This is a genomic window from Serratia sp. LTN-2 (genome assembly GCF_059740205.1).
Genome location: NZ_JCAXDO010000001.1, coordinates 399,557 through 490,921 on the forward strand (window position 1 = coordinate 399,557; position 91,365 = coordinate 490,921).

The 91,365-nt window shown below is 58.5% G+C and carries 77 protein-coding genes, 1 pseudogene and 1 other annotated feature (1 of these 79 running past the window's edge); of the genes and pseudogenes, 36 read left to right on the forward strand and 42 right to left on the reverse strand.

The genetic code is table 11. The annotated features are described in order from the left end of the window. The 3 genes from AC6BYQ_RS01815 to fsa form a co-directional block, all read right to left on the reverse strand. Positions 1-7,546 carry the 5' portion of a hemagglutinin repeat-containing protein gene (locus AC6BYQ_RS01815; protein ID WP_498056208.1) on the reverse strand. Its footprint begins 3,248 nt before the window's first position, so only the first 7,546 of its 10,794 coding nucleotides appear in the window; the start codon lies at positions 7,544-7,546; the stop codon falls past the left edge of the window. A gap of 74 nt (positions 7,547-7,620) precedes the next feature. After that, positions 7,621-9,342 carry a ShlB/FhaC/HecB family hemolysin secretion/activation protein gene (locus AC6BYQ_RS01820; RefSeq protein ID WP_498056209.1) on the reverse strand — a complete coding sequence of 574 codons (1,722 nt, stop codon included), beginning with the start codon at positions 9,340-9,342 and terminating at the stop codon, positions 7,621-7,623. Positions 9,343-9,617: 275 nt separating this feature from the next. Then, positions 9,618-10,283, reverse strand: a complete 666-nt coding sequence (fsa, locus tag AC6BYQ_RS01825) for a fructose-6-phosphate aldolase (protein WP_432525136.1) — start codon at positions 10,281-10,283, stop codon at positions 9,618-9,620. Positions 10,284-10,432: 149 nt separating this feature from the next. Between fsa and AC6BYQ_RS01830 the strand changes: the two genes are divergently transcribed. The 4 genes from AC6BYQ_RS01830 to osmB all read left to right on the forward strand — a co-directional run bounded on the left by AC6BYQ_RS01830 (position 10,433) and on the right by osmB (position 15,066). Continuing rightward, complete coding sequence (locus tag AC6BYQ_RS01830; protein WP_498056210.1) at positions 10,433-11,335, forward strand: glycyl-radical enzyme activating protein; 903 nt, start codon at positions 10,433-10,435, stop codon at positions 11,333-11,335. A 4-nt stretch (positions 11,336-11,339) separates the two neighbouring features. Further along, positions 11,340-13,772 (forward strand): formate C-acetyltransferase/glycerol dehydratase family glycyl radical enzyme, encoded by a 2,433-nt coding sequence (locus AC6BYQ_RS01835; RefSeq protein WP_498056211.1) that lies wholly within the window; start codon positions 11,340-11,342, stop codon positions 13,770-13,772. 50 nt (positions 13,773-13,822) lie between these two features. Next, entirely contained in the window at positions 13,823-14,569 is a 747-nt protein-coding gene (locus AC6BYQ_RS01840) for a DeoR/GlpR family DNA-binding transcription regulator (protein WP_019452688.1), read from the forward strand. A 278-nt stretch (positions 14,570-14,847) separates the two neighbouring features. Then, a complete protein-coding gene (osmB, locus tag AC6BYQ_RS01845) occupies positions 14,848-15,066 on the forward strand; it encodes an osmotically-inducible lipoprotein OsmB (protein ID WP_004930634.1) in 219 nt (72 codons plus the stop codon). 191 nt (positions 15,067-15,257) lie between these two features. Here osmB and yciH read toward each other — a convergent pair whose 3' ends face one another. Together yciH and pyrF are read right to left on the reverse strand one after the other, a co-directional pair. Next, positions 15,258-15,584 carry a stress response translation initiation inhibitor YciH gene (gene yciH / locus AC6BYQ_RS01850; protein WP_019452689.1) on the reverse strand — a complete coding sequence of 109 codons (327 nt, stop codon included), beginning with the start codon at positions 15,582-15,584 and terminating at the stop codon, positions 15,258-15,260. A gap of 10 nt (positions 15,585-15,594) precedes the next feature. Then, the gene (pyrF, locus tag AC6BYQ_RS01855) at positions 15,595-16,323 is read right to left on the reverse strand and encodes an orotidine-5'-phosphate decarboxylase (RefSeq protein ID WP_498056212.1); all 729 of its coding nucleotides are present in this window, start codon (positions 16,321-16,323) and stop codon (positions 15,595-15,597) included. A 329-nt stretch (positions 16,324-16,652) separates the two neighbouring features. Between pyrF and bhsA the strand changes: the two genes are divergently transcribed. Both bhsA and AC6BYQ_RS01865 read left to right on the forward strand, forming a co-directional pair. Continuing rightward, complete coding sequence (bhsA, locus tag AC6BYQ_RS01860) at positions 16,653-16,913, forward strand: multiple stress resistance protein BhsA (protein WP_019452691.1); 261 nt, start codon at positions 16,653-16,655, stop codon at positions 16,911-16,913. Between the two features lie 173 nt (positions 16,914-17,086). After that, the gene (locus AC6BYQ_RS01865; RefSeq protein ID WP_440529059.1) at positions 17,087-17,386 is read left to right on the forward strand and encodes an Arc family DNA-binding protein; all 300 of its coding nucleotides are present in this window, start codon (positions 17,087-17,089) and stop codon (positions 17,384-17,386) included. 60 nt (positions 17,387-17,446) lie between these two features. Here AC6BYQ_RS01865 and lapB read toward each other — a convergent pair whose 3' ends face one another. The 3 genes from lapB to pgpB all read right to left on the reverse strand — a co-directional run bounded on the left by lapB (position 17,447) and on the right by pgpB (position 19,991). Beyond that, positions 17,447-18,619 carry a lipopolysaccharide assembly protein LapB gene (lapB, locus tag AC6BYQ_RS01870; protein ID WP_019452693.1) on the reverse strand — a complete coding sequence of 391 codons (1,173 nt, stop codon included), beginning with the start codon at positions 18,617-18,619 and terminating at the stop codon, positions 17,447-17,449. 6 nt (positions 18,620-18,625) lie between these two features. Further along, positions 18,626-18,928, reverse strand: a complete 303-nt coding sequence (locus tag AC6BYQ_RS01875; RefSeq protein WP_004930650.1) for a LapA family protein — start codon at positions 18,926-18,928, stop codon at positions 18,626-18,628. Between the two features lie 298 nt (positions 18,929-19,226). Then, the gene (gene pgpB, locus AC6BYQ_RS01880; protein ID WP_019452694.1) at positions 19,227-19,991 is read right to left on the reverse strand and encodes a phosphatidylglycerophosphatase B; all 765 of its coding nucleotides are present in this window, start codon (positions 19,989-19,991) and stop codon (positions 19,227-19,229) included. Between the two features lie 279 nt (positions 19,992-20,270). Between pgpB and ribA the strand changes: the two genes are divergently transcribed. Continuing rightward, positions 20,271-20,864 carry a GTP cyclohydrolase II gene (gene ribA, locus AC6BYQ_RS01885; RefSeq protein WP_019452695.1) on the forward strand — a complete coding sequence of 198 codons (594 nt, stop codon included), beginning with the start codon at positions 20,271-20,273 and terminating at the stop codon, positions 20,862-20,864. Positions 20,865-20,921: 57 nt separating this feature from the next. On the opposite strand, the gene acnA is transcribed toward ribA, so the two are convergent. The 5 genes from acnA to topA form a co-directional block, all read right to left on the reverse strand. Further along, entirely contained in the window at positions 20,922-23,594 is a 2,673-nt protein-coding gene (acnA, locus tag AC6BYQ_RS01890; protein ID WP_074054078.1) for an aconitate hydratase AcnA, read from the reverse strand. A 219-nt stretch (positions 23,595-23,813) separates the two neighbouring features. Further along, positions 23,814-24,209, reverse strand: coding sequence for a hypothetical protein (locus tag AC6BYQ_RS01895; RefSeq protein ID WP_019452697.1), 396 nt, complete (start codon positions 24,207-24,209; stop codon positions 23,814-23,816). A gap of 17 nt (positions 24,210-24,226) precedes the next feature. Further along, on the reverse strand, positions 24,227-26,536 hold the full coding sequence (locus AC6BYQ_RS01900) for a type VI secretion system Vgr family protein (protein WP_440529062.1): 2,310 nt from the start codon (positions 26,534-26,536) through the stop codon (positions 24,227-24,229). Positions 26,537-26,869: 333 nt separating this feature from the next. Beyond that, on the reverse strand, positions 26,870-27,844 hold the full coding sequence (gene cysB / locus AC6BYQ_RS01905) for an HTH-type transcriptional regulator CysB (protein WP_004930690.1): 975 nt from the start codon (positions 27,842-27,844) through the stop codon (positions 26,870-26,872). Between the two features lie 360 nt (positions 27,845-28,204). Continuing rightward, a complete protein-coding gene (gene topA, locus AC6BYQ_RS01910; RefSeq protein WP_025159788.1) occupies positions 28,205-30,802 on the reverse strand; it encodes a type I DNA topoisomerase in 2,598 nt (865 codons plus the stop codon). Positions 30,803-31,229: 427 nt separating this feature from the next. Between topA and AC6BYQ_RS01915 the strand changes: the two genes are divergently transcribed. Beyond that, the gene (locus AC6BYQ_RS01915; RefSeq protein WP_019452700.1) at positions 31,230-31,481 is read left to right on the forward strand and encodes a YciN family protein; all 252 of its coding nucleotides are present in this window, start codon (positions 31,230-31,232) and stop codon (positions 31,479-31,481) included. Between the two features lie 50 nt (positions 31,482-31,531). Here AC6BYQ_RS01915 and sohB read toward each other — a convergent pair whose 3' ends face one another. After that, positions 31,532-32,578: a protease SohB gene (gene sohB, locus AC6BYQ_RS01920; protein WP_019452701.1), complete on the reverse strand. Its 1,047-nt coding sequence runs from the start codon at positions 32,576-32,578 to the stop codon at positions 31,532-31,534. Positions 32,579-32,937: 359 nt separating this feature from the next. On the opposite strand from sohB, the gene AC6BYQ_RS01925 reads away from it, so the two are divergent. Then, positions 32,938-33,699: a YciK family oxidoreductase gene (locus AC6BYQ_RS01925; protein WP_074054076.1), complete on the forward strand. Its 762-nt coding sequence runs from the start codon at positions 32,938-32,940 to the stop codon at positions 33,697-33,699. A 14-nt stretch (positions 33,700-33,713) separates the two neighbouring features. Further along, complete coding sequence (gene cobO, locus AC6BYQ_RS01930; protein WP_019452703.1) at positions 33,714-34,304, forward strand: cob(I)yrinic acid a,c-diamide adenosyltransferase; 591 nt, start codon at positions 33,714-33,716, stop codon at positions 34,302-34,304. 38 nt (positions 34,305-34,342) lie between these two features. Here the strand turns inward: cobO and rluB are convergent, their stop codons facing one another. The 5 genes from rluB to rnm all read right to left on the reverse strand — a co-directional run bounded on the left by rluB (position 34,343) and on the right by rnm (position 38,381). After that, the gene (rluB, locus tag AC6BYQ_RS01935) at positions 34,343-35,248 is read right to left on the reverse strand and encodes a 23S rRNA pseudouridine(2605) synthase RluB (protein WP_063918438.1); all 906 of its coding nucleotides are present in this window, start codon (positions 35,246-35,248) and stop codon (positions 34,343-34,345) included. Positions 35,249-35,410: 162 nt separating this feature from the next. Continuing rightward, complete coding sequence (locus tag AC6BYQ_RS01940) at positions 35,411-36,208, reverse strand: alpha/beta hydrolase (protein WP_498056213.1); 798 nt, start codon at positions 36,206-36,208, stop codon at positions 35,411-35,413. A 148-nt stretch (positions 36,209-36,356) separates the two neighbouring features. Next, positions 36,357-36,716 carry a Rap1a/Tai family immunity protein gene (locus tag AC6BYQ_RS01945; protein ID WP_019452706.1) on the reverse strand — a complete coding sequence of 120 codons (360 nt, stop codon included), beginning with the start codon at positions 36,714-36,716 and terminating at the stop codon, positions 36,357-36,359. Positions 36,717-36,831: 115 nt separating this feature from the next. Then, on the reverse strand, positions 36,832-37,452 hold the full coding sequence (locus AC6BYQ_RS01950) for an L-threonylcarbamoyladenylate synthase (RefSeq protein WP_063918440.1): 621 nt from the start codon (positions 37,450-37,452) through the stop codon (positions 36,832-36,834). Positions 37,453-37,499: 47 nt separating this feature from the next. Further along, positions 37,500-38,381, reverse strand: coding sequence for an RNase RNM (gene rnm, locus AC6BYQ_RS01955; RefSeq protein WP_498056214.1), 882 nt, complete (start codon positions 38,379-38,381; stop codon positions 37,500-37,502). A gap of 254 nt (positions 38,382-38,635) precedes the next feature. Next, positions 38,636-38,739 (forward strand) — a sequence feature (Trp leader region). A 24-nt stretch (positions 38,740-38,763) separates the two neighbouring features. Between rnm and AC6BYQ_RS01960 the strand changes: the two genes are divergently transcribed. The 6 genes and pseudogenes from AC6BYQ_RS01960 to AC6BYQ_RS01985 all read left to right on the forward strand — a co-directional run bounded on the left by AC6BYQ_RS01960 (position 38,764) and on the right by AC6BYQ_RS01985 (position 45,857). After that, the gene (locus AC6BYQ_RS01960; RefSeq protein WP_197667999.1) at positions 38,764-40,326 is read left to right on the forward strand and encodes an anthranilate synthase component 1; all 1,563 of its coding nucleotides are present in this window, start codon (positions 38,764-38,766) and stop codon (positions 40,324-40,326) included. Further along, positions 40,326-41,922: pseudogene (gene trpD / locus AC6BYQ_RS01965) on the forward strand (bifunctional anthranilate synthase glutamate amidotransferase component TrpG/anthranilate phosphoribosyltransferase TrpD). The gene AC6BYQ_RS01960 and the pseudogene trpD overlap by 1 nt, the downstream one beginning before the upstream one ends. Before the next feature lie 3 nt (positions 41,923-41,925). Further along, positions 41,926-43,287 (forward strand): bifunctional indole-3-glycerol-phosphate synthase TrpC/phosphoribosylanthranilate isomerase TrpF, encoded by a 1,362-nt coding sequence (trpCF, locus tag AC6BYQ_RS01970; RefSeq protein ID WP_498056318.1) that lies wholly within the window; start codon positions 41,926-41,928, stop codon positions 43,285-43,287. Positions 43,288-43,328: 41 nt separating this feature from the next. Then, complete coding sequence (gene trpB, locus AC6BYQ_RS01975) at positions 43,329-44,519, forward strand: tryptophan synthase subunit beta (RefSeq protein ID WP_049242960.1); 1,191 nt, start codon at positions 43,329-43,331, stop codon at positions 44,517-44,519. Then, the gene (trpA, locus tag AC6BYQ_RS01980) at positions 44,519-45,325 is read left to right on the forward strand and encodes a tryptophan synthase subunit alpha (RefSeq protein WP_498056215.1); all 807 of its coding nucleotides are present in this window, start codon (positions 44,519-44,521) and stop codon (positions 45,323-45,325) included. Before trpB ends, trpA begins: the two co-directional genes overlap by 1 nt. Positions 45,326-45,542: 217 nt before the next feature. Next, positions 45,543-45,857, forward strand: coding sequence for a BON domain-containing protein (locus AC6BYQ_RS01985; RefSeq protein ID WP_019452714.1), 315 nt, complete (start codon positions 45,543-45,545; stop codon positions 45,855-45,857). Positions 45,858-45,899: 42 nt separating this feature from the next. Here the strand turns inward: AC6BYQ_RS01985 and ompW are convergent, their stop codons facing one another. Continuing rightward, the gene (gene ompW, locus AC6BYQ_RS01990; RefSeq protein ID WP_019452715.1) at positions 45,900-46,532 is read right to left on the reverse strand and encodes an outer membrane protein OmpW; all 633 of its coding nucleotides are present in this window, start codon (positions 46,530-46,532) and stop codon (positions 45,900-45,902) included. A 286-nt stretch (positions 46,533-46,818) separates the two neighbouring features. Here ompW and AC6BYQ_RS01995 point away from each other — a divergent pair, with 286 nt between their 5' ends. Both AC6BYQ_RS01995 and AC6BYQ_RS02000 read left to right on the forward strand, forming a co-directional pair. Next, the gene (locus tag AC6BYQ_RS01995) at positions 46,819-47,253 is read left to right on the forward strand and encodes a YkgJ family cysteine cluster protein (protein ID WP_498056216.1); all 435 of its coding nucleotides are present in this window, start codon (positions 46,819-46,821) and stop codon (positions 47,251-47,253) included. A gap of 34 nt (positions 47,254-47,287) precedes the next feature. Next, on the forward strand, positions 47,288-48,040 hold the full coding sequence (locus AC6BYQ_RS02000; protein ID WP_019452717.1) for a YciC family protein: 753 nt from the start codon (positions 47,288-47,290) through the stop codon (positions 48,038-48,040). Positions 48,041-48,092: 52 nt separating this feature from the next. Here AC6BYQ_RS02000 and AC6BYQ_RS02005 read toward each other — a convergent pair whose 3' ends face one another. Continuing rightward, positions 48,093-49,796, reverse strand: coding sequence for a SulP family inorganic anion transporter (locus AC6BYQ_RS02005; RefSeq protein ID WP_309530376.1), 1,704 nt, complete (start codon positions 49,794-49,796; stop codon positions 48,093-48,095). Between the two features lie 221 nt (positions 49,797-50,017). Here AC6BYQ_RS02005 and AC6BYQ_RS02010 point away from each other — a divergent pair, with 221 nt between their 5' ends. After that, positions 50,018-50,557 (forward strand): septation protein A, encoded by a 540-nt coding sequence (locus AC6BYQ_RS02010; RefSeq protein ID WP_019452719.1) that lies wholly within the window; start codon positions 50,018-50,020, stop codon positions 50,555-50,557. Between the two features lie 76 nt (positions 50,558-50,633). Next, positions 50,634-51,062, forward strand: a complete 429-nt coding sequence (gene yciA / locus AC6BYQ_RS02015; RefSeq protein WP_019452720.1) for an acyl-CoA thioester hydrolase YciA — start codon at positions 50,634-50,636, stop codon at positions 51,060-51,062. A 71-nt stretch (positions 51,063-51,133) separates the two neighbouring features. Here yciA and tonB read toward each other — a convergent pair whose 3' ends face one another. Then, entirely contained in the window at positions 51,134-51,877 is a 744-nt protein-coding gene (tonB, locus tag AC6BYQ_RS02020) for a TonB system transport protein TonB (protein ID WP_063918445.1), read from the reverse strand. Between the two features lie 235 nt (positions 51,878-52,112). Beyond that, entirely contained in the window at positions 52,113-52,766 is a 654-nt protein-coding gene (locus AC6BYQ_RS02025) for an epoxyqueuosine reductase QueH (RefSeq protein ID WP_019452723.1), read from the reverse strand. A 175-nt stretch (positions 52,767-52,941) separates the two neighbouring features. Here AC6BYQ_RS02025 and AC6BYQ_RS02030 point away from each other — a divergent pair, with 175 nt between their 5' ends. Then, on the forward strand, positions 52,942-53,238 hold the full coding sequence (locus tag AC6BYQ_RS02030; protein WP_004932096.1) for a YciI family protein: 297 nt from the start codon (positions 52,942-52,944) through the stop codon (positions 53,236-53,238). Positions 53,239-53,399: 161 nt separating this feature from the next. Continuing rightward, entirely contained in the window at positions 53,400-54,350 is a 951-nt protein-coding gene (locus AC6BYQ_RS02035) for an amidohydrolase family protein (RefSeq protein ID WP_498056217.1), read from the forward strand. Positions 54,351-54,435: 85 nt separating this feature from the next. Here the strand turns inward: AC6BYQ_RS02035 and AC6BYQ_RS02040 are convergent, their stop codons facing one another. From AC6BYQ_RS02040 to AC6BYQ_RS02055, 4 genes are all read right to left on the reverse strand, one after another. Further along, complete coding sequence (locus AC6BYQ_RS02040; RefSeq protein WP_498056218.1) at positions 54,436-55,530, reverse strand: hypothetical protein; 1,095 nt, start codon at positions 55,528-55,530, stop codon at positions 54,436-54,438. Continuing rightward, positions 55,527-56,324 (reverse strand): putative phage tail protein, encoded by a 798-nt coding sequence (locus AC6BYQ_RS02045; protein ID WP_498056219.1) that lies wholly within the window; start codon positions 56,322-56,324, stop codon positions 55,527-55,529. Before AC6BYQ_RS02045 ends, AC6BYQ_RS02040 begins: the two co-directional genes overlap by 4 nt. A gap of 168 nt (positions 56,325-56,492) precedes the next feature. Beyond that, positions 56,493-57,494, reverse strand: coding sequence for a LacI family DNA-binding transcriptional regulator (locus AC6BYQ_RS02050; protein WP_074054063.1), 1,002 nt, complete (start codon positions 57,492-57,494; stop codon positions 56,493-56,495). Between the two features lie 71 nt (positions 57,495-57,565). Then, on the reverse strand, positions 57,566-58,120 hold the full coding sequence (locus AC6BYQ_RS02055; RefSeq protein WP_440528717.1) for a D-lyxose/D-mannose family sugar isomerase: 555 nt from the start codon (positions 58,118-58,120) through the stop codon (positions 57,566-57,568). A 228-nt stretch (positions 58,121-58,348) separates the two neighbouring features. Between AC6BYQ_RS02055 and AC6BYQ_RS02060 the strand changes: the two genes are divergently transcribed. From AC6BYQ_RS02060 to AC6BYQ_RS02085, 6 genes are all read left to right on the forward strand, one after another. Further along, positions 58,349-59,383: an NAD(P)-dependent alcohol dehydrogenase gene (locus AC6BYQ_RS02060; protein WP_063918449.1), complete on the forward strand. Its 1,035-nt coding sequence runs from the start codon at positions 58,349-58,351 to the stop codon at positions 59,381-59,383. 4 nt (positions 59,384-59,387) lie between these two features. Beyond that, the gene (gene xylB / locus AC6BYQ_RS02065; RefSeq protein WP_063918450.1) at positions 59,388-60,905 is read left to right on the forward strand and encodes a xylulokinase; all 1,518 of its coding nucleotides are present in this window, start codon (positions 59,388-59,390) and stop codon (positions 60,903-60,905) included. Further along, the gene (locus AC6BYQ_RS02070) at positions 60,902-62,407 is read left to right on the forward strand and encodes a sugar ABC transporter ATP-binding protein (RefSeq protein WP_498056220.1); all 1,506 of its coding nucleotides are present in this window, start codon (positions 60,902-60,904) and stop codon (positions 62,405-62,407) included. Before xylB ends, AC6BYQ_RS02070 begins: the two co-directional genes overlap by 4 nt. Before the next feature lie 16 nt (positions 62,408-62,423). Further along, complete coding sequence (locus AC6BYQ_RS02075; RefSeq protein ID WP_043128958.1) at positions 62,424-63,461, forward strand: ABC transporter permease; 1,038 nt, start codon at positions 62,424-62,426, stop codon at positions 63,459-63,461. 33 nt (positions 63,462-63,494) lie between these two features. Then, entirely contained in the window at positions 63,495-64,502 is a 1,008-nt protein-coding gene (locus tag AC6BYQ_RS02080) for a substrate-binding domain-containing protein (protein ID WP_498056221.1), read from the forward strand. 269 nt (positions 64,503-64,771) lie between these two features. Continuing rightward, positions 64,772-65,035 (forward strand): hypothetical protein, encoded by a 264-nt coding sequence (locus tag AC6BYQ_RS02085; RefSeq protein WP_019452732.1) that lies wholly within the window; start codon positions 64,772-64,774, stop codon positions 65,033-65,035. A 47-nt stretch (positions 65,036-65,082) separates the two neighbouring features. On the opposite strand, the gene AC6BYQ_RS02090 is transcribed toward AC6BYQ_RS02085, so the two are convergent. Further along, positions 65,083-65,634, reverse strand: coding sequence for a TetR/AcrR family transcriptional regulator (locus AC6BYQ_RS02090; protein ID WP_019452733.1), 552 nt, complete (start codon positions 65,632-65,634; stop codon positions 65,083-65,085). A gap of 128 nt (positions 65,635-65,762) precedes the next feature. Between AC6BYQ_RS02090 and smfY the strand changes: the two genes are divergently transcribed. Together smfY and AC6BYQ_RS02100 are read left to right on the forward strand one after the other, a co-directional pair. After that, positions 65,763-67,235 (forward strand): multidrug efflux MFS transporter SmfY, encoded by a 1,473-nt coding sequence (gene smfY / locus AC6BYQ_RS02095; RefSeq protein ID WP_432525096.1) that lies wholly within the window; start codon positions 65,763-65,765, stop codon positions 67,233-67,235. 200 nt (positions 67,236-67,435) lie between these two features. Continuing rightward, positions 67,436-67,927, forward strand: coding sequence for a Dps family protein (locus tag AC6BYQ_RS02100; RefSeq protein ID WP_019452735.1), 492 nt, complete (start codon positions 67,436-67,438; stop codon positions 67,925-67,927). Positions 67,928-67,972: 45 nt separating this feature from the next. On the opposite strand, the gene AC6BYQ_RS02105 is transcribed toward AC6BYQ_RS02100, so the two are convergent. Further along, the gene (locus tag AC6BYQ_RS02105; protein WP_025159792.1) at positions 67,973-68,149 is read right to left on the reverse strand and encodes a YciY family protein; all 177 of its coding nucleotides are present in this window, start codon (positions 68,147-68,149) and stop codon (positions 67,973-67,975) included. Positions 68,150-68,391: 242 nt separating this feature from the next. Between AC6BYQ_RS02105 and cls the strand changes: the two genes are divergently transcribed. Together cls and AC6BYQ_RS02115 are read left to right on the forward strand one after the other, a co-directional pair. Next, positions 68,392-69,852 (forward strand): cardiolipin synthase, encoded by a 1,461-nt coding sequence (cls, locus tag AC6BYQ_RS02110; protein WP_025159793.1) that lies wholly within the window; start codon positions 68,392-68,394, stop codon positions 69,850-69,852. A 56-nt stretch (positions 69,853-69,908) separates the two neighbouring features. Continuing rightward, positions 69,909-70,232, forward strand: a complete 324-nt coding sequence (locus AC6BYQ_RS02115; protein ID WP_004932139.1) for an HI1450 family dsDNA-mimic protein — start codon at positions 69,909-69,911, stop codon at positions 70,230-70,232. A gap of 73 nt (positions 70,233-70,305) precedes the next feature. Here the strand turns inward: AC6BYQ_RS02115 and oppF are convergent, their stop codons facing one another. From oppF to AC6BYQ_RS02150, 7 genes are all read right to left on the reverse strand, one after another. Beyond that, positions 70,306-71,307 (reverse strand): murein tripeptide/oligopeptide ABC transporter ATP binding protein OppF, encoded by a 1,002-nt coding sequence (gene oppF / locus AC6BYQ_RS02120; protein WP_019452737.1) that lies wholly within the window; start codon positions 71,305-71,307, stop codon positions 70,306-70,308. Then, positions 71,304-72,320, reverse strand: a complete 1,017-nt coding sequence (locus AC6BYQ_RS02125) for an ABC transporter ATP-binding protein (protein WP_498056222.1) — start codon at positions 72,318-72,320, stop codon at positions 71,304-71,306. The genes oppF and AC6BYQ_RS02125 overlap by 4 nt, the downstream gene beginning before the upstream one ends. An 11-nt stretch (positions 72,321-72,331) precedes the next feature. Then, positions 72,332-73,240 (reverse strand): oligopeptide ABC transporter permease OppC, encoded by a 909-nt coding sequence (gene oppC / locus AC6BYQ_RS02130; RefSeq protein ID WP_498056223.1) that lies wholly within the window; start codon positions 73,238-73,240, stop codon positions 72,332-72,334. 14 nt (positions 73,241-73,254) lie between these two features. Beyond that, the gene (oppB, locus tag AC6BYQ_RS02135) at positions 73,255-74,175 is read right to left on the reverse strand and encodes an oligopeptide ABC transporter permease OppB (protein ID WP_004932150.1); all 921 of its coding nucleotides are present in this window, start codon (positions 74,173-74,175) and stop codon (positions 73,255-73,257) included. 82 nt (positions 74,176-74,257) lie between these two features. Further along, positions 74,258-75,895 carry an oligopeptide ABC transporter substrate-binding protein OppA gene (gene oppA, locus AC6BYQ_RS02140; RefSeq protein WP_019452741.1) on the reverse strand — a complete coding sequence of 546 codons (1,638 nt, stop codon included), beginning with the start codon at positions 75,893-75,895 and terminating at the stop codon, positions 74,258-74,260. A gap of 149 nt (positions 75,896-76,044) precedes the next feature. Beyond that, a complete protein-coding gene (locus AC6BYQ_RS02145) occupies positions 76,045-77,682 on the reverse strand; it encodes an ABC transporter substrate-binding protein (RefSeq protein ID WP_154746315.1) in 1,638 nt (545 codons plus the stop codon). Positions 77,683-78,376: 694 nt separating this feature from the next. Next, positions 78,377-79,021 (reverse strand): YchE family NAAT transporter, encoded by a 645-nt coding sequence (locus tag AC6BYQ_RS02150; RefSeq protein ID WP_015378089.1) that lies wholly within the window; start codon positions 79,019-79,021, stop codon positions 78,377-78,379. 531 nt (positions 79,022-79,552) lie between these two features. On the opposite strand from AC6BYQ_RS02150, the gene adhE reads away from it, so the two are divergent. Next, the gene (gene adhE / locus AC6BYQ_RS02155) at positions 79,553-82,225 is read left to right on the forward strand and encodes a bifunctional acetaldehyde-CoA/alcohol dehydrogenase (RefSeq protein WP_019452743.1); all 2,673 of its coding nucleotides are present in this window, start codon (positions 79,553-79,555) and stop codon (positions 82,223-82,225) included. Positions 82,226-82,343: 118 nt separating this feature from the next. On the opposite strand, the gene AC6BYQ_RS02160 is transcribed toward adhE, so the two are convergent. Then, positions 82,344-82,928 carry a thymidine kinase gene (locus AC6BYQ_RS02160; protein WP_063918455.1) on the reverse strand — a complete coding sequence of 195 codons (585 nt, stop codon included), beginning with the start codon at positions 82,926-82,928 and terminating at the stop codon, positions 82,344-82,346. A gap of 690 nt (positions 82,929-83,618) precedes the next feature. Between AC6BYQ_RS02160 and hns the strand changes: the two genes are divergently transcribed. Continuing rightward, positions 83,619-84,026 carry a histone-like nucleoid-structuring protein H-NS gene (gene hns, locus AC6BYQ_RS02165; protein WP_004932170.1) on the forward strand — a complete coding sequence of 136 codons (408 nt, stop codon included), beginning with the start codon at positions 83,619-83,621 and terminating at the stop codon, positions 84,024-84,026. 186 nt (positions 84,027-84,212) lie between these two features. On the opposite strand, the gene AC6BYQ_RS02170 is transcribed toward hns, so the two are convergent. From AC6BYQ_RS02170 to rssA, 5 genes are all read right to left on the reverse strand, one after another. Further along, complete coding sequence (locus AC6BYQ_RS02170; RefSeq protein ID WP_498056224.1) at positions 84,213-85,223, reverse strand: NAD-dependent epimerase; 1,011 nt, start codon at positions 85,221-85,223, stop codon at positions 84,213-84,215. A gap of 9 nt (positions 85,224-85,232) precedes the next feature. Next, positions 85,233-86,576 (reverse strand): UDP-glucose dehydrogenase family protein, encoded by a 1,344-nt coding sequence (locus AC6BYQ_RS02175; RefSeq protein WP_025159795.1) that lies wholly within the window; start codon positions 86,574-86,576, stop codon positions 85,233-85,235. Positions 86,577-86,619: 43 nt separating this feature from the next. Further along, entirely contained in the window at positions 86,620-87,537 is a 918-nt protein-coding gene (gene galU / locus AC6BYQ_RS02180; protein WP_154746317.1) for a UTP--glucose-1-phosphate uridylyltransferase GalU, read from the reverse strand. 213 nt (positions 87,538-87,750) lie between these two features. After that, a complete protein-coding gene (rssB, locus tag AC6BYQ_RS02185; protein ID WP_154746318.1) occupies positions 87,751-88,764 on the reverse strand; it encodes a two-component system response regulator RssB in 1,014 nt (337 codons plus the stop codon). A gap of 103 nt (positions 88,765-88,867) precedes the next feature. Continuing rightward, entirely contained in the window at positions 88,868-89,770 is a 903-nt protein-coding gene (gene rssA, locus AC6BYQ_RS02190) for a patatin-like phospholipase RssA (protein ID WP_432525093.1), read from the reverse strand. Between the two features lie 117 nt (positions 89,771-89,887). Between rssA and AC6BYQ_RS02195 the strand changes: the two genes are divergently transcribed. Next, positions 89,888-90,352: a YchJ family protein gene (locus AC6BYQ_RS02195; RefSeq protein WP_074054044.1), complete on the forward strand. Its 465-nt coding sequence runs from the start codon at positions 89,888-89,890 to the stop codon at positions 90,350-90,352. Between the two features lie 67 nt (positions 90,353-90,419). After that, positions 90,420-91,268 (forward strand): formyltetrahydrofolate deformylase, encoded by an 849-nt coding sequence (purU, locus tag AC6BYQ_RS02200; protein ID WP_019452751.1) that lies wholly within the window; start codon positions 90,420-90,422, stop codon positions 91,266-91,268. The last annotated feature ends 97 nt before the right edge of the window (positions 91,269-91,365 follow it).

Sequence of the window (91,365 nt, forward strand, 5' to 3'; positions counted from 1 at the left end):
GCGTGGTGGCATCGCGCGCTACGCTGTGGCTGCTGCTTTTTTTCAGGAAGCCTTTTTTCTCCGAACGCTCCTCACTGTAGCGCGACTCTCGCTCGGTAGCCGTATTGAGGGTGACATCGTTTTTCGCCTGCAGGGCGATGGCGCCCTGGTCGCTGTGCAGGGTGCTGCCGGTAATGGTGACGTCGCCCTCTCGCCCGACTACCGTCACACCATCGCGCCCGCTGAAGGTGCTGCCGGTGCTGATTTCGCGCTCGGTTTGTTCGATGCGATGGCTTTTGGTTTTGCCCTCGCGTTTGTTTTCGCTGTCCAGATCTTGCGTGCGGCTGCGCGCGTCTTTAATGGTCACGTCCTGCGCGCTGATGCCGATACGCCCTTCTTTACTGTCAACCTGCGCGCCTTCGGCCAGCAGTTGGTTGCCCGCCACCAGGGTGACGCCCTGGTCACCGCCGAGTGCACTTAATGTCAGGCGCTCTTCCTGGCGATCGTTGCTGACTGATGACGTACGGCTGTTGGCAGCCAGATGCGTGGTATTGGTGGTGTTCTCGGCCCTGATAGTGATATCGCCGCCGGCCTGTACGCGGGTGCTGCCGCCGGCCTTGGCCTGGCTGCCAGCGAACGTAACGTCCCGCCCGGCCGAAAGGTTAAGGTTGCCGCCGGCGTTAAGCTCGCTCCCCTGTGCTTGCTGCCATTCGCCGCTCACGCGCGCCATCCGGGAGCCTGCCGCTTCCGTGCCGCCACGGGTACGGTTGCCCACTGCCCCCGAGATAACCTCAAGGTCGGCGATATGGCTGCTTTTGGCGGTGGTGATGGTCAGGTCGTTGCGCGCGCTCAGGCTGAGCGTGTCGGTCGCATCGAGTTTCGCCCCCGAGAGGGTGATATCGGCGCCGCTGAGACGAATATCGCCGGCGTTCATCGTCGCCTGGCGCAGCGCCTCCTGCAGATTAGTGCTCAGGGTCAGACTGTCGGCCCGCACGTCAATGCTACCGGCCTTGATATCACCACCCTGATGCAGGAACTGCCCGGCATCAACGGTTAGCGCCTTATCGGCAAACAGATTGCCGGCATTGGTGACACTGTTTGCCGAGAGCTGCAGGCTACCGCCGCCAATCACCGCACCATCGCCGGTCAGGCGCAACGTGGTCTGCGCCAGATACACTTTCGGCACCCACACCGTTTGTGGGCCTTCGGCGGTTTGCACCGTCTCGCTCACCAGCCAGACAATATCCTGCTGCAGCGCCGCAATCTGTTCCGGCGTCAAAGCCACGCCCGGCACCAGATGGAAGTCCTGCGCCACCTTCGCCCCGTTGTTCATCAGTTGCTGGTACTGCGCCATCGCATCTTCACCTCTGATAGACGGCTTGCCGGTCAGCGCCAGCACCTGCTCGCGCACCAGCCGCTGTTCGTAAAAACCGTCTCCAAGGCGTTTATGAACCTGCGCAGGATCATAGCCCACACGTTCGAGCATATAGTCGCTGCTGATGAAGTTCTCGCGGCGGGTAAAGCGTTCGTCGGTCACCACCAGGAACGGGCTGCCGGCCGCCGTAGGTTGGCTGAACAACGCGTTATTGGGGATCGCGGTAGCCACATTGCCCAGATGCTGTAACTGCGTTAGCGCCAGCTCAGACGGCAACAGCGGACGCCCCAGCGGCGAAGACGGCATGGCGCCCGGTCTTGTCATTTGCTCGCCCGGAGCCAGCGCCATGTCACCATTCTGGATACCCGCGCCCTCTACCGCAAAGTCCAGCGGATTGCGTTCCAGTTCGGCGCGTTCGGCATCCACGGCGTTTAATGCCGCTTCAAGTTGGCTGATTTGCGCCTGATTGACCGTGGTGTTAGTGATGCGAGCCCCATTGATGGTGACCGTGCCACTGCCGGTGATCACGCCGTCAGCGGTCGCCAGCGCCGTGGTCTCGTCTCGGTTGAACGTTGGATACCAGTGATGCGTGTCCTTGTCATAATGGTCGACGATAACCGCCTGGCGCCGTTCGTTAACCGAGTAGCCACGGTTGGCCAGGCTGCCGCCGCCGTCCTGCGTCAGGTTGCCGTTGGCGGTAATGACGCTGGCGTCATTAAGCAGTTGCCCGGTGATGCGCAGCACCATATTGCCGCCCGCCAGAATACGCGCGCCGATGCCCTCGGAGACCAGCCTGTCGCGCGTCAGCGTGCCGGTCTCGGTACGTTCGCGGAAGTTGTTGTAATCGGTGACGAACGGCGCGCTGTCAATATCGACATGCTTCTCGGGATCCCACGTCATCACCTGCGTCCAGTCATGCTCCCAATGGAAACCGTTTTGATAAGGCGTCGGGATGGTTGCCAGCTGATTTCCCCCACGCGTTTCGTAGAACGTCATGGCACAGCTGCCGTCGGCATTCGGCTTGAGCGCCAGGTAGTTAACCCACAGGTCGGTAAGTGTGCCCTTATTGTCCTTGACCCGCACCTGCGCGCGTTTGCCCGCCGCATCAATAGCCAACAGGGTGCCGTAGCGATTGTTCTGGGCCGCCGCGTCATCCTGGAAGCTCAGCTGTTGGGTGGTTGGCGCCATGGTGCTTTTATCGGGGTTGACCGCCGAACCATAGGTGCGCCAGTAGTAGTTGTAGCGATGCCATTTGTAATCGCTCTTCTCGGCGTCACGCTCAATCACCAACCCTTCGCGCAGGTTATCAAGACGCCGAGCCTCGACGGTGGCATCACCGTCAGCTTCGATAAAGCTCGCCCGGTTTTCAATCAGGTCATCACTGTGCAGCTGCAGACGGTCGGCGCTGTAGATCAGTGCCCCATCCCGGTTGGTCAGGCGTTCACCGGCCTGCAACGTCAGGCTTTGGGTCGCCGCCATCACCGCAGGCTGACCGTGGTTGTCGATGACACGCCCACGCACCGTGATAGCGTCCCCCATCAGCGCCGCGGCGTTGTCCAGGGTATCGACGTTCAGCGTCATGCTGTCCGCCTCAATACGCCCGGTGTTTTGCAACGTTCCGGTCGTCAGCTCTAGCGTCTTGCCCACCAACGATGCCGGATTGGCGATGCTGGCCGCATTGAGCACCAGATTGCCCGGCAGCAACCAGTCCACCAGGTTGATAAAGGCGCCGTTCAGGGAGAACGTCACAGTGCCGTTACTGCTGATGTTTTCGCCGGCCTGGCGGGTGTAGTCCTGCTGCGCAGACAGGTTCAGCGCCTGCAATCCCACCAAGTCGCCGCGTTGATTATCCAGCGTGCGCGCATGCAGGGTAAGTTGGCCGGCGCTCTCCAGCCGCCCGCCCTGGTTAAGCAATACCAGCGGCGAATCGGCCGGCGACAGGCCGGCGTTAATACCAAGATCGCCGTTGGCGAGGAGTTGCCCCTGGCGGTTGTCCAGCGAGGCCACGTTCGTGAGCGTGAGCGGACCGACGCTCTGAAGCCGCCCAGCCGTGTTGTCGATGTCGCGCGCGGCGATGTCGGTCTGGGCAGAGCCGAGGATCAGGCCGCCGTCGCGGTTGTTCAGGCGCTCAGCCTGCACCTCCAACGTCGCCTGGCTGCTCAGCGCCCCTTGAGCGCTGTTGTCTATCTCTGCAGCTCTGAGCGTCAACCGCTGGGTCGAAACCAGCTGCCCACCCTGATTATTCACCTGGGCGCCGTCGAGCGTGAGCGCCCCACCGCTGTGCACCTTGCCCTGTTGGTTGTTGAGCGTACCGATGCTGTAGGCGCCCGTTCCCTGGCTGATGAGCGTGCCGCCGTTATTGTCCAGCCGCGCCGTCGCCAGATCAAGGCCGCTCCGGCTGCTGAATACGCCCTGACGGTTTACAATGCCAGCCGCCGACACCCGCTGTTCACCATTGCTGCGCACCGCGCCGCCGGTATTATCAAACATGCCGAGAATACGCAGCGCCACCTGTTGCTGGCCCTCGATCTGACCGCCGACATTGTTCAGCGTTTGCGCGTCAAGTTGAAACGCCTCGCCACTTTGTATTTTCCCATCGCGGTTGTTCAGCGCGTCGCTCAGCGCAAGGCGTTGTTGTTTCTGGCTGTAGAGCAGCCCGCCCTGCGTATTGTCGAGTGCACGGGCGGCGATACTCAGCCCCTCGCCAGCCAGCCACTGACCACCGGCGTTATTGATGGCGCCGGCGTGTTCGCCGTCTTTGGCCCCCATAACAGCAAGTGCCCCCTGCGCCGAGACCTTACCGCCACGGTTATCGACATCCTGCGCAACGCGCAGCACCAAATCCGCCGCCGACTGCAGCCCCCCTTTGGCATTGTTCAGCCAGCCCGCCGACAGCTGCGCATCCTGCTGGCTTTGTACGCTGCCTTGCGCGTTGTCAAAGCCGCCGCTGACGGCGTGCCAGCCGCCCTGGCTGCCCATCCAGCCCTCGGCGTTGTACATGTCCTGCGCCGTGAGGGCCTGGGATAACGTGCTAAAAATCCTGCCCCGGCGGTTATCCAGCGCGCCGGTGAATTGCATATCCAGGCTGCCCAGCGCATTGATCGCCCCCTGGGCATTGTTCAGGCCGGCGGCGCGTACCTCGGTGCGCCCATTGCCGGTAAACGTGCCCCCCTGGTTATCCCAGCCGCCGGCCAGGTTCAGGACAAGCCCTTGCTCGCTGAAGACCACCCCCGCAGCGCGGTTGGCCAACTGGCCCCCCTGCAGCGACAGATCGCCGCCGCTTTGCAACGACCCGCCGTCGTTGTCAAACAGGCTGGCGGCGCCGCCATTAACCGCCAACGATCGCTGTGCGGTCAGCTTACCGGTTTGATTGCGGACATCGCCTGCGGCATCCAAACGGAGATCGCCGCCGGACTGCAGGCTGCCGCCGGTATTGTCGAGAGTGCGCACGGAAGCGGAGACCTGCCGACCGCCTTGTGCGCCGCCACCGCGGTTATCCCAGTCACCGCCGGCCTGCACGACGAGGGCGTTGCCGGCCTCAAGCCAGCCGGCCGCGTTGTTCAGTTCCCGTTGCGTCGTCAGTTCCAGCCCCTGACGAGCCACCACTTTGCCCTGGCCGTTATCCACCTGCTGTGCCGCCAGCATGAGCGATTCCCCGCTGATTTCGCCCTCGCGGTTCACCAACTCTGCCGCACTGTTCAGCACCAGTTGTTGCCCGCCCAGCACCTTTCCGGCCTCGTTGTGCACACTCCCAGCCGCTATGTGGGTTTGCCCGTGCCCCGAGATCGTGCCGTGGCGGTTATTCAGCGCGCCATCGGTGCGCACGGTCAATGTCTGGCCGGCACCCAGCAGCCCCTGGGCATTGTCCAATCCCTGACGAGCGTGCAGCTCAAGCCGCTGCAGGCCAATCACCTTGCCCTGCGTATTATCGAGCCGGCCGGTGTTCACCATCAGCGCCGCGCCACTGATTTCACCCGCGCGGTTAGTCGCCGGCCCCATGGTGTTCAGCGTTAACGCTTGGCCGGACAGCAGCTTGCCACCGTCGTTGCTGAGGGTAGTTGCCGTTGCCGTAACGGCCGTTTCACCTTGCACCGTACCGCCGCGGTTGTCCCAGTCACCGGCGTGAAGATCCAGTTTCTCTCCTGCGCCGATAAGGCCGCCCCGGTTGCCTACGCGGCCGGCGGTCAGATCGAGATTGCGCTGGCTGACGAGCTTGCCTTGCGCGTTATTCAGATGCTGCGCCGTCAGCCGCACCCGGCTGCCGTCCACCGTTCCGGACTGGTTGTTCAGTTCGCCGCCCGCTTCGAGCTCCAGCGCCTGGCCGGCGAACAGGCCGCCGCCAGCGTTGTTGATCGCACCGTCCGCCTGAACCACCAACTGACCCGGCGTTGTTACCTTGCCGCCCTGGTTATCAAGCCTGCCGGCATCCAGCCGCAGATCGCCGTTGCCACCCAATTCACCGTCGCTGTTGTCGAGCAGGCCGCCGATCCGCCAGTGCTGCGCCGCGTCGCCCAGCGCCACCAGACGGCCGCGCTGGTTGATCAACGCCGCCGCCTTGAGATCAAGCTGGCGGCTCTCAATGGTGCCGTCGCTGTTATTCAGCTCACCGCCTAGGCTGAAACGACTTTCGCCTCCGCCGGTTTGGGACCAGACGGCCCCCTGGCCAAACACATTGTTGGCATCAACCTGCCAGCGCCCGGTTTTGATCTGAGCCTGCCGGGCGTCCACATCACCCGGGGTGTTCACGGTAAACTCCCCGCTATCGACGGTCGATTGGCGCAACGCCACGCCGCCCTGCCGGGCCGCCAGCGAGGCATGGGCCGCCGCCACCTGCGCACCGCTGAGATCAACGCGGCGCCCGCTGACGTTAACCGCCTTTTTGCTCAGTAAGCTGCCGCTGGCACGAATGTCGCCCTGGCTGTCAAGGCGCAGGCTCGCGTCGCGCACAATCCGGCTGTCGACATCGCTGCCCGCCAGCAGATGGCCGCTGCTTTGAATGCCGTGCGCGGCGTCAAGCCGCACATCCCCGGCCGCCGCCAGCGTGCCGGACTGCGTCAGCGCCCCCTCCCGGCTCTGCACGGCCAGCTGACCGCCGCTGTGCAATTTGCCGCGATACTCGATGTCGCCTTTCGCCGCCAGTTTGGTGTCGCCGCCGGACTGCGTGGCGGCATCCGGCGCATCAGACCGCCAGCTGAGCTTGCCTTCGCTGCTGACGGTGAGCGTTTTGCCCGCCTGCACTTGCCCATTCTGGTTGCGCACGCCGACGCCAGCCTCGGTGCCGATCATGCGAATGCTGCCGCTGTACATGCCCCCCATCTGGCCCATGTCTATTGCCAGCGCCGGTCTGGCGCCGCCGTCATCCGCCAGCGCCGTCACCGTTTTGCCGTCTGCGCTCACCCGGTTGCGGCCGCCCACCACCGACACGCTCTCTTTGGCCCAAACGCCGGCGTTGATCTCGACCGCGCGTGCCATAATGTCTACATATTCGGTATCGTGACGGGCATCGCCGTTGAGGCCGCCGCCCTCAACGCGCACCACGCCGCGTTCGATCTGATAACCTGCCATGCTGCCGTCGGCGTTCATCTGCGGTTTGCCGGTCGTCAGCGTCATGCGCCCGGCGTTGATCGTACCGCAACCGTTGCACACGATCCCCGCCGGGTTAGCCACGATCACCTGCGCCTTGCCGCCGGCCACTTCCAAAAAGCCGCGCAGCTGGCTGGGGTTATTGCTGTTGACTTCGTTGAGGATCACTCTGGCCGGCGCGGCGTTGGGGGTGAGGTTCGGGTTGCCCTGGATCATCCCGGCCATCTGGGTCGATGTCATCACCGCCGAGTTATTGAGGATGGCGCCTTTGGCGTCAACATCGAACTGTTGATATTGGTTATGCGATATCCCGGCCTGATTGGGGGCCGTGATATTGACCTGCGACAGCCCATTTTGCGTGGCGATAACCTCCGGCCGCAGGGAAGGATTGGCGGCACCGTCCGCCACAATGCCGTCAGCCATCGCCGGCCCGGCGAACAAGGCCAGCCCCAGCATCCACACTGAGCGCCGCACCGTCACCCACAGGCGGGGGGCGCCCGCACTGCGGCTTTGCCCCGATTCGGTGCTGCAGCTGCGGGCCAGTTCGGAAACCACCCGCAGTTCCCCGTGAGTGCGACTGAATATAAGGCGATAGCAATGTTTATTCATGGGTCACATCCGTGATCAATATCAATCCGTTACGGTCAACGTCAGGCAAGCCGCCACTACCGCTTGGCCCGCGTTCAGATTTCCAGGTTAACGCTGAAGCCGGCCGTGGCACCCGAGGTGTGGAAACCCGCAGGCTTGTACAAAGGAACGCCGGCGAACAGGTCATAGCTGAATCGCCCCCACAAGGCGCCGCGCACCCCAAGCGCGCTGCCCGCCAATTGCCGCCCCGGCAAGCCTCGCGTATTCGGGCCGTCCACCCGCCCGTAGTCGGCGGCCAGATAGAGTTCGTGACCGCGGGCAAACACATTCCAGGCGATGTCGTTACGCCAGACCAAGCCTTTTTCGCCAGACAGCATCTGCTCGCCGTCAAAACCGCGCACCGTGTAGCGCCCGGCAATGGCCATCCGCTCCTGCGGCGTCAGCGCGTTCGGGCTCCACTGGCCGCGCACGCTGGTATACAGCCGCCAGGGCTGCTCACCCCAGGAGAACGGCATGTTGAACCCCGCATCCCCGAGCAGGATGCCGGTACGCGCCGAGCCGTTGTGATTGGCTTCCTCCGGCGCGCGCAGCGCTCCCAGGGCGCCGGTGCCGCGCCGCCAAGCTAGCGACGCATCCAGCGTATTACGCCCGAGGTAACTGCGCTGGTTCAGTCCAATCTCCCAGCCCGCTGTCCGCCTCTTTTGCTGGGTCATTTCAATGTCTTCCACATAGTTGGTCGAGTGCTTGCGATAGCCGCGCAGGTTGAGCGTGGTCTTGTGCGATTGGTCGCGGTACAGCAACCGGGAAACGGTCAACTGAAAGTTGTCGCTCTTGCCGCTGTAGCGCAGTACCTCATTGGCGTTGGGGATGTTCTGATGGTAGGTGTAGTCGTTATAGTTGGCCGAGAAGGCCCAATATCCCACCGGGAAGAAATAGTTCAGCGTATGCGAACGGTTGCCGAACGGCCCGTGTTGGAATAAATCCTTGCCGATGTTGGCGTAGAACAGGTCATTTTGCGCAAACGGGGCATCAATAGCCAGGGTGGCCGAGCCAAGATAGCGCCCGGTGCTTTTGGAGCCGCTGTCGTCCAACCCCAGACTGAGCCGCACCGGGCGCCCCTCGTGCCAGTTGACCTGCAGATCGCTGGTGCCTTCCTGGGTGCCGGGCACGATTTTAATGTCGGCATTGGCGCTGGGCACCCGCCTGAAGTTCTCCAGCCCCTGCTCGATATCGCGCAGGTTAAGAAGATCGCCGCGCGAGGCCGGAACGGCGTTCCACAACCGTCCACGCCAGGAAACCGGCTCATCAAAGCGGACGTCGCCAATACGCCCGGGTTGCAACGTAAGTGTCAACGTGCCCTGAGTCAGATCCTGCTCCTGCGCCATCACCCGAGTTGTGACGTAGCCTTTGGCCAAAATGGCATTTTGCACCTTGTTGATAGCGAGCACGATCCCCCGCCCGCCCAGGCAACGGCCTTTGGCATCGTTGGCGGCCGCAAGCGCCCACTGAAAGCGTTCGGCCGACTCGCCGACGAGCACCAACCGGTTGATGGTAAAACAGGGTTTTTCGTGAGGAGGATAATCGGGCAGCACCCGCTCAGGGGCAGCCACGCGCGCATCGGCCTGAGGGGTGTTTTGGTTCTGCAGGGCGCGTTCTCGCTCTTGCTGACGCAGCTGCTCACGGGCATCAATAGCCGCCGCGCCCTGGCTGAAAGCCTCAGCCGCAGAGGCGGAAAAAAACGGCACGGCGCCGAGCAACAATCCCGACAGACCATAGCGAATAAAACAAGGCACAGCACGAACGTAATTTGAGCGCATCCTTGGCTCCCCATCATTATTATTTCAATAAATTTATGAGTGAAATATTATAAATAATTTAAATAATTGTAATGACACTGCTTTAGTGACGAATTATGAGCCGATGAGGGCAAAAATCAATCGATTTTTCCCGAAAGAGAGATCATGCGGAAAATAAACAGTTCAGCGACAATTAAGTGAAAGGAAAGCCGATAATGGATAATGAAAGGAGGATGGCGCGTAGCCGCCACCCTTTAGCGATAATAGTGTGAGCACCGAGGAATAGGCGCAGGCCATCAGTTCAGCAGGCTGCTGCCGAAAGCCCCCTGCCAATCCTGCTCGAACTTCTCGACCGCGGCCTGTACGGCCGGCGCATTCAGGAACTGCTCCGCCACGTCCACCGGCAGCGTGATGGCCTGACAGCCCGCGAGCAGACATTCCAACGCCTGGCGCGGCGTCTTGAAGCTGGCGGCCAGCACCTGCGCCGACGGCGCGTGCAGGCTCAACAGCTGCTGCAGCTCGTGCACCATTTCGATACCGTCGCCGCCCTGCGCATCCACGCGGTTGACATAAGGCGCCACATATTCCGCCCCGGCCAATGCCGCCAACAGCCCCTGCCCGGCGCCGTATACCGCAGTGCCCAGCGTCGGGATGGACATCGTTTTGAGTTTCTTGATCGCCGCCAATCCTTCGGCGGTCGCCGGGATCTTCACCACCAGCCCCGGCACACGCTGGCTGAGCAGCGCCGCCTCAGCCACCATGCGCTCTGCATCGGTCGCCATCACCTGCGCAAACAGCTTGCCGGTGCCGCCGAGGGCGTCGCGCAGCGCGGGCAGCACTTCCCAGATCGGCTTGCCTTCTTTCGCCACGATGCTCGGGTTGGTGGTGACGCCGTGCAACGGCAGAATGCGCGCCAGGCGTTTTACCGCAGTCACATCGGCGGTATCGAGATAAAGCTCCATCACGGACTCCTGTGTCTTGTTCTGTGGGCGGATTCAAACTCTGATCATCATAGGGTAAAAACCCCGCCAACCTTTGACCAAAATCAATTCAACTTTCATTCGAAACATCTTTAATGGCGAAAGATTCAGCAACGCCAAACGGGTGACTCATGTTCTTTAATCTGCAGCGCTATTCGACCCATGACGGCCCCGGCATTCGCAGCGTGGTCTTTTTAAAAGGCTGCCCGCTGAGCTGCCGCTGGTGTCAGAACCCGGAAAGCCGCTCGCGCCACGCGGATCTGCTGTTTGACCAGCGCCTGTGCCTGAGCGGCTGTACGCTGTGCGCCGCGCGCTGCCCGCAAGGCCTGCAGCCCACTTCGGACGGCGCGCTGACGCTGCAACGCGAGCGCATCAACGCCGACGATTATGCGACCCTCGCCGCCGTCTGCCCGACCGGCGCACTCAGCCTGTGCGGCAGCGCGATCAATCCCGACGATATCATGGCCGAGGTGATGCGGGATAAGCCTTTCTATCTGCGTACCGGTGGCGGTTTAACGCTGTCCGGCGGCGAACCCTTTATGCAACCGGAGGTGGCGGCAGAGCTGCTGCGGCGCGGCCGCGAGGCCGGCATTCACACCGCCGTCGAGTCCTGTCTGCACGTGCCGTGGCGTTACATCACCCCTTCGCTGCCGTGGCTGGACCTGCTGTTGGCCGATCTCAAGCACACCGACGAAGCGCGCTTCAGAACCTGGACCGGCGGCTCCGCCCGCCGGGTACTGAACAACTTCCGCCGTCTGGCGGCGCATGGCGTGCAGATGACCGTGCGCGTGCCGCTGATCCCCGATTTCAACGCCGATCGCCGCTCAGTCCGCGCGCTCGTCGACTTCGCCGCCGACGAGATCGGCGTATCGGAGATCCACTTTCTGCCGTACCACACGCTGGGCATCAACAAGTATCACCTGCTCGGAGAGCCCTACCGCGCCGCCCGCACGCCGCTGGACGCGCCGGATTTGCTGGCCTTCGCCGAAGCCTATGCCGGCGCCAAAGGCCTGACCGCCATTTTGCGAGGATAACGCCATGACCACGTTGGATTTGACCACCCTAAGCGCCCGCATCCAGGCGCACAAGAACGCGCTGATTCACATCGTCAAACCGCCGGTGTGCACCGAGCGTGCGCAGCACTATACCGAAGCCTATCAACAGCATCAGGATCGGCCACTGCCGGTGCGTCGCGCGCTGGCGCTGGCCAACCATCTGGCGAAGCGCACCATCTGGATCGCTAACGACGAGCTGATCGTCGGCAACCAGGCCAGCGAGCTGCGCGCCGCGCCGATCTTCCCCGAATACACCGTCGGCTGGATAGAGAACGAGATCGACCAGCTAGCCGACCGGCCGGGCGCCGGTTTTTCGGTCAGTGAAGAGAACAAGGCGATTTTGCATCGCCTGTGCCCCTGGTGGCGCGGCCAAACGGTGCAGGATCGCTGCTACGGCATGTTCACCGACGAGCAAAAGGCGCTGCTGGCCACCGGCATCATCAAGGCCGAGGGCAACATGACCTCCGGCGACGCTCACCTGGCGGTTAACTTCCCGCTGCTGCTGGAGAAAGGTCTCGACGGCCTGCGTGAAAAAGTGAACGCGCGCCGTAGCCGTCTGCACCTGACCGAGTGGGAAGATCTGCACAAAGCGCAGTTTCTCAACGCCATCGACATCGTGCTGGCGGCGCTGAGCGAGCACATCCTGCGCTTCGCCCGCCTGGCGCGCGACATGGCGCAAAACGAACCGCGCGACTGGCGGCGCACCGAACTGCTGGCCCTCGCGGATAACTGTGAACAGATCGCCCATCGCCCGCCGCAAACCTTCTGGCAGGCGCTGCAGCTGTGCTATTTCATCCAGCTGACGTTGCAGATCGAATCCAACGGCCATTCGGTTTCCTTCGGCCGCCTCGATCAATACCTCTATCCCTGGTATCGGCGTGACGTGGAGCTGGAGCAAAAGCTGGCGCGGGAAGACGCCATCGAGCTGTTGCACAGCTGCTGGCTGAAGCTGCTGGAGGTCAACAAGATCCGCTCCGGCTCGCATTCCAAGGCTTCCGCCGGCAGCCCGCTGTACCAGAACGTCACCATCGGCGGACAGAAGCTGATCGACGGGCGGCCGTGCGATGCGGTCAACCCGCTGTCCTACGCCATTCTCGAGTCCTGCGGCCGCCTGCGCTCCACCCAGCCCAACCTCAGCGTACGTTACCATGCGGGGATGAGCGGCGACTTCCTCGACGCCTGCGTGCAGGTGATCCGCTGCGGTTTCGGCATGCCGGCGTTCAACAACGACGAAATCGTCATTCCCGAATTCATCAGGCTGGGGGTTGAGCCACAAGACGCTTACGACTACGCCGCCATCGGCTGCATCGAGACCGCCGTCGGCGGCAAATGGGGCTATCGCTGCACCGGCATGAGCTTCATCAACTTCGCCCGCGTGCTGCTGGCGGCGCTGGAACAGGGCCGCGACGCGACCTCCGGGCAGATCTTCCTGCCGCAGGCACAGGCGCTATCCAAAGGAAACTTCGCCGATTTCGAGCAGGTCTTAGCCGCCTGGGACCGGCAAATCCGCTACTACACGCGCAAGTCGATCGAGATCGAATGCGTGGTGGACAGCGTGCTGGAAGAGAATGCCCACGATATCCTCTGTTCCGCGCTGGTGGATGACTGCATTGAACGCGGTAAAAGCATCAAACAAGGCGGCGCCAAATACGATTGGGTTTCCGGCCTGCAGGTCGGCATCGCCAACCTGGGCAACAGCCTGGCGGCGGTGCGCAAACTGGTGTTTGACCAGGGGACGGTCGGCCAGCAGCAGCTGGCGGCGGCGCTGGCCGACGACTTCGCCGGGCTGGATGGCGAACAGCTGCGCCAGCGGCTGCTCAACGCCGCGCCTAAATACGGCAACGACGTGGACGAGGTCGATCGGCTGCTGGTGCGCGCCTACCAAACCTATATCGAAGAACTGAAGCAGTATCGCAACACCCGCTTCGGCCGCGGGCCGATCGGCGGTGGTTACTACGCCGGCACTTCGTCGATCTCGGCCAACGTGCCCTTCGGCGCCGCCACTGCGGCCACGCCCGATGGACGCAAGGCGCACACGCCACTGGCGGAAGGCGCCAGCCCAGCGTCCGGTACCGACCACCTGGGCCCGACGGCGGTGTTCAATTCGCTCGCCAAGTTGCCGACCGAGGCAATCCTCGGCGGCGTGCTGCTCAATCAAAAGCTGAACCCGGCGACGCTGGACAACCCGCGCGATCGGGAAAAGCTGATGCTGATGTTGCGCACCTTCTTCGAGAACTACCGCGGCTGGCATGTGCAGTACAATATCGTGTCGCGCGAAACACTGCTGGCGGCGAAGCAACACCCTGACCAATATCGTGATTTAGTGGTTCGCGTAGCTGGCTATTCCGCCTTCTTTACCGCATTATCCCCTGAGGCGCAGGATGATATTATTGCGCGCACAGAACATACTCTTTAAACCTTTGACTCTTAGCGGCCGCGCCTTGGTGGCCGCATCATCAGGCCGATATGAATTTACGACAACAGACCATATTGCAGTTGGTTAACGATCGCCGGCGGATCAGCGTCAATGAACTGGCGCGCGCCTCGGGCGTCTCGGAAGTCACTATCCGGCAGGATCTCAACCTGCTGGAAAAGCGCAGTTATCTGAAGCGGGTGCACGGCTCTGCCGTGGCGTTAGAGAGCGACGACGTCGACGCCCGCATGATGTCCAATTTCACCCTCAAACAGCGGTTGGCGCAGTACGCCGCCGCGCAGGTCAATGACGGCGAGACGATCTTTATCGAGAGCGGCAGCACCAATGCCCTGCTGGCCCGCTACATCGCCGAACGCAAGCGCATTACGCTTATCACCGTCAGCCATTACATCGCCAACCTGCTCAAAGAAACCGACTGCGACGTCATCGTGCTGGGTGGCATGTACCAGAAGAAAAGCGAGACCGTGGTCGGCCCGCTGACGCGGCTGTGCATTCAACAGGTGCATTTCAACAAGGCGTTTATCGGCATTGACGGCTTTCAGGCCGAAACCGGCTTTACCGGCCGCGACATGATGCGCGCCGATGTGGTCAGCGCAGTACTGGCCAAGGGCGTGGAGAATATCGTGCTGACGGACTCCAGCAAATTCGGCCAAATCCAACCCAACCCGCTGGCGCAGCCGGGGCAGATCAGCCGGGTGATCACCGATTCACGTTTGGCGCTGGAGTATCAACATCAGCTGAAACGCCAGGGCGTGCAGCTTGAGTTGGTCAACGAGTAACGCGGCCGCCACCGCACCTATCGCGCCGCGCGGGCCACACCGCGCGCCTTTCCCCTTGCACAGCGGGTTTTTAAGACTATTTACCTGTTTATCCTTCCCGAGAAACCTATACTCAGCTTCGGTAACTTTTGGGCCGTAACCTGCTAATTATTCGGCCGTTAACAAAAGATGCCGTTTTTATATCGATACTGTATGGGAACCAACGGCAGGCCTGATCTATGGTTAACGCCTATACTTACAGGGCACTTCCATATAGCCAATGCTAAGGAGAAGTCATTATGATGATTATCAATAAACGTTTCGCCACCGCCGCTCTGGCTCTGACTCTGGCGTTTTCACTCAGCGCATGTTCCAACATGTCCAAACGCGATCGCAACACCGCTATCGGTGCCGGCGCCGGTGCAGTCGGCGGTGCGGTGCTGACCAACGGCAGCGCGTTGGGCACGCTGGGTGGGGCTGCGGTAGGGGGTATCATCGGTCACCAGGTTGGCAAATAAACCTGACCGATAGTCTTCCGCCGACAGGCTGGCAAAAGCGCATCTGCGCTTTGACGTATTAACCAGAATAACGATGATTTCAGGTCTGTTTTACTTTAAGTCTATGGTTCTTTTGCCGTTAACGGGCTAACCCCCGGCAGCAACAACCTCAAGCCATGCCGCGGCATTGCACTGCGGCATGGCGATTCGCCTCAGCCGCCCGCCAGCTTCACCTTCATGCCTTTGGCTTCCAGCAACTGTTTAAGCAGGTCGCGCTTATCGCCCTGGATCTCGATGACACCTTCTTTCACCGAACCGCCGCAGCCGCATTTCTTTTTCAATTCCGCCGCCAGCTTGTCGAGCGCGGCATCATCCAGATCGACGCCGGCGATCAGGCACACGCCCTTCCCCTTGCGGCCGCTGGTCTGACGCTGGATGCGCACGATGCCGTCGCCCTTGGCGCGTTGCGGTTTAACCTCTTCCTGCTTAATGCGACCGGTGTCCGTGGAATACACCAGACGGCTGTTATCGTCATTCATCATCGCTTCCTCAGGCCAAAGAGGCGCGGATCGCGCGCAGCGTCGCGGCCGGATCGGCAGATTGGGTGATCGGACGCCCAATCACCATGTAGTCCACGCCGGCGGCCTGCGCCTGCACCGGCGTCATGATGCGGCGCTGATCGCCCGCCGCGCTGCCTTCAGGGCGGATCCCCGGCGTCACCAGTTGGAAAGCCTGCCCGCAGGCGGCCTTCAGGCGCTGCGCTTCGTGCGCCGAACACACCACGCCGTCCAGCCCGCAGTCGCGGGTCAGGCGCGCCAGGCGCTCGGCGTGCTCCGCCGGACTGGCCTCGATGCCGATGCCGCGCAGGTCTTCCGCTTCCATGCTGGTCAGCACCGTAACGGCGATCAGCAGCGGCGCATCCGCGCCGTAAGGCACCAGTGCTTCTTTAGCGGCGGTCATCATGCGCGCGCCGCCGCTGGCGTGCACGTTAACCATCCAAACGCCCAGCTCCGCCGCTGCGGCCACTGCATGCGCCGTGGTATTGGGAATATCGTGGAATTTCAGGTCGAGAAACACGTCGAAGCCGCGCCCGTGCAGATCGCGCACCAGCTGCGGCCCAAACAACGTGAACATTTCTTTGCCCACTTTCAAGCGGCAGTCTTGCGGATCGATACGGTCGGCGAACGCCAGCGCAGCGTTCTTATCGGCGTAATCTAACGCCACAACGATTGGAGATGATTTTAAGTCATTGTTATTAGTGTTATTTTTAGACTTCATTTCTTCTACCTTCTGTAAAATGGACATAATCAGGGACTCACCCGCGAAACTGACCGCCGCATTCTACATGCCGGGGACCAGAAATCCCAGCCGCAGCGCGCACCTACGCTCTGTCATGTTACCTCCCGTCTTTGTCATGGCGCGTCAACGAACGCCCGTCAGCAATAAACTACGCAGCGTAAAACGCCGTAAAGATGCGTAAATTGTTAATCAGATATTTTGAAAGACTTGCTCAGCATTATCAGATTTTCAATCGGCACGGATGCTTTATTATTCACCACATCGGAAGCGAACGGCTTCCTTCCTAAATAAACAGACTGGAGTCACCTATGAAAACCATCAAATATTTTGCAGCCGCTGCCGCTATTGCACTGACCTCTTTCGCCACCTTCGCCGCTGAACCGATCAGCAGCCAGCAGGCCGATAACCTGACCGCCACCGGCGTCGTTTCCGCAGGTCACGCAACGACCCTCAGCAGCCTGGAGAAAAAACTGGCCGCTAAAGCCGATGCCCAGGGCGCCAGCAGCTACCGTATCATCTCCGCCGGTGGTAACAACATGTTGAGCGGCACCGCGATCATCTACAAATAATGTTTCCGGTACAGGGCCCGAACGTTCGGGCCCTGCCTCTGTTTACCGCCTGAAAAAAACCGCATTTCCCCCGCCCCATTTTGTTACAGAAATATTAAATTTTTATTACACACTAGACACCCGATCGTCAGTGGCTTAGCTTGAAGGCATCTTCCTGCAGAAAGGCTTTCAAAATGAGCGAGATATCGACACTTACCATTAAAATTCCTCTGGAACTGAAGGAAAAAATCCGCGCCGCCGCCGCTGAAAACGAATTTTCGTTGAGCATAGAAGTGTGCCAACGCCTGGAAAGCAGCTTCAGCGCGCCCGCAGCCAAGGCTGAAAAACCTACCAAGAAAGCGGATGAGCTGCACCACGGCGAGATCGACAATCAAAGCACCGAAGAAGAGATTGAACAGCCGCTGAGCCAGAAAGAGCTGAAGAAACTGCGTCAGCTGTTGAAAACCGGTGCTAAAGGCGGCAAGAAAAAGTAAGTGATGAACATAAAAAAACGGGGCGATTTATCGCCCCGTTTTTTTTGTCTCGCCGCCGCGTTATTGCCCGTCCAGACCGCGGATCGGTTTAACCGACGACCAGGCGCGGCACGACGGGCAATGCCAATAGAGCGAGTGCGCGGTGAAGCCACATTTGTGGCAGCGGTAACGCGGTTTGGTGCGAATTTGCTCGCCGACCATATCACGCAACAACAACAGACTCTCTTTCGCCCGGCCGTCTTCAGCGTCTGCCAGGTGGTAATCCATCAGCCGATAGAACACCCGCATGGTGGGATGGCGCTGCAGCTGACGGTTGATATAGACCTGCACCACGTCGCGCCCTTCGTGCTGCTCGATGATTTCGGCCAGCATCAGATCGGCGGTGGCGCCGGTGTTCTCTTCCACACAGCGTTTCAGGAAATCCGCCCAGTTGTGCTGCTGTTCCGGCAGATGCCGGTAGCACTCCTGCAGCATCGGCAGCGTCTCGCTGACCAGCTCTTTATCCTGGCTCAATACGCGCTGCAGCGATTCCGCCGCTTTGGCATAGTCGTTTTGCGCCATGTAAATGCGCCCGAACATGATGGACACGCGCGCACACTGTTTGTCGGCGGCGTCCGCACGCTTGAGCAGGCTCATCGCCCGATCGAGATCGTCGCTGCCCATCGCCTGCAGCGCCAGCTCGCAATAGAAGTGCGCAATCTCGACGCGCTGTTTCTCTTTGCCCAGCTTGACCAGCTTTTCCGCCACGTCGATCGCTTTTTGCCAATCGCTGGTAGCCTGATGGATCACCAGCAGCTGCTGCAGCGCCGAGACGCGAAAATCCGCTTCGTCGGTCAACTGGCTGAACATATCCTCCGCACGATCGTACAGCCCGGCCGCCATATAATCGCGGCCCAGCTGCTGTACCGCCAACAGACGTTGTTCGAAGGTCAGGGAGGCGCTTTCCATCAATGCCTGATGGATACGGATAGCGCGGTCGACTTCGCCGCGCGAACGGAACAGGTTGCCCAGCGTCAGGTGAGCCTCAACGGTGTTGCTGTCCTCTTTCAACATATCGAGGAACAGATCGACCGCCTTGTCCTGCTGGTTGGAAAGCAGAAAGTTCACCCCTGCCACGTATTCACGCGACAGGCGGTTGGCTTCTTGCTGTTTGTCCTGCTGAGCGCTTCTGCGCCCCATGTACCAACCGTACGCGGCAGCCACGGGCAGCAACAGAAACAGCAGTTCTAACATAGAGGATTATTCCTTGCTGACAACGGGCTGAGCCGCCGGTTCAGCGGGCTGCTCGAGCTGCAGCTCCAGCCTTTTGATCTTGCGCTCGGCGCGGCCCAGCGCAATGCGCGTGCGCAGGTAAAACAGGCCGCAAATGATCCAGCCGAGCACGAAACCGGCGCCAAACAGCGTGGCCAACAGGGTCGATACGCGATAGTCGCCCTGCGCGACCAGATAGTTAAAATTGACCACCTGATCGTTATGCGCACCCAGAGTGACGGAAATCACGAAGATCACCAGAACCAACAAAAAAATCAGCAAATATTTCACATTCTTTCCCGCGATGCCGAGTGAATCGGATGAACGATGCCAAAACGTGGCGTCCCTAACCCTTAAGTTAGCATTTCCCGTTGCGGCAGGGAAACCCTGCGGCACGATAAAACCACATATCTGCTGGCATATTCGGCAGTCAACGGCTTTAGCGATCAAATTGATGAGAAAGCTTCTCAAAACGTCGAATTTATAAGGATATGGGGGCGGCGGCGCAGATTGCAATGGCGGGAAAATGTAAGCGGTTAATGCGGCGCCGATCGGGCGCCGCGTTGCATGTGACATGGTCACATAACCATCACGGCTCCGGCTTGCGCGCCGCGATTTCCTGCTGCTCTTGTGGCGGCGGCGTCAGCGGGCCGAACCAGCGCTGCGCCAGCCAGCAGGTGACCACCACCAGCAGCCAACTGATCAGCGTAGCCATCGCCAGATCGCGCGGCCAATGCATTCCCAGCAGCAGACGGCTGCCCATCACCCCCGTTGCCCACACCATCAGCAGCGCGACGGTTTTATAATGGCGACGCGGCCACAGCAACCCTACTCCCAACAGAGCCCAGGTGGCGGCGAACATGGTGTGCCCCGACGGAAACGCGAAGCCGGTTTCAAACTGCCAGTGCTTGCGCAGCCAGTTCGGCACCACAGTTTGATCCTGCAGCTGCTCGCGCACCAGCGCGCTGCGCTCTTTGCGGTGCAGCGAATAAAAATATTTGCCGTCCACGCCGTGGGTTTGCTCCAGCCATACTACAAACGGCCGCGGTTCTTGCACCCGATCCTTGATTAACGACTTCACTCCCTGCCCGATCACCAGCGCGGCGAAAAGCAGGATCGCCAAACCGATGGCCGCCTTCAGCCGAAAGCGCAGACACCACAAAAACCAGCCGCAGAGGATAACACTGGTCAGAATGCCCCACGGCGAGGTTACGGTTTCGGTCACCCAGTACAGCGCTTTGAGCAGCGGCTCATTGCCGCCGGGTTGCCAGTGCCAGCCGGATACCCAGACCGCCAGCGGCATCAACAACAACAGCAGCGCGCCGCCCGCCGTGCGTTTTGCTATCTCATACATTGCCATTTTCCTCTGCGTGAATCAGGCAGCAGTGTAACAAGAGTGCAATATTGATAACACGCTAAAAATTAAACAGATAGGCAACCTATCGCAATAATAGGTGGCCAGAAAACGCCATCTGCTGGTTTGCTGAGCACCGCCCGGCAAGAAGTTGTGGCAAAATAGCCGATAATTAACGAAATAGAGATCGGCGTAGCACGTTTTAGTCTTGGTCAATGTACTGAACCGGACTTAGGATGCGCGACAATGATTGAATCGTACGCTTTTGTGGAGAGTGACATGCAGCTTAAACGGGTGGCAGAGGCAAAACTGCCGACACCTTGGGGCGATTTCCTGATGGTAGGATTCGAAGAACTGGCGACCGGGCATGACCATCTGGCGCTGGTATTCGGTGACATTTCCGGCGAAGCGCCGGTGCTCGCACGCGTGCATTCCGAATGTCTGACCGGCGACGCTTTATTCAGCCTGCGCTGTGACTGCGGTTTTCAACTGGAAGCCGCGCTGGAGCAGATCGCTGAAGAAGGCCGCGGCATCCTGCTTTATCATCGCCAGGAGGGCCGCAACATCGGCCTGTTGAACAAGATCCGCGCCTACGCCCTGCAGGATAAGGGCGCAGACACCGTGGAAGCCAACCACCAGCTCGGCTTCGCCGCCGACGAACGCGACTTCACCCTGTGCGCCGACATGTTCAAACTGCTGGGCGTCGACGCGGTGCGTTTGCTGACCAACAACCCGAAAAAGGTCGAGATCCTGACCGAAGCCGGTATCAACATCAGCGAACGCGTGCCGCTGATCGTCGGCCGCAACCCGAAGAACGAACACTATCTGGCGACCAAGGCCGCCAAAATGGGCCATTTGCTCGACCAGAAGTGATCGCCGCCGCGGCGGAAACAATCAGGGCGCCTTGCGGCGCCCTTTTTATTGCTCGATTTACAGCATCTTCCTGATCACATAGTGCAGGATACCGTCGTTTTCGTAGTAGGTCAGCTCATTGCCAGTATCGATACGGCAACGGGTGTCAATCACCTCTTTGCGCCCGTCGGCATAGGTGATGTGCACCGGCACCGTCTGGCCCGGCTGCAGCTGTTGCAGGCCGCCGACGCTGATCTGCTCGTCCCCGGTCAGCCCCAGCGTTTTGCGCGTCACCCCCTGTGGGAACTCCAGCGGCAAAATGCCCATGCCGATCAGGTTGGAGCGGTGAATGCGTTCGAAGGATTCGGCGATCACCACCCGCACGCCCAGCAGGCGCGGCCCTTTCGCCGCCCAGTCACGGCTAGAGCCGGAACCGTACTCTTTACCGGCAATCACCGCCAGCGGCACCTTCTCTTGCTGATACTGCATCGCGGCGTCGTAGATAGACAGCTGCTGCTGCGACGGAATATGACGGGTATAACCGCCCTCCACGCCCGGCACCATTTCGTTGCGGATACGGATATTGGCGAAAGTGCCGCGCATCATCACTTCATGGTTGCCGCGGCGCGAACCGTAGGAGTTGAAATCCTGCGGTGCCACGCCGTGCTCGCTCAGATAACGCCCCGCCGGGCTGTCGCGCTTGATATTCCCCGCCGGCGAAATGTGGTCGGTGGTCACCGAGTCGGCCAGTATCGCCAGAATGCGCGCATCCTTGATGTCTTGCACCGGATCCGGCTTCACCTTCATGGTGCTGAAGAACGGCGGATGGCGGATATAGGTCGAGTCTTCCTGCCACTGATAGGTCGCCGAACCGGTCACCTGGATCGCCTGCCAGTTGGCGTCGCCGTCGAACACTTCGCCGTATTCCTTGTGGAACATCTCGGTGCGCACCTCTTCCACCGCCTGAGCGATGTCCTGGCTGCTCGGCCAGATGTCCTTCAGGTAAACAGGTTGACCGTCGTTGCCCTCGCCGAGCGGCTCTTTGCTCAGATCAATCTTCATGCTGCCCGCCAGCGCATAGGCCACCACCAGCGGCGGCGAGGCCAGCCAGTTGGTTTTCACCAGCGGGTGGATGCGCCCTTCGAAGTTACGGTTGCCTGACAGCACCGCGCCCACGGTCAGATCGCCCTCTTTGATCGCCTGTTCGATCGGATCCGGCAGCGGACCCGAGTTACCGATGCAGGTGGTACAGCCATACCCCACCAGGTTGAAACCCAACTCTTCCAGATAGGCAGTGAGTTTGGCGCTGTCGAAATAGTCGGTCACCACTTTGGAGCCCGGCGCCAACGAGGTTTTTACCCAGGGCTTGCTGCGCAGCCCCTTCTTGACGGCGTTTTTCGCCAGCAGGCCGGCCGCCATCATCACGCTCGGGTTGGAAGTGTTGGTGCAAGAGGTGATCGCCGCGATCACCACCGCGCCGTCGCGCAGTTCGTGCTGCTGCCCGTCCAGCGTAAAGGTTTTGCTGTCGGCCTTGGCCTTGTGCCCACCGATATCCAGTTCGGTAGCGGCCTTGAACGCCTGCGGCACATTCGGCAGCGCGACGCGATCCTGCGGGCGTTTCGGTCCGGCGAGGCTGGCTTCCACCGTCGACATGTCCAGCGCCAGCGAGCTGGTGAAGACCGGTTCATCCCCCGGATGGCGCCACATGCCCTGCGCCTTGGCGTAAGCCTCTACCAGCGCGATTTGTTCGGCGCTGCGGCCGCTGAGTTTCATATAGCCGAGCGTAACGTCATCCACCGGGAAGAAGCCGCAGGTGGCGCCGAATTCCGGCGACATGTTGGCGATGGTCGCACGGTCCGCCAGCGGCAGATCGGCCAGGCCGTCGCCGTAGAACTCGACGAACTTGCCGACCACGCCGTGCTTGCGCAGCATTTGGGTGACGGTCAGCACCAGGTCAGTGGCGGTAATCCCCTCTCTGAGCTTACCGGTCAGCTTGAAGCCGACCACGTCGGGGATTAACATCGACACCGGCTGGCCCAGCATCGCCGCTTCCGCTTCGATGCCGCCGACGCCCCAACCGAGGATGCCCAGGCCGTTGATCATGGTGGTGTGGGAGTCGGTGCCCACCAGCGTATCCGGATAGGCCACGCGGCGGCCGCTTTCGTCGCTGTGCCAGACCGTTTGGCCAAGGTATTCGAGGTTAACCTGGTGACAGATGCCGGTGCCTGGCGGCACCACGCGGAAGCGGTTGAAGGCTTTCTGCCCCCAACGCAAGAAGGTGTAGCGCTCGTGGTTACGCTGCATCTCGATACGCACGTTGTCTTCAAAGGCGTTGTCATCGCCGAATTCATCGACGGTGACCGAGTGGTCAATCACCAGATCCACCGGCGACAGCGGGTTCACCTGGTCGACGTTGCCGCCCAGCCGCCGCACCGCTTCGCGCATCGCCGCCAGATCGACCACCGCCGGGACGCCGGTAAAATCCTGCATCAGCACGCGCGCCGGACGGTAGGCGATCTCACGGTCAGCATGGCCGGTTTGCAGCCAGGCGACGATGGCCTTGAGGTCGTCAACCTGCACGGTGTCGCCATCCACATGGCGCAGCAGGTTCTCCAACAGCACTTTCATCGATTTCGGCAACCGGTCGATATCACCCAGCTGCTTCGCTGCCAGCGGCAGACTGTAATAGTAATACTCGCTATTCAGCGCAACCAGCTTATCCATACTTGTTTCACGAAGATCGGACGACATAGCTCCTCCATTTCTTATTGTGAGTAAAACAGGGTAATTACTGAGGTCTTGTTTAAAGATACCACAAAGATAAGTTAACGATTTGATAACAACACGTTTTGCACACAACGATAGGCGGGAACAATCAACGGGAAGAAAGGATCAACACGGCCAAGGGGTTAGACTGCGCGCCAACAAAAACGCCGCAACGATGCGGCGCTTTAGCACGAAAAGGCAGGTTTACAATGGTGCAGCGGGGAAATCCATGCCCACCACCGCCAGCTGATTCTTACGGCCCTTCTTCACCTGGATGCCCATCCCTTTATGCAGCAGATGCATCTGGCCAGGCTGAACCAGGGCTTTGGCGGTGTGAAGGCGGGTGTCGCCCGGCAGATAAAAATCGACGTCAAAGAAAAAATCATTACCGTATCGGGTGTTGGTTTGCCGACAGGACTCGAGGCGCGAGGCGATAATCTCGCCTTGCCAGCTGTCCTTGCTGAGATAGTTTTTAACCGCGGACATCTCGCTCGAGTTACCGCCGTTATTTTTAAAAATACAGTAAAAGAAAATACCCATCACGACAGGGGTGGCGATCCCCGCATACAGGAAGTACTTCGACATATCAGCCAGAGACATAAGTGTGCTGCTCCATTTTATGTAATTATAAACAACGAGTTATTCGTTACATTCAGCGTTCTGTTGCTGATATTGGTCACCTCGATATTCACCACCACACCGTTCGTTTCCGTTTTAAACGCCGTCTTTGAAAACTCTTTCAGCTTATAAGAATTTGACAAGCCTGTCAGGCTGTTGGACACGCCAACAATGCTGCTGGTTATCGCCGATGCCGATACGCTGTTGCCGGTGATACTTTCGCTGAAGGCGGTCACGGTCAGGCTGTGCAACTTGGGATTGAACACGGACTCCGGCGCTTCCAGGGTGATCTTTTCACCGCTGACAATCTTGATTTGATGCGGGCTGTAAATCGTAATGGTTCCCGCGTTGACGTTTTGCGTCCAGTCGCCGCTATTGATGTTGGTGGTAACGCCGTCTTTGATCGATTCATTGACGCCGCCTTTGATCTCGCGTGTGACGCCGCCGGTGACGTCCTCTTTATGGCCGCCGGCACCGATCTTAACCTCCCGCCCTTTATCCAGAGTCTCGGTCAGTTTGCCGGTGACATGGTGGCTTTCATTCCCGTCGATATCGCTGGTGCGGTCGCCTTTGATCGTAACCTTGTCGCCGCCGTCTTTAATGTCGAACGTCCGCCCCGCCTTGATCTCCGTTGCGACGCCGCCATTAAAATAGCCGGTTTCTTTTTGATCCACCGTGGTGGTGCGCTGGCCTTTGTAGTGGAAGGTGGCGTTGCCCGTCACTTCGTCTTGCTGTTGCTTGAGGATAGTTGTCGTCCGGTTGCCGTCGATATTGACCTGCTGGTCATTTTCCACCGAAACCTTCATATCCTTTTCGGAATGCAGCTCTACAGCCTCGCTGCCCGCCTTATCTTCGAAAAACAGATAGCTGGCATTGTCCCGGCTGCCGTCCTTACTGCGGGTCATAAAGCCCATTTGCGTCGCCGCCGCCGGCAACACCCACGGCGGCATGCTCGCTTCATTGTAGACGCGCCCGGTGACAATCGGCCGGTCCGGATCGCCGTTGATAAAGTCCACCACCACTTCATCCCCGACGCGCGGTATTTGTACCGAACCGAACCCTTGCCCCGCCCAAGCGCTCGAGACCCTTACCCAGCACGAACTGGTGTCATCCCCTTTGGCGCGGCGATCCCAGTGAAACTTCACTTTTATCCGGCCGTATTTGTCCGTCCAGATATTCTCGCCGGCAGGCCCTACCACCCTGGCCGTTTGCGGGCCATAGGTGCGCGGCCACGGCGTCACCGTCAGCGGGCGAAAAACGGTGGCGGCCGGGATAACCGTAAAGTCGATGCGATGTACCGTTTCGCCTTCTTCGCCGCTGGCGTAGCGGTTCTCGGAGAACGTGTAATCGGCGGCCGTCGTCAGGTATTCGCCGTTATCGCTGAAAAACGGGGCGTTGATCAGGGTAAAGGTGTAGCCCGGCGCCACTCCAATCGCCGTTGCGGTGCCGTGTATCTGTTGATGTTCCACCTGCCAGCGCTCCTGGCGCACGCGTGCGTAGAACTCCCCATCAGCGTGTTCGACATAGCGGCCCGGCCAATCGTAGACGTCGATGCTGCCCGGCATCGGCGAGGCCGGGTTTTGGCGTGCCTGGAACAGCCAGGCGTTCGGCTTGCGGAAGTCATAGTCGTCCAGGCCGTAAATGCCAGGCGTCACGCTGTCTTCCGGTGCCCATTGCCCGATGCCCTGTTCGAGGGTGCTGCCGCCAGACGGAGTCTGATGGTAGGGAATCGTCTCGTAGCCGCTAAACGGCTGATACTGCCCTGCCGCATCCGTCAGCACCAACGTGTGACGGCCAGCCTCATGGCGAAAGTGGTAAACGATCCCCTCCAGCTCCATGAGGCGGCTGATGAAGTCGAGACTGCTCTCCTGATACTGAACGCAGTAATCCCACACCCGATAGTGACCGGTGAGTTTATCCTCTACGTTCACCTGATATTCGCTGAGCAAAGCACGCACCGTTTGCGGCACCGTCTGGCCCTGGAAGATGCGCAGATTGCGATCGCGCTTCATCGGCCATAGATCCGATTCCACCGTCAGCGTATACACGGCATAACGCGTGCCACTTAACTCGACGGCGCTGACGGCCACGCGAGTCACCTTGCCATTGATATGGCGATCCGCTGACAGCAGCCCCGTCGGCAGAGTTACCGTGACCGGTTGCCCCAACAGCTCGCTGCGATTAATACGGGCATCGCGGCCCAGCAAGGTCAGCGTCAGCGCAAAAGGCTCGGACAAGGCTTCACGGCCCGCCAGCTTCCAAAAAAGCAGGCCCTCAACGGGCAATTGGACAGAGATACGGCTGGTCATGAGATAAGCGGCTCCGGTGACAATTGGTTAGCATCACTTTAACTTCCGAGAGAAAAAAAACTCTTTGCCAGAACAAAAACGCCTCATTTTCGGAGGATTCCTAACCAGCAGGACACAGGCCGCCTCAACGCAGAATGGGGGTATTCAGAAACTTAATGGAAATGGCAGAGGGAGTTTGGTCTGGCGCAAGAGCACCTCAACGCGTTCCCCTGGCCAAGATTGGATTAGCGCAATTTGCGAATGGGGCGGTTTATGCCGCAGGCGCTTGCTCATAAAAAACCCGGAGAGGCGCTGACCTGTCCGGGTGTGGTTTGATGTCGTCAACGCGGGGGATTATTTGATCGGCAGCTTGATGTCTTTGAACATGGCTTCGATCTCTTCGTTGGAGCGCAGCGCCACCGCGCTGTCGACCACGTCGCGCGTCAGGTGCGGCGCGAAGCGCTGAATGAAGTCGTACATGTAGCTGCGCAGGAAGGTGCTGCGGCGGAAGCCAATCTTGGTGGTGCTGTAAGTGAAGATATCGCGCGCATCCACCGTCACCAGGTCCGGATCCTGCACCGGATCCACCGCCATGCTGGCGATAACCCCTACCCCCAATCCCAGGCGCACGTAGGTTTTGATCACGTCGGCGTCGGTGGCGGTAAAGACGATGCGCGGCGTCAGGCCGGCGCGGTTGAAGGCGGTATCCAGCTCCGAACGGCCGGTGAAACCGAAGGTGTAAGTGACGATCGGATAAGCCGCCAACTCTTCAATGCTGATGCTGCTTTTGCCCGCCAAAGGATGATCGGGTTTCACCACCACCGCGCGGTTCCAGTGATAGCACGGCAACATAATGAGATCGTCGTACAGGTGCAGCGCTTCGGTGGCGATAGCGAAATCGGCGGTGCCCTTGGAGACCGCTTCGGCGATCTGCGTCGGCGAGCCCTGATGCATGTGCAGCGAGACGCGCGGATAACGCTCGATAAAGCCCTTGATCACGTTAGGCAAAGCATAGCGTGCCTGAGTATGCGTGGTGGCGACGTACAGCGAGCCTTTGTCCGGGTAGGTGTGTTCACCGGCCACGGCTTTAATAGCGTCCACCTTGGACAGCACTTCACGCGCGATGCGAATGATTTCCTGGCCTGCCGGGGTGACCTGGGTCAGGTGTTTGCCGCTGCGGGCGAAAATCTGGATGCCCAGCTCGTCTTCGAGCATGCGCACTTGTTTACTGATGCCGGGTTGCGAGGTATAGAGCCCTTCTGCCGTTGAGGAGACATTCAGGTTGTGGTTAACCACTTCCACAATGTAACGAAGCTGCTGCAATTTCATATCTTATACCATCCTAGGTTAAACACTGCGGCTTACCCGCAGCCAGGTATATCGGTGTCGCCCCGGTATGCTGAAACTCACAAGCCATAAACACCGTGTTTTACCCTGATGGTGAAGAAAACGCCGTTGTTAATAAGCTTTAATAATAAAAAAACTTTTTATATAACCACTATACCACGTTGCAGCTTCAAGTATAGATCCGCGTCACACTATGATAACGATTATTTTGCATTGGTATCAACGTGAAACGGCGGCGGTGGAGGGATAAAAGCAGCAAAGCATAGATCCGTTATCCTCTTTTCACCAATAAAAAAACCAGCCGCCAGGGCTGGTTTTTCTTCTTGCAGGCGGAATGCGGCCTTACTTCTTGCCTTCAACCCACTTGCCGTCCACGTAAAACGCGGACCAGCCGGTCGCCTTGCCGTCTTTCTCGGAAGAGACATACTGCTGCTTGGTTTTGCGGCTGAAACGCACCAGCGTTTTATTGCCTTCGGCATCCGCCACCGGCGCATCGGCCAGGTAGCGCAGCTTCTCCGGCAGACGATCCTTGAAGCGAGCCAGCTCTTCCACCAGCGGCGCGCGGGTTTCACGCGATTTAGGGAAGGTGTTGGCCGCCAGGAACACGCCGGCCGCGCCATCACGCAGCACGAAATAGGCGTCGGACTTCTCGCACGGCAGCTCCGGCAACGGCACCGGATCTTCCTTCGGCGGCGCAACATCGCCGTTACGCAGGATCTTGCGGGTGTTTTTGCAGTTCTCGTTGGTGCAGCCCATGTACTTGCCGAAACGACCCATTTTCAGGTGCATTTCGGAACCGCACTTGTCGCACTCAACGACCGGACCGTCGTAACCTTTGAGGCGGAACTCGCCCTCTTCGATCTCATAGCCGTCGCACGCCGGATTGTTACCGCACACGTGCAGCTTACGCTGGTTATCGATCAGATAGCTGTCCATCGCGGTACCGCATTTCTTGCAGCGGCGACGGGCGCGCAGCGCGTTGGTTTCCGCGTCGTCGCCTTCAAGGATGTTGAGCACTTCCGCTTCCGGCACCAGGTTGATGGTGGTTTTGCAGCGCTCTTTCGGCGGCAGTGCATAGCCGGAACAGCCGAGGAACACGCCGGTACTGGCGGTGCGAATGCCCATCTTGCGGCCGCAGGTCGGGCAGTCGATGCTGGTCATTACCATCTGGTTAGGCCGCATGCCGCCTTCTTCCGGATCCTTCTCAGCCGTTTCCAGCTGTTCGCTGAAGTCGACGAAGAACTCGTCCAGCACCGCTTTCCACTCGGCCTGGTTGTTGGCGACCTCATCGAGGCCGTCTTCCATGCGGGCGGTGAAGTCATAGTTCATCAGCTCGCGGAAGTTCTCTTCCAGACGATCGGTGACGATCTCACCCATTTTTTCGGCATAGAAGCGGCGGCTTTCCACCCGCACATAACCGCGATCCTGAATGGTCGAGATGATGGAGGCGTAGGTGGACGGGCGGCCGATACCGCGTTTTTCCAGCTCTTTCACCAGCGAAGCTTCGCTGTAACGCGCCGGTGGCTTGGTGAAGTGCTGGCTCGGGATCAGTTTCTGCAGATCCAGTTCGCTGCCGATTTCGACGTAAGGCAGCGTGCGATCTTCATCGCCCTTGCGCAGCGCCGGCATCACCTTGGTCCAACCGTCAAAGCGCAGCGTGCGGCCCTTGGCGCGCAGCTGATAATCGCCGGCTTTCACCGTCAGCGTGGTGGAATCGTATTGCGCCGGCGTCATCTGACAGGCGACGAACTGGCGCCAAATCAGCTGATACAGCTTCTGCGCGTCCGCTTCCATGTCTTTCAGCTGCTCGGCGAGCACGTTCACGTCCGAAGGACGGATCGCTTCGTGCGCTTCCTGAGAATTCTCTTTGCTGCTGTACTGGTTTGGCGCCTTCGGCAGGTATTTGTCGCCGAAGTTGTCGCCGATATAGCCACGCACCATGTTGAGCGCGTCCTGGCTCAGGTTGGTGGAGTCGGTACGCATATAGGTGATGTGGCCGGCTTCATACAGCCGTTGCGCCATCATCATGGTTTTCTTCACGCCGAAGCTCAGGCGGGTACTGGCGGCCTGTTGCAGCGTGGAGGTAATGAAAGGCGCGCCCGGCTTGCTGCTGGTCGGTTTATCTTCGCGATCCAGCACCGTGTAGCGGGCTTTTTCCAGCAGTTTGACCGCGGCGTGAGTCTGCTCGCGGTTGACCGGTTTGAACGGTTTGTCGTGCGCGTGGGTCACTTCCATCTGCAGCGCGGTTTCACCCTTCGCCAGCAGATCGGCATGCAGCTCCCAGTACTCTTCCGGCACGAAAGCCTTGATGTCGCGCTCACGCTCAACCACCAGGCGTACCGCCACCGACTGCACGCGGCCGGCGGACAGGCCGCGGGCGATTTTTTTCCACAGCAGCGGCGAGACCATATAGCCCACCACGCGGTCCATAAACCGGCGCGCCTGCTGCGCGTTGACGCGATCAATGTTCAGCTCGCCCGGCTGTTTGAACGCCTGTTGGATCGCGTTTTTGGTGATTTCGTTAAACACCACGCGGCTAAAGCGTTTGTCATCCCCACCGATCACTTCCCGCAGGTGCCAGGCGATGGCTTCCCCTTCGCGGTCAAGGTCGGTTGCGAGATAAATGTGGTCGGCGTTTTCCGCCAACGATTTTAACTCGGCGACCACTTTTTCTTTACCCGGCAGGATTTCGTAATGCGCTTTCCAACCGTGGTAAGGGTCGACGCCCATGCGATTTACCAGCGCCGCCTTCTCATCTTTTTTAACTTTTTTCTTGGCTTTGTCTTCGGTTGAGTCAGCGCTCTTTTTGCTGGCTGAGCCACTGGTCGGCAAATCACGGATATGACCGACGCTGGACTTCACCACGTAGTCATTTCCTAAATATTTATTAATAGTTTTGGCTTTTGCCGGGGACTCAACTATTACGAGAGCTTTACCCATATTTACCTTTACCTAAATTTATTTCTTCTAAAAAGAAGTCTTTTATCTCGCCGTGCCGCGGCAATTCGTGTCTCTTTTTTATATTGCGGCAGTCTGGCAAGAGATCAACAGATTTTTTTCTTTTGGCTGCCCAACTGCTCAACCTGAACGCAAGTTGTTGATCCTGCCTGCTATTCACTCATGCCCCAGAAGTATGGCTGTGCGAGTTTTATTCATAGCGTAAACAAAACCTTCCACCAGACGCCGCAAAATCCCACACTGTACCTGATAAAAAGCGTCACGCAACCTAATTAGCACGGAAAGACCGATTTCGCCAACCGGCGGCCACCCATGGCCATCCAGACGGCAAATAAACCTTAGTCGGTTTGCGGATAAAAGCGAACCGGCGTTAGAATATGCGCAGCGTTTTTTGTTTGGAGTCTAATAAATGTACACAAATACTGCACCTATCGGCCGCGAGGCCCTGCTGGCGGAAGCAAATAACATCATCCGCCAACACGAAGATTATCTGCACGGCATGATCGCCACCGACGTTGAACAAAAAAACGGCGTTCTAGTTTTCCGCGGCGAATACTTTTTAGATGCCGACGGGCTGCCCACCGCCAAAACCACCGCCGTATTTAATATGTTTAAACATTTGGCGCATCTGCTTTCGGAAAAATACCATCTGGTCGATTGAGAAATGAAAACGGGGGCGCCAGGCCCCCGTTGATCCATACACTCACGCCGTTACAGCAGCGGTTTTTCCCCACGCTGCCACCAACGCAACAGCAAGCGATCGACGCTCTCCGCCGCGCTGCCGGTGAAACGGTCCATCAGGCGTTTGCGGCGCGCATAGCGCACGGCGACCACCTCGTGATTATCCAGTTCGGCGATCAGCAAATCGTCGCTGGTGCCGATGGCGTCGATCAATCCCTTCTCTTTAGCCTGCGAACCGAACCAGTGCTCACCGGTGGCGACGCTATCGATGTCCAGCGATGGGCGCTGCTCATGCACGAAGCGCTTGAACAGCTCATGCGTTTCGTTCAGATCTTCGCGGAACTTCTCGCGCCCCTGCTCGGTGTTTTCACCGAACAGCGTCAGCGTGCGTTTGAACTGCCCGGCGGTGTGCAGCTCCACATCGATGTCGTTCTTCTTCAACAGGCGATGGAAGTTAGGGATCTGCGCCACCACGCCGATGGAACCGATGATGGCGAACGGCGCCGCCACGATGCGATCCGCGACGCAGGCCATCATGTAGCCGCCGCTGGCCGCCACTTTATCCACCGCCACCGTCAGGCGAATGCCGCCCTTGCGCAGGCGCTCCAGCTGCGAGGCCGCCAGACCGTAGCCGTGCACCACCCCGCCCGGGCTTTCCAGACGCAGCAGCACCTCATCCTGCGCCGTGGCTACGGCCAGCACCGCCGAGATCTCTTCCCGCAGCGACGTCACCTCGTGCGCGTCCATGCTGCCCTTGAAGTCCAGCACATACAGGCACGGCTTGCTCACTTCGACCGCGCCGGACTTGGCGCGCTGCTTTTTCAGCTTGTCGTCGGCCTTGGTCTGCTTCTTGAACTGTTTCAGCCACACCTTCTGCTCGGCGGCATCCATGCGCGCCAGACGCATATCGCGTTGCATCTCGCGATACTGTTCGCCGAGATCGGTCAGCTGCAGCTCCCCTTTTTGGCGGCTCTTGCGTTGCCCCAAACTGACCGCCAGTATGGCCAACGCGGCGATGGCCAGCACCACCGTAGCGACCTTGGCCAGAAACAGGCCATAAACAGATATAAACTCCACAGATTCCGCCTTTATTTACAGGTTGTTAGTATGCTTCTTTCCATTTTAGCCAACCACGGCGGCTGCTGTCGCGGCTAAATGAAAATTCGTTGCGTCCTGCACGTCACTATGGGGACGATTGGCCACCGAACCAAGCCACCGCCGCACCGCTTTTGTTACAAAAGAATGCCATTTCAGCCAGCTACGCATTGAAAATGCGCACGGATTAAGGCATATAACACCCATTATTCATCAATACGATGAGACAGATTCGCTGCGCGGCCCGCAGGCGGTCGAGCCTTCGCTCCCGCCCCGGCCGCGCGTTTCACCCTTGCTCCCCATTATCAGCGGGAGAACAGCCACCCAGGCGAGGATTTATCGTGCATTACCAACCCAAACAAGATCTGCTCGAACAACGCATCATTTTGGTCACCGGCGCCGGCGACGGCATCGGCCGCGAAGCGGCGCTGACCTACGCGCGTTTTGGCGCCCAGCTGGTTCTGCTGGGGCGCACCGAAAGCAAACTGCAGGCGGTTCAACAAGAGATCGCGGCCCAGGGCGGCGCCCCGGCGCGGGTAGTGACGCTGGACTTGCTGCACGCCACGCCGGAGCAATGCCGGCAAATCGCCGACGATCTGGCGCGCCAGCTCCCACGGCTGGACGGCGTGCTGCACAACGCCGGCCTGCTCGGTGACATCGCACCGATGGCCGATCTGTCGATGACCATGTGGCAAGAGGTGATGCAGGTTAACGTCAACGCCACCTTTATGCTGACTCAGGCGCTGCTGCCGCTGCTGCTGAAATCCCACGCCGGTTCACTGGTGTTCACCAGCTCCAGCGTCGGACGTACCGGCCGCGCCGACTGGGGCGCCTATGCGGTATCGAAGTTCGCCACCGAAGGTATGATGCAGGTGTTGGCCGATGAATACAAAAATCGCAATCTGCGGGTAAACTGCATCAATCCGGGGGGAACTCGCACCAAAATGCGCGCATCCGCCTTCCCGCACGAAGACAAGAACAAGCTGAAAACCCCGGCCGACATCATGCCGCTGTATCTGTATCTGATGGGCGAAGACAGCCGTCGCAAAACCGGCATGAGCTTCGACGCTCAGCCGAATCGTAAACCCGGCGCGGCCGAATAATAAGGAGGGTTTTCATGGCGGAAGATCGTCATCAACAGCGCCAGCAACGCCTGAAAGAACAGGTCGATGCGCGCATCGCCGCCGCGCAGGAAACGCGCGGCCTGCTGCTGGTGTTTACCGGCAACGGTAAGGGCAAGAGCACCGCCGCTTTCGGCACCGTCACTCGTGCGGTGGGTCACGGCATGCGCGCCGGTGTGATTCAGTTCATCAAGGGCGAATGGCCCAATGGCGAAAAGAATCTGCTGCAGCAACACGGCGTTGAGTTTCAGGTGATGGCCACCGGCTTCACCTGGGAAACGCAGAACAAGGCCGACGATACTGCCGCCTGCCAGGCGGTGTGGCAACACGGCAAGCGCATGCTGGCCGACAGCAGCCTGGATCTGGTGTTGCTGGACGAAGTGACCTACATGCTGACCTACGGCTATCTGGAACTGGAGGAGCTGAAGGCAGCGCTGCTGGGGCGTCCTGCGCACCAAACGGTGATCCTGACCGGGCGCGGATGCCATCGCGATCTGCTGGAACTGGCGGATACGGTCACGGAGATGCGGCCGGTGAAACACGCGTTCGACGCGGGTGTGAAGGCGCAACAGGGGATCGATTGGTAACACCAAGTTCTGGCCCCGAACGGGGCCAGAATGAGGGATTAACTGCGTTTGCTCGGCTTGCTCGGTTTACCCGGCTTGCTGCCCGGCGCACTGCGGCGGCCGCTGCCGGCTACCTGCGAGTGACGCTTGACCGCGCGACGGATCTGGTTAGCCTTCACGCGGCGGCGCTCACGCTCGACCGGCATCTTGCTGACCGTTTCCGGTTTCAATTCAACCAGCTCACGCAGGTAGTTGATCGCCGCCAGGTCCAGCTCAGCCCAACCGCCGCGCGGCAGGCCTTTCGGCAGGTCAATGTCGCCGTAGCGCACGCGGATCAGACGGCTTACCTGCACGCCCACCGCTTCCCACAGGCGGCGCACTTCACGGTTACGGCCTTCGGTCAGGGTCACGTTGTACCACTGGTTGAGACCTTCACCACCCTGGAAGCTGATGGTGCGGAAGGCGGCCGGGCCGTCTTCCAGCTGCACGCCCTTGCTCAGCTGCTTCACTTTCGCATCGTCGACCTGGCCGAACACGCGTACCGCGTACTCGCGTTCCACTTCGCGGCTCGGGTGCATCAGACGGTTGGCCAGTTCACCATCGGTGGTGAACAACAGCAGACCGGAGGTGTTGACGTCCAGCCGCCCTACCGCCACCCAGCGCGAACCGCGCAGCTTCGGCAGGCGATCGAACACCGTCGGGCGGCCTTCAGGATCGCTGCGGGTACACAGCTCGCCTTCCGGCTTGTAGTAAGCCAGCACGCGGCAAACCACCTCTTCGGATTCTTTGATCGACAGGACATGACCGTCCAGACGAATTTTCATCGCCGGCGTCACTTCAACGCGATCGCCCAGTTTGGCGACCTTGCCGTCGACGCTGACGCGCCCGGCTTCAATCATGGTTTCGATTTCACGACGCGAGCCATGCCCGGCGCGCGCTAAAACTTTCTGTAACTTTTCGCTCATTGAGCAACCTCTAATGTCGCCTTCACAGGCGTCGGGGGGATAACCGCCGCGGCTGACCGCCACAGCGGTAATAATACGTTTATCAGGATCGAACCGCGCATTATACAGGCTTTCTAAGGTGTTGAAACCCACTTTATCGGCGGGGGCACCCTCGGGCGGCGTTCAATACGCCAAAAAATCCTCCACCGCCCACAGCACCGCGTCAGGCCGTTCCAGAATGCCGAGATGGGTGCGCGCCTCGCCTAAACGCACCACGGAGAAAAACGGCTGCTCGGCGGCAAACATCTGCTGCTGCCGCAGGTAGTCGTCACGGCGATCCAACGAGTAAATATGGCGGCACGGCGGCGGCACACTCATCCCCGCCAGGCGTTGCAGCGGCGAACCGAATTGCCGATAGGCCTGTTCGATGGCCACGCCGGCGGCGCGCCAAAGCCGGCAATCCTCCTGCGCCATCTCGACCTCCAGGTGGCGTTTAACCTCAACATGGTTGATTCCCCCCTGCCAGAAGTCAAACAAGGCGTCTCGCGCCGCCAGCCATTGTTGCGGCTGCTGCATGCGGCTTACCGCCGTAAAGAAAGCCGGCTCCGGCGGCGTCATGATCCAGTCGAGAAACACCATGCCGCGCACGCGCTGCGGCAACGCCTCGGCCAACGCCACCGCCAGCCAGCTGGCGTGCGCCACCGACAGAGTGACCACGTTGTCCAAATGCAGCGCCGTCAACAACTGACGCGCATCTTCCAGCAGATCGTCCGCCGTCAGCGACATCTCCGCCGCTTTTGACGACAGGCCGTGGCCGCGCCAATCGATGCTGATCACCCGGTAACGCTCGGCGGCCAGAGCGATGAACGGCTCGAACACGGTTTTCGGTTCACACCAGCCGGGCAGCAACACCAGCGTTATCGGCCCTGAGCCGATATCCTGATAGTCGAGCGTCACGTTGGCGCTGTGAAATACGGTCATGTTACCTCCTGCGCGTCTCTCCCCGACCCGTTCGGGGACTCTCGGGATGATAAGGTGACAGCGCAGCAGGCATTGATCTATTGAAGTTCGTGCGGAAAAGAACTCGAGCGCACCTTATGAAAAAATGCGCACCAATTGGAATAAGAAATTAATGACGCACGCAGGGATAGGCAGCTGTCAGCGCCAGCATAATCACCGACGGCGCGGAATAATGCAGCTGCTCAGGATGTTCGTTTAAATATTGCATTACCGCGTCGGCAGCTACGCCAATGCTCATCCCGGCCGCCGGGCAGATATTGCGATTGCCCTGCATGGAATAGGTATCGAATACGCCGGCGACGTATCCCATAAACATGCCGCCATTCAACGCTTCCGCCACGGTGGCTTCGCCGCTTTTATTTTTTACGTAACCGCCGGATTCCGACAGCAAGGCGCTGCCTGAATAAAAACCCGCATTTGCCATTGAGGAAAATAATAAGGCCGCTAAAAAAGAAACCTGTTTAATCATTGTTGCGCATCCTGCCCATTATCAATTCTGAAGTATTCAAGAATAGCGGCTTTCACGCGAAGTCGCGTCGTTTCGGCCGATTTTCAGATAATGGGCAAGGTGGCAACAATTTACATCAGCGGAAAGGCGCCGCGTCGCCCGCCCCTTCGCGCACCACTTCCGGCGAAGACTCGGTCAGATCGATAACCGTAGTCGGCTGTTGGCCGAGGAAGCCGCCGTGGATCACCAGATCGACCACCTTACCCAAGTGATCGTTGATCTCTTCCGGATCCGACTCGGCAAAATCATTGCCCGGCAGCATCAGAGTGGTGGACATCATCGGCTCGTTCAACGCCTCCAGCAGCGCCAGTGCGATCGGGTTCGACGGCACACGCAGACCGATGGTTTTGCGTTTTTCATTCATCAGGCGGCGCGGCACTTCTTTGGTCGCTTTCAGAATGAAGGTGTAGTTGCCTGGCGTATTGTTTTTGATCAGGCGGAACGCCGTATTGTCAACGTGCGCATAGGTCGACAACTCGGACAGATCGCGGCACATCAAGGTAAAGTTGTGGTTGCCGTCCAATTGGCGGATGCGGCAAATGCGCTCCATCGCCGCCTTTTCTTCCAGCATGCAGCCCAGCGCATAGCCGGAATCGGTGGGATAGACGATCACCCCACCCTTGCGCAGCGCCTCTACCGCCTGGTTGATCAAGCGCGGCTGCGGGTTGTCTGGGTGAATATAAAAAAGCTGACTCATGACTTGCTCCTAAAATGATGCCCGCGCGCGTCGCCACGCGCGTAAAATCAGACCGCCTCGCCCGACTGCGGCCAATCGCGCCACACCGGCTCGACGCCGCCCGGCAACCATAGCTTGCGCCCCAGCTCGATCCACGAACAAGGCTGATGAAAATCAGAACCTTGCGAGGCCAACAGGCGGTAATCCTGCGCGTATTTGGCCAGCTGAGTGCGCTCGTGCGGCGCCTGCTGACACTGCGCCACTTCCATGGCGTCACCGCCGTGTTCGGCGAAATGCACTAACAGACGCTTCAACCACTTCGCGGTCAGATCGTAACGGCCCGGATGCGCCATCACCGCCTGGCCGCCCGATTGATGAATCGCATCAATGGCTTGTTCTATTGTACACCACTGCGGCGGCACATAGCCGGTTTTGCCCTTGGCCAGGTATTTCTTGAACACCTGCGCCATATTGTCCGCCACGCCGATCTCCACCAGGTAACGGGCGAAATGGCCACGGGTTACCGCGCCGTCGCCCGCCAGCCGCTGGGCGCCGGCATAGGCGTCGGGAATGCGCGCTTTACCCAGCCGCACGCCGATCTCTTGCGCCCGTTGGTTGCGGCGTTCGGTTTGTGCCGCCAACAGCGACACCAGCGCCGGGTGCGCGACGTCCATGCCCAGCCCAACGATATGGATCTCATGATTTTCCCACAGCGTCGAGATCTCCACCCCGTTGACCAAGCGTAACGGCAACGCCTGTGCCGCAATGGCGGCGGCGGCCTCGGCCAGCCCGGCGGTGGTATCGTGATCGGTGATCGCCAGCACGCCCACGCGCATCTCAACCGCGCGCTGCACCAGCTGCGTCGGCGTCAGGTAGCCATCGGAGGCGGTCGTGTGGCTGTGGAGATCGTACAGAGTAAAAGCGGTGGATTGAGGGTTACTGTCTGTCAAAACGGCTATCCGGCAATGGCTTGGCTTTCTATCATACCCGCGATCGGCGGCCGGACGGAAATCTATTCTTCCCCCCAGCCGTAGGCGTCAGGCGGAGGATGAATAGAATTCACGCTGACCGCTAAAACATTGTGCAAAAAGAGGGTTGACTTTGCCTCGCCGAACCAGTTAACTAGTACACAAGTTCACGGCAACGGCCGTGTCGGATGAGAGTTAACAGAGAGAGTCTGCAAATGAACAAATACATTTCTCTTCACGGTTGGTGGCGTACCTCCCTCTTGCGGGCGGTGTAATCGCGCATAGCTGTCATCTGACAATGCAGATTTCCTGAGCCCGCACCTGATGCGGGCTTTTTTATGGACAGAATTCACTGGAACCACCGATGATGAACACCAAACCACAACTGACACTGCTGAAGGCGCAAGCCAGCTACCGGGGCGACCCCACCACCATTTTCCACCAGCTGTGCGGCGCGCGGCCGGCCACCCTGCTGCTGGAGTCGGCGGAAATCAACAGCAAACAGAATCTTCAGAGCCTGTTGGTGATCGACAGCGCGCTGCGCATCACCGCGCTGGGCCACACCGTCAGCGTGCAGGCGCTGACCGCCAACGGCGCGGCGCTGCTGCCGCTGCTGGACGAAGCGCTGCCGCCCGAGGTGCGCAATCAGGCACGCCCTAACGGCCGCGAGCTGACCTTCCCGACGATCGACGCGGTGCAGGACGAAGACGCCCGCCTGCGTTCACTGTCGGTGTTCGACGCGCTGCGCACGCTGCTGACGCTGGTCGACTCTCCGGCGGACGAGCGCGAAGCCGTGATGCTGGGCGGCCTGTTCGCCTATGACCTGGTCGCCGGTTTCGAAAACCTGCCGGCGCTGCGCCAGGATCAGCGTTGCCCGGACTTCTGCTTCTATCTGGCGGAAACTCTGCTGGTGCTGGATCACCAGCGCGGCTCGGCCCGCCTGCAGGCCAGCGTTTTCAGCGAACAAGCGAGCGAGACACAGCGCCTGCAGCAGCGTCTGGAACAGCTGCAGGCCGAGTTGCAACAAACCCCGCAGCCGATCCCGCACCAAAAGCTGGAGAACATGCAGCTGAGCTGTAACCAGAGCGACGAAGAGTACGGCGCGGTGGTCAGCGAGCTGCAGGAAGCGATCCGTCACGGCGAGATTTTCCAGGTGGTGCCGTCGCGCCGCTTCTCCCTGCCGTGCCCGGCGCCGCTGGCGGCCTACCAGACCTTAAAAGACAACAACCCCAGCCCGTACATGTTCTTCATGCAGGATGATGACTTCACCCTGTTCGGCGCTTCGCCGGAGAGCGCGCTGAAATACGATGCGGGCAATCGCCAAATTGAAATCTACCCGATCGCCGGCACCCGCCCGCGCGGTCGCCGTGCCGACGGTTCGTTGGATCTGGATCTCGACAGCCGTATCGAGCTGGAAATGCGCACCGACCACAAAGAGCTGGCCGAGCACCTGATGCTGGTCGATCTGGCGCGCAACGATCTGGCGCGCATCTGCCAGGCCGGCAGCCGCTACGTGGCCGACCTGACCAAAGTAGACCGCTATTCGTTCGTCATGCATCTGGTTTCCCGCGTGGTGGGCACCCTGCGCGCCGATCTCGACGTACTGCACGCCTACCAGGCCTGCATGAACATGGGCACCCTCAGCGGCGCGCCGAAAGTGCGGGCGATGCAGCTGATCGCCGCCTCCGAAGGCACGCGCCGCGGCAGCTACGGTGGCGCGGTGGGCTACTTCACCGCCACCGGCGATCTGGATACCTGCATCGTCATTCGCTCCGCCTACGTTGAAAACGGCATCGCCACCGTGCAGGCCGGCGCCGGCGTAGTGCTGGATTCCATCCCGCAGGCGGAAGCCGACGAAACCCGTAATAAAGCCCGTGCCGTGCTGCGCGCCATCGCCACTGCGCACCATGCCAAGGAGGTGTTCTGATGGCCGATATCCTGCTGCTCGACAACGTCGATTCCTTTACCTACAACCTGGTCGATCAGCTGCGCGCCAGTGGCCACCAGGTAGTGATTTACCGTAATCAGATCGCCGCCGAGGTGATCATCGAGCGTCTGCAACAGATGGAACAGCCGGTGCTGATGCTGTCGCCCGGCCCCGGCGCCCCTTCCGAAGCGGGCTGCATGCCGGAACTGCTGCAGCGTCTGTGCGGCCAACTGCCGATCATCGGCATCTGTCTCGGCCACCAGGCGATCGTCGAAGCCTACGGCGGCCAGGTCGGCCAGGCGGGTGAAATTCTGCACGGCAAAGCCTCGGCGATCGTTCACGACGGTGAAGGCATGTTCGCCGGCATGGTCAATCCGCTGCCGGTGGCGCGCTACCACTCGCTGGTCGGCAGCAACATCCCGGCCGACCTCACCGTCAACGCCCGTTTCGGCGAGATGGTGATGGCGGTGCGCGACGACCGCCGCCGCGTGTGCGGCTTCCAGTTCCACCCGGAATCGATTCTGACCACCCACGGCGCGCGCCTGCTTGAGCAGACCCTGGCCTGGGCGCTGGCGAAGTAATATAAGGAACACGACGATGCAACCTATTCTTGAGAAACTGTACCGCGCCGAGTCGATGAGCCAGCAGGAAAGCCAACAGCTGTTCAGCGCCATCGTGCGCGGCGAACTGGAGCCGAGCCAACTGGCGGCGGCGTTGATCAGCATGAAGGTCCGCGGCGAACGCCCGGAAGAGATCGCCGGCGCCGCCAAAGCGCTGCTGGACGACGCTCAGCCGTTCCCGCGCCCTGACTATCTGTTCGCCGATATCGTCGGCACCGGCGGCGACGGCACCAACAGCATCAATATCTCCACCGCCAGCGCCTTCGTGGCGGCGGCGTGCGGCGCGAAGATCGCCAAGCACGGCAACCGCAGCGTCTCCAGCCGCTCCGGCTCCTCGGATCTGCTGGCGGCGTTCGGCATCCGCCTGGATCTGCCGGCGGAAGAAGCGCGCAAGGCGCTGGACGATCTCGGCGTGTGCTTCCTGTTCGCGCCGCAGTACCACACCGGCTTTCGTCACGCCATGCCGGTGCGCCAGCAGCTGAAGACCCGCACGCTGTTCAACGTGCTGGGCCCGCTGATCAACCCGGCGCGTCCGCCGCTGGCGCTGATCGGCGTTTACAGCCCGGAACTGGTGTTGCCGATCGCCGAAACCCTGCGCGTGCTGGGCTATCAGCGCGCGGCGGTGGTCCACGGCGGCGGCATGGACGAGGTGGCGATCCACGCCCCGACGCACGTGGCAGAATTGAACAACGGCGAAATCAGCAGCTACCAGCTCACGCCGCAGTCCTTCGGATTGGAAACCTATCCGCTGGAAGCCTTGCTGGGCGGCACGCCGGAAGAAAACCGTGACATTTTGGCGCGGCTGTTACAAGGTAAAGGCGAGCCGGCGCACGCCGCGGCGGTCGCGGCCAACGTCGCGTTGCTTCTGAAGTTATTCGGACATGAAGACCTGCGCCAAAATGCGCGGCAGGCACTGGATATGATCAACAGCGGGCAGGCCTATGAGCGTGTCATCGCACTGGCGGCAAGAGGATAAATGATGCAGGAAACCGTGCTACACAAGATTGTCCGCGACAAAGCGCAATGGATCGCGGCGCGACAACAGCAACAGCCCCTGGCCGGCTTTCAGAATGACATCGTACCGAGCGAACGCAGCTTCTACCACGCGCTGCAGGGCACCCGGACGGCTTTCATTCTCGAATGCAAGAAGGCCTCGCCTTCCAAGGGACTGATTCGCGAGAATTTTGATCCGGTGGAGATCGCCTCGGTCTATAAAGATTTCGCCTCGGCGATCTCGGTGTTGACCGACGAGAAATACTTCCAGGGCAGCTTCGACTTCCTGCCGCTGGTCAGTCAAACCGTCAGCCAGCCGGTGTTGTGCAAAGACTTTATCATCGATCCGTATCAGATTTACCTGGCGCGCTACTATCAGGCCGACGCCATCCTGCTGATGCTGTCGGTGTTGACCGACGAACAGTACCGCCAACTGGCGGCAGTGGCCCACAGCCTCAATATGGGCGTGCTGACCGAAGTGATCAGTGAAGAAGAGCTGCAGCGTGCGATCGCGCTGGAAGCGCGGGTAGTCGGCATCAATAACCGCGATCTGCGCGATCTGAGCATCGACCTGAACCGCACCCGTCAGTTGGCGCCGCGCGTGCCGCACGGCGTGACGGTGATCAGCGAATCGGGCATCAACAACTACGGGCAGATTCGCGAGCTGAGCCACTACGCCAACGGCTTCCTGATCGGCAGCGCGTTGATGTCGGAACCCGATCTGCGCGCCGCCGTGCGCCGCGTGATCCTCGGTGACAACAAAGTGTGCGGACTGACTCGCCCACAGGACGCCGCCGCCGCTTATCAGGCCGGCGCCATCTACGGCGGGCTGATTTTCGTCGGCCGTTCACCGCGCTATGTGGACATCACCCGCGCCCGTGAAGTGATCTCCGGCGCGCCGCTGAAGTACGTCGGCGTATTCTGCGACGCCCAGGTCGATACCGTGGCGTTGACCGTTGAGCGTCTCGGCTTGCAGGCGGTTCAGCTGCACGGTGCGGAAGACCAGGCCTATATCAGCGCCCTGCGCGCCCGTTTGCCGGCCGATTGTCGCATCTGGAAAGCACTGAGCGTGAAAGATCGGGTGCCGGCGCGCGATCTGCAGCATGTCGATCGCTATCTGCTGGACAACGGCGCAGGCGGCACCGGCCAACGCTTCGACTGGTCGGTATTGCAAGGCGAAGACCTGACTAACGTCATGCTGGCGGGCGGCCTGCGCGCAGACAACTGCGTTGAAGCGGCCAAGCTCGGCTGCGCCGGTCTGGACTTGAACTCCGGCGTGGAAAGCGAACCGGGCATCAAAGATCCCGCGCGCCTGGCATCGGTTTTCCAAACCCTGCGCGCCTACTGAATATGGCTCTACATTAATAACGGATAATAACGGGAACTCTCATGACGCTGCTTAACCCCTACTTCGGCGAATTTGGTGGCCAATACGTGCCGCAAATTCTGATGCCGGCCTTGAAACAACTGGAAGAAGCCTTTGTCAGCGCTCAGCGCGATCCGGCGTTTCAGGCAGAATTTATCGATCTGTTGAAGAACTACGCGGGCCGCCCAACGGCGTTGACGCTGTGCAAAAACCTCACCGCCGGCAGCAACACCAAGCTCTATCTGAAGCGTGAAGATCTGCTGCACGGCGGCGCGCACAAAACCAACCAGGTGCTGGGCCAGGCCCTGCTGGCCAAACGCATGGGCAAAACCGAGATCATCGCGGAAACCGGCGCCGGTCAACACGGGGTCGCCTCCGCGCTGGCCTGCGCGCTGCTCGGCCTGAAATGCCGCATCTATATGGGTGCCAAGGACGTCGAGCGCCAGTCGCCGAACGTGTTCCGCATGCGGCTGATGGGTGCGGAAGTGATCCCGGTACACAGCGGCTCCGCCACGCTGAAAGACGCCTGCAACGAAGCGTTGCGCGACTGGTCCGGCAGCTATGAAACCGCGCACTATATGCTCGGCACCGCCGCCGGCCCGCACCCGTATCCCACCATCGTGCGTGAATTCCAGCGCATGATCGGCGAAGAGACCAAAGCGCAGGTGCTGGAGCGTGAAGGCCGTCTGCCGGATGCGGTCATCGCCTGCGTCGGCGGCGGCTCCAACGCCATCGGCATGTTCGCCGATTTTATCGATGACGCCGAAGTGGGCCTGATCGGCGTGGAACCCGCCGGTCTGGGCATCGAAACCGGTCAGCACGGCGCGCCGCTCAAGCATGGCCACGTCGGCATCTACTTCGGCATGAAAGCGCCGATGATGCAAACCGACGAAGGCCAGATTGAAGAGTCCTATTCGATCTCCGCCGGGCTGGACTTCCCGTCCGTCGGGCCACAGCACGCCTACCTGAACAGCATCGGCCGCGCAGAATACGTGTCAATCACCGACGACGAAGCGCTGGAAGCGTTCAAGGCGCTGTCGCGCCATGAAGGCATCATCCCGGCGCTGGAATCTTCGCACGCCCTGGCGCACGCGCTGAAAATGATCCGTGAAACGCCGCAGAAAGAGCAGATCCTGGTGGTCAACCTGTCCGGCCGCGGCGACAAAGACATATTTACCGTTCACGACATTTTGAAAGCACGGGGAGAAATCTGATGGAACGTTATCAGCAACTGTTCACGCGTCTGGAAAGCAGCAAGGAAGGCGTATTCGTCCCGTTCGTCACGCTGGGCGATCCCAACCCGGCGCTGTCGCTGCAGATTATCGACACCCTGATTGAAGCCGGCGCCGACGCGCTGGAGCTGGGCATCCCCTTCTCCGATCCCCTGGCGGACGGGCCGACGATCCAGAACGCGACGCTGCGCGCCTTCGCCGCCGGCGTCACCCCGACCCAGTGCTTCGAGATGCTGGCGGCCATCCGCCAAAAGCACCCGACCATTCCTATCGGCCTGCTGATGTATGCCAATCTGGTGTTCCATAAAGGCATCGATGCGTTTTACCAACGCTGCGCCGAAGTGGGCGTGGATTCGGTGCTGGTCGCCGACGTGCCGTTTGAAGAGTCTGCGCCGTTCCGCGCTGCCGCCGCGCGCCACGGTATCGCGCCGATCTTCATCTGCCCACCGAACGCCGATGACGAGCTGCTGCGAGAAATCGCTTCGCACGGCCGCGGCTATACCTACCTGCTGTCGCGCGCCGGCGTAACCGGCACCGAAAGCCGGGCGCAGCTGCCGCTGCATCATCTGGTGAACAAGCTGCGCGAGTACCACGCCGCGCCGCCGCTGCAGGGCTTTGGCATCTCCGAACCGGAGCAGGTGAAGGCCGCGCTGCAGGCCGGCGCCGCCGGCGCGATCTCCGGCTCGGCCATCGTCAAAATCATCGAACAGCACCATGCCAACCCGGCGGAGATGCTGGCTAAACTGGCGACCTTCGTCAGCGCGATGAAGCACGCCACCCGGGCATGATCCTCTTTGGCGAGCGCCCTGCCGGCGCTCGCTTTAACAGCTTGTTTCCCTTCAAAGTTTGTTCCATTTATTTACCGCAAAAATTTGAACAAACCGCCGTCTTGTCTCACAATGAACTTTGTTCGCTATGCATTTCTTCGTTTGATTTGGGGAATGCGCTCGCAGTGGCGATACACCGTCGCGAGTTTTAACCATAACATTGCATGGAGAGTAATTTATGAAGCTTTTTAAAACCCTTTCGGCCTTGTGCATGGCAGCCGTTGTGGCGGTCGCGGTGAGCGCTTGCGCGCCAACGGCAAAATCTGAGGGAACGGGCGGCTATATCGATGACACGGTGATCACCACCAAAGTGAAATCGGCGCTGCTGGCGGATAAAAACATTAAGTCGCGCGAGATCAGCGTGGAAACCTTTAAAGGACGCGTTCAGCTGAGCGGTTTCGTGACGTCCAGCGATGACGCCAACCGTGCGGTGCAGGTTACTCGCGGCGTTGCCGGCGTGAAATCGGTTGACAACGTGATGCAGCTTAAATAATACCGACAGGGAGGCCTTGCGCCTCCCTGCTTACGGCTTTGATCAGAAGCGGTAACCCGCCCCGAACATGAACACCCACGGATCCAGACGCGTATCGAAGCTGTGGTGCCCACCATTCGCATCGTTGAAGCGAGTTTTGGTTTCGATGTTCATCCACCACACCGACATGTTCAGCATCCAGTGTTCGTCCAGGTTGTAATCCAGACCGGCCTGCGCCGCCACACCCCAGGAGTCTTTCAGATCGAGGTTGCTCAACCCGGCGCTTTTACCGTAGTCGTTGAACTTCTCGTCGAAGAAGGTGGTGTAGTTAACGCCGACGCCCAGGTAAGGACGCAGTTTGTCCTGCTTGTCGCCGAAGTAGTATTGCGCCATCAGCGTTGGCGGCAGTTGGTGAACGGTCGCCAGATCGGTGCCGCCCAGCGTCACCTTGTGGCGGAACGGGGTTGCGGCCAACAGCTCAACGCCAATGTTGTCCGTCACCATATACCCGAAGGTCAGGCCGAGCTGGGTGTTGTTTTTCGCATCCAGAGAACCTAAGCCCAGCACGTTGTCCGACCCCGCATTCGGGCGTACCGTCGCGGTACCCGCGCGGAACAGGAAATCACCAGCCTGATGCGCACTTGCCAACATAGGCGCCATCATCGTCGCCAATACCACCAGAGTTGTCTTTTTCATTATCCATTCCATTTGTGTGGTTAATCTCTCGGGGAGGAATATACCTACTTTCGGGTATTTGTGATCCCATCGAGATCACATCTTATGTGTAAAAATTTAAAATCCTACTAAAAACAAGGTTACCTAACCGCTTAATAAATCAAGGATTGATCTGCATCAAAAAATCGATTTTGTTGCAAATTATCTACATGTTCAAATTTCAGTTGCGGAGAAAAATGCGGCTGAGGTAATTTCGTTTTCCGTGTTGGTTTTGGTTGGTGCCGTAAGGAGTCGGCGGGCAATCAAGATGAGCGAAATCCTTAATCCCTGTGTCAGCTGCGGCGCATGCTGCGGTTATTTTCGAGTGTCATTCTATTGGGCCGAAGCCGAAGACGGCGGCGGCACCGTCCCTCTTTCCCTAACGGAGCCTTTGACCCCGTTCCTACGCTGCATGCAGGGGACCAACAGCAAGTCCCCACGCTGTACCGCACTGGACGGCGAGATCGGCACCGCCGTGTCCTGCTCGATCTACCTCAATCGGCCCAGCCCGTGCAGAGAGTTCGATCAGTCCGGTGAAAACGGCCTGCGCAACGAAGCCTGCGATCGCGCTCGCGAACGTTACGGCCTGCCGCCGTTGCCCTTGCCGCTTTCGCTGCCTGAGACGACGATCGTTGAAGAAATAGGCGTAGTGCAATTCGCGGGGTGCCACAGCGGCGTGGAACAGGGTACAATCACCCACTGATTTATCTCTGTTTTCCCGACGCCAAGGAGTCTGCATGCCTATCACGGCCAACGCTTTGTACCGTGACAGTTTTAACTTTTTACGTAACCAACTGGCCAGCATCCTGATGCTGGCGCTGTTGACGGCGTTTATCTCCGTGCTGCTGAATCAGGCCTTCAGCCCCGATGCCGAACAGTTGGCGACGCTCGCTGCCACCACCAGCGATTTCGCCTCGTCTACCGGCATGGGCATTCAGGAAGTGATCCAGCAGATGACGCCGGAACAGCAGATGGTGCTGCTGAAAGTGTCGGCCGCCGCCACCTTCTCCGCCCTGGTCGGCAACGTGCTGCTGGTCGGCGGGATGCTGACGCTGATCCGTCTGGTGTCGCAAGGGCAACGCACCAGCGCCCTGCGCGCGCTCGGCGCTTCGGCGCCCGATCTGCCGCGCCTGTTGCTGCTGCTGTTTATCTGCACCCTGCTGATCCAGCTCGGTCTGACGCTGTTTGTGGTGCCGGGCGTGATCATGGCGATCGCCTTCGCGCTGGCGCCGGTGATCGCCTCCGTCGACAAAAAAGGCGTGTTCGCTTCGCTCAAGTTGAGCAGCAAACTGGCCTTCGCCAATGCGCGCGTGATTGTGCCGGCGATGATGCTGTGGCTGGCGGCCAAGCTGCTGGTGCTGTTCCTGGTGAGCCATCTGTCGGTGCTGACGCCGAACGTCGCCAGCGTAGTGTTGACCGCGTTGAGCAACCTGGTGTCCGCCCTGCTGCTGATCTATCTGTTCCGTCTGTATATGCTGCTGCGCGGCTAAGGCCGGCGCCACCAAAACCCAAGGGGCACGCTTCGGCGCGCCCCTTTTTTGTTTACCCCGCCGTGGCGGCTTCCGCCTGCTCCTTACTCTGAATCAGCTTCAGCGCCAGATACAGGTCCGGCACCAAAATCAGCTCTTTGTCACGCCCCAATCGGTTGATGCGGAACCAGCGCGTCAGCTCGGTGCGGCGCCCCGCCAGTACCAGCTTAACGTTACGCTGCAATAAGTCGCGTTTCAGTTCGTCGATGGCCGCCAGTACGCTGATGTCGGCATGGGTAAAGCTGGCCACCGCGTCCACCACCACCCAGCGCGGCTGGAACGGAGTGCCGTCGACCAAATTGAGGATGCGGCGTTTAAAATACGCCACGTTGAAATAGGTCAGCGGCGAATTGAAGCGGTACATCATGACGCCAGGCACCGCCTTCACGCCATTGTTGTTGCCCATGGAATGGATCATGCCTTCGTCGTTGACCCCCAGCAGCTGTTCCGTCGGCCGGAAGACGGTGCGCAGAAACTGCATCAATCCGAGCAAGACCGCCAAGCCGATACCGCTGATCACCCCCACCAGCAGCACGCTGAGGAAGGTAAACAGCGCCAGGCGGAAAGCCTGAGCGTTGCGACGGCGCAAGACCCAGATGCCGCGAATGTCCAGCAGCGACCAGGCCGCATACATCAGCACCACGCCCAATCCCGCCACCGGAATAAACTGCAGCGGCGCCATCAGGAACAGCAAGACGAAGGCGATTACCGCTGCGGCGATGATCGACACCAGCTGGCTCTTGCCACCGTTGGCGTCATTCACCGCGGTGCGCGAGTCCGCACCGCTGATGGCGAAACCTTGCGACAGCGCCGAAACGATATTCACCAGCCCCAACGCGCGAAACTCGGCGTCGGCGTTGACCTCATAACCGTTCTTGGCGGCGAAGCTGCGGGCAGTAAGCATCATGCTGACAAAGCTCACCACCGCCAGGTTGAGCGCCGGGATCACCATGTCGCGCAGCAAACCAGGCTGAAAGTCCGGCCACTGGACGATCGGCAACACGCCGCTGAAGCCACCCACCGTCACCACGCCATGCTGCTGCAAGCCGCCGGCCCAGGTAACGAACGCCGCCAGCACGATGGCGAACAGCGGCGCCGGCCAGTTAGGCCGCCATTTTTTGAATCCAAGCAGCGTCACCAACGTCAGCAGCGACACCGCCATCGTCAGCCAATCGCTGTGCAGCAGGTTACTCGGCAGCGCGTAGATGCGTTCGATCAGCTGCGCCTGATGCACCGTGAACCCCAACACCTTGCCGATTTGATCGACGATAATGGTCAGCGCCACGCCGTTCAGCAGCCCGCTGAGAATCGGCCGCGACAGCAGATCCGCCAACGCCCCCAGCTTGAACCGGCTGGCCAGCAGGCACCATCCCCCCATCATGGCGGTCATCATGATGGTCAGTTGCCAATGGCGTTCCATATTGCCCGCCGCCAGCGGCGTCACCACCGCGGCGATCACCGCACAGGTGGCGGCGTCGGGCCCGACGATCAGCTGGCGTGACGAACCGAACAGCGCATAGGCCACCATCGGCAAGATACAGGAATAGAGCCCGACAACCGGGCTGACGCCGGCCAGCTCGGCGTAGGCGATGGCCACCGGCAAGGCGACGGCGGCGACGGAAAGACCGGCGCGAATATCCGGCTTGAGCCAACCGCGTTGATACCCCAATAAATGCGTCAAACCAGGCGTCAGGGCCTGGAGAGATTTCCACTGCATGCTGTTTTCCGCGGTAAATTATCTGGTTATTATGGCACTTACTATGCGACCTGCGGCCGACTCTGGCAATGCAACCGTGCTTTCTTGCGTAAGTTTATGCAAATTCCTGCTTTCGCGGCAGAAATCCGCCGGCCAAACGCCGATAATCGGCAACGTCCGGCGGTACACAGAGCCCGCCGAATCCGGTATAGTCGGCCGATGAACAGATGATGGATTGATTTATGAAGCAGTTTCTTGATTTTCTCCCGTTGATTGTCTTTTTCGCTTTTTACAAGCTGTACGACATTTACGTCGCCTCTGGCGCGTTAATCGTCGCCACCGCACTGGCGCTGGTGTTCACCTGGGTGAAATACCGCAAGGTTGAGAAGATGACGCTGATCACCTTCCTGATGGTGTTGGTGTTCGGCACTCTGACGCTGGTGTTCCACAACGATTTGTTCATCAAGTGGAAAGTGACGGTGATTTACGCGCTGTTCGCGCTGGCGCTGCTGATCAGCCAGTGGGTGCTCAAAAAGCCGCTGGTTCAACGCATGCTGGGCAAAGAGCTGACGCTGCCGGACAAAGTGTGGAGCAACCTCAACCTGGCCTGGGCGGTCTTCTTCCTGGCCTGCGGCCTGGCGAATATCTATGTCGCTTTCTGGCTGCCGCAAAGCGTCTGGGTCAATTTCAAAGTCTTTGGCCTGACGGTGTTGACGCTGGTATTCACCCTGCTTAGCGGTATCTATATTTACCGGCACATGCCGGCAGAACAGAAAAAATAGTTACAAATTTGTTAATGCCTGCGGCGCTTGCCGCGGGCAGTATGAAGTGATTCCCTCCTTTTAAAAGCAGACTGCTATGACACAACAACGACCTTTACCCAGCGGCGAGCTGGTGCTGCGCACGCTGGCAATGCCGGCTGATACCAATGCCAACGGCGATATCTTCGGCGGCTGGCTGATGTCGCAAATGGATATCGGCGGCGCCATCCAGGCAAAAGAGATCGCCGAAGGACGCGTGGTGACCGTACGCGTAGACGGCATGACCTTCCTGAAACCGGTGGCGGTAGGCGACGTGGTTTGCTGCTATGCGCACTGCATCCGCACCGGGCGCAGCTCGATCACCATCAATATCGAAGTGTGGGTAAAGAAAGTCTCTTCCGCTCCGATCGGTCAGCGCTATCGCGCGACAGAAGCGGTGTTCACCTATGTGGCAGTCGATGCGGAAGGCAACTCGCGCGCGTTGCCAGACGGTAAAATGAATTTCCGCGTCGGCTTCGAAGAGTAAGCCGGCGGAGATACCGCAAATGCAAAAAGGGTCGCCGAGGCGACCCTTTTTTTCTTTGATGGTGACCGAACTCAGTTCAATTCGGTCGTGCCGTTCAGCTTGAAGCGGATAGTCACGGTGCGATCTTTCGCTTCCTTGGCTTCATACCGCCATTTGCGCATCGCCTGCTTCACTTCACGCTCAAACATATTGCGCGGTTCCGCCGACAGGATGCGCACGTTGCTCACCCGGCCGTCGCTGTCGATATCGAACTGTACCCGCACATTACCTTCGATCTGCAAAGCCTGGGCTCGCGGCGGATAGAGCGGGTTAGCGCGGCTGATCGGCCTTGGCCCAACCTCGCGCGAGTTGCCCTGCACCGGCGCGGCAGGCGCCTGTTTCACCGGCGCTTTGTCGATCGGCTTGGCCGGCGAATCGTTGTTGAACGGCGACGGCTCGCGCGGCTCGACTTTCTTCGGCTCCGATTTAACCGGTTTTTCTACCTTCGGCTTTGGCTTAGGCTTCGGTTTCGGCTTGACCGGCTCCGGCTTCACGATCGCCTTTGGCGGCGGCTCCACAATGGGTTCCGGTTCTGGCTCCGGCTCAGGTTCAACCTGCGGCGGTTCCGGCTCGGCCGGCGCCGGTGGCGGCGGTTCGGCCATCGCGGCGGTGTTGACCATCATGACGCTGATCGGCGCGTCCTCTGGCTTCGGCAGCTCCACCACTTCCTTTACCGAAGCGTAAAGCAACCCCGCCACCAGGGCGCTGTGCAAGCCTACGGACAAAACAAAAGGCACGGATATACGGCGATTAAGGAACATCTTTTTTAGCGGCATAATGATTCTGTTTCCTCTGGTTCGCCAAGTTTAAATGCAAATAGCAATCATATTCAATAACGAAAGGCAAACTATCGCTTTAATCGTCAGTATCCGCAGCGAAAACCAGCAAACTCATAAGGATATTAACCTGGCCGTTGCTTTTTAACCGCCGAATCAACACGCTTCATTAACGTTTGGCCGAGCGCTAAAAATAAAAAACCCGCCGTAGCGGGTCAATTGCGGTGATTAAGCGTTATTCTTCATCGCCATAGTAGAGCACGCCCAGCTTAATCAGCGGCCGCCCCTGCGCTTTGCGATGCAGGTTGGTGTCGCGCAGCGAATAGACACAGCCGCAGTATTCCTGCTGATAGAAGCGTTCGCGTTTGCTGATCTCTATCATGCGCGACGAACCGCCCTTCTTGCGCCAGTTGTAATCCCAATACACCAGATCGGGATACTTTTCCGCCGCCCGGACGCCGCAGTCGGTGATCTGCTGCATGTTCTTCCAGCGCGAGATACCCAGCGAGCTGGAGATGGTGTCGTAACCATGCTCATGCGCATACAGCGCCGTGCGCTCGAAACGCATATCGAAGCACATGGTGCAGCGAATGCCGCGCTCCGGCTCATGCTCCATCCCTTTGGCGCGAGCGAACCAGTTGTCGGTGTCGTAATCGGCATCGATAATCGGCACCCCGTGCTGCTCGGCGAAACGGATATTCTCTTCTTTGCGCAACAGATACTCTTTTTGCGGGTGAATGTTGGGGTTATAGAAGAAAATGGCGTATTCGATCCCGGACGCCTGGATCGCTTCCATCACCTCGCCGGAACAGGGCGCGCAGCACGAATGCAGCAGCAGTTTGCTTTTGCCCGCAGGCAAATCGAGTTTTTCCCTTACCAGTTCCGTCATATCCTCACCTCAATGGCATATCAGTTTAAGCGCGCCGCACTATACGAATAAAAAGTAGCGGCTTCAAGGCATAAGCGCCAATCCGCCGGGAAATTCGCCGCGCGCCGTTCCCCTGCCGCGTCTTTTGCGCTACCTTGATAGCACCGTTTTATAGCCATGATTTTAAAGGTGAAACATGCTTTATCTGATCTACGCGCAAGACGTCCCCAACTCGCTGGAAAACCGCCTGGCGGTGCGCCCGGCGCATCTGGCGCGCCTGCAGGCGCTGCGCGACGCCGGCCGCCTGGTGGTCGCCGGCCCTAACCCAGCCATCGACAGCAACGATCCCGGCGCCGCCGGCTTTACCGGTTCAACGGTGATCGCCGAGTTCGCTTCGCTGGCGGAAGCCCAGGCCTGGGCGCAGCAGGATCCCTATATCGCCGCCGGCGTCTACGCCGACGTGACGGTGAAACCGTTCAAGCAGGTATTCTGACCTCATTACCTGACCGGGAGCGGCGTACCGTTCCCGGATCAATGCGTGCTCTCGTCCGCCCTCATCGGTAGAAAAAATGCCTTCCCTTCGGGCGCTGTAGCGCCGCCTGCCTATACTCTCCTGAACCCGCGGCATCGCCGCGTACTCCGGGAGATCGACCGATGCGACTCGATGTTCACGCTCACCTGTGGAGCACAGAGTATCTGGATCTTTTGCAATCTCATGGCCTGCACGAAGTCGCCGCCTATCGGCAATTGGGCGCCGGCCGCAGCGATCGCGAGCTGGCAGCCCGCTTCGCCCTGCTGGACAGCGCCGGCATCGACATGCAAATCTTGTCGGCGACGCCGCTGTCGCCGCACCTGGAAGACGAACAGGCGGCCGTTGATGCCGCGCGCCGGATCAACGATGAATATGCGGAGCTGGCAGCGCGTTATCCCACCCGCTTCCGGGCCATCGCTTCCTTGCCGCTACCGCACATCGACGCTGCGTTACGCGAGCTGGACAGAGCCTTGACCCAGCTCGGCATGCTGGGCGCCTGCATCACCACCTCAGTACTCGGGCTCTCTATCGCCAACCCGCTGTTCGAGCCGCTCTATCAGGAACTCAACCGCCGCCGCAGCGTGCTGGCCATTCATCCCGCCGGCCGCGGCGCGCACTCGCCGCTGATCGCCGATTACGCCTTGACCTGGTCGATCGGTGCGCCGATCGAAGACACGATCGCCGCCATGCACTTTATCCTCAACGGTATCCCTCTACGCTTTCCGGAGATGAAAATCATCGTTCCGCATCTGGGCGGCCTGCTGCCAATGACGCTGGAACGCCTCGACCAAACCGTCGCGTGGGAAGCGCCGGATACGCCGGAACCCCCGAGCCGCGCCGCCCTGCGCATGTGGTACGACACGGTAGGACACGATCAGGTGCCTGCGTTGCAAGCGGCAGCAGCGACATTCGGCACCGAGCGGCTGCTGTTCGGCACCGATTTTCCGTTCCAGCCGGGCGAGCTGTTTCAAACCACGGTGGACTACATCCGGCGTGCCGGATTGCCGGAGGAAGAAGCGAGCGCCATTTTGGATCGCAATGCGGCTGCGCTGTTTGGGCTGGGTGCGGACTGAAGATCCGTCCTCATTCCATGTCGCACCCCCCCGTAATAACGGGATGTGCGACATGTCGTGAACCGGTCAATGTTAGGAAACTGCGTCAGACCTGTCGCAGGTAAACATCCGTAATGCGCAGGTCAAAGTTGCTTTTCATTTCGGTGACGTCAATAAGCAAGAAAGCGTGCGTAGCCCAGTCCGGCGCTCGCTCGAAGGCGGGAGGCTGCGTAGGATAACCCTGCATTTGGCCTGGGATGATAACGCTCTTCAGATCGGATTCATTGCCGCTAAATTGATAGGTGTAAACGTGACCGGTTTGCTGCTTGAGAATTTGGGGTTCCACGTCTTGTTGCGGACCATATTCACGCAGCTTCGCCCATAGGATTTTGACCTGGCAGAGTTGCCCATCACCCGCGTAAGTGTTGGCGCGAACATGGTGAATAACGCTGCCGTAACCTTTCAGGCTGATGGTTCCCAGCACCGCCTGGAACACACCATTACCAGCGGCCGCGTTGCGCCCCAATGAAACGAAACCGGCCTGGCGAATAAGGCTGAAATTGGTGCTGTTAGTCGTGCCCCACCCGTAGCGAGATTTACGCACCGTATTAACGCCTCCCGGCGGCAGAACCCAAACTTCCTCAGTCCATTTGTCGCTACCGTTGCTATACGTCGTGCCATCCAGCCAATTGTCCTGTACGGCGGTATCGGTTCGCACCTGAGTTAACAGATAAGGCCAGGAAATGGGCAGTTGCGTGTTGTGCAGCGAGACAGAACCTGTGCCATCAATCCAGCCGCTGACGTTAGCATCACCGCCTTGCTGCATCTCGCCAATATTGACCTTATCAAAGACTACCCTAGCCAGACTGCCGACATAGAAGGGATTGGAGGTTGTCGGATAGGTCGTTGGGCTGCCGCCGGCTTTGAAGGTAAACAGACCGCCGATAACGTTGACTTTACAACTTTTGGCATCCGGGATATTCAGGATGTAATTTTGCGGTCCATAACCTTCAACGTGACAATCACGGAAAATATGTTGCCCCCCCTCGATATGCATATACTTTCCGACATGACTGGTTGGGGTTTGCGGCCCGTTTTTACCGTAAATGTAATCGAAGGAACAGTTGAAGAAATAACTATACCCTCCCATCAATTTCACGCCACAGTTGCTCTGACCGAAGACGCAACTGTGGAAGTTCATCTCTTCGCCGGAATTGAAAGTATTGTCCGGGAAGTAGTAGCAAATGTCGCAGTGATTGAAACTAAAGCCGTACATACGCAGAAAGTAGAAATCGATGGTGCCGGTAATGCCATAAGCAAAACCTTCGATACCGCCGCCAATATAAAGGTCAACGAATTGCGTCCATAGTTTGCCGAGAATGAAGTAGAAAACGTCATGCCATCGACAAAGGAATTGGGGCCAGGTCCCATCATGCGCAGATTTTTCACGCTGAGATTACCTTGGGTATATCCGGCGCTGTTTTGCCATTGCATGGCGGCTTTCCGCTTGACGTTATCGCCCGGAGTCATGGCGCTAAAATCCAGCAACGCACCGGAAAAATCGTAATCAACAGTTTTCAAATCCAGGTTCAGCGTTTTCGTGCATTTGAATTGCCCGCTACCGAACTGCAGATTACCGTTTTTCAACACGCGTGAGCCGCTGGAGACAGCCTGCGAACTGGCATAGTCGTGAGCAGCCTGAATTGCAGCGGCATCCTCTGAAATACCATCACCTTTCGCACCGAACATATAGGGCGACACCGTACCGGCAACATCCAGGACGCGTACCCATAACCAACCGGCGTTGGGGCGGATGAACATACCGCCGTCATCCATCGCTGTCGATTGTGCTTTGGCGACGAAGGTGCCACCACCGGTTGGCTGGCGATTGCTGGCGTTCCAATCGCCGTAGTATGCAGTCACAGCGATCAATTCGCCTGCAGCGGTAGGCAGAGTGTTTCGTAGCGTGGCGATATCAGGGCAAGTATTCATCATGTTATCCTCATAGTTTTACTGTATTTATATACAGCCAAGTAACTCTATGAGTGGATGAACCTTGCATCAATAGCAGGGATGTTGTGCTCTTGACCCGCGAACATAGCGGTCTATCTGGTGTACCGCCTCTTTCTGTTGCATTTATCGCTCATACAAAGGCAGCAGCCGTCAGATGACTAATTTGCCCCGCACCACCACCTTGCCCGGCTTGATCTCAGGATCGGCAATGCGGCGAATCGCCAGATTCAACGCCTGCCAGGCGATCTCCTGCAAATCATGCGACACGCAAGGGAAATGAAAACCATAGATCCCGGCATGCGAAACCTCATCGATGCTGAACAGCGACACCTCCTGCATCAACGGCAGCCGATGTTCGATGCAGGCCTTGATAATGCCCAGGGAGATTTGGTTGTTGCAGCCGACGAAAAAGTCCGGGGCGCGGTTGTTGGCCAGCCAACGGCTCGTCTCTTGCCAGGCGACATCCATAAAGAAATCGGCGTACAGCACTTCCAGCGACGCCACTTTGCCTTGCAAAGCCGCTTGCAATCCAGTGACCCTGTCACGCGCCACGTTGGAATTCTCCGGCCCGGAGACCACCACTACCCGCTGCGCCTGCTGTTCCAGCAGCCAACGCCCCGCCTGGAGGCCGCAGTCCAGGTTATCGATATACACCCCGCTGCAATGGCGGCTGTCCAATTCCCTATCGATCAGCACCACCGGGATATTGAGCGTTTCCAAGCGTTTCAGATAGGAAGGCTGGTACAAATGATCGTTGGAAATGACCGATAGAATGATCGCATCGACGTTGTAGCCAATGAGTTTGTCGATGATTCTGTCTTCGCTTTCCTGAGACTCATAGGAGTCGAACACCAGGGTGTCGTACCCCATTTTTTGCGCTTCGAGCGTCATCAGGCGCGTCAGGCCGCCAAAGAATGGGTTGGCCATATCAGGATTGACGATACCGATGGTTCTGCTGCTTTTCGCTCGCAGATTGCGCGCGGCGGCATTGACCACGTAACCGAGTTCGGCGGCAGTCTCGCGAATTCTCCTCAACGTTTCCGGATGGACCTTGTCCGGCTGTGAAAACGCCCGCGAAGCGGTTATTTTGCTGACATTCGCCTGTGCGGCGACGCTGGCCAGCGTCGCTTTCCGTCCTCGATCCACTGCCAAATGCAGCTCCTTAGCTTGAAGATATCATTTTGTACCATTCTCGGCATCATGACAGAACTTTGCCCATGGCGCTAATGGTTTACGCCTGCAAGGCGGTTAATGCGCGGATCGGTAAAAATATCCAGCTCGTCGCGGCTCTCGGAAGAGAACTCGGAGACCACCGCGCCCTGCTTTCCCGCCTGAAACCAGTGCCGGGTGTTGGGGGCGATGGTGTATTGCTCACCCGGCCGCAGAAGGATATAGCGATCGCAGGTATACCACTGCTCCGCCCCTGCGGGCACCCGACATGCCAACTCACCGCCGCGATCGTTGGGCGTCAGGTTTTCATCATCGACAAACAGAAATACCTCCCCCCAACGGCAACGAAAAGTCTCTTGCTTACCGGGCATGCCGGCGAAAGGCGGATGCAAATGCTCTGGGCAGGTCTGCCCCGGAAAGAGCACCAACTCTTTCGCACAATACCGGGGGGAGTTGACGTAAGTCAGCAGCTGCAATCCCGACACGGGATAGTCAGCCAGACCAAAGGTTGCAATTTCAATACGTTGCTGCTCGTCTTTCGTCAGGACAATGTCCGCCTGGCGCAAATATTCCAGCGTGGCGGCTTTGGCGTTTTGTTGTTTGTTCATCATTTTCCCTGCAAAGTAACGGTATCGATATCAACACGCCGATATTAAAACCGTCATTGCCCCGCCGGTTTTGTGACCGCCATCTCCATATTGAATAACAACCCCCCAGCAAAATTAACTCTCGTCGAGCAATTCCAACATTGATCACAGTTTAACCACCCGCTTTGGCCCACTATCGCCGCATTGAAATGATATCGTTACCATAAAAATGATTCACCAGGAGGCAATATGAAAGCATTAGTGTTGGCCAAGGCGGGGCAAATCGCTATTGAGGACGTCCAGCTGGCCGAGGCGCTGGGGCCCGATGATGTGCAGATTAAAATTCATTCCGTAGGTATCTGCGGCAGCGATGTGCACTATTACCAGCATGGCCGCATTGGCCCGTTCGTGGTTAACGCCCCGATGGTGCTCGGCCATGAAGCTTCCGGCGTGGTGCTTGCGACTGGCGAAAATGTCACTCACCTCAGCGTCGGCGATCGCGTTTGCATGGAGCCCGGCATTCCCGATCTCAACTCGGCCCAAACGCGCGCCGGTATTTACAACCTTGACCCGGCCGTTCGCTTCTGGGCAACGCCGCCGGTGCACGGCTGCCTGCGCGAAACCGTCATCCACCCCGCCGCGTTCACGTTCAAATTGCCGGACAACGTCAGTTTTGCTGAAGGCGCCATGGTTGAGCCCTTGGCTATCGGTATGCAAGCGGCCACCAAAGCCGGGATTAAACCCGGCGACATCGCGCTGGTGATCGGCGCCGGGCCGATCGGCGTGGTAACGGCCCTTGCCGCACTGGCGGGCGGCTGTTCGGACGTCATTATTTGCGACCTGTTTGACGAGAAACTCGCGGTGGCGGCCAGCTACGAAGGGTTGCACGCCGTCAATATCAAAACCGGCGACCTGGCGGGGAAAGTGGCCGCGCTCACCAGCGGCAACGGCGCCGATGTCGTGTTTGAATGCAGCGGCGCAAAACCGGCTATCGCAACGCTGGCTGAGCATGCGGCGCCGGGCGCGACCGCGGTGCTGGTCGGCATGCCGATCGACGCTGCGCCGATGGATATCGTCGCGGCGCAGGCCAAGGAAATTACCTTCAAGACCATCTTCCGCTACGCCAACATGTATCCGCGCACGCTGCGGCTGTTGAGCAGCGGCAAATTGCGCGTCCAGCCTTTAATCAGTCAGACCTACAAGTTCTCCGACAGCGTGGCCGCCTTCGAACGCGCGGCGGCGGGGCATGCCTCAGACATCAAAATCATGCTGGAGATGGAGTAAACCTATGACGCTCTATGCTGGCATAGACTGCGGTACGCAAGGCACGAAAGTCGTGATTGTCGACAGCGCACAGGGCGTGATCCTCGGTGAGGGCAGCGCCCCTCACCGCCTCATCAGCCATTCCAACGGCCGGCGCGAACAAGAGGCCGACTGGTGGGTTGACGCGCTGATCATCGCGTTTCAACAAGCGGTGACCAACGCCGGCGTCGACGCACGGGAGATTAACGCGTTGGGGGTTTCGGGCCAGCAGCATGGCTTCGTGCCGCTGGACGCACAAGGCAACGTGCTGCACAGCGTCAAGCTGTGGTGCGATACCGAAACCGCAGAGGAAAACGAACGGCTGCTGCAGCGGCTCGGCGGCGCCAACGGCTCGCTGGAAACACTCGGTCTGCGGGTCGCCACCGGTTACACCGCGTCGAAAATCCTTTGGTTCAAGACGCACCACCCGGCGCTCTGGGCAAAACTGCACACCGTGCTGCTGCCCCATGATTATTTGAACTTCTGGCTGACCGGGGAACGCGTGGCGGAATACGGCGACGCCTCCGGCACCGGGCTGCTCGATGTGCGCACCCGCAGCTGGAGCAAAACCGCCGTCGATCTCATCGACGACAGCGGCCGCCTGTGGCAAGCCCTGCCGCCGCTCAAAAGCGCGGAATGCTGCATCGGCACGGTGCGCCCTGTCGCGGCGGAAAAGCTCGGCCTCAGCCCCACCGCCAGGGTCTCGACCGGCGGCGGCGACAATATGATGGCGGCCATCGGCGCCGGCAACATCGAGGCCGGCGCCGTCACCCTGAGCCTGGGCACTTCCGGCACGCTATTCGCCTGGTCCGCCGCGCCCGTCGTGGCGGAGTCGGACATGATTGCCGGTTTCTGCTCCAGCACCAACGGGTGGTTGCCGTTGATATGCACCATGAATGTCACCTCGGCCACCACCGCGATGCAAACGCTGCTGGACGAAGATCTTGCCGGCTTCAACGCCCTATTGGCGCAGGCCGCACCGGGCGCCGGCGGCGTCGAGATGCTGCCGTTCTTCAACGGCGAACGCGTTCCGCCGCTGCCCCACGCGCGCGCCAGCCTGCATAACCTGGATAGCGACAATTTTACCCGTGCCAACCTCTGCCTGGCCGTAGTAGAGAGCGCCACCTACGGCCTGCGCTATGGCATCGAGCTGTTCCGCCGCCAGGGCATCGAAACGCGCGAGATCCGTCTCACCGGCGGCGGCGCCCGCAGCGCCGCCTGGCGACAAATCGTCGCGGACGTGATGGGATGCCCGGTGGTCTGTCTGAAAGTCAAAGAGACCGCCGCGTTGGGCGGCGCCATTCAGGCGATGTGGGCGACATCGTTGGCCGATCGCCCGAACCAGAGCGCCGCCGAATTATTGGCCGAACTGTGCCAACGCTTCGTTTCACTGGATGAAGCCACGCGCGCGACGCCAAACGCCGACCGACAAACGCAATACGAGACGCTTTATCAACGGTACCTGCAGCGTTTGCAACGAACCTACCCGGAGGTGCAACTGTGACGCAAGATCCCCATACGTCAGCCCCCGCCTACCTGCTGGAAGTGAGCGGCGTCAGGAAAGCCTTTGGTCCGGTCATGGCGCTTAAAAATGCAGAGTTTTGCCTGCGGCGCGGGTCCATCCATGCCCTGTGCGGCGGCAACGGCGCGGGTAAGTCCACCTTTCTCAGCATTCTGATGGGCTTTATTCAACCCGATGGCGGCGACATTTTTATCCATGGCCAACGCTGCGAATTTCATCATCCCCGCGATGCCCTCAACGCCGGCATCGCCATCGTGCAGCAGGAACTGAGCGCGATCCCGGACCTGACGGTGGCCGAAAACATTTGGCTCGGCCGCGAGCCGAGGCGCTTGGGGTTCGTCGACTTCGCGACGCTCAACCAGCGCACGACCAGCCTGCTCAATGAACTGGATTTCAAGATCGACGCCCGGGAAAAGATGCGCAATCTGAGCGTCGCCGAGCAACAGCTGGTCGAGATCGCCAAGGCGCTGTCGCACGCCAATGCCGACATCATCATCATGGATGAGCCCACCTCGGCGATTGGCGAAGAAGATGCGCAGAAAATCTTTCAGACGCTGCAGCAACTGGCGGCGAAAGGCAAAGGCATTATCTATGTGTCTCACCGCTTGTCAGAGATCTTCCAGATCGCGGACAGCTACACCATTTTTCGCGATGGCGCCTACATCCATGAAGGCTATATCGCCGACATTACCCGTGAACAGCTGATCGAACACATTATCGGCGGCGAGTACGACAGCGAGTTCGCCAAATTCAATCGACCCGGCGAGGCGGTGTTGCTGGAGGTTAACAACCTGTGTTGGCGCGACAAGATCAAAGATATCAGCCTGCAGCTTAAGCACGGCGAAATCCTGGGCATCTACGGCCTGGTGGGATCGGGCCGCAGCGAGTTCCTCGATCTTATCTTCGGCGTTCAGCATGCCGACAGCGGCACGATTCGCTTGGGCGACAAAACGCTGAGCCGTCACTCCCCGCGCGAAGCCATCGACAGCGGTATCGCCTATGTAACGGAAGACCGTAAGGAAACCGGCCTGGTGCTGTGCCGCTCCGTCAGCGAAAACATCAATATCGCCTCTTTCGCCGACATCAGCCGGATGGGATTTGTCAGCGAGAAACGGGAGCAAGCGCGTACCCGCGACATGATCCAGCGTTTCAACGTTAAAACCCACGACGGCGAGCAGCCGGTGGGCAACCTGAGCGGCGGCAACCAGCAAAAAGTGGTGCTGGGCCGCTGGGCGCTGCTGGATCCGGAGGTTTTGCTGCTCGACGAGCCGACGCGCGGCATCGACGTCGGCGCCAAAAAAGAGATCTATCGATTCATGTCGGAATTCGCCTTGCAAAACAAAGGGATCATCATGGTTTCCTCCGAACTTTCGGAAATCATAGGCATGAGCGATCGCATATTGGTGTTCCGTGACGGGCAGTTGGCCGGCGAGCTTTCGGCAACCCATGCGACTCAGGCAGCACTGATGAAACTCGCGGTTTAACAGAGAGAGAATAACAATGAGCAGCGCCCACTCCTTATCACCAGGAATGTCATTTTTCACCCGCAATAAGCGCCGTATGCACAAATACGGCATTATCATCGCCTTTTTCGCCCTGTGCCTGACCGTGGCGCTGATTGGCGAATATCAGGTCGCCCAGGGGGCCTGGAGCAGCAATTATTTTCTCAGCAATGAAAACACCCTGATCGTCCTGCGCCAGGTCTCGATCAACGGCATTCTGGCAATCGGCATGACCTTCGTCATCATCACCGCCGGCGTCGATCTCTCCGTGGGTTCGGTGCTGGCGTTAAGCGGGATCGTCGCCGCCCGTTTCGCCACCAACAATAGCGGATTGGCTATCGGCGATACCGCGACCGCCGTCATGGCACCGCTGATTGTGGCGCTGGGCATCGGCATCGTCTGCGGCCTGGTGAACGGCACCGTGTTAGCCCGCTACCGGCTGCAACCCTTTATCGTCACCATGGGCATGCTCTCTGCGGCGCGCGGTTTAACCATGTTGACTACCAACGGCAATCCGGTTTCGCAATTGAACAGCGATTTCCGCTGGTTGGGCAATGGTTATGTCGGCGGCGTTCCGGTGCCCGTCATCATCTTCATCGTGCTGTTCGCCCTCGCCTGGCTGGTGCTGAATAAAACCCTCTTCGGGCGCTACATCTACGCCGTCGGCGGCAACCCGAAAAGCGCACGCACCTCTGGGATTAACGTCACTCGTATCAAGATACTGGTGTATACGCTGTGCGGCGCGCTGGCCGGCATCGCCGGTTTGATCCTCACCGCGCGCACCGGTTCGGCGCAAACCAACGCCGGCGCAGGCTATGAGCTGGACGCCATCGCCGCGGTGGTGATCGGCGGCACCAGCATGGCGGGCGGCGTGGGTACGCTGGTCGGCACCTTCTTCGGCGTGCTGATCATCGGGGTGATGAATAACGGCCTCGATCTGCTTGGCGTGCAATCGTATTACCAACAAATTATCAAAGGCGCATTGATCGTTCTTGCCGTCTTGCTCGACCCATCGCGTAAGCAACAGCGCGATTAATAACATCAGACCCAACTCTACCAGGAGAAAACCATGAATAAGACCAAGATAGCGTTGTTTGCCTCTGCCATGATGTTCGGCAGCCTGTCGGCTGCTCAGGCGGCCCCGGTTAAAATCGCGGTATTGATGTACGGCAACAAAGCCGAATTCGTGCAATTGATGGAAAGATTCGGCAAGGAACACCCGGCGGTGAAAAACGGCGAAGCCGTGCTGACCTTCTACGATGGGCGCTATGATGCCTCGGTGCAAAACGATCAGGCCGCCACCGCGATCCAGACGCGCGCCGACGCCATTATCGTCAACCCTATGGATTTTGAGGCCAATATCGATATCGTCACCAATGCCAACGAAGCCAAAATCCCGGTGGTGGTCACCAACGCGCGTCTGAACACGGACGCGATGACCTCTGAAGTGGTGTCTAACGATGAGCTGGGGGGCTATCTCGAGGCCAAAGCCGTCCTGGACAAACTCGACTGCAAGAACCATAAGGTGAACGTGGTGATTATCGAAGGCCCGAAAGGCGGCAGCGGCGAGATCCAGCGCGGCAAGGGCAATGACAAAGCGATTGCCGAGTGCGGCGCCGGCCAGGTCACCGTACTTGAACGCAAAACGGCCAACTGGTCGCGCGCTGAAGCGCAGCCGCTGATGGAAAACTGGCTGCAGAAACATCGGGGTAAAATCAACGGCGTGATTGGCCAGAACGACGAGATGGCGCTGGGTGCGATTGAAGCGATTAAAGGCGCCGGCCTGAATGTGAAGGACTTCGCGATCGCCGGCGTGGACGGCGTTTCCGACGCGATTCATGCGGTACAGGCCGGTGAAATGGTCTCCATCCTGCAAGACGCCAAAGGCCAGATGCAGGGTTCCATCGACGTCGCGTTACGCGCCGTGAAAGGTGAAAGCTATCAACCACAGTCGGATATCTGGAAACAATACGCCAAGGATCTGAAATGGGAAGGCGGCACGCAGAAGCATTACTACATTCCGTGGACCGTCGTCACCCCAGAGAATGCCCAATCGCTGTTGGATGCCCGTAAATAACCCTTCGCCCCCCTCTCCGGGGGGCCCGCCCGCACGTAAACAAAAAAAAGCCAGCACGGAGTGGCTGGCTTAAAGGTTCTTCGAGGGAATATCTTGTTCGATAAACATACGCCTGCCACAGCCCATTGACTAACTATCAGTGTGATAGGCGTAGCCGTCAGCGGCGATTTATTATTGCCGCCGCAGAGCAAACCACCGCCGCTGATCTACACTTTAGCCGTAGTCAAGATACCGTTACGGGCCGTTTTTATCTTCCAAAAGGAATAATTATGAAGGCAACTAAATATCTCTTGGCACTGCTGGCGTTTACCTCATTCTCTTCTCTGGCGGCGATTGAAATCACCCGGGAAGAGGCGGCGAAACATACCGAGATTGGTCCGGTGACCATTTCGCAAGACGGCGACGACACCGTGGGGATCGATCACGCGCGCCTGTCGAAAGCGGTGGACGAAAAAGGCGGCAAGTATTACGTCATTATTGGCCGCGAGGGCAAAACCACCTTCGAAACCATCAATGCGATAGCCTATAAATAATCGGGTTTATCCTGCGGCAGGCTGACACCTGCCGCTTAATTCATTCGTTATTTATCTCCGTCCGCCAGTATCAACGCCTGCATATCGGCGAACATCGTTTCCCACTCCGCCTGGTCGATATCCATCAAACCGAAATAACGCAGCATAAAAGCGCCTTCGGTGGCGAGAAACGCCAGGCGCGCGCGCTTGCCCTCTTCGCTCGCCAAATCGAGCCCGGCGATGCGGCTGCGGTACCATTCGCGCGTACTCGCCAGATGCTCCGGCGTTTGAATCAGCGTCGCCATCAGCCCGGCGGCCTTGGCGCTGGCGGTCTGATCCGAACTTTGGGTCGCCAACATATGCGCCCGCACGCCGGTCTGTGGCGAAGGGTCGGCGCCGGCGATATCCGCGAACAGCGCTTCATAGGCGCTGCCCCAGCGATCGAACATGGCGTCGATCAAGGCGTCCTTGCTACCGAAGCAATACTGCACCCCACCCTTGGAGATCCCCATCGCTTTGGCGACGGCGTCGATGGTCAAGCCGGCGGCGCCCTGAGTGGCGACGATCTCTTCGGCGGTGTCCAAAACCTTATCGCGATCGATGCTGCGTTGACGTCCCATTAAGAAACCCTTCTTTTCAATACGAACGTATGGATATATATTATCAACCAGTATACCACCCGGCGCCGCCGGAGGGTTACCGGAATGGCGGCGCCTTCGCGCCGCCCACTTTAGTGGATGAATGACTTATGTACGCCAAGAACCGCTGGCTGATCCTGGCCCTGATCGCCAGCGCCCTTTTCCTGATCGTTATCGATATGACGGTGTTATATACCGCGCTGCCGCGCTTGACCCAGGCGTTGGACGCCAGCGCCTCGCAGAAACTGTGGATCGTCAACGCCTACCCGTTGGTGGTGGCCGGACTGTTGCCCGGCGCCGGAATGCTGAGCGACCGCATCGGCCATAAGCGGCTGTTTCTGGCCGGGCTGCCGGTGTTTGCCGTCGCTTCGCTGTGCGCCGCCTTCTCGCCAACCGCTGAGTGGCTGATCGCCGCACGGGTGTTCCTCGCCGTTGGCGCGGCGATGATGATGCCCGCCACGCTGTCCATCGTGCGCCACGTCTTTACCGACGAACGCGAGCGCGCTCTGGCGATCGGCATCTGGGCCTCGGTGGCCTCCGGCGGCGCGGCCATCGGCCCGGTGGTCGGCGGCCTGCTGCTGGAGTATTTCTGGTGGGGTTCGGTGTTCCTGATCAACGTGCCGGTGGTGCTGCTGGTCTGGCCGCTGGCGTGGAAACTGATCCCACGCTGCGGCGGCGATAACCCGCGCCCTTCCGACATCCTCGGTTCGGTACAGATCATGATCGGCCTGGTCGGCGCTATCTACGCGCTGAAAGAGCTGAGCAAGCCGGCGCCAGACGTCGGCGCCTTGATCGCGGCGGCCCTGATCGGCGTGCTGTTCCTGGCGATGTTCGTGCGCCGCCAGCAGCGCAGCGCCAATCCGATGATCGATTTCTCCCTGTTCCGCAACCGGCTGTTCGCCGGCGGCATCGGCGTAGCGCTGCTGTCGATGGTGGCGCTGATCGGCGTCGAGCTGGTACTCAGCCAACGCTTGCAGCTGGTGCTCGGCCTCAGTCCGCTGCAGGCGGCGCTGTTTATCTTGCCGATCCCGCTAGCTTCGGCGTTGGCGGGGCCGATGGCCGGTTTGCTGTTGCCGCGCTACGGCGAACGCAGCATCATCCTCGGCGGTTTCGCCCTGACCGCTTTCGGCATCGCCGCCCTCGCCCTGCTGTCCCAGAGCGGCATGGCGCCACAGCTGGTGAGCCTGGCGTTGGTGGGCTTTGGCCTCGGCGGCGTGATCACCGCCGCGTCCACCGCCATCATGTTGAATGCGCCGGAGGAGAAATCCGGCATGGCCGCATCGATCGAGGACGTCTCCTATGAGCTGGGCGGCGTGCTGGGCGTAACGTTGCTCGGCGGGCTGATGACGGCGGTTTACAGCCACAGTCTGGCGCTGCCGGCGGAACTGCCGGTCAGCGATTTGGCCTACGACAGCATCGACGAAGCGTTGCGTCTGGCGGCCGGGATGGCGGCCGATCGCGCGCAGCAGCTGACCCAGCTGGCGCGTTTGGCCTTCGATCGCGCATTTATTACGGTGTTGATCGCCGCCGCGCTGTTGATGGCGCTGGGCGCCGGCGCGGTAAAACTGGCGCTGCGCAAGTAACCGATAAAAGCGGCTTTTTTCGCCTGCGGATCCTGCGTACACTGATTCGGCAATTTGCTCGACGGATTTATCGCCATCGGTTTGAGCGATGGCAATGATGACTGATATCGTGTTTAACCCTGCGATAAATCCGGTTACTGTAACAGCTATGGAAATGAATTCTGTCTACCCTTGGAACGAATAATCAGGAGAAGATTATTATGGCAACGGCGAAGAAAGCAGCGAAAACCCATATCGGCCTCGACAGTAAACAATCGGCAAAACTCGCCGAAGCGCTGAATGCGCTGTTGGCGAATTATCAGGTGCTATATATGAACGTGCGCGGCTATCACTGGAATATTACCGGCCCGCAATTCTTTGAGCTGCACGCAAAATTCGAAGAAACTTACAACGATCTGCTGACCAAGGTGGATGAGCTGGCGGAACGCATTCTGACGCTGGGCTCGCAGCCGCGTCACGCTTACAGCGACTATCTGAAAACCGCCGATATCAAGGAACACACCAACGTGACCGATGATAAAGGCACGCTGCGCGGCCTGTTGGAAGGGTATTCAATCTTGCTGCAACAGCAGCGCGAACTGCTGACGGTGGCGGCCGATGCCGGCGACGAAGGCACCGCGTCGCTGATGAGCGATTACATCAAAGAACAGGAAAAACAGGTCTGGATGCTCAACGCCTATCTGGGCAAATAACCCAGGCGCCATGACAAAACAGTCCCTCACGGGACTGTTTTCGTTTTACCACTCGCAGGATACCGCAAACAGCAGCGCGCGCCGGTGCTGATCGTCCAGGCGGCGGCGCACCCGGATGATATGGCGATTGCTGCACGACTGGCGCTCCAGCCAGCGATGCCGGCGGCGTTGGCTCTGCCGCAACATGCGCCAGCGGCCCACTTCATTTCTACTGCGTCTCATAATTCCGTCACTCGTTCGTCTAATGCCAACCGCGGGCATTATAGCCCTTTCGGCTCATGATCCAAGTCGCCGTTATCGGCGGCACAGCGGACGCCACACGGGCAAAAGCCGCCCTTTCATTTTCAGCAAGTGCCTTAACTTCATCATATTTATGTAACATAAGCGCCGATAAAAGGTTTCGCCTTGACCGATCTGTGCGTACACTCATCATTGGTGGTTTGCGAACGGGATTTTTCGCCTTTATGACAACATTTTATACCGTAATCAGTTGGCTCATGGTGTTCGGCTACTGGCTGCTGATCGCCGGCGTGACGATGCGCATTTTGATGAAACGCCGTGCGGTTCCCTCCGCCATGGCCTGGCTGCTGGTTATCTATATTCTGCCGCTGTTCGGCATCGTAGCCTATTTATCCTTCGGCGAGCTGCACCTGGGCAAACGCCGGGCCGAGCGCGCCAAAGCCATGTGGCCGTCGACCGCACGCTGGCTGAAGGAATTGAAAGAGAGCCGCCGCATCTTCGCCACCGAGTATAGCGAGGTCGCCGAGCCGCTGTTCCAGCTGTGCAACCGCCGCCAGGGCATCGACGGCGTCAAGGGCAACCAGCTGCAGCTGCTCACCACCACCGACGACACGCTCAAAGCGTTGATCCGCGACATCGAACTGGCGCGCCACAACATCGAGATGGTGTTCTATATCTGGCAGCCCGGCGGCCTGGTCGATCAGGTGGCCGAATCGCTGATGGCCGCCGCCCGACGCGGCGTACACTGCCGCCTGATGCTGGACTCCGCCGGCAGCCTGCAATTCTTCCGCAGCCCCTACCCGGCGATGATGCGCAACGCCGGCATCGAAGTGGTCGAAGCGCTGAAGGTCAATCTGCTGCGCGTATTCCTGCGCCGCATGGATCTGCGCCAGCACCGCAAGGTGGTGCTGATCGACAACTACATCGCCTATACCGGCAGCATGAACATGGTCGACCCGCGTTACTTCAAGCAGGATGCGGGCGTCGGCCAATGGATCGATCTGATGGCGCGCATGGAAGGCCCGGTGGCCACCACCATGGGCATCGTCTATGCCTGCGACTGGGAAATTGAAACCGGCAAGCGCATTCTGCCGCCGCCGCCGGACGTCAACATCATGCCGTTCGAGCAGGAGAGCGGCCACACCATTCAGGTGATCGCCTCCGGCCCCGGCTTCCCCGAGGAGATGATCCACCAGGCGCTGTTGACCGCGGTCTATTCCGCGCGCGAGCAGCTGATCATGACCACGCCGTATTTCGTACCGAGCGACGATCTGCTGCACGCCATCTGCACCGCCGCCCTACGCGGCGTCGAGGTCAGCATCATCGTGCCACGCGACAACGATTCGATGATGGTGCGCTGGGCCAGCCGGGCGTTCTTCTCCGAGCTGCTGGAAGCCGGCGTGAAAATCTATCAGTTCGAAGGCGGCCTGCTGCATACCAAAAGCGTCCTGGTGGACGGCCAGCTCAGCCTGGTCGGCACCGTCAATCTGGATATGCGCAGCCTGTGGCTGAACTTCGAAATCACGCTGGTGATCGACGACGACGGCTTCGGCAGCGATCTGGCCTGCGTGCAGGAAGATTACATTGCCCGCTCCAAGCTGCTGAACGCTAAAGAGTGGTTGAAGCGGCCGTTCTGGCATCGCCTGGTCGAGCGCCTGTTCTACTTTTTCAGCCCGCTGCTGTAAAAGCCGCGGCGAGCGTGCTTTAATAGCGCCAAATCATTTGTTATCAGGATTTTTTTATGGATTTGAATAACCGCCTTACCGAAGACGAAACGCTGGAACAGGCCTACGATATCTTCCTCGAATTGGCCGGCGACAATCTGGATCCGGCGGATATTCTGCTGTTCAATCTGCAGTTTGAAGAGCGCGGCGGCGCCGAACTGTACGATCCCTCCGAAGACTGGAGCGAGCACGTGGATTACGACCTGAACCCGGACTTCTTCGCCGAAGTGGTGATCGGTCTGGCGGACAGCGACGGCGAGCCGATCAATGACGTGTTCGCTCGCGTGCTGATCTGCCGCGAGAAAGACCACAAGCTGTGCCACATTCTGTGGAAAGAGTGATTCGCCGCTGGCGTCTCGGATAAAAAAAGCCCCGCTCAGTCAGCGGGGCTTTTTGTTGCCGGCTAACGGCACATTACAGCGGGTCGACCTTCAGGCAGGAAACCGCGTGGCGGAAACTGCCCTCCAGCAGCGGACGCGTTTTGGCGCACTCCGGCCCGGCGATCGGGCAGCGGGTACGGAACACGCAGCCTGACGGCGGGTTGATCGGCGAAGGCAGTTCCCCTTCCAGCAGCTGGATCTGCTTTTCCTTCTCCTTGTCCGGATCCGGGATCGGCACCGCCGACATCAACGCCTTGGTGTAAGGGTGCTGCGGATTGTGGTACACCTCGTCATAGGTGCCCAGCTCCACCGCATGGCCCAGGTACATCACCAGCACGCGATCGGAAATGTGCTTCACCACCGCCAAATCGTGGGCGATAAAGATCAACGACAGGCCCATCTCGCGCTGCAGCTGCTGCAACAGGTTCACCACCTGCGCCTGAATCGACACGTCCAGCGCGGAGACCGGCTCGTCGCAGATCACCAGCTTCGGCTCGAGGATCAGCGCACGCGCGATGCCGATGCGCTGGCACTGGCCGCCGGAGAACTCGTGCGGATAACGGTTGATCAGGTTAGGCAGCAGGCCGACCTTCAGCATCATCGCCTTGACCTTGTCCTTCACTTCCTGACGCGGCATTTTCGGGTAGTAGGTGCGCAGCGGCTCGGCGATGATCTCGCCGATGGTCATGCGCGGGTTGAGCGAAGCCAGCGGATCCTGGAAGATCATCTGAATATCGCTGCGGGTTTTGCGCCAGTCGGCGTCGCTCATGCCCAGCAGATCTTTACCCAACCAGGCGACGCGCCCGCTGGTGGCCTTCACCAGGCCGATGATGGCGCGCGCGAAGGTGGATTTGCCGCAGCCGGATTCGCCGACCACGCCGAGGGTCTCGCCCTCGAACAGCCGCAGCGTAACGCCATCGACCGCCTTCAGGGTTTTCGGCGGTTGCCAGAACCACTGCTTGTCGTCATGAATGTCGAAGTGCACTTTCAGATCGGCCACTTCGAGCAGCACTTTCTTGTCGGTTACCGCTGTCATACCAACGCCTCCACCGGTTTAAAGCAGGCGCGCAGGCGCCCTTCCCCAAATTGCTCCAACGGCGGAGCGCTCGCGCACTGTTCCATGGCATGCGGGCAGCGCGGCTGGAACGGGCAGCCTTTCGGCAACCGCAGCAGGTTCGGCGGGTTGCCGGGAATGGTCAGCAACGCCTCGCCTTCAGCGTCGAGACGCGGCACCGCGTTCAACAGGCCGATAGAGTACGGGTGGCTCGGCTGGTAGAACACTTCACGCGCGCTGCCGTATTCCATGGTGCGGCCGGCGTACATCACCAGCACCTTGTTGCAGATGCCGGCCACCACGCCCAGATCGTGGGTAATCATGATGATGGCGGTGTTGAACTCACGCTTCAGCTCGTTCAGCAATGTCATAATCTGCGCCTGAACGGTCACGTCCAATGCGGTGGTCGGCTCGTCGGCGATCAGCAGCTTCGGCCGGCACAGCAGCGCCATGGCGATCATCACGCGCTGGCGCATGCCGCCGGAAAACTCGTGCGGGTACATGCGCATGCGCTTGCGCGCCTCCGGCATTTTCACCGCGTCGAGCATGCGCACCGACTCTTCGAAGGCTTCGCTTTTGCTCATTTTCTTATGCAGCATCAGCACTTCCATCAGCTGCTCGCCAACGCGCATATACGGGTTAAGCGAGGTCATAGGGTCCTGGAAGATCATCGAAATCTCTTCTGCCCGCAGCTTGTTGAGCTGATTTTCCGGCAGGTTGAGGATTTCGCGGCCGTTGAATTTGGCCAATCCGCCGATGCGGCCATTGCTGGCCAGCAGCCCCATCAGGGCGAACGCGGTCTGCGATTTGCCGGAACCGGATTCACCGACGATGCCCAGCGTTTCGCCGGCGCGCAGATCGAAGTTCAGATCGTTCACCGCCGTCACGTCGCCGTCCGGGGTCGTGAACGTGACGCGCAGATCTTTCACGTCCAGCAGCGGCGAGGTTTTGGCGCCGGCGCCGGTTTGCAGCTCAGGATGTTCAATGGTGCTCATGATTGCACTCCTTAACGATCTTTCGGGTCGAGGGCGTCACGCAGGCCATCGCCGATAAAGTTGAAACAGAACAGAGTGACAACCAGGAAACCCGCCGGGAACAGCAGCAACCACGGTGAAACTTCCATTGAGTTGGCGCCGTCGCTGAGCAAGGCGCCCCAGCTGCTGAGCGGCTCTTGCGTGCCCAGCCCCAGGAAGCTGAGGAAGGATTCGAACAGGATCATGCTCGGCACCAGCAGCGACGCATACACCACCACCACGCCGAGCACGTTCGGCACGATATGCCGCAGCACGATATTGCGCGTGGAGACGCCGCACACCAGCGCCGCTTCGATAAACTCCTTACGCTTCAAACCGAGGGTTTGGCCGCGCACGATACGCGCCATATCCAGCCACGACACCATGCCGATCGCCACGAAGATCAACAGGATATTTTGGCCAAAGAAGGTCACCAGCAGGATCACGAAGAACATGAACGGGAAGGAGTTGAGGATCTCCAGCAAGCGCATCATCACCGAATCGATCTTGCCGCCCAGATAGCCGGACATCGCGCCGTACAGGGTGCCGACGATCACCGCCACCAGCGCCGCTGCCACGCCGACCATCAGCGAGATGCGCCCGCCGATCGCCACGCGCACCAGCAGATCGCGCCCGGAGGAGTCGGTGCCGAAATAGTGCCCCGACTCGATGCTCGGCACCGCGGACATCATCGCCCAGTCGGTATCGTCATAGGCAAATTGCGACAGCATCGGCGCCAACACCACAAACAGCGTGATCAGCGCCAGTACGAACAGGCTGCTGACCGCCGCGCGGTTGTGCATAAAGCGCCGACGCGCGTCTTGCCACAGGCTGCGCCCTTCCACTTCCAGCTTCTCGCTGAAGTTTTCCAGAGCTTCGCTGTTCTTTTTAGTCAACATCATTCGCGTGCTCCAGATTAATAACGGATTTTCGGATCGATGACCGCATACAGCACATCGACGATCGCGTTGAACAGAATGGTCAGGGCGCCCACCAAAATGGTCAGGCTCAGCACCAGGGAGTAATCGCGGTTCAGCGCGCCGTTAACGAACAGCTGGCCGATCCCCGGCAAACCATAAATGGTTTCGATCACCATCGAACCGGTAATGATGCCGACGAAGGCCGGGCCCATGTAGGACAGCACCGGCAACAGCGCCGGCTTCAGCGCATGGCGGAAAATGATGCGGCGCATCGGCAAGCCTTTGGCGCGCGCGGTGCGAATGAAGTTGGAGTGCAGCACTTCGATCATCGAGCCGCGCGTGATACGGGCGATACTGGCGATATAGGCCAGCGACAGCGCCACCATCGGCAAGATGATGAACTTGGGCGCGCCGCCGTTCCAGCCACCGCCCGGCAGCCATTTCAGCGTGATGGCGAAGATCAGCACCAGCAGCGGCGCCACCACGAAACTGGGTATCACCACCCCGGTCATGGCGAACCCCATCACCGTATAGTCCCATTTGGTGTTCTGATTCAGTGCGGCGATAACGCCAGCGCTAACGCCCAGCACCACCGCCAGCAAAAATGCGGCCAGGCCGAGTTTGGCGGAAACCGGGAACGAGCTGGCGACCAGATCGTTGACCGAATAGTCCTTGTATTTAAAGGATGGGCCGAAGTCTCCCTGCGCAAGCTGCGCCAGATAATGACCGTACTGTTTCCAGATAGGATCGTTCAAATGATATTTGGCTTCGATATTGGCCATGACTTCCGGCGGCAAAGCGCGCTCCCCGGTAAAGGGGCTGCCGGGCGCCAGACGCATCATGAAGAATGAGATGGTGATAAGGATAAATAGTGTCGGGATCGCTTCCAACAAGCGACGAAGTATAAATTTAAGCATTGCCCTAACCCTGTGCGACAGCCTGATGACGGCTTATTATTCTCAACATGGGCCGGCGGCTGCGCCGCCGGCTCTTACCGTATCAATGCTTGATGATGTACAGGTTTTTGTCGTACACGTTATCAAGCGGGTCTTTGCCGGTGTAGCCACCGACGTAAGGTTTCACCAAACGGGCGTTCACGTAGTAATACAGCGGAACGATGGCGGAATCTTTATCCAGCTGAACTTCCGCTTTCTGATACAGATCGGCGCGCTCGTCTTTGGTCTTCGCGGTCAACACGTTCGCCATCAGCTTGTCGAACTCGGCGCTCTTGTAGTGCGGGGTGTTACTGCTGCTGTCGGACAGCATCATGTTCAGGAACGAGCTCGGCTCGTTGTAATCGGCACACCAGCCGGCGCGCGCCACGTCATAGGTACCCTGATGGCGGGTATCCAGGAAGGTTTTCCACTCCTGGTTCACCAGCTTCACGTCCACGCCCAGGTTTTTCTTCCAGATGGAGGCGGCGGCGATCGCCAGCTTCTTGTGCAAGTCGGAGGTGTTGTACAGCAGGGAGAAAGTCAGCGGTTTACCCGGGCCGTAGCCGGCGTCCGCCAGCAGTTTCTTCGCCACTTCGTTGCGTTTTTCCTGCGTCCAACCGAACCACTCTGGCGGGGTCAGCTTGGCGCCGTCGGTGTATGGCGGCGTAAAGCTGTAGGCCGGCAGATCGCCCTGGTTTTTCACCTTGTTGACGATAATGTCGCGGTCCATGCCCAGCTTCAGCGCTTCACGCACGCGCGCATCGGTGAACGGCGCCTTCTGGTTGTTGATTTCGTAGTAATAGGTGCACAGATAAGGATCGACGTGCACCTCTTTCGGGATCTCTTTCTTCAGCTTCTGGAACAGTTCGATCGGCATGTTGTTGTAGGTCATGTCGATTTCACCGGTGCGGTAGCGGTTAACGTCGGTCACTTCCGACGAAATAGGCAGGAACGTCACTTTATTGATGATGGTTTTGGCATTGTCCCAATATTCCGGGTTGCGCTCCAGCACGATGCGTTCGTTGACGATCCAGTCTTTCAGTTTATAGGCGCCGTTGCTGACGTAGTTGGCCGGCAGCGTCCACTTCTCGCCGAACTTCTCCACCGCGTCTTTATAAACCGGCTTCATGGCGTAGTGCGGGGTCATTTCAACCAGATAAGGCACCGGCTCGCTCAAGGTTACCTGGAAGGTGTGGTCGTCGATGGCCTTCACGCCCAGCGTCGATTTGTCTTTTTTGCCGGCGATGATGTCATCGACGTTTTCTACGTGAGCGTATTGCAGATAGCTGGCGTAAGGCGAAGCGGTTTTCGGATCGACCACGCGCTGCCAGCTGTAGACGAAATCTTGCGCCGTCACCGGCTTGCCGTTGGACCATTTGGCGTCTTTACGCAGGTGGAAGGTCCAGACTTTGAAATCCTTGTTATCCCAGCTTTCCGCAACCCCTGGCACGATAGAACCGTCCGGGCTGTTGTTCGCCAGGCCTTCCATCAGATCGCGGGTGACGTTATTTTCCGGCACGCCCTCGATTTTATGCGGATCCAGCGACTGCACTTCGGAACCGTTGTTTTTGACGATTTCTTGCTTGTCGGCCAGCTGCACGCCCGCAGGAACGTCAGCGGCGAAAGCGCCCGCGGTTGCTGTGATGCCCAGCGCGGCGATAACGCCGGCGGCAATGAGAGTTTTCTTCGTGATGTTGGTCATGCTTATCGACTCCAGTTTTTATTATCACAGGCTCTCCGTGGAGCCTGCGTTGCCCGTTAGCGGACTCTGTTTTCCCGCCGCCGCGGAACGAATGCGGCGGCCGGCCTTCCCCCATATTCCTCTGCGGTTCGACGCGAGGAATACCCCTTTTACTGCTTGATAATGTACAGATTCTTAACGTCGGTATAGTCCAGCGGATCTTTGCCGGTGAACCCGCCCACCGTCGGTTTGATCAATCGCGCACTGACGCGGTAATAAACCGGGATCAACGCGGAGTCTTTATCCAGCTGCGCTTCCGCCTGCTGGTAGAGCGCGGCGCGCGCAGCTTCATCCGGCGCCTTCAACGTCGCGGCCATGATGGCGTCGAACGCCGGGCTCTTATAAAACACGGTATTGATGCTGCTGTTGGACAACACCAGATTCAGGAAGGCGCTCGGTTCGTTGTAATCCCCGCACCAGGTGGCGCGCGCCACGTCGTATTGCCCCTGATGGCGGCTTTCCAGCGAGGTTTTCCACTCCTGATTGCGCAGCGTGACGTCGGCGCCGAGATTCTTCTTCCACATCGACGCGGCGGCGATCGCCTGCTGTTTGTTTTGATCGGAGGTGTTGTACAACAGCGAGAATTTCAGCGGTTTGGCGTCGCTGTAGCCCGCTTCCGCCAGCAGTTTTTTGGCTTCGGCATTGCGCTGTTCCTGGCTCCATCCGGCCCAGGCCGGCTGAGTGAAGTTGGCGCCTTCCGTGAAGGTCGGCGTGAAGCTGTAGGCCGGGATCTGCCCCTGGCCCATGATCTTGTTGGCGATGATGTCGCGATCCAGCGTCATTTTCACCGCCGCGCGCACGCGCGGATCGGTGAACGGCGCCCGCTGGTTATTGAGCTCGTAATAGAAGGTGCACAGATAAGGGTTAACGTGCAGCTGCTCGGGCACTTCGCGTTTCATTTTGACGTACAGATACGGCGGGATGGCGCTGTTGGTGATGTCGATCTCGCCGCTGCGGAAGCGGTTGACGTCGCTGACTTCCGAAGCGATCGGCAGGAAGGTCGCCTGATTGATCACCGTCTGCTTGTCATTCCAGTAGCTCGGGCTGCGCACCAGTACGATGCGTTCGTTCACCACCCACTCTTTCAGGCGGTAAGCGCCGTTGCCGACATAGTTGGCGGGCAGCGTCCATTTGTCGCCAAATTTCTCCACCACCGCGCGCTTGACCGGCTTGAGCGACGTGTGACTCAGCATGCTGATGAAATACGGCACCGGCTCGCTCAGGGTCACCTGCAGCGTCTGGTCGTCCAACGCCTTGACGCCGAGCGTCTGCGGGCTCTTTTTGCCGGTCAGGATGTCGTCGATATTCTCGACCTTGGTGTATTGCAGATAGCTGGCGTACGGCGAGGCGATTTTCGGATCGGCCAAACGCTGCCAGCTGTAGACGAAGTCTTGCGCGGTCACCGGGCTGCCGTCACTCCACACCGCGCCAGGGCGCAGGTGGAAGGTCCACTGCCGATAATCCTGATTTTCCCAGCGGGTCGCCGCCGCCGGCACCACATGCCCGTTGGCGTCGGTGCTCACCAGCCCTTCCAGCAGATTAAGAATGATATTGCTTTCCGGCACCCCCTCGACCTTATGCGGATCCAATGAAGCCACTTCGCTGCCGTTGTTAATCACAATATTCTGCTGCTGCGCCAATTGGACGCCGGCTGGAACCTCAGCCGCCAAACTGCTATTTACGGCGCCGACGCTCAACGCGCCGCTAATCAACAAGGTCAAAGAAGTGCGCTTCAGGGTTTGCTGCATAATCGAGGCTCCTTTTCACCGACAAGCATCGCTTATCGAAGTTTGTGAAGTGTTTATAAGAATTCTAAATAAACGGATACCAGCAAAAATCATTCCCGTTTTTGTGGCGCATTTCAGTTAATTGACCACGGGAAAGTTGCTCGGAAATTAGCAGAAGCCAAATTCCATAGCCAATAAATTTTACGAAAATGTTAAGCAATTCTCTTTTATCGCACCAAGCCTCGTCCGCCCCCTGAGATCGAGGCCGCGTGAAGGCAATCTCATAACTTTGATTTTAAAGATAAAAAAACAAAAATCATTTCATTTGAAACCGTTAGTGCAATCTCACCGCCACACAAAGAAACATTCAGTTAACAATCTGGCCATTCAAAGAACAAACACCTGCCAATGGGGCGGTTAATCACTAATAACACCTGGATGAAAGTGAGACAAGCCCCACAGAATGATGTGATTAATTTAACAACAGCTTGACCGTTGAACGGGGGCAAAAATGGCAGAAATGGGGAAGGAAAAGTGTTTGAAATAATGCTTAGCGTTTTTTTTGAGCAGCAACATGAGATTTATGCAACATAAGAGTGCAACGGCTTAAATTTTATTCACTCCATGCACTATAATAATGCGAACTAATAAATAATTTAAATTTTAAAATTAACTTTAGCCGCGCCAATAGGCGAGACGCGGCTAAACGCGGCTATCACAACAGACCGGGGAATATCGCCTTAATGCCGGTCACGATAAATTCGATTCCAAGCGCCATCAGCAACAGGCCCATGATACGGGTGATTACGTTAATGCCGGTCTGCCCCAGCAAGCGTACCAACAGCGGCGCGGCACGGAACAACAGCCAGCAACAAAATGCGAACAAAGCGATCGCCACCGTGAAGCCGAGCAGGCTTTGCCAGTTGTGATAGCGGGAACTCCAGACGATGGTGGAACTGATGGCCCCCGGCCCCGCCATCAGCGGCAGCGCTAACGGCACCACGCCGATGCTCTCGCGGATCGCGCTCTCCGATTTTTCCTGCTTGTTCTGTTTGTCTTCCCCCAGCTTGCCGCTGATCATCGACATGGCTATGGTCACCACCAGAATACCGCCGGCGATGCGAAACGAATCGATAGAGATGCCGAACATGCGCAAGATCCCTTCACCCAGGAACAACGACGTCCACAGAATGATGGCGACCGACAGGTTGGCGGTCAGGTTGGTTTTGTTGCGCCCGGCTTCCGCCTGGTAGCTGGTCATGCTGATAAACACCGGCAAAATGCCGACCGGGTTGACCAGCGCAAACAGACCGACAAAGAACTTGATAAAGCCGGAAAGATCCAACAGAGATTGGCCCACAGATGGCTCCGCATTAATCGCTATGAAAAGGTGTGCTGCCTATGCGCGCTAATGTAATGGAATTGGCGCGGGTAATCCATCCGGCCCGAGCAGCATTTTTGACTGTCAGCAAGTTATGAGACGAAACAAATGCCCTTTGTTAAAGTGATGTATGGCCTTTTGATTTTTTATGTTGAAAAAAGAGTCACCGCTCACAGTTATCAAGAATGATTCCCAACACCAGCAAGCTGAAAGGTGTCAGCTTGCACTTTTCATGATTTAGATCACAAATAAACTACCCAACAGTGGGTAAGCTCTTAGTCGTAGTCAGGGAGTAGAACAAAGTAGGTGGCCACATCGCCGGTTCCGTTCTCCTCACTGCCTGCCCCTCCGGTTGGCGTAGGGTAAAGCTCTTTAAGCAAATCAGCAGCATGCGAAGAAATAACGCGGGAATTCCCCGGTATTCGAATCACCGTTTATCCGCGTTATGACTATACTAGTGGCTCGCACGGCTTATTTACTGAAAGAGTTTAACATTATCAGGAGAGCATTATGGCTGTAACGAATGTCGCTGAACTGAACGAGCTTGTCGCACGTGTCAAAAAAGCCCAGCGCGAATATGCCAACTTCACTCAAGAGCAAGTGGACAAAATCTTCCGCGCTGCCGCCCTCGCCGCTGCTGATGCCCGTATCCCGTTGGCCAAAATGGCCGTGGAAGAATCCGGAATGGGTATCGTCGAAGACAAAGTGATCAAAAACCACTTCGCTTCCGAGTACATCTACAACGCCTATAAAGACGAAAAAACCTGTGGCATCCTGTCTGAAGATGACACTTTCGGTACCATCACCATCGCCGAGCCTATCGGTCTGATTTGCGGTATCGTCCCTACCACCAACCCAACTTCTACCGCGATCTTCAAAGCGCTGATCAGCCTCAAAACCCGCAACGGCATCATCTTCTCGCCACATCCGCGCGCGAAGAATGCCACCAACAAAGCCGCCGATATCGTGCTGCAGGCCGCTATCGCCGCCGGTGCGCCAAAAGACATCATCGGTTGGATCGATCAGCCTACCGTCGAGCTGTCCAACCAGCTGATGCACCACCCTGACATCAACCTGATCCTGGCCACCGGTGGCCCGGGCATGGTGAAAGCCGCCTACAGCTCAGGCAAACCGGCGATCGGCGTAGGTGCCGGTAATACGCCGGTGGTAGTAGACGAAACCGCAGACATCAAACGCGTGGTCGCCTCTATCCTGATGTCCAAAACCTTCGACAGCGGCGTCATCTGCGCCTCCGAGCAGTCGGTCATCGTCGTTGACTCCGTCTATGATGCGGTGCGCGAACGCTTCGCCTCTCACGGCGGCTACCTGCTGCAGGGTAAAGAGCTGAAAGCGGTGCAGGACATCATTTTGAAAAACGGCGGCCTGAACGCGGCCATCGTGGGTCAATCCGCACCGAAAATCGCCGAGATGGCAGGCATTAAAGTGCCGGCCAACACCAAGGTGCTGATCGGTGAAGTGAAGCTGGTCGACGAAACCGAACCTTTCGCGCATGAAAAACTGTCGCCTACCCTGGCGATGTACCGCGCCAAAGACTTCGAAGACGCGGTCTCCAAAGCCGAAAAACTGGTCGCCATGGGCGGTATCGGCCACACCTCCTGCCTGTACACCGACCAGGATAACCAAACGGCTCGCGTCGCCTACTTCGGCGATAAAATGAAAACGGCTCGCATCCTGATCAACACCCCGGCTTCTCAGGGCGGCATCGGCGACCTGTACAACTTTAAACTCGCGCCTTCGCTGACGCTGGGTTGCGGTTCCTGGGGTGGTAACTCCATCTCTGAAAACGTCGGACCTAAACACCTGATCAACAAGAAAACTGTAGCGAAGCGAGCAGAAAACATGTTGTGGCATAAACTTCCGAAATCGATCTACTTCCGCCGTGGCTCGCTGCCTATCGCGCTGGAAGAAGTGGCGACCGACGGGGCGAAACGCGCCTTCATCGTGACCGACCGTTTCCTGTTCAACAACGGCTATGCCGACCAGATCACCAAGGTTCTGAAGTCACACGGCATCGAAACCGAAGTGTTCTTCGAAGTAGAGGCCGATCCGACGCTGAGCATCGTGCGTAAAGGCGCCGAGCAGATGAACTCCTTCAAACCGGACGTCATCATCGCGCTGGGCGGCGGTTCGCCGATGGACGCCGCGAAAATCATGTGGGTGCTGTACGAACATCCTGAAACCCACTTCGAGGATCTGGCGCTGCGCTTCATGGACATCCGCAAGCGTATCTACAAATTCCCGAAAATGGGCGTGAAAGCGAAAATGATCGCCATCACCACCACGTCAGGTACCGGTTCAGAAGTCACACCGTTCGCGGTCGTGACCGACGACGCCACCGGACAGAAATACCCGCTGGCCGACTATGCGCTGACCCCGGACATGGCGATTGTCGACGCCAACCTGGTGATGAACATGCCGAAATCCCTGTGCGCCTTCGGTGGCCTGGATGCGGTGACCCACGCGCTGGAAGCTTACGTGTCGGTGCTGGCGAACGAATACTCCGACGGCCAGGCGCTGCAGGCGCTGAAACTGTTGAAAGAGTATCTGCCGGCCAGCTACAAAGAAGGCGCGAAAAACCCGGTTGCCCGTGAACGCGTGCACAACGCCGCCACCATCGCCGGTATCGCTTTCGCCAACGCCTTCCTCGGGGTTTGTCACTCCATGGCGCACAAACTGGGTTCGGAGTTCCACATTCCGCACGGCCTGGCCAACGCGATGCTGATTTCCAACGTCATTCGCTACAACGCGAACGACAACCCGACCAAGCAGACGGCCTTCAGCCAGTACGACCGCCCTCAGGCGCGCCGTCGCTACGCTGAAATCGCTGACCACCTCGGTCTGAGCGCACCGGGCGACCGCACCGCGCAGAAGATTGAGAAACTGCTGGCCTGGCTGGATGAGCTGAAAACAGAGTTGGGCATCCCAACCTCCATCCGTGAGGCGGGCGTGCAGGAAGCGGACTTCCTGGCGAAGGTCGACAAGCTGTCGGAAGACGCTTTCGACGACCAGTGCACCGGCGCCAACCCACGCTATCCGCTGATTGCCGAACTGAAGCAAATCATGCTGGATACCTTCTACGGCCGCGAATTCAGTGAAACGGTAGAAGAGGAAGCGGCAGCACCGGCAGCTGCCAAAGCTGCGGTAAAAAAGTCCAAGAAATAACGGTTCCGTGAACCGATGAAAAAACCCGCCGAACGGCGGGTTTTTTATTGCGCCTGACGCGCTGTTTTCTGACCCCGCCGCCAAAGCGCCTCAGCCGGCCCTGGCGACGTTTTCGGCCCTACTCCAGGGAGTGAATCGCCTCTTTATAATGCTTGCGGCAGACAGAGACATAGCTCTCGTTACCGCCAATCACCACTTGCTCGCCGGCGTGCATCGCCTTGCCATTCTCATCCAACCGCAACACCATATTGGCTTTGCGCCCGCAGTGGCAGATGGTTTTCAATTCCACCAGCTTATCGGCCCAGGCCAGTAAATATTGGCTGCCGATAAACAGTTCGCCGAGAAAATCGGTTCGCAAGCCGTAACACAATACGGGAATGTCCAGTTGATCCACCACGTCGCACAATTGTTCAACCTGTGCTTTAGTCAGGAACTGGCTTTCGTCCAGCAGCACGCAGTGCACCGGCTGCTGCTGATGCTCTTGCTGAATCATGGCGTACAACATCGAGTCATTGTTATAAAGCTGGGCCTGCGAGGATAAGCCGATGCGCGAACTGACTTTGCCCACGCCAAAGCGATGATCGATCTCCGCAGTGAACACCAGCGTGCGCATACCACGCTCTTGATAGTTATATGAAGACTGTAGCAGCGCGGTGGACTTGCCGGCATTCATCGCAGAGTAATAAAAATAAAGTTGAGCCATGGCCCCGCAACTCCGATGGTATAAGAAATATTCAAATGTTGATTAGGACGGCAAGTGTACCATAACCCGGCCCCGGGCTCAGCCCAAAGCGAGTGAATATTGCGTTCGCCGTAATAATGCGCTTTCAAGCGAAACATATCGTTCTGTCGGTACGTTCTTTTTACAGCTATTTACAGGATAATGTATGCCTGTCATCACTATTAATTCTTGCTAATGGTTATCGCACATTAATGCACAGCCGCCCTTTACCCACCGCAGGCGCGGCAGCCGTGACGGCGGCTCTGGCTATTATACTGCGGCCAATATCGGGCATTTAATCACCTTCACAAGCACCCCGACGTTTCCTGACGTGATCTTTACCAATATACCCCTATTGTTTACAATGTCTGCAGTGCCACGACGTGATTAAGCCCACAGAACTCATTGTAATATTGATATAAATTGCGGCGATAACTTATCGAGGAAAGCCTTGCGGCACGTATCTTTTAAAGCATGTCTGCTGAAATTTTGGCTTAAGCAAGATGAGGGTAATAGTTAACAGCCCTTCCTATTATTAGTCGTCCGGATCCGATTAACGGTTTCTTTAAAGGTAAATTTGAGTATTCATGTCAATTTGGCTATTGCAGAAAAGAAAAGAGCACTCTATTATTATCGAGACGCCCCCCACCAATATAATTTGAGACTAGGACAATGAGCGAAGCATTAAAGATTTTGAACAACATCCGCACTCTGCGCGCCCAGGCAAGAGAATGCACGCTGGAAACGCTGGAAGAAATGCTCGAGAAACTGGAAGTTGTTGTGAACGAACGTCGCGAAGAAGACAGCCAGGCTCAAGCAGAAATCGAAGAACGCACTCGTAAACTGCAGCAATACCGCGAAATGCTGATTGCTGACGGTATCGACCCGAATGAACTGCTGCAAACTATGGCTGCCAACAAGGCTGCTGGTAAAGCAAAACGCGCAGCACGCCCGGCTAAATACCAATATAAAGACGAAAACGGCGAACTGAAAACCTGGACCGGTCAAGGCCGTACTCCTGCGGTGATCAAGAAAGCTATCGAAGAGCAAGGTAAATCTCTGGACGATTTCCTGCTGTAATAGCGACGCAGTCCGTATCTGAAAGGCTCCCTTCGGGGGGCCTTTTCATTTTAAAGCTTATCGCTCGACTCCCGCTCTCTCTCGCCTTTTAGTAAATATCCTAATTCGCTTTTCCTTCGAGCATGAAATTTCGGTGAAAAAAAAGGGACCCTAAGGCCCCTTTATCGCATTTACACCCACGTTCAATTATTGAACCTGATAGAATGCCTTATACCAGTCAACGAAGCGCTTTACGCCCTCTTCAACACTGGTTTCCGGTTTAAAACCGATGTCACGATAAAGCTCTTCCGTATCCGCGCTGGTATCCATCACGTCGCCAGGTTGCATCGGCAGCATATTCTTACGGGCAGTCATCCCCAATGCCAGCTCCAATGCACGGATATATTCCATCAGTTTAACAGGCGTGTTATTGCCGATATTATAAACATGATACGGTGCGGAACTGGTCGCCGGCGATCCCTGTTCAACGGTCCATGACGGATCTGCCTGCGGAATAACCGCCTGCAGCCGTACAATCGCCTCGGCGATATCATCGATGTAAGTAAAGTCACGGTGCATTTCACCGTGGTTATATACATCGATGCTCTCCCCCGCCAATATGGCCTTGGTAAACTTGAACAGCGCCATATCCGGACGCCCCCAAGGACCATATACGGTAAAGAAGCGCAGTCCGGTCGTCGGGAGACCGTATAAATGGGAGTAACTGTGCGACATCAGCTCATTGGCCTTTTTAGTTGCCGCATACAGTGACACCGGATGATCAACCGAATCTTCGGTTGCAAACGGCAGCTTGCGATTCAGGCCATATACCGAACTGGAAGAGGCATAGAGCAAATGCTCAACTTTATTATGACGGCAACCTTCCAGAACGTTTAAATGGCCGATCAGGTTAGCATCCGCATAAGCCAACGGATTGACCAACGAATAACGCACGCCGGCCTGAGCTCCCAAATGAATGACTCGTTGGAACTGATGCTCGGCAAACAATGCCGCCATACCTTCACGATCGGCCAAATCCAGCTTAATAAAGCGGAATCCCGGCTTATCCGCCAGTCTGTCCAGACGGGCCATTTTCAGGCCCACGTCATAATAGTCGTTCAGGTTATCAATGCCGACAACCTGATGACCGGCGGTCAACAAACGCTCTGCAACGTGATAGCCAATAAACCCTGCGGCGCCTGTAACCAGGAATTTCATGCCCACTCCTTAAATAACCGGTTTAATCGAGGCGCCGCGGCCAATCGCGTAGTAGGTAAAGCCGCGATTTTCCAAACGTTCCGGATCGTACAGGTTACGTCCATCGAAGATCACCGGCTGCTTCAGTTCACTTTTGATCACGTCGAAGTCCGGTGCGCGGAAGTTCTGCCATTCGGTACAGATCACCAGAGCATCGGCGCCGTGCAGCGCAGCCTCTTTGGTACCCATCAGCTTCAAGTCATCACGCTGGCCATAGATGCGTTGGACTTCGTTCATCGCTTCCGGATCGTAAGCCTGAACGGTGGCGCCGGCGGCCCACAGTTGCTCCATCAGCACGCGGCTGGAGGCTTCACGCATGTCATCGGTATTCGGCTTGAACGCCAGGCCCCACAGCGCGAAGGTTTTGCCCTTCAGATCGCTGCCGAAGTAGTCTTTGATAAAGCTGTTCAGCTTGTCTTTCTGTTGGTAGTTGACCTGCTCAACCGCCTGCAGCAGCTTCGGTTGGTAACCGATCTGCTCCGCCGTGCGGATCAGCGCCTGCACGTCTTTCGGGAAGCACGAGCCGCCGTAACCGCAGCCAGGGTAGATGAAGTGATAACCGATGCGAGAGTCGGAACCGATGCCCTGACGCACTTTTTCGATATCTGCGCCCAGCATTTCCGCCAGATTGGACATTTCGTTCATAAAGCTGATTTTAGTCGCCAGCATGCAGTTAGCGGCGTATTTGGTCAGCTCCGCGCTGCGGATATCCATCATGATCATGCGATCGTGATTGCGGTTAAACGGTTCGTACAGCTCGCGAATAGGTTCGATCACATCTTTATTATCGGTGCCGATGACGATGCGCTCAGGACGCATGCAGTCTGCCACCGCCGCGCCTTCCTTCAGGAATTCCGGGTTAGACACCACGTCGAACGGCACATTGCTGCCGCGCTTCGCCAGCGTTTCCGCCATCACCTGGCGCACCTTGTCCGCCGTACCGACCGGTACGGTGGATTTGTCGATCACCACTTTGCGATCGGTCATGTGCTCGGCAATGGTGCGAGCCACCGCAGTGACATATTTCAGGTCGGCGGAACCGTCTTCATCCGGCGGCGTACCGACGGCGATGAACTGGATATTCCCGTGCGCCACGCCCGCTTTGGCATCGGTGGTGAAATGCAGGCGGCCGGCCTCATAGTTTTGCTGCACCAGCGGGGTCAGGCCCGGTTCAAAAATCGGGATATTACCTTTTTTCAGGTTTTCGACTTTTCGTTCGTCGACGTCGATGCACATCACGTCATGGCCGACTTCAGCCAGCACGGCGGCCTGCACCAGACCCACATAGCCAATACCAAAAACTGTTACTTTCATGTGAAAATCCTAGTTTTTCAAATTAAGACGAAAGATCATTCAATTACTTCTTGTCAGCGGCAACAACCTGTTGCAGCCACTGAGAAAATTCTTTGCCCAGGCTGGCATGACGCATGCCGTATTCTACAAACGCCTGCATATAACCCAGCTTGTTGCCGCAGTCATGGCTCACGCCTTTCAGGTGATACGCTTCCACCGTTTCCTGCTGCATCAACATTTCGATGCTGTCAGTCAGCTGAATTTCATCGCCGGCGCCCGGAGGCGTTTTCGCCAGCAGCGGCCAAATATCGGCGGACAGCACGTAACGACCGACGATCGCCAGGTTGGAAGGCGCTTTATCCGGCGACGGCTTCTCGACCACGCTGACCATCGGCGCGCTTTCACCAGGCTGCAGATCGACGCCCTTGCAGTCGGCTACGCCGTAGTTTCCGACATCCTTATGCGGCACGGGTTCAACCATGATCTGGCTGACGCCGGTGGTTTCGAAGCGCTGCAACATCTCGCGCAGATTGTCTTTTTTCGGATCGGCGCTGTATTCGTCAAGGATCACGTCCGGCAACACCACGGCGACCGGCTCATCGCCCACCATCGGGTAAGCGCACATGATTGCGTGCCCCAAACCTTTCGCGTTCCCCTGGCGGACTTGCATCACGGTAACGCCTTTCGGGCAGATCGACTGCACTTCATCCAGCAATTGGCGCTTGACGCGTTTTTCCAGCATCGCTTCCAGCTCGAAACTGGTATCAAAATGGTTTTCGATCGAGTTCTTGGAGGAGTGAGTGACCAGCACAATCTCGTTAATCCCTGCCGCAATGCACTCATTGACGACGTATTGGATCAGCGGTTTATCAACCAGCGGCAACATTTCTTTTGGAATGGCTTTGGTGGCTGGCAACATCCGCGTACCCAAGCCTGCAACCGGGATCACGGCTTTTCTGACTTTGCGATTTACAGCAGGCATTATTTCCTCTCTTAAAGCTAAAGCGCTCATTTTATGAGCTTGGGCTCGATATAAAAAAACCTTCGGAGTATACCAGCTTATGCGCGCCGAGCATTAGCCAGAACACAAATAGAAAACATTTAGGACTATTACCCGCTCTGATAATCGGGGGAATAAATAAACGGTTTAATTACCGATAAGTGAATAGCTTAAGATCTCGCCACTCGGCACCGATTATTCAGCGCTGAGCATCAGCCGCAATCGGCCCCCGCTCCCCCATACCTGACATTGCCAGGCAGTACAGCGTTGGCTGATCTGATTCATGTAGGTGGCGCCCAGCGTACCCAGCGGCACGCCGTTGCTCAGCTGAATTTGATTGTCGCCGGTATTGACGTTGGCGTGCAGCCCGGCGGAAACCAGAATCAGGTTTTTATTTTCGGCGTGATAATATCCCAGCAACAGGGGGAATTGCCCCTCCAATTTCCCCTGTCGCAATAATTGATTAACCTGCTTTAACAATGCCGACATTTGCGGCAAGCGATGTTGTTGATTAGCCAGATGGTCTTGCAGCAATCCATTAAATAATGCGCGCAACAGCAACGCCGCCAATACGCCATTATCGCCGGCGCGGGTGACGTCCAGACAATAGAACGCCAGATCCTTTTCTGACAGCGCTGCGATATCCAATACCAGGCCAGGATTCTCTCCCGTGGTCAACTGCCGATAATTGATCCGGCAATGCGCAATGGTCTGTTGTACCGGCGGCTGCAGCTGTTTAAGCAATTTAATCGCTTCGGAAGGATTTTTGCTCAACGCATCCCAATCTTGAAACAGCTCGACCTCTTCAATGGCTTGGGAGGTGAACATATTGGGATATAAACACGCCAACACCGCTTCACGCAGGCGATTCAGATCGGTCAGCGGCTTCAGCAACACATCCTGCACGCCCAGCCGCAATACCTTGGCGATGTCAGCCATCTTGTCGGTGGCCGAGATCACCAGCACCGGGATCTGCCCCCCCTGCAGACGCAGGTGCTCGACAAATTCAATGCCGCCCATTTCCGGCATCGCGAGATCGCACAGAATCAGATCCGGCTTGAAATCATCCACGGCACTCAGCGCCTGCAAACCGTTGGTCGCTTCGCCGGTTTCTGCGCCCAGCGAGGTCAAGTACCCGACCAGCACGGAACGAAAAACCTGTTCGTCCTCCACGATCAAGATGCGCTTGTGAGTGAGTGGTAATGCCATCAGCCGAGCCTCGTCCCTTTCCATAGTGTAATAGTGGCTCAAAAAGGTCACTTATGCTCGTCTGAAACAGACCGACCGTGCATTGCCAACCGAGAACCGATAATTATCTATTTTTTATCAACGGCAACAACCGATCCAGTTGTTTTTCCACCGCCAGCAGTCCCGCCTCGATCGCCTCTTCGGCGCGATGGAAATCCAACGTCGAAATCTGCGGACAGAAAGGTTGGATCAAGACGTCCGGCGGATCGCTCGCCATCCGCGTGCGTTTCAAACGATTTTCCAACATTTGAATCGACGTGCCCATAATCTCCATCGCCGTCGGCGCCGTCGTCGGTTTGCGCTGCCGCATTCTGCCAACCCGCTCTCGCAGACGCCCGCGCCAATTGCCTACGGGGGCATCATCCGCACTTTGGTCCTCACCGCGTACCGAGAACAGATCCTGCTGCATCAGATGCGCGTCATGCTGCAGATCGACAGCGATGACGATGTCGGCGCCGAGCGCCCGGCAGAGCGACACCGGTACCGGATTCACCACCGCGCCATCCACCAGCCAATAGCCGTCGGCCCACACCGGCGCCAACAGGCCGGGCATGCTGCAAGAAGCGCGCACCGCCTGATGAATATCGCCCTCGGTCAGCCACAGTTCGCGGCCGGTGCTGAGGTTGGTCGTCACGGCGCCGAACTTCAGCGCACACTCGGCGATGTCATTGATCTTCAACAGCTGCCCGACGGCATTAAATACGCGTTCGCCGCGCAGCAAACCGCCGCGCTGCCAGGAAAAATCCATCAACCGGATCACGTCCCAATAGCTGAACGACCGCACCCACTGCTCCATCGCCGGCAAACGATGGCTGGCGAATGCCGCGCCCACCAGCGCACCGACAGAGCAACCCGCAACGATATCGACCTCAATCCCCAGTTTCTTTAACGCATTAATCACGCCGATGTGGGCCCAGCCTTTGGCCGAGCCTGCCCCCAGCGCCAGTCCGATCTTGATTTGCCGCATAGCGCCATCCTCTCGGTAAAGGGTTGCCTCTGCTTTCAGGGTAGATTGTCACCAACGAATATTGTTAGGTAACATATGCGCTAAATTCATTTTCTGCCTCGTCTTTCAGGAGTTATTTTGCCCGAATCATGCCCATGCGGCAGCGGACTGACCTACAACGCGTGCTGCGCCCCTTTTATCAATGGCAGCCAGCCGGCGCCGACCCCGGGTCAGCTGATGCGTTCACGCTTCACCGCCTACGTTAATCATAACGTCGACTATCTGATCGCCACCTGGCACCCCGATTGCGGCGCCGAAGCGTGGCGCAATGCCATCGTCGACAGTTTTAAAAACACCGAATGGCTGGGCCTGACGATCGTGGAAGAGAAAGCCGGCCATGAAGCGGATGAGGGCTTCGTCGAATTCATCGCCCGTTTTACCGACGGTGACAGCGGTACCCCTAAGGCGATGCATGAGCGCTCACGCTTCCTTCGCCGCGATCAACGTTGGTATTATATCGACGGTACCCAACCCCAGCCCGGCAGAAATGCAATTTGCCCCTGCGGCTCTGGGAAAAAATATAAGAAGTGCTGCGGGCGCTAGCCGGCCGGCGCTTCACGTTTATGCCTACGCAGACAGGCCATTCAGTTCAGACAGGATCCCCAAGCTCATGCCACACCAAAATGTACAACGGAAAGTGTTACGCACCATCTGCCCGGACGCCAAAGGGCTGATCGCCAAGATCACCAACATTTGTTACAAGCACGAACTCAATATCGTCCAGAACAATGAGTTCGTCGATCACCGCACCGGGCGTTTCTTCATGCGCACCGAGCTGGAAGGCATTTTCAACGACAACACGCTGCTGGCCGATCTGGACAGCGCGCTGCCGGAAGGTTCACTGCGCGAGCTGCACAGCACCGGACGCCGGCGCATCGTGGTGCTGGTCACCAAAGAGGCTCACTGCCTGGGCGATCTGTTGATGAAAAGCGCCTATGGCGGTCTCGACGTTGAAATCGCCGCCGTGATCGGCAACCACGACACCTTGCAATCGCTGGTGGAGCGTTTCGACATTCCTTTCCACCTGGTGAGCCACGAAGGCCTGACGCGCGAACAGCACGACCGCGAAATGACGGCCAGGATCGATCAATATCAGCCGGATTATGTAGTGCTGGCCAAATATATGCGCGTACTGACGCCGGCCTTCGTACAACATTATCCGAATCAGGTGATCAACATTCACCATTCGTTCCTGCCGGCGTTTATCGGCGCGCGTCCTTATCACCAGGCCTACGAGCGCGGCGTGAAAATCATCGGCGCCACCGCCCACTACGTTAACGACAATCTCGACGAAGGCCCAATCATCATGCAGGACGTGATCCACGTCGATCACACCTACTCCGCCGAGGATATGATGCGCGCCGGCCGCGACGTCGAGAAAAATGTGCTCAGCCGCGCGCTGTACCAGGTACTGGCGCAGCGTGTCTTCGTCTACGGCAATCGCACCGTTATTCTGTAATCGCTCAATAAATCGGTGCATTTCGTTCAGGGATGCACCGCCAAGAATAAAAAAACGGCAAACGATTCATTTTCTGCATTTCAATGCTTTACACATC

Coding starts and splice junctions, on each gene's coding strand:
- AC6BYQ_RS01820 (WP_498056209.1), bottom strand. CDS start 9,342: ATGCGCTCAAATTACGTTCGTGCTGTGCCTTGTTTTATTCGCTATGGT.
- fsa (WP_432525136.1), bottom strand. CDS start 10,283: ATGGAGCTTTATCTCGATACCGCCGATGTGACTGCGGTAAAACGCCTG.
- AC6BYQ_RS01830 (WP_498056210.1), top strand. CDS start 10,433: ATGTTCTTTAATCTGCAGCGCTATTCGACCCATGACGGCCCCGGCATT.
- AC6BYQ_RS01835 (WP_498056211.1), top strand. CDS start 11,340: ATGACCACGTTGGATTTGACCACCCTAAGCGCCCGCATCCAGGCGCAC.
- AC6BYQ_RS01840 (WP_019452688.1), top strand. CDS start 13,823: ATGAATTTACGACAACAGACCATATTGCAGTTGGTTAACGATCGCCGG.
- osmB (WP_004930634.1), top strand. CDS start 14,848: ATGATGATTATCAATAAACGTTTCGCCACCGCCGCTCTGGCTCTGACT.
- yciH (WP_019452689.1), bottom strand. CDS start 15,584: ATGAATGACGATAACAGCCGTCTGGTGTATTCCACGGACACCGGTCGC.
- pyrF (WP_498056212.1), bottom strand. CDS start 16,323: ATGAAGTCTAAAAATAACACTAATAACAATGACTTAAAATCATCTCCA.
- bhsA (WP_019452691.1), top strand. CDS start 16,653: ATGAAAACCATCAAATATTTTGCAGCCGCTGCCGCTATTGCACTGACC.
- AC6BYQ_RS01865 (WP_440529059.1), top strand. CDS start 17,087: ATGAGCGAGATATCGACACTTACCATTAAAATTCCTCTGGAACTGAAG.
- lapB (WP_019452693.1), bottom strand. CDS start 18,619: ATGTTAGAACTGCTGTTTCTGTTGCTGCCCGTGGCTGCCGCGTACGGT.
- pgpB (WP_019452694.1), bottom strand. CDS start 19,991: ATGTATGAGATAGCAAAACGCACGGCGGGCGGCGCGCTGCTGTTGTTG.
- ribA (WP_019452695.1), top strand. CDS start 20,271: ATGCAGCTTAAACGGGTGGCAGAGGCAAAACTGCCGACACCTTGGGGC.
- acnA (WP_074054078.1), bottom strand. CDS start 23,594: ATGTCGTCCGATCTTCGTGAAACAAGTATGGATAAGCTGGTTGCGCTG.
- AC6BYQ_RS01895 (WP_019452697.1), bottom strand. CDS start 24,209: ATGTCTCTGGCTGATATGTCGAAGTACTTCCTGTATGCGGGGATCGCC.
- AC6BYQ_RS01900 (WP_440529062.1), bottom strand. CDS start 26,536: ATGACCAGCCGTATCTCTGTCCAATTGCCCGTTGAGGGCCTGCTTTTT.
- cysB (WP_004930690.1), bottom strand. CDS start 27,844: ATGAAATTGCAGCAGCTTCGTTACATTGTGGAAGTGGTTAACCACAAC.
- topA (WP_025159788.1), bottom strand. CDS start 30,802: ATGGGTAAAGCTCTCGTAATAGTTGAGTCCCCGGCAAAAGCCAAAACT.
- AC6BYQ_RS01915 (WP_019452700.1), top strand. CDS start 31,230: ATGTACACAAATACTGCACCTATCGGCCGCGAGGCCCTGCTGGCGGAA.
- cobO (WP_019452703.1), top strand. CDS start 33,714: ATGGCGGAAGATCGTCATCAACAGCGCCAGCAACGCCTGAAAGAACAG.
- rluB (WP_063918438.1), bottom strand. CDS start 35,248: ATGAGCGAAAAGTTACAGAAAGTTTTAGCGCGCGCCGGGCATGGCTCG.
- AC6BYQ_RS01940 (WP_498056213.1), bottom strand. CDS start 36,208: ATGACCGTATTTCACAGCGCCAACGTGACGCTCGACTATCAGGATATC.
- AC6BYQ_RS01945 (WP_019452706.1), bottom strand. CDS start 36,716: ATGATTAAACAGGTTTCTTTTTTAGCGGCCTTATTATTTTCCTCAATG.
- AC6BYQ_RS01950 (WP_063918440.1), bottom strand. CDS start 37,452: ATGAGTCAGCTTTTTTATATTCACCCAGACAACCCGCAGCCGCGCTTG.
- AC6BYQ_RS01960 (WP_197667999.1), top strand. CDS start 38,764: ATGATGAACACCAAACCACAACTGACACTGCTGAAGGCGCAAGCCAGC.
- trpCF (WP_498056318.1), top strand. CDS start 41,926: ATGCAGGAAACCGTGCTACACAAGATTGTCCGCGACAAAGCGCAATGG.
- trpB (WP_049242960.1), top strand. CDS start 43,329: ATGACGCTGCTTAACCCCTACTTCGGCGAATTTGGTGGCCAATACGTG.
- trpA (WP_498056215.1), top strand. CDS start 44,519: ATGGAACGTTATCAGCAACTGTTCACGCGTCTGGAAAGCAGCAAGGAA.
- AC6BYQ_RS01985 (WP_019452714.1), top strand. CDS start 45,543: ATGAAGCTTTTTAAAACCCTTTCGGCCTTGTGCATGGCAGCCGTTGTG.
- ompW (WP_019452715.1), bottom strand. CDS start 46,532: ATGAAAAAGACAACTCTGGTGGTATTGGCGACGATGATGGCGCCTATG.
- AC6BYQ_RS01995 (WP_498056216.1), top strand. CDS start 46,819: ATGAGCGAAATCCTTAATCCCTGTGTCAGCTGCGGCGCATGCTGCGGT.
- AC6BYQ_RS02000 (WP_019452717.1), top strand. CDS start 47,288: ATGCCTATCACGGCCAACGCTTTGTACCGTGACAGTTTTAACTTTTTA.
- AC6BYQ_RS02005 (WP_309530376.1), bottom strand. CDS start 49,796: ATGCAGTGGAAATCTCTCCAGGCCCTGACGCCTGGTTTGACGCATTTA.
- AC6BYQ_RS02010 (WP_019452719.1), top strand. CDS start 50,018: ATGAAGCAGTTTCTTGATTTTCTCCCGTTGATTGTCTTTTTCGCTTTT.
- yciA (WP_019452720.1), top strand. CDS start 50,634: ATGACACAACAACGACCTTTACCCAGCGGCGAGCTGGTGCTGCGCACG.
- tonB (WP_063918445.1), bottom strand. CDS start 51,877: ATGCCGCTAAAAAAGATGTTCCTTAATCGCCGTATATCCGTGCCTTTT.
- AC6BYQ_RS02025 (WP_019452723.1), bottom strand. CDS start 52,766: ATGACGGAACTGGTAAGGGAAAAACTCGATTTGCCTGCGGGCAAAAGC.
- AC6BYQ_RS02030 (WP_004932096.1), top strand. CDS start 52,942: ATGCTTTATCTGATCTACGCGCAAGACGTCCCCAACTCGCTGGAAAAC.
- AC6BYQ_RS02035 (WP_498056217.1), top strand. CDS start 53,400: ATGCGACTCGATGTTCACGCTCACCTGTGGAGCACAGAGTATCTGGAT.
- AC6BYQ_RS02040 (WP_498056218.1), bottom strand. CDS start 55,530: ATGAACTTCCACAGTTGCGTCTTCGGTCAGAGCAACTGTGGCGTGAAA.
- AC6BYQ_RS02045 (WP_498056219.1), bottom strand. CDS start 56,324: ATGATGAATACTTGCCCTGATATCGCCACGCTACGAAACACTCTGCCT.
- AC6BYQ_RS02055 (WP_440528717.1), bottom strand. CDS start 58,120: ATGAACAAACAACAAAACGCCAAAGCCGCCACGCTGGAATATTTGCGC.
- AC6BYQ_RS02060 (WP_063918449.1), top strand. CDS start 58,349: ATGAAAGCATTAGTGTTGGCCAAGGCGGGGCAAATCGCTATTGAGGAC.
- xylB (WP_063918450.1), top strand. CDS start 59,388: ATGACGCTCTATGCTGGCATAGACTGCGGTACGCAAGGCACGAAAGTC.
- AC6BYQ_RS02075 (WP_043128958.1), top strand. CDS start 62,424: ATGAGCAGCGCCCACTCCTTATCACCAGGAATGTCATTTTTCACCCGC.
- AC6BYQ_RS02080 (WP_498056221.1), top strand. CDS start 63,495: ATGAATAAGACCAAGATAGCGTTGTTTGCCTCTGCCATGATGTTCGGC.
- AC6BYQ_RS02085 (WP_019452732.1), top strand. CDS start 64,772: ATGAAGGCAACTAAATATCTCTTGGCACTGCTGGCGTTTACCTCATTC.
- AC6BYQ_RS02090 (WP_019452733.1), bottom strand. CDS start 65,634: ATGGGACGTCAACGCAGCATCGATCGCGATAAGGTTTTGGACACCGCC.
- smfY (WP_432525096.1), top strand. CDS start 65,763: ATGTACGCCAAGAACCGCTGGCTGATCCTGGCCCTGATCGCCAGCGCC.
- AC6BYQ_RS02100 (WP_019452735.1), top strand. CDS start 67,436: ATGGCAACGGCGAAGAAAGCAGCGAAAACCCATATCGGCCTCGACAGT.
- AC6BYQ_RS02105 (WP_025159792.1), bottom strand. CDS start 68,149: ATGAGACGCAGTAGAAATGAAGTGGGCCGCTGGCGCATGTTGCGGCAG.
- cls (WP_025159793.1), top strand. CDS start 68,392: ATGACAACATTTTATACCGTAATCAGTTGGCTCATGGTGTTCGGCTAC.
- AC6BYQ_RS02115 (WP_004932139.1), top strand. CDS start 69,909: ATGGATTTGAATAACCGCCTTACCGAAGACGAAACGCTGGAACAGGCC.
- oppF (WP_019452737.1), bottom strand. CDS start 71,307: ATGACAGCGGTAACCGACAAGAAAGTGCTGCTCGAAGTGGCCGATCTG.
- AC6BYQ_RS02125 (WP_498056222.1), bottom strand. CDS start 72,320: ATGAGCACCATTGAACATCCTGAGCTGCAAACCGGCGCCGGCGCCAAA.
- oppC (WP_498056223.1), bottom strand. CDS start 73,240: ATGATGTTGACTAAAAAGAACAGCGAAGCTCTGGAAAACTTCAGCGAG.
- oppB (WP_004932150.1), bottom strand. CDS start 74,175: ATGCTTAAATTTATACTTCGTCGCTTGTTGGAAGCGATCCCGACACTA.
- oppA (WP_019452741.1), bottom strand. CDS start 75,895: ATGACCAACATCACGAAGAAAACTCTCATTGCCGCCGGCGTTATCGCC.
- AC6BYQ_RS02145 (WP_154746315.1), bottom strand. CDS start 77,682: ATGCAGCAAACCCTGAAGCGCACTTCTTTGACCTTGTTGATTAGCGGC.
- adhE (WP_019452743.1), top strand. CDS start 79,553: ATGGCTGTAACGAATGTCGCTGAACTGAACGAGCTTGTCGCACGTGTC.
- AC6BYQ_RS02160 (WP_063918455.1), bottom strand. CDS start 82,928: ATGGCTCAACTTTATTTTTATTACTCTGCGATGAATGCCGGCAAGTCC.
- hns (WP_004932170.1), top strand. CDS start 83,619: ATGAGCGAAGCATTAAAGATTTTGAACAACATCCGCACTCTGCGCGCC.
- AC6BYQ_RS02170 (WP_498056224.1), bottom strand. CDS start 85,223: ATGAAATTCCTGGTTACAGGCGCCGCAGGGTTTATTGGCTATCACGTT.
- AC6BYQ_RS02175 (WP_025159795.1), bottom strand. CDS start 86,576: ATGAAAGTAACAGTTTTTGGTATTGGCTATGTGGGTCTGGTGCAGGCC.
- galU (WP_154746317.1), bottom strand. CDS start 87,537: ATGCCTGCTGTAAATCGCAAAGTCAGAAAAGCCGTGATCCCGGTTGCA.
- rssB (WP_154746318.1), bottom strand. CDS start 88,764: ATGGCATTACCACTCACTCACAAGCGCATCTTGATCGTGGAGGACGAA.
- rssA (WP_432525093.1), bottom strand. CDS start 89,770: ATGCGGCAAATCAAGATCGGACTGGCGCTGGGGGCAGGCTCGGCCAAA.
- purU (WP_019452751.1), top strand. CDS start 90,420: ATGCCACACCAAAATGTACAACGGAAAGTGTTACGCACCATCTGCCCG.